79 protein-coding genes and 1 riboswitch are annotated in these 93028 nt (G+C 72.6%); of the genes, 43 read left to right on the plus strand and 36 right to left on the minus strand.

The genetic code is table 11. The features are described from left to right. Positions 1-247: 247 nt before the first annotated feature. A complete protein-coding gene (locus tag ACFYYR_RS00005) occupies positions 248-1390 on the minus strand; it encodes a glycosyltransferase family 4 protein (protein WP_388844838.1) in 1143 nt (380 codons plus the stop codon). Positions 1391-2011: 621 nt separating this feature from the next. On the opposite strand from ACFYYR_RS00005, the gene ACFYYR_RS00010 reads away from it, so the two are divergent. After that, complete coding sequence (locus ACFYYR_RS00010; RefSeq protein ID WP_388846375.1) at positions 2012-3340, plus strand: glycosyltransferase family 87 protein; 1329 nt, start codon at positions 2012-2014, stop codon at positions 3338-3340. Between the two features lie 54 nt (positions 3341-3394). On the opposite strand, the gene ACFYYR_RS00015 is transcribed toward ACFYYR_RS00010, so the two are convergent. From ACFYYR_RS00015 to ACFYYR_RS00035, 5 genes are all read right to left on the minus strand, one after another. Beyond that, positions 3395-4657 (minus strand): hypothetical protein, encoded by a 1263-nt coding sequence (locus ACFYYR_RS00015; RefSeq protein WP_388844841.1) that lies wholly within the window; start codon positions 4655-4657, stop codon positions 3395-3397. Between the two features lie 58 nt (positions 4658-4715). Then, positions 4716-5762, minus strand: a complete 1047-nt coding sequence (locus tag ACFYYR_RS00020; protein ID WP_388844844.1) for an NlpC/P60 family protein — start codon at positions 5760-5762, stop codon at positions 4716-4718. Between the two features lie 225 nt (positions 5763-5987). Further along, on the minus strand, positions 5988-7013 hold the full coding sequence (locus ACFYYR_RS00025) for an NlpC/P60 family protein (protein ID WP_388844847.1): 1026 nt from the start codon (positions 7011-7013) through the stop codon (positions 5988-5990). Positions 7014-7329: 316 nt separating this feature from the next. After that, positions 7330-8688, minus strand: coding sequence for an NYN domain-containing protein (locus ACFYYR_RS00030; protein ID WP_388846377.1), 1359 nt, complete (start codon positions 8686-8688; stop codon positions 7330-7332). Positions 8689-8708: 20 nt separating this feature from the next. Beyond that, on the minus strand, positions 8709-8948 hold the full coding sequence (locus tag ACFYYR_RS00035; RefSeq protein WP_388844850.1) for a hypothetical protein: 240 nt from the start codon (positions 8946-8948) through the stop codon (positions 8709-8711). 175 nt (positions 8949-9123) lie between these two features. Between ACFYYR_RS00035 and ACFYYR_RS00040 the strand changes: the two genes are divergently transcribed. Both ACFYYR_RS00040 and ACFYYR_RS00045 read left to right on the plus strand, forming a co-directional pair. Then, positions 9124-9939: a rhomboid family intramembrane serine protease gene (locus tag ACFYYR_RS00040; protein WP_388844853.1), complete on the plus strand. Its 816-nt coding sequence runs from the start codon at positions 9124-9126 to the stop codon at positions 9937-9939. A 256-nt stretch (positions 9940-10195) separates the two neighbouring features. Beyond that, the gene (locus tag ACFYYR_RS00045) at positions 10196-10477 is read left to right on the plus strand and encodes an Lrp/AsnC ligand binding domain-containing protein (RefSeq protein WP_351509473.1); all 282 of its coding nucleotides are present in this window, start codon (positions 10196-10198) and stop codon (positions 10475-10477) included. 152 nt (positions 10478-10629) lie between these two features. Here the strand turns inward: ACFYYR_RS00045 and ACFYYR_RS00050 are convergent, their stop codons facing one another. From ACFYYR_RS00050 to ACFYYR_RS00075, 6 genes are all read right to left on the minus strand, one after another. After that, a complete protein-coding gene (locus ACFYYR_RS00050; protein ID WP_388844857.1) occupies positions 10630-12117 on the minus strand; it encodes an aminotransferase class V-fold PLP-dependent enzyme in 1488 nt (495 codons plus the stop codon). A 200-nt stretch (positions 12118-12317) separates the two neighbouring features. Beyond that, positions 12318-12435, minus strand: a riboswitch (SAM riboswitch). A gap of 269 nt (positions 12436-12704) precedes the next feature. After that, the gene (gene trpD, locus ACFYYR_RS00055; protein WP_388844859.1) at positions 12705-13772 is read right to left on the minus strand and encodes an anthranilate phosphoribosyltransferase; all 1068 of its coding nucleotides are present in this window, start codon (positions 13770-13772) and stop codon (positions 12705-12707) included. 178 nt (positions 13773-13950) lie between these two features. Beyond that, positions 13951-15567: a cytochrome bc complex cytochrome b subunit gene (locus ACFYYR_RS00060; RefSeq protein WP_388844862.1), complete on the minus strand. Its 1617-nt coding sequence runs from the start codon at positions 15565-15567 to the stop codon at positions 13951-13953. Beyond that, a complete protein-coding gene (locus tag ACFYYR_RS00065; RefSeq protein WP_388844865.1) occupies positions 15564-16631 on the minus strand; it encodes a Rieske 2Fe-2S domain-containing protein in 1068 nt (355 codons plus the stop codon). The genes ACFYYR_RS00060 and ACFYYR_RS00065 overlap by 4 nt, the downstream gene beginning before the upstream one ends. Then, entirely contained in the window at positions 16628-17437 is an 810-nt protein-coding gene (locus tag ACFYYR_RS00070; protein ID WP_388844868.1) for a c-type cytochrome, read from the minus strand. The genes ACFYYR_RS00065 and ACFYYR_RS00070 overlap by 4 nt, the downstream gene beginning before the upstream one ends. 75 nt (positions 17438-17512) lie before the next feature. Next, a complete protein-coding gene (locus ACFYYR_RS00075) occupies positions 17513-18133 on the minus strand; it encodes a heme-copper oxidase subunit III (RefSeq protein WP_351509461.1) in 621 nt (206 codons plus the stop codon). 272 nt (positions 18134-18405) lie between these two features. Here ACFYYR_RS00075 and ACFYYR_RS00080 point away from each other — a divergent pair, with 272 nt between their 5' ends. Continuing rightward, positions 18406-18807, plus strand: coding sequence for a hypothetical protein (locus ACFYYR_RS00080; RefSeq protein WP_388844872.1), 402 nt, complete (start codon positions 18406-18408; stop codon positions 18805-18807). A 351-nt stretch (positions 18808-19158) separates the two neighbouring features. Here ACFYYR_RS00080 and ACFYYR_RS00085 read toward each other — a convergent pair whose 3' ends face one another. The 4 genes from ACFYYR_RS00085 to coxB form a co-directional block, all read right to left on the minus strand. After that, positions 19159-20397, minus strand: coding sequence for an Ig-like domain-containing protein (locus ACFYYR_RS00085; protein WP_388844874.1), 1239 nt, complete (start codon positions 20395-20397; stop codon positions 19159-19161). Positions 20398-20518: 121 nt separating this feature from the next. Further along, positions 20519-20917, minus strand: a complete 399-nt coding sequence (locus tag ACFYYR_RS00090) for a cytochrome c oxidase subunit 4 (RefSeq protein ID WP_351509456.1) — start codon at positions 20915-20917, stop codon at positions 20519-20521. Next, complete coding sequence (gene ctaD / locus ACFYYR_RS00095; protein WP_388844877.1) at positions 20914-22647, minus strand: cytochrome c oxidase subunit I; 1734 nt, start codon at positions 22645-22647, stop codon at positions 20914-20916. The genes ACFYYR_RS00090 and ctaD overlap by 4 nt, the downstream gene beginning before the upstream one ends. Then, entirely contained in the window at positions 22644-23606 is a 963-nt protein-coding gene (coxB, locus tag ACFYYR_RS00100) for a cytochrome c oxidase subunit II (RefSeq protein ID WP_388844880.1), read from the minus strand. Before coxB ends, ctaD begins: the two co-directional genes overlap by 4 nt. Before the next feature lie 384 nt (positions 23607-23990). On the opposite strand from coxB, the gene ACFYYR_RS00105 reads away from it, so the two are divergent. Beyond that, positions 23991-25487 carry a cysteine desulfurase/sulfurtransferase TusA family protein gene (locus ACFYYR_RS00105; protein ID WP_388844883.1) on the plus strand — a complete coding sequence of 499 codons (1497 nt, stop codon included), beginning with the start codon at positions 23991-23993 and terminating at the stop codon, positions 25485-25487. Between the two features lie 278 nt (positions 25488-25765). Here the strand turns inward: ACFYYR_RS00105 and ACFYYR_RS00110 are convergent, their stop codons facing one another. Beyond that, positions 25766-26740: a carbohydrate kinase family protein gene (locus ACFYYR_RS00110; RefSeq protein ID WP_388844885.1), complete on the minus strand. Its 975-nt coding sequence runs from the start codon at positions 26738-26740 to the stop codon at positions 25766-25768. A gap of 182 nt (positions 26741-26922) precedes the next feature. Here ACFYYR_RS00110 and ACFYYR_RS00115 point away from each other — a divergent pair, with 182 nt between their 5' ends. After that, entirely contained in the window at positions 26923-27138 is a 216-nt protein-coding gene (locus ACFYYR_RS00115; RefSeq protein ID WP_388844888.1) for a hypothetical protein, read from the plus strand. 141 nt (positions 27139-27279) lie between these two features. Then, positions 27280-28899, plus strand: a complete 1620-nt coding sequence (locus tag ACFYYR_RS00120) for a hypothetical protein (RefSeq protein WP_388844891.1) — start codon at positions 27280-27282, stop codon at positions 28897-28899. Positions 28900-29078: 179 nt separating this feature from the next. Here the strand turns inward: ACFYYR_RS00120 and ACFYYR_RS00125 are convergent, their stop codons facing one another. After that, entirely contained in the window at positions 29079-29435 is a 357-nt protein-coding gene (locus ACFYYR_RS00125) for an iron-sulfur cluster assembly accessory protein (protein WP_351509443.1), read from the minus strand. A gap of 417 nt (positions 29436-29852) precedes the next feature. Between ACFYYR_RS00125 and nadA the strand changes: the two genes are divergently transcribed. Beyond that, positions 29853-31040 carry a quinolinate synthase NadA gene (nadA, locus tag ACFYYR_RS00130; protein WP_388844894.1) on the plus strand — a complete coding sequence of 396 codons (1188 nt, stop codon included), beginning with the start codon at positions 29853-29855 and terminating at the stop codon, positions 31038-31040. 292 nt (positions 31041-31332) lie between these two features. On the opposite strand, the gene ACFYYR_RS00135 is transcribed toward nadA, so the two are convergent. The 3 genes from ACFYYR_RS00135 to ACFYYR_RS00145 all read right to left on the minus strand — a co-directional run bounded on the left by ACFYYR_RS00135 (position 31333) and on the right by ACFYYR_RS00145 (position 32775). Further along, complete coding sequence (locus ACFYYR_RS00135) at positions 31333-31680, minus strand: VOC family protein (protein ID WP_388844897.1); 348 nt, start codon at positions 31678-31680, stop codon at positions 31333-31335. Between the two features lie 120 nt (positions 31681-31800). Continuing rightward, positions 31801-32340, minus strand: a complete 540-nt coding sequence (locus ACFYYR_RS00140) for a hypothetical protein (RefSeq protein ID WP_388844901.1) — start codon at positions 32338-32340, stop codon at positions 31801-31803. Between the two features lie 78 nt (positions 32341-32418). Beyond that, a complete protein-coding gene (locus ACFYYR_RS00145) occupies positions 32419-32775 on the minus strand; it encodes an ATP-binding protein (protein ID WP_388844905.1) in 357 nt (118 codons plus the stop codon). Positions 32776-32863: 88 nt separating this feature from the next. Here ACFYYR_RS00145 and ACFYYR_RS00150 point away from each other — a divergent pair, with 88 nt between their 5' ends. Both ACFYYR_RS00150 and ACFYYR_RS00155 read left to right on the plus strand, forming a co-directional pair. Beyond that, entirely contained in the window at positions 32864-33085 is a 222-nt protein-coding gene (locus ACFYYR_RS00150; RefSeq protein ID WP_388844908.1) for a DUF397 domain-containing protein, read from the plus strand. Continuing rightward, the gene (locus tag ACFYYR_RS00155) at positions 33082-33342 is read left to right on the plus strand and encodes a DUF397 domain-containing protein (RefSeq protein WP_388844911.1); all 261 of its coding nucleotides are present in this window, start codon (positions 33082-33084) and stop codon (positions 33340-33342) included. Before ACFYYR_RS00150 ends, ACFYYR_RS00155 begins: the two co-directional genes overlap by 4 nt. Positions 33343-33647: 305 nt before the next feature. On the opposite strand, the gene ACFYYR_RS00160 is transcribed toward ACFYYR_RS00155, so the two are convergent. Beyond that, positions 33648-34226, minus strand: a complete 579-nt coding sequence (locus tag ACFYYR_RS00160) for an ATP-binding protein (RefSeq protein ID WP_388844914.1) — start codon at positions 34224-34226, stop codon at positions 33648-33650. 204 nt (positions 34227-34430) lie between these two features. Between ACFYYR_RS00160 and ACFYYR_RS00165 the strand changes: the two genes are divergently transcribed. The 3 genes from ACFYYR_RS00165 to ACFYYR_RS00175 are packed head-to-tail and all read left to right on the plus strand — an operon-like array spanning position 34431 to position 35779. Further along, positions 34431-35303 (plus strand): helix-turn-helix domain-containing protein, encoded by an 873-nt coding sequence (locus tag ACFYYR_RS00165; RefSeq protein ID WP_388844917.1) that lies wholly within the window; start codon positions 34431-34433, stop codon positions 35301-35303. Then, positions 35300-35542 carry a DUF397 domain-containing protein gene (locus ACFYYR_RS00170; RefSeq protein WP_388844920.1) on the plus strand — a complete coding sequence of 81 codons (243 nt, stop codon included), beginning with the start codon at positions 35300-35302 and terminating at the stop codon, positions 35540-35542. The genes ACFYYR_RS00165 and ACFYYR_RS00170 overlap by 4 nt, the downstream gene beginning before the upstream one ends. Positions 35543-35563: 21 nt before the next feature. Then, positions 35564-35779, plus strand: coding sequence for a DUF397 domain-containing protein (locus tag ACFYYR_RS00175; RefSeq protein ID WP_388844923.1), 216 nt, complete (start codon positions 35564-35566; stop codon positions 35777-35779). Between the two features lie 86 nt (positions 35780-35865). Here the strand turns inward: ACFYYR_RS00175 and ACFYYR_RS00180 are convergent, their stop codons facing one another. From ACFYYR_RS00180 to ACFYYR_RS00200, 5 genes are all read right to left on the minus strand, one after another. Next, a complete protein-coding gene (locus ACFYYR_RS00180; protein ID WP_388844926.1) occupies positions 35866-39096 on the minus strand; it encodes an efflux RND transporter permease subunit in 3231 nt (1076 codons plus the stop codon). A 185-nt stretch (positions 39097-39281) separates the two neighbouring features. Beyond that, entirely contained in the window at positions 39282-39974 is a 693-nt protein-coding gene (locus ACFYYR_RS00185) for a response regulator (protein WP_388844929.1), read from the minus strand. Continuing rightward, complete coding sequence (locus ACFYYR_RS00190) at positions 39971-41500, minus strand: sensor histidine kinase (protein WP_388844931.1); 1530 nt, start codon at positions 41498-41500, stop codon at positions 39971-39973. Before ACFYYR_RS00190 ends, ACFYYR_RS00185 begins: the two co-directional genes overlap by 4 nt. A gap of 311 nt (positions 41501-41811) precedes the next feature. Beyond that, on the minus strand, positions 41812-42090 hold the full coding sequence (locus ACFYYR_RS00195; protein ID WP_388844934.1) for a hypothetical protein: 279 nt from the start codon (positions 42088-42090) through the stop codon (positions 41812-41814). A gap of 34 nt (positions 42091-42124) precedes the next feature. Continuing rightward, positions 42125-42919 carry a PspA/IM30 family protein gene (locus ACFYYR_RS00200; RefSeq protein WP_388846379.1) on the minus strand — a complete coding sequence of 265 codons (795 nt, stop codon included), beginning with the start codon at positions 42917-42919 and terminating at the stop codon, positions 42125-42127. Between the two features lie 345 nt (positions 42920-43264). Here ACFYYR_RS00200 and ACFYYR_RS00205 point away from each other — a divergent pair, with 345 nt between their 5' ends. The 3 genes from ACFYYR_RS00205 to ACFYYR_RS00215 all read left to right on the plus strand — a co-directional run bounded on the left by ACFYYR_RS00205 (position 43265) and on the right by ACFYYR_RS00215 (position 46777). Further along, positions 43265-43858 carry a DUF3043 domain-containing protein gene (locus tag ACFYYR_RS00205; RefSeq protein ID WP_388844937.1) on the plus strand — a complete coding sequence of 198 codons (594 nt, stop codon included), beginning with the start codon at positions 43265-43267 and terminating at the stop codon, positions 43856-43858. Between the two features lie 89 nt (positions 43859-43947). Continuing rightward, the gene (locus ACFYYR_RS00210; RefSeq protein ID WP_388846381.1) at positions 43948-44682 is read left to right on the plus strand and encodes a class I SAM-dependent methyltransferase; all 735 of its coding nucleotides are present in this window, start codon (positions 43948-43950) and stop codon (positions 44680-44682) included. Between the two features lie 202 nt (positions 44683-44884). Continuing rightward, the gene (locus ACFYYR_RS00215) at positions 44885-46777 is read left to right on the plus strand and encodes an ABC transporter ATP-binding protein (RefSeq protein ID WP_388844940.1); all 1893 of its coding nucleotides are present in this window, start codon (positions 44885-44887) and stop codon (positions 46775-46777) included. A 107-nt stretch (positions 46778-46884) separates the two neighbouring features. On the opposite strand, the gene ACFYYR_RS00220 is transcribed toward ACFYYR_RS00215, so the two are convergent. Beyond that, positions 46885-47094 (minus strand): hypothetical protein, encoded by a 210-nt coding sequence (locus ACFYYR_RS00220; protein WP_351509391.1) that lies wholly within the window; start codon positions 47092-47094, stop codon positions 46885-46887. Between the two features lie 128 nt (positions 47095-47222). On the opposite strand from ACFYYR_RS00220, the gene ACFYYR_RS00225 reads away from it, so the two are divergent. From ACFYYR_RS00225 to ACFYYR_RS00235, 3 genes are all read left to right on the plus strand, one after another. After that, positions 47223-48419, plus strand: coding sequence for a bifunctional adenosylcobinamide kinase/adenosylcobinamide-phosphate guanylyltransferase (locus ACFYYR_RS00225; protein ID WP_388844943.1), 1197 nt, complete (start codon positions 47223-47225; stop codon positions 48417-48419). A 624-nt stretch (positions 48420-49043) separates the two neighbouring features. Beyond that, the gene (cobT, locus tag ACFYYR_RS00230) at positions 49044-50138 is read left to right on the plus strand and encodes a nicotinate-nucleotide--dimethylbenzimidazole phosphoribosyltransferase (RefSeq protein ID WP_388844946.1); all 1095 of its coding nucleotides are present in this window, start codon (positions 49044-49046) and stop codon (positions 50136-50138) included. Positions 50139-50191: 53 nt separating this feature from the next. Further along, positions 50192-52063: a phosphatidylglycerol lysyltransferase domain-containing protein gene (locus tag ACFYYR_RS00235; protein ID WP_388844950.1), complete on the plus strand. Its 1872-nt coding sequence runs from the start codon at positions 50192-50194 to the stop codon at positions 52061-52063. A 750-nt stretch (positions 52064-52813) separates the two neighbouring features. Here the strand turns inward: ACFYYR_RS00235 and ACFYYR_RS00240 are convergent. Then, positions 52814-53551: a hypothetical protein gene (locus ACFYYR_RS00240; protein ID WP_388844953.1), complete on the minus strand. Its 738-nt coding sequence runs from the start codon at positions 53549-53551 to the stop codon at positions 52814-52816. An 85-nt stretch (positions 53552-53636) separates the two neighbouring features. Here ACFYYR_RS00240 and ACFYYR_RS00245 point away from each other — a divergent pair, with 85 nt between their 5' ends. The 7 genes from ACFYYR_RS00245 to ACFYYR_RS00275 all read left to right on the plus strand — a co-directional run bounded on the left by ACFYYR_RS00245 (position 53637) and on the right by ACFYYR_RS00275 (position 63639). Continuing rightward, positions 53637-54482 (plus strand): adenosylcobinamide-GDP ribazoletransferase, encoded by an 846-nt coding sequence (locus ACFYYR_RS00245; protein WP_388844956.1) that lies wholly within the window; start codon positions 53637-53639, stop codon positions 54480-54482. A gap of 425 nt (positions 54483-54907) precedes the next feature. After that, positions 54908-56440, plus strand: a complete 1533-nt coding sequence (locus tag ACFYYR_RS00250; protein WP_388844958.1) for a leucyl aminopeptidase — start codon at positions 54908-54910, stop codon at positions 56438-56440. Between the two features lie 673 nt (positions 56441-57113). Next, on the plus strand, positions 57114-58502 hold the full coding sequence (gene lpdA / locus ACFYYR_RS00255; RefSeq protein ID WP_388844961.1) for a dihydrolipoyl dehydrogenase: 1389 nt from the start codon (positions 57114-57116) through the stop codon (positions 58500-58502). A 52-nt stretch (positions 58503-58554) separates the two neighbouring features. Continuing rightward, positions 58555-60288: a 2-oxoglutarate dehydrogenase, E2 component, dihydrolipoamide succinyltransferase gene (gene sucB / locus ACFYYR_RS00260; RefSeq protein WP_388844963.1), complete on the plus strand. Its 1734-nt coding sequence runs from the start codon at positions 58555-58557 to the stop codon at positions 60286-60288. A gap of 359 nt (positions 60289-60647) precedes the next feature. After that, positions 60648-61661: a helix-turn-helix transcriptional regulator gene (locus tag ACFYYR_RS00265; protein ID WP_388844966.1), complete on the plus strand. Its 1014-nt coding sequence runs from the start codon at positions 60648-60650 to the stop codon at positions 61659-61661. 413 nt (positions 61662-62074) lie between these two features. Beyond that, positions 62075-62593 (plus strand): DUF4240 domain-containing protein, encoded by a 519-nt coding sequence (locus tag ACFYYR_RS00270; protein ID WP_388846383.1) that lies wholly within the window; start codon positions 62075-62077, stop codon positions 62591-62593. A gap of 269 nt (positions 62594-62862) precedes the next feature. Further along, positions 62863-63639, plus strand: a complete 777-nt coding sequence (locus tag ACFYYR_RS00275) for a GNAT family N-acetyltransferase (protein ID WP_388844969.1) — start codon at positions 62863-62865, stop codon at positions 63637-63639. Between the two features lie 133 nt (positions 63640-63772). On the opposite strand, the gene ACFYYR_RS00280 is transcribed toward ACFYYR_RS00275, so the two are convergent. Then, the gene (locus ACFYYR_RS00280) at positions 63773-64279 is read right to left on the minus strand and encodes a GNAT family N-acetyltransferase (protein ID WP_388844972.1); all 507 of its coding nucleotides are present in this window, start codon (positions 64277-64279) and stop codon (positions 63773-63775) included. A 72-nt stretch (positions 64280-64351) separates the two neighbouring features. On the opposite strand from ACFYYR_RS00280, the gene ACFYYR_RS00285 reads away from it, so the two are divergent. After that, positions 64352-65254 (plus strand): TIGR01777 family oxidoreductase, encoded by a 903-nt coding sequence (locus tag ACFYYR_RS00285; protein ID WP_388846385.1) that lies wholly within the window; start codon positions 64352-64354, stop codon positions 65252-65254. Between the two features lie 433 nt (positions 65255-65687). Then, complete coding sequence (locus tag ACFYYR_RS00290; protein ID WP_388844975.1) at positions 65688-67019, plus strand: NAD(P)/FAD-dependent oxidoreductase; 1332 nt, start codon at positions 65688-65690, stop codon at positions 67017-67019. Positions 67020-67256: 237 nt separating this feature from the next. Here the strand turns inward: ACFYYR_RS00290 and ACFYYR_RS00295 are convergent, their stop codons facing one another. Then, complete coding sequence (locus ACFYYR_RS00295) at positions 67257-68753, minus strand: regulator (protein ID WP_388844978.1); 1497 nt, start codon at positions 68751-68753, stop codon at positions 67257-67259. A 314-nt stretch (positions 68754-69067) separates the two neighbouring features. Here ACFYYR_RS00295 and lipB point away from each other — a divergent pair, with 314 nt between their 5' ends. The 4 genes from lipB to ACFYYR_RS00315 all read left to right on the plus strand — a co-directional run bounded on the left by lipB (position 69068) and on the right by ACFYYR_RS00315 (position 72163). Next, on the plus strand, positions 69068-69898 hold the full coding sequence (lipB, locus tag ACFYYR_RS00300) for a lipoyl(octanoyl) transferase LipB (RefSeq protein ID WP_388844981.1): 831 nt from the start codon (positions 69068-69070) through the stop codon (positions 69896-69898). 134 nt (positions 69899-70032) lie between these two features. Next, positions 70033-70998 carry a lipoyl synthase gene (lipA, locus tag ACFYYR_RS00305; protein WP_388844984.1) on the plus strand — a complete coding sequence of 322 codons (966 nt, stop codon included), beginning with the start codon at positions 70033-70035 and terminating at the stop codon, positions 70996-70998. Between the two features lie 255 nt (positions 70999-71253). Beyond that, positions 71254-71463: a hypothetical protein gene (locus tag ACFYYR_RS00310; RefSeq protein ID WP_351513726.1), complete on the plus strand. Its 210-nt coding sequence runs from the start codon at positions 71254-71256 to the stop codon at positions 71461-71463. 10 nt (positions 71464-71473) lie between these two features. Then, entirely contained in the window at positions 71474-72163 is a 690-nt protein-coding gene (locus ACFYYR_RS00315; RefSeq protein ID WP_388844989.1) for a DUF4191 domain-containing protein, read from the plus strand. A gap of 371 nt (positions 72164-72534) precedes the next feature. Here ACFYYR_RS00315 and ACFYYR_RS00320 read toward each other — a convergent pair whose 3' ends face one another. Then, complete coding sequence (locus ACFYYR_RS00320; protein ID WP_388844992.1) at positions 72535-73002, minus strand: RDD family protein; 468 nt, start codon at positions 73000-73002, stop codon at positions 72535-72537. A gap of 406 nt (positions 73003-73408) precedes the next feature. On the opposite strand from ACFYYR_RS00320, the gene glnA reads away from it, so the two are divergent. Continuing rightward, complete coding sequence (gene glnA, locus ACFYYR_RS00325; RefSeq protein WP_388844995.1) at positions 73409-74818, plus strand: type I glutamate--ammonia ligase; 1410 nt, start codon at positions 73409-73411, stop codon at positions 74816-74818. A gap of 132 nt (positions 74819-74950) precedes the next feature. Here glnA and ACFYYR_RS00330 read toward each other — a convergent pair whose 3' ends face one another. After that, entirely contained in the window at positions 74951-76351 is a 1401-nt protein-coding gene (locus ACFYYR_RS00330; RefSeq protein ID WP_388844998.1) for a DNA-binding protein, read from the minus strand. Between the two features lie 146 nt (positions 76352-76497). On the opposite strand from ACFYYR_RS00330, the gene ACFYYR_RS00335 reads away from it, so the two are divergent. From ACFYYR_RS00335 to ACFYYR_RS00360, 6 genes are all read left to right on the plus strand, one after another. Beyond that, on the plus strand, positions 76498-76923 hold the full coding sequence (locus ACFYYR_RS00335) for a hypothetical protein (protein WP_388845001.1): 426 nt from the start codon (positions 76498-76500) through the stop codon (positions 76921-76923). Positions 76924-77058: 135 nt separating this feature from the next. Next, positions 77059-77385, plus strand: coding sequence for a divalent-cation tolerance protein CutA (cutA, locus tag ACFYYR_RS00340; RefSeq protein WP_388845004.1), 327 nt, complete (start codon positions 77059-77061; stop codon positions 77383-77385). Positions 77386-77787: 402 nt separating this feature from the next. Next, positions 77788-78261 carry a hypothetical protein gene (locus tag ACFYYR_RS00345; protein WP_388845008.1) on the plus strand — a complete coding sequence of 158 codons (474 nt, stop codon included), beginning with the start codon at positions 77788-77790 and terminating at the stop codon, positions 78259-78261. A gap of 283 nt (positions 78262-78544) precedes the next feature. Next, complete coding sequence (locus tag ACFYYR_RS00350) at positions 78545-79063, plus strand: hypothetical protein (protein WP_388845011.1); 519 nt, start codon at positions 78545-78547, stop codon at positions 79061-79063. Between the two features lie 36 nt (positions 79064-79099). Next, positions 79100-79648 carry a VOC family protein gene (locus ACFYYR_RS00355; RefSeq protein WP_388845014.1) on the plus strand — a complete coding sequence of 183 codons (549 nt, stop codon included), beginning with the start codon at positions 79100-79102 and terminating at the stop codon, positions 79646-79648. 377 nt (positions 79649-80025) lie between these two features. Next, positions 80026-80646 carry a winged helix-turn-helix domain-containing protein gene (locus ACFYYR_RS00360; RefSeq protein WP_388845017.1) on the plus strand — a complete coding sequence of 207 codons (621 nt, stop codon included), beginning with the start codon at positions 80026-80028 and terminating at the stop codon, positions 80644-80646. Between the two features lie 130 nt (positions 80647-80776). Here the strand turns inward: ACFYYR_RS00360 and ACFYYR_RS00365 are convergent, their stop codons facing one another. Both ACFYYR_RS00365 and ACFYYR_RS00370 read right to left on the minus strand, forming a co-directional pair. After that, complete coding sequence (locus ACFYYR_RS00365; protein ID WP_388845020.1) at positions 80777-82591, minus strand: PepSY domain-containing protein; 1815 nt, start codon at positions 82589-82591, stop codon at positions 80777-80779. Positions 82592-83061: 470 nt separating this feature from the next. After that, positions 83062-83760 carry a hypothetical protein gene (locus ACFYYR_RS00370; RefSeq protein WP_388845022.1) on the minus strand — a complete coding sequence of 233 codons (699 nt, stop codon included), beginning with the start codon at positions 83758-83760 and terminating at the stop codon, positions 83062-83064. A 293-nt stretch (positions 83761-84053) separates the two neighbouring features. Here ACFYYR_RS00370 and ACFYYR_RS00375 point away from each other — a divergent pair, with 293 nt between their 5' ends. Beyond that, positions 84054-85514 (plus strand): DUF1996 domain-containing protein, encoded by a 1461-nt coding sequence (locus ACFYYR_RS00375; protein WP_388845025.1) that lies wholly within the window; start codon positions 84054-84056, stop codon positions 85512-85514. A 202-nt stretch (positions 85515-85716) separates the two neighbouring features. Here the strand turns inward: ACFYYR_RS00375 and ACFYYR_RS00380 are convergent, their stop codons facing one another. Then, positions 85717-86283 (minus strand): hypothetical protein, encoded by a 567-nt coding sequence (locus ACFYYR_RS00380; protein ID WP_388845028.1) that lies wholly within the window; start codon positions 86281-86283, stop codon positions 85717-85719. A gap of 159 nt (positions 86284-86442) precedes the next feature. On the opposite strand from ACFYYR_RS00380, the gene ACFYYR_RS00385 reads away from it, so the two are divergent. The 3 genes from ACFYYR_RS00385 to ACFYYR_RS00395 all read left to right on the plus strand — a co-directional run bounded on the left by ACFYYR_RS00385 (position 86443) and on the right by ACFYYR_RS00395 (position 92821). Next, entirely contained in the window at positions 86443-89583 is a 3141-nt protein-coding gene (locus ACFYYR_RS00385) for an alpha-N-acetylglucosaminidase TIM-barrel domain-containing protein (RefSeq protein WP_388845031.1), read from the plus strand. A gap of 342 nt (positions 89584-89925) precedes the next feature. After that, positions 89926-91929, plus strand: coding sequence for a hypothetical protein (locus tag ACFYYR_RS00390; protein WP_388846387.1), 2004 nt, complete (start codon positions 89926-89928; stop codon positions 91927-91929). Positions 91930-92101: 172 nt separating this feature from the next. Further along, positions 92102-92821 carry a TetR/AcrR family transcriptional regulator gene (locus ACFYYR_RS00395; RefSeq protein WP_388845034.1) on the plus strand — a complete coding sequence of 240 codons (720 nt, stop codon included), beginning with the start codon at positions 92102-92104 and terminating at the stop codon, positions 92819-92821. Positions 92822-93028: the final 207 nt, after the last annotated feature.

Genomic DNA, 93028 nt, shown 5'->3' on the forward strand with positions numbered 1-93028 from the left:
CCCGGGGGGGGGGGGTTCCGGAACGTATATTTACGGGCCCTGGGGGCCCACAAATACACGGAAGCTTCCGGAACCCCCCACCCCTGCGCCCCCACCCCCTTGCGTCCGGACCGGCCCCCGTCGTAGCGCGCCGCCGTGTTCGCCCGGCTGCCTGTGGGACGACCCCTGACCGCACGCAGGCTCTGTGTGGGCACCCCTGCCGCGGTGGGTCGCCTACCGGGGTAGGCAGCCTGGCTCCGGGGCGGGTTCAGAGCAGTGCGGTGAGGCGTTCCGCGAGCAGGTCCCAGCGCCAGCGCTCCTCGACCCAGGCCCGGCCCCGCTCTCCCATGCGGCGCCGCAGGTCGGGGTCCTGCAGCAGGGTGACGATGCGCTCGGCCGCGTCCGGGGCCGAGCCGCCGGGGACCACCCAGCCCGTCTCGCCGTCGAGGACCGCGTCCGGGGCGCCGCCGGAGTCGCCGGCCACCACCGGCAGCCCGGTGGCGGAGGCCTCCAGGTAGACGATGCCGAGCCCTTCGACGTCCAGGCCGCCGCGACGGGTGCGGCAGGGCATCGCGAAGACGTCACCGGCCCCGTAGTGCGCGGGCAGTTCCTCCCAGGGCACTGCCCCGGTGAAGCGGACCGAGCCGGCCACCCCGGTCTCGGCGGCGAGCTTCTCCAGGTCGCCCCGGTACGGTCCGCCGCCGACGATCAGCAGCACGGCGTCCGGGACCGCGGCCAGGATCCGGGGCATCGCCCGGATCAGGGTGTCCTGGCCCTTGCGCGGCACGAGGCGGGAGACACAGACCACGACCGGGCGGTCCGAGAGCCCGAGGCGGGCCCGGATCTCGTCCCCGCCGGACCCCGGGTGGAACGTCTTCTCGTCGACGCCCGGGGGAAGTTGCACCATCCGGTCCGCGGCCTGCGGCGTCAGGGCGGAGGCGATCCGGGACCGGGTGTACTCGCCGAGGTAGGTGAGGGTGTCGGTGCCCTCGCCGATCCGCCGCAGCAGTTGCCGTGCGGCGGGCAGCTGGGCCCAGCCGGCCTCGTGCCCGTGCGTCGTCGCGACCAGCCGGCGCGCGCCCGCCCGGCGCAGCGCGGGCGCCATGAGCCCCAGCGGGGCCGCCGCGCCGAACCACACCGAGGTGCAGCCGTGTTCGCGCAGCAGCCCGACGGCGCGCCGGGTCACCCGCGGGGTGGGGAGCAGCATGGTCGTCCGGTCACGGACGACGGTGTAGGGCTGCTCCGCGTCGAAGCGGGCCGTGGCCTCGATGCCCTCCCGGGTGCGCTTCCAGGTCGAGGCGTAGACCACGACCTCGGCCGGGTCCAGGCGCAGCGCCATGCTGTGCAGGAAGGCCTGGATGCCGCCGGGCCGGGGCGGGAAGTCATTGGTCACGATCAGGGTCTTGTCCATCGCCTGCCGACAGTATCGGGTCCCCCGGGAGCGTGACGCGCGGGCTGTCGGAGAGGAGGGCGTGCGGATCGTCGGCGAGCACGTCGTGCGGGCCACCGCCGGGGGCGACGCCGTGGACGGACGCCGTCGGGGAGCCGCTGCGACCGCGCGTCGAGGCCCCCGTCCGGCTGTCGTCCACCCGTGCCCGGGGCGTGCGCCACGCCCGTCCGCGCCTCGTGGCCGCGTACCGCCCTGCCCGGCATGATGCACCGAGCACCGTGGATCACCACAGAACGGGACGAGGCCACCATGGCGGACGGCAGCAGCCGGAAGGGTACGGACCGCCTGCCGCGCGGGACGACGGACGAGGCACCGGCACCGGAGGCACGGATCGCCCCGGCGCGCGGGCCGGACGACGGCATCGGGCGACGGCCCGCGGGTGTCCTCCCCGACGGACGCTCCGCCCCAGCCGGAGCAGCGGCCGACCGGCCGGGCACCCCGCCTCCGGTCGCCGCGCCGCGGGCCCCCAGCTGCCCCGCGGCCCCGGAGCCCGCGTCCAGGGAGCACCCGGACGCCGCGCCCCGGGCCGAGGCCCCCGTCAAGCGCCCGTTCCGCTTCCTCCCCCGGCGCGCCCTCCGCCCGGTGGCCGCCCTCTGGTCGCTGTGGGCCGTCACCCGGGCGGTTCTGCTGCTCTGTGTCTTCAAGGTCCTGGTCGTCCCGGGCCCGGACGTCACCAACGACGTGGCGGTGATCTATCAGGGCTGGTTCCGGATCCTGCGCACCGGCACCTTCCCGCTGGACGACGTGACCTGGCAGTACCCGCCCGGCGCCGCGCTGCCCGTCCTCTCCCCCGGTCTGCTGCCCTTCCTGGACTACCCCTCCGCCTTCTTCGTGCTGGCCTGCGCGGCGGACTCGGTGGTGCTGGCCCTGCTGCTCCGGGCGGGCCGGCCGGCCGCGCGGCGGCTCACCGGTGCCTGGGTCTGGCTGGCGGGGGTGCCCCTGCTGGGCCACACCGCGTACGCCCGCTACGACGTGATGGTCACCGGGGTGGCCGTCGCCGCGCTCCTCGCCCTACCGCGCCATCCCCGGACGGCCGGCGCGCTCGCGGCCCTCGGTGCGCTGCTGAAGGTGTGGCCGGCGCTGCTCCTGGCCGGTACCGCGCGCGGCCGGGCCACCCGTGCGTCGTGGGCGGCGGCCGCCGTCACCGGGACCGTCCTCGCCCTGCTCTGCGCCGCGGCCGTGCCGGGGGCGTTCGCCTTCCTCACCTTCCAGCGCGACCGGGGCACCGAGGTCGAGTCCCTGGGCTCGCTGGTCTTCCATGTCGCGCGGCACCTCGGCTGGGACGGCCAAGTGCTGCTCAACTACGGCTCGGTGGAGTACCTCGGCCCGTACGTCGGCCTGGTCAGCGGTGCGTCCCTCGCTCTCACCGCGGCGGCGGCCGGCTGGCTGCTGCTCTGGCGGCGGCGTGCGGTCCTGGCGGCCCGCGGGTGCCGGCCGGGGCACCGGTGCAGTCCGTGGGCCGACGGGCACGGCGGTCCGGTGGCGCTGCCCGCGGACGCGGCGTTCACGGCCGTGCTGCTCTTCACCACCACCAGCCGGGTGATCAGCCCGCAGTATCTGCTGTGGCTGGTCGGACTCGCCGCGGTGTGCCTGACCCTGCACACCACGCTGATGACCGCCCCGGCCGTACTGGTCCTCCTGGCGGCCGGCGCCACCCAGCTGGAGTTCCCGCTCTGGTTCTCCCATGTGGTGGCCGGTGACCCGCTGGGCATCGCGGTGCTGGCCGCCCGCAACGGTCTGCTGGTGGCCGCCGCGCTGCTCGCCTGCGCCCGGCTGTGGCGCGCCGCGGCCCGCGAACCGCGCCTCTTCCTCCCACCGGACCTCGGACGGGGCCTCCCACGGGGGTTCGGGCGGGGCCGGCCGGCGGAGCTCCGACGGAGCCTGCCGCGCCCGGCGCGCGAGAAGCGCTGAACCGGCCTCCCCGGGACGCCCTCCGGCGGGCCCGGGGAGGCAACCGCGGGCCGCTCAGCCCAGCCAGGCCCGGACGTACCCGCGCCACAGCGCGGTGAACTCCTCCGGGTCCGTCCGCAGCGTCCCGCGCAGCGCCGCCTCCACCGCGCCCGTGCGCCCCTCGTGGGCACCGACCGCCCGGTAGAAGCGGGCGAGCCGGTCCGCGCCCCACCGTTCGGCGATCATGCGGCAGGCCAGCCAGCCGCTCTCGTACGCCCGGCCGAGGCGGTCCGGGTCGCCGCCGAACCGGAAGTCCTCGTCCGAGGGCAGGCTCCGGGGCGCCTCACCGGCCCGCACCGCGCGGGCGAGCCCGGGTGCGCCCTCCTCGGGGGTACGGCCCGTGCCGCGGTACCCGGCCCAGTCGGCGAAGCCCTCGGACAGCCAGAGCGGCGTGGCGGACGAGGTGGCGGCGCGCGTCGCCACATGGGTCGTCTCATGGGTGAGCACCACCCGCCGCCCGAACGCGCCCAGCACGCCGTACGCGTCCGGGTTGACGATCACCCGGTCCGCCGGTGCGTGCGGCGCTCCCCCGGCCTCCCCGGTGGTCACGGCGGCGATGCCCCGGTAGCCGTCGGCGGGCGCGCCCAGGAGCTCCCCCATGCCGTTCAGCGACCCCGGTACGAGCAGCACCACCCGCCGGGCCCAGCGGCCCGGCCAGGCGCCGTTCACCTCGGGCACCGCCCGGTCGGCGGTGCGCGCGATCTCCCGCAGCCGGTCCGGTTCCTGTCCGACGCCGAGGACCAGACTGTGCCGGCCGCGCACCGCGTCGACCCGGCCCTGGTCCCACAGGTTGCGGGTGGAACGCCGGCCGTCGGCGGTCCGCGGCTCCTCGGCCGCGACGTACGACCGGCCGTCCCGCTCGCTGACGGTGAGCCGCTGCACCGCGGTGACCGGGGCGGTGTCGAACCCGTCGAGGCGGTAGCGGAGCCGGACCTCGGCGGCGACCCGGCGGCCGTCGCCCCGGGCGGGCTCGAATCCGCCGGTGCGGACCAGCCGGTACTGCCAGCTGCGCAGCGGCACCTCGGCGAGGTTGCGGAAGAGACGGCGCTGCCCGGCGCGGTAACCGGTGGCGCGGGGGTCGGCGGTGGAGAGGAAGGCGTCGGCGTCCCGGTCCAGCAGGGCCGCGGCGCGGCGGTCGAGCATCCGCTGGACGGCCCGTTCCGTGCCGCCGCGGTCGGCGGGCGGCCCGCCACAGCCGGTCAGGGCGGCGAGCAGGACGAGCAGCAGCACCGTACCGAGCGCTGCCGCGCCTCTCGTCCCGGTCCCCGCTCGCGCCACGCCGTCGATCGTACGTGCGCCGAGGGCCGGGACGGCACGGCACCGGAGCGGGGACCGCTCAGACGCGGGTGACCGTGGCGCCCGGGATCATGCCGACCGGGTCGTACCGCACCCGCGCGCCGGGGTACGGGGCGTGCACGACCTGCCCGTTGCCCATGTACATCCCGACGTGGCTGGCGTCGGAGCGGTAGGTGACGAGGTCCCCGGGGCGGGCCTGGGAGAGCGGCACCTGCCGTCCGGCGTGCCGCTGTGCCTGGGAGGTGCGGGGGATCGCCACGCCCGCCTGGCGGTACGACCACTGGGTCAGCCCCGAGCAGTCGAAGCCGCTGGGACCCGCCATGCCCCAGACGTAGGGGCGGCCGACGGCGGCGCGGGCGGCGGCGACGGCGGCCGCGGCGCGGGAGGACGCGGGTGCCGCCGGGCCGGTGAGCGCGTCGAAGACCTCGGCTCCGGCGGCGCGGTGGCCGTCCCGGGAGGACCGGGCGAACGCCTCGCGTTCCTCGGCGGGGAGGGAGTTCAGCAGCCGGCGGGCGACGGCGAGGCGGCGTTCGACGGACTTCTTGTGCCGGGCGACATCGGCACGGCTGCGCTCCAACTCGGCGATCCGCGTGGCGGCTTCGGCGCGCTGCTGCCGCAGCGACCGCTGGGCCTCCTGCAGCGCGCGCAGCCGGCCGGCCTGGCGGCTGCCGATCCGGTCGAGGGTGGACGCCTTCTCGAGATAGGTCTCCGGGTCCGCGGAGAGCAGCAGCGCGAGCGCCGGGTCGATGCCGCCCGCCCGGTACTGGGCTCCGGCGAGCCCGGCGAGGCCGTCCCGCATCCGGTTGACCTGCTGCTGCCCCCGGGCGACCGACTCCTGGATCCGTTCGGCGCGGGTGCGCAGCCGCTCGCGGCGTTCGGTCGCCGCGTTGTACTGCTCGGTGGCCCGCTCGGCCTGCTCGTACAGCCGGTCCACCCTGGCCCGCACACCGGAGGGGCCGTCGTGCGGGTCGGCTCCGGCCGGCGCGGCCGTCAGGGCTGCCGCCGCGCCCGCCGCGGCGGCGGACAGCACCGAGACCCGGGTCGTCCTGCCGAGGCCCGACGGCGAGGGACGTCGATGGGATGCCACAGGACGCCGCACTCCCTTCCACGGTGTGCAGCCCCTGCCGCCCGGTCGGGCGGAGCGTCGGTCCGGGAACTGCGCTCGCAGACAGTAGCCGCGCAACCCCGGAGCGTCCAAAGACCGTTGCCGGGCACACAGCGCGACACCCCGCCGGAGACGCAGGTCACCGGCGGGGCGTGGAGCCACAGCACGTTGCGCAATTCGCCCGGATGGGCGGGCGCGTCCGGAGCGTCAGATGCGGACGCCCGTGTTGAACGGCATGTTGCCGATGGCCTCGAAGCGCACGTTGGCGCCCGGCTTCGGCGCGTGCAGCACCTGGCCGTTGCCCGCGTAGAGCCCGACGTGGTGCGCGTCGCCGTAGAAGATGACCAGGTCGCCCGGCTTGAGGTCGGCCTGACCGATGCGGGTACCGGCGTTCATCTGGTCCTGGGACATGCGCGGCAGGGAGACCCCGGCCTGCGAGTACGCCCACGAGGTGAGGCCGGAGCAGTCGAACGAGCTCGGGCCGGTGGCGCCCCAGACGTACGGCGAACCGATCTTGGTCTTGGCGGCGTTGAGGGCGGCGGCGGCGCGCTGCGACTCCGGGACGTCGTTGCCGAGGTCCGCCCGGCTGCTGCTGGCGCGGCTGGCGCGGGCGTCGGCGGCGGCCATGGCCGCCTTCTCCTTGGCCGTCAGGTTGTTGAGCAGGGACTGGGCCTCGGAGAGCTTGCCCTGGATCTCCTTCTTCTTGCCGCCGAGCGCCTTGCGGGTGTCCGCCAGCTCCTCGAGCTTGTCGGACGCCTCCTCGCGCTGCTGCTTGAGCGCGCGCTGCTTGTCGGCGATCTTCCGGAGCTCATCGGCCTGCTTGCCGCTCAACTGGTCGAGCGTGGAGGCCCGGTCGAGGTAGCTGTCCGGGTCGGAGGAGAGCATCAGCTGCACGGACGGGTCGATGCCGCCGGAGCGGTACTGGGCGGTGGCCATCGAACCCAGGCCGTTGCGGAGCTCGTTCAGCTCCTCCTGGCCGCGGGCCACCTTGTCCTGGAGGTCACCGACCTGCTGCTCGAGCTTCTCCTGCTTCTCCTTCGCGCCGTTGAACTTCTCGGTCGCGACCTCGGCCTCTTCGTAGAGCTTGTCGACCTTGGCCTTGACCTCTTTTTTGGTCGGCTTCGGGTCGGCGTGCGCGGCCTGGGACGTGAGGGCGACGGCGGCTGCGGCGGTTGCGGTGAGCACGGTCACGCGGGTGCGGCTCGGCTGCTTGGGTCGACGGTGGGACGCCACGGGGGCGAGCTCCTTCTTCCTCCAGCCGCCTACCGGGTGCGAGTGGGGGGTCATCGGACCCCGGCTCCGGATGCCCCGGCCTCCCCCTGAAGCCTGCAGAGCGCCACGGACTCGGCGGTTCCTCCGCTGACATCCCGGATGGATGATCAACCGCGCGAAGGTTCGAGGCTCGACCTTAGTGACCTTCTTGTGATCGGTTCAAATCCTGATGAGAAAAAACTCGGTTGTGCCGCGCATTCTTTACAAACGTCATACAGCCAGTAGTGGGCGACTGACGCTACGTTCCGTCAATTCGGGCACAAGGCCCAGACGTTGCTCAGGTGCGCGAAAGCCGCTTCAGCAGCAGTGCGGACGCAACCGGACGGGCGCCGGCCCGCGCCACGCCGTCGGCGACCTCGCGGTCGGTGGAGACCACGACGACCGGGCGGCCGGGCGGCTCGGCGCGCACCAGCTGCCGGATCAACTCGTCGGCGGTCTGCCCCGGTTTGCTGAACAGCACCCGCACACCGCGCGGTGGCGCGAGCAGCACCGGCGCGGCCAGCTCCGCCCCGTCGAAGACACAGGTCATCTCGGCGCCGGTCTGCGCCGCCAGCACCGCCAGCCCGCCCAGCAGCCGCAGCCGCTGCTTCTCCAGCGGCATCGTGGGATAGCCGGTCTTGGTGACGTTGTAGCCGTCGACGACCAGATGGGCCTGGGGCAGGGCGAGCAACTGGTCGAGCAGCGCCGGGTCGGTCTCCGACAGCGCCCGGGTCGCCACGTCCTTCGGTGTCATCCGCCCCGGCTCCACCGCCTCCACGGTGTCGGCGGGGTGCACCGACGCGGGCGGCAGCGCCAGTTCGCGCCGCAGCCCCTGGGCGGCGTCCAGCACCGTGTCCAGCAGCAGCCGCAGCCGCATGTCCTCGACGCTGCGGCCCTCGCGCACGGCCCGGCGGCTCGCCTCGAGCGCGCCCTCCGTCTCGGCGAGCCGCGCCTTGAGCCGCCGCGCCTCACCGTCCGCGGCGGCCTTGTCCGCGGCGGCGGCGGACCGCACGTCCTCCACCTCGGCCGCGGCCTTGCGCGCCGCCGCCTCGCCACGCCGGACATCGCTCACGGCGCTGCGCAGCTTGCGCTGGAGGGCGTCGGCCTCCTTGCGGGCCGCGTCCAGCTCCGCCCGCATCCGGTCCGCGTCGGCACGGGCCGCGCTCCGGGCGTCCGCCAGCTCGGCCCGCAGCCGCTCCAGCTCGCGGGCGGCGTCCTCGTCGGCCCGCTCGGCCCGGGCGCGCTGCGCCTCCTCGCTCGCCGCGGCGACCAGCTTGACCCAGCCCGCCGGGCGCAGCACGTACGCCGCCGCCGCCACGTCCAGCGGGTCCGCCGCGGCGGGCGGCGCGCCGGACTCCAGCGCCTCGGCCAGCTCCGGCTGCGCCTCGCGGAACTTCTCCCCGATGCGCTGCCGGAAGAGCGGGTGGCTCTCCAGCGCCGCGGCCATGGCGTTGCCCGCGAACTTGGCCCGGCGGGTCGGGGTGAATCGGGCGTACTGCCTCAGCTGCGGCGGGAGTTCGGCCATCGTGAGGCCGCCGAAGGCGTCCGCGGCGATGGTGACGACCTTGCGCCGCACACCCTCGGGCAGCGGGCGGTCGAGCACCTCAGCGGGACCGGCGGCCTCAGGGGCCTCACCGGTACCGTCGCTCCGCTCCACCACCTGTCACCGCTCCGTTCTCAGGCGTTCGCGCCGGGGCGGTCCACCAGCTCGATCTGGTCCACCGCGTTGCACCAACGGCACCGCACCGACTCGATGCTCTCACTGAGCACGTCGCGCTCCTCGACGCTCGGCTCTCCGGCCAGGTCGAGATGGATGTACTCGACGGCGCGGGTCGAGCGGGTCACGTCGAAACGGGTCAGGTTGCCGCACAGGGTGCAGCGCCAGCGGGTCTCGGCCGTCGGCTGGGGAACGCCCATCGTGTCGTCCTCGTCTTCATCGTCTGCGCTTGCCCTCCGCGGTGCGCCGTCGAACCGCGCGGGTGCTTGCCGTAACCCTACGGCCTGGGGGGCCACCGGCGCCGGGGCCGGGCGCGCAGCGCGGGCCCGGCGAGGCACTCTGTGCAGGTTGATCCGGTTAGGCCATGCTCTGTGCATGATCCCCACGGCGCACTCGGTGAAGCAGGCGGCAGCGGGGGCCCTGCGGGCGGCCCGCAACGGGCCCCTGGTCACGTATGCGCTCATCGGGTCGTGCTGCCTGATCTTCGCCCTCGGACCCGCCTCCGGGCTCACGCCCGCGCACGGCTCCGAGGCGGACGCGCTGGCGGCACAGGTCGCCCACTTCGAGCACTGGGGGGTCATTCCGAGCGAGCTGCTCAGCGGGGAACCGCGAGCGCTCCTCACCCCGCTGACCGCCCTCTTCGTGCACGGCAACTGGCTGCACCTGCTGGGCAACATGCTCTTTCTCTTCGTCTTCGGCGGGATGGCCGAGGAGCGGATGGGCCGGGCGCCCTACGCCCTCTTCTACCTCGCCGTCGGCTGCCTGGCGCTGGCCGGCTACGCGGCCGTCCACGCCGACTCCTCCCAGACCCTGGTCGGGGCCTCCGGGGCGATCTCCGGGGTCCTGGGAGCCTTTCTCTATCTGTTCCCCGGCGCCCGCGTCACGAGCCTCTTCCCGTTCCTCTTCTTCCTGCCGCTGCGCTTCCCCGCCTGGATGGTGCTGGTCTTCTGGTTCGTGCTCCAGTGGCTGGCCGCCGGGAAGGCCGACTCGGACCAGCCCGGAGTGGCGTACCTGGCCCACCTGATCGGCTTCTGCCTCGGCTTCCTCTACGCGTGGGCCCGCTACCGGCGCAGCCGGCCGTGGCAGGAGGCGCCGTCGACGGAGGGGGGAACGTCGGCCGTGGAAGGGAGAGCACCCGTGGTGGAGGGGGGAGCCCCAGCCGTGGAGGGCGGCGCGGGACAGGAGGGGTAGCGCGGGTCGGCGTCGGGACAGTGCGGGACGACGACTTCGGCGATGCCTGACGGGACCCGGCACGGGAAGCCGGGGGGGGTCGGGGGCGTCTTCCTTTGAGGGTGGTGGGTGACGGGAGAGGTCGGGGGCGTCTTCCTTTGAGGGTGGTGGTGGGTGACGGGAGGGGTCGGGGGCGTCTTCCTTTGAGGGTGGTGGTGGGTGACGGGAGGGCTAGAGTGAGCAGCGCATTCAGGGCGACCGAGGGAGACAGCCAGCCGTGATCACCGCGATCGTGCTCATCAAGACCAGCGTGGACCGGATCCCCGAGATCGCCGAGTCCATCGCCGCTCTGGAGGGGGTCAGCGAGGTCTATTCGGTCACCGGTACCTACGACCTGGTGGCCATGGTCCGGGTGGCGCGCCACGACGACTTGGCGGATGTGATCCCGGGCCGGATCAGCAAGATCCCCGGGGTGGCCGGGACCGACACGCACGTCGCCTTCCGTACGTACTCCCAGCACGACCTGGAAGCCGCCTTCGCGATCGGGCTCGACGCGTAGCTCCGGCCGCACCCCCATGTCCCGGCGTACGCGGACGGGCCCGCCGCTCCGGTGAGCGACGGGCCCGTCCGCGGTCCGGTACGGGTCACCCGGTGCGGTCCGGGCAGGGCACCCCCGGTGTCAGGCCGCTCCGCTGTCAGGCCGCTCCGGTGTCAGGCCGCCCCGGCGTTCCGGTCCGGGACGCAGCGGCCGTCCTCCGTGCGGTAGCTCCACCGCGCACCGTCGTGGACCAGCTCCTTCACCGCGCGGACGAAGCGGTCGATGTGCTCGTCGGGAGTGCCGGCGCCGAAGCTGACGCGGATGGCGTTGAGGGACCGCTCCCCCGGTGCCGCGTCCGGCGCCCCGCACTCGCCCGGTTCGTCGGCCGCGCCGCCGAGCAGGGTCCGGACCAGGGGGTGGGCGCAGAAGAGGCCGTCGCGTACCCCGATGCCGTACTCGGCGGAGAGGGCGGCCGCGAAGTGCGAGCTGTTCCAGCCCTCCACCACGAAGGAGAGCACGCCGACCCGGGGAGCGTCGTCGCCGAACAGCGACAGCACCTTCACCTGGGGGACCTCCGCCAGCCCCGCGCGGAGACGGGCGACGAGCCGCTGCTCCCGCTCGACGAGGGTGCCGAAGCCCGCCTCGGACAGCGCCTTGCAGGCGGAGGCGATGGCGTGGACGCCGATGACGTTCGGCGAACCGGCCTCGTGCCGGGCCGCGGTGGTGTGCCACTCCACGTCCACGCCGCCGTCGGCGCGCCGGGAGACCGTACGGCTCGCGCCGCCGCCCGCGAGGTAGGGCTCGGCGGAGCGCAGCCAGTCGGCACGGCCGGCGAGCACACCGGAGCCGAACGGCGCGTAGAGCTTGTGCCCGGAGAAGGCGACCCAGTCGACGTCCAGCGCATCGATGTCCACGGGGTGGTGCGGGGCGAGCTGCGCGGCGTCCAGGACGATCCGCGCGCCGTGCGCATGGGCCGCCGCCGCCAGTTCGCGCACCGGCCAGAGCTCACCGGTGACGTTGGACGCACCGGTCACGCACACCAGCGCCGGACCGTAGGGCTCCCGGTCGGCGAGCGCCCGCTCCAGGGTCCCGACGGCCTGGGCCGGGGTCCGGGGCGCGTCGAGGCAGGTGACGGTGATGCCCTCGCGCTGCTGCCAGGGCAGCAGCGAGGCGTGGTGCTCGGTCTCGAACACGAACACCCGGGTGTTCCGCGGCAGGGCGGCGGCGAGCAGGTTGAGCGAGTCGGTGGTGGACCGGGTGAAGACGACCTGGTCGTCCTCGCGGCAGCCGAGGAAGCCGGCGACCGTGGCGCGGCTGTTCTCGAAGAGGTCGGTGGACAGCTGCGAGAGGTAGCCGGCGCCGCGGTGCACGCTGCCGTAGTAGGGCGCGTAGGCGGCGACGTCGTCCCAGACCCGCTGGAGGGCGGGAGCGCTGGCCCCGTAGTCGAGCGCCGCGTACTCGACCTCGCCCCCGGTGACCAGCGGCACGAGGACGTCCCGGCCGAGGACGGGCAGCGGGCCGGTGGCACAGGCGGCCTCGGGGGAGACCGTGTCGTCGGCCGAACTCGCCCCGGCGCACGGGGAGTCGGCGTGCAGGCCGGTGGCGCGGAGGTCGGCGGTCGTGGCGGTGGCGGTCGTGGCGGCGGCAGGGCGCACGGACATGGCGGAGTCTCCCGGTGGGAACGGCGGAATGGCTGCGTCGACGCACCCGGCCCGGACAGGGAACGGGGTGCGGAAAAGCCTCGGCATGCGGACCCGGACGGCACCGCACGGAGGGTGATGGAAACGGGGCCTTCGGCCCTAGCGCATTCGCTTGCTCACGCGGGATCTCCCTCGACAACCAGGACCCCTGGATCGCGAGGGGTCCGCGCTTGCCGCAGACCTTGCTGACTGCGGCCTGGTCATCACCCGGGGCACCCCGCCACGGACGGAGGGTTGCCGGACAGCGGGCCGGGGCCTGTGTCGCTGTCACTCGTGACCTGGAGCGAGTATGGCAGGTGATCACCCGTGGGCACCACCGTGTCCGCATGGCGGGACGGCATCCCGGCCCGGTGGGACGGCGCGCCGCGCCAAAGCCGCCCCCGCCCACCGGCAGCGGTACCCCGCGGGCAGCAGCACCCCGGCAACGGCACTCCGCACAGCGGCGCCCTCCCCCAGCGGCCCCGGCCCCACGCCCCCGAGAAACCCGCAGGGGGCCCGGAACGAGCCCGGACCCCCTGCCTCACCACCGGCGAACCGGCGGCGGACGGCTACCCGTTGCTGGCGCCGACCCAGCGCTCCAGCGTCCGCCGCGCCGCGCCCGTGTCGACCGACTCCGCGGCCTTCTCGATGCCCGCCGCGATCTGCTCGGCCAGCGGGGCGTCGGTGGGCCGCAGGGCGACCAGGGCCGCGGCGGAGTTGAGCAGCACCGCGTCCCGCACCGGGCCCTCCTCGCCGGCCAGCAGACGGCGGGCCACATCGGCGTTGTACGAGGCGTCGGCGCCGCGCAGGGCGTCCACCGGGACGATCGGGATGCCGACGTCGCGCGGGTCGAAGGCCTCCTCCCGCACCGAGCCGTCGCGGACCACCCAGACCCGCGAGGTGGCGGTGGTGGTGAGCTCGTCCAGCCCGTCGTCACCGCGGAAGACCAGGGCGGAGGTACCGCGCTCGGCCAGCACCCCGGCCACGATCGGCGCCATCCGGGCGTCGGCCACGCCGGTGGCCTGGGCCCGCACCCGGGCGGGGTTGGTCAGCGGCCCGAGGATGTTGAACGTGGTGGGGATGCCCAGTTCCCGCCGGGCCGGTGCGACATGGCGCAGCGCGGGGTGGAACTTGACGGCGAAGCAGAAGGTGATGCCGGCCTCTTCGGCGACCTCGACGACCCGCCGCGGCGAGAGGTCCAGATTGACGCCGAGCTTCTCCAGCACGTCCGAGGCGCCGCTCGCCGAGGAGGAGGCGCGGTTGCCGTGCTTGACGACCTTGGCGCCCGTGCCGGCGACGACGACGGCCGACATGGTGGAGATGTTCACCGTCTTGGAACGGTCGCCGCCGGTGCCCACGATGTCGACGCTGGGCCCCGGCACCTCGATGAGGTTGGCGTGCTCGTACATGGTGCGCACCAGGCCGGAGACCTCGGCGACGGTCTCCCCCTTGGCCCGCAGGGCGACCACGAAGCCCGCGATCTGGGCGTCCGTCGCCTCGCCCCGCATGATGCGGTCCATGGCCCAGGCGGTGTCGTCGGCGTCGAGGTCCCGGCCGGCCAGCAGTGAGCTCAGGACGTCCGGCCAGGTACGGGCCGCCGCGCCACTGTCGCTTCCGACGGAGGTCACGATGTCCATGGTCCGCTCCTGGATCCGTGGTGAACAGGGGTTTGCCGGCCCCGAGGCCTGGCGCAAGCCTATCCGCGCCGCGCACGGCGGTGACCCGGCGCCCGTACTGCGGACAGCCACGAGGGCCCCGCTCCGACCCGGGCGGGTCGGTACGGGGCCCTCGTGTGTGACGACGGTCGGCCGTGGCTCAGTGGTGGCCGTGACCGCTGGTGATCTCCTGGTACTCCTCGACGGTGGGCTTGGAGATCTGGTTCTCCTCGCCGTAGAAGCCCTTGGAGAGCTTCGACCGCCACTTCTCGGAGCGCTTGATCTTGCGCCGCACGCCGTTCTCGTCGACCTCGGGGCCGACCTCGAGCGGCTGGTGCTGCTCGTGCTGGGTGAGCGAGTGCAGCTGCTCCTGCGAGAGGGGCTCGTGCACCTCGATGAACTCACCGTGCGGCAGGCGCTTGATGATGCCGGTCTCGCGACCGTGCAGCACCTTCTCCTTGTCGCGCCGCTGCAGACCCAGGCAGATCCGCTTGGTCACGAGGAACGTCAGCACCGGCAGCACGAAGAAGCCGATCCGGCCGAACCAGGTGATCGCGTTGATCGACAGGTGGAAGTGCGTGGCCCAGATGTCGTTTCCACCGCCGACGAGCAGGATGAAGTAGACACTCAGCCAGGCGGCACCGAAGGCGGTACGCGTCGGGGCGTTGCGCGGGCGGTCCAGGATGTGGTGCTCGCGCTTGTCGCCGGTGACCCAGGACTCCAGGAACGGCCACACCGCGATGGCGACCAGGAACAGCGGGAAGAGCATCAGCGGGATGAACACACCCAGGGCGAGGGTGTGGCCCGCGAAGTTGATCTCCCAGCCCGGCATCAGACGGATCAGACCCTCGGCGAAGCCCATGTACCAGTCGGGCTGGGCACCGGTGGACACCTGGTCCGCGCGGTAGGGGCCGATGGTCCAGATCGGGTTGATGCTCGCGATACCGGCGATCGCCGCGATGAGACCGAAGACCAGGAAGAAGAAGCCTCCCGCCTTGGCCGCGTAGACCGGCATGAGCGGCATGCCCACGACGTTCTTCTCGGTCTTGCCGGCGCCCGGGTACTGCGTGTGCTTGTGGTAGACGACCAGGATCAGGTGCGCCACCAGCAGGCCGAGCATGATGCCCGGCAGCAGCAGGACGTGGATTGAGAAGAACCGCGGCACGAAGTCCATGCCGGGGAACTCGCCACCGAAGAGGAAGAACGAGATGTAGGTGCCGACGATCGGCATCGACAGGATCGCGCCCTCCATGAACCGGACACCGGTACCGGAGAGCAGGTCGTCCGGCAGGGAGTAGCCGGTGAAGCCGGTGAACATGCCGAGCACCAGCAGCAGGAAGCCGAACAGCCAGTTGACCTCGCGCGGCTTGCGGAACGCACCGGTGAAGAACACGCGCATCATGTGCACGGTCATCGCCGCGATGAAGATCAGGGCGCCCCAGTGGTGGATCTGCCGGATGAGCAGACCGCCGCGCACGTCGAAGCTGATGTCCAGCGCGGAGGCGTAGGCCTCGGACATCCGCACACCCTGCAGCGGAACGTAGCTGCCGTGGTACACGACCTCGTTCATCGCGGGGTGGAAGAACAGCGTCAGATACACACCCGTGAGGATGATGATGATGAAGCTGTAGAGCGCGACCTCACCCAGCATGAAGGACCAGTGGTCCGGGAAGATCTTGCGCATGTTGGCCTTGGCCAGGCTGTAGATGCCCAGCCGGCCGTCCGCCCAGTCGGCGAGCCGCTCACCGCGCGGCGCCTGGCGCTTGTCGTTACTCATCCGCGCTCCCAGAAGCTCGGGCCGACCGGCTCCGCGAAGTCGCCGAGGGCCTCGAGGTAACCGTCCTTGTTCACACCGATCCGCAGCTGCGGGAGGGCGTGACCTGCCGGGCCGAAGATCACTCGGCCACCGTCGGAGAGGTCGAACGTCGACTGGTGGCACGGGCAGAGCACGTGGTGCGTCTGCTGCTCGTACAGGCTGATCGGGCAACCGACGTGGGTGCAGATCTTCGAGTACGCGACGATGCCCTCGTGGGACCAGTCCAGCTCACGCTTGTCCTTGATGTTCTCCGGCTGGAGCCGGACGATCATCAGGGCCGCCTTGGCGATCTGGTCCTGGAAGTCGTGGTCCTCCTCCTCCAGCCCCTCGGGCTGGGCGAAGGTGAGCGAACCGACGACCACGTCCTCCGGGCGGAGCGGCTCGTTGGTGTTGACGTTCACCAGGAGCTTGCCCTTGGCCCACAGGGTGTGCCGGAGCTTGGTCTCGGGCAGCGGGCCCAGGTCGCGGAGCAGCACCACACCGGAGAGCGGCACCATGGCGAGCGCGCCGAACATGGTGTTGCGGATGAGCTTGCGGCGGCCGAAGCCGGACTCCTCGGCGCTCGTCTGCCAGTCGGCCATGACCTTGGCCTTGACCTCGGGCTCGGCCGCGATCGGGTGCCGCTCCTGGATGCTCTCCACATCCGACATCAGGGTGCGGGCCCAGTGGACCGCGCCCGCGCCGATGCAGAAGAGCGCCACACCGAGGGTGAGACCCAGGGAGAAGTTCAGGGCGCTCATGTTCCCGATCGGGAAGATGTAGACGATCTTCTCGATCGGCACGGCCACGTAGGCGGCGATGAAGCCGATGGTGGCCACCATGGACAGCATGAAGAGGAGGGCGACGGTGCGCTCGGAGCGCTTGGCGGCCCGCTCGTCGATGTCCTGGATGCGGTGCTGGTGAGGCGGCAGGCCCGGGTCGGCGAACGGGTTGTCCGCGACGGCTACCGCACCGGATTCGGCCGTTGCCTGCTCACTCGGCAGGTGTTCTTCGGACACGTCTTTGTTGGATCCACTCTGACTCATGACTTCTTGGCCTTTGCGGTGCGCGCGGCGACCCAGATGGCGGCGACGATCATCACGCCCATGCCGAAGATCCAGCCGAAGAGGCCCTCACTGACCGGGCCGAGTCCACCCAGCTCGAAGCCGCCGGGGGAGGCGGAGTCCTTGCTGTTGACCGTGTGCAGGTAGGCGATGACGTCCTTCTTCTCCTTCTCACCGAGAACGGTGTCCGGGAAGGACGGCATCTGCTGCGGGCCGGTCAGCATGGCCTCGTAGATGTGCTTGGGCTGGACGTCGTCCAGCTCGGGCGCGTACTTGCCGCCGGTGAGGGCGCCGCCCTTGCCGGCGAAGTTGTGGCACTGCGCGCAGTTGGTGCGGAAGAGTTCTCCGCCCTCCGCGATGTCCGCGCCCTGCGGGTCGTACTGCTCCTTGGTCGGCGTGACCGGGCCGGCGCCGAGCGAGGAGACGTACGCGGAGAGCTGGTCGATCTCGGCCTGCGTGTAGACCTCGGGCTTCTTCGGCACCTGGGCGCCGGGCTGCTGGGCCGGCATACGGCCGGTGCCGACCTGGAAGTCCACGGCGGCGGAACCGACGCCGACGAGGCTCGGGCCGTCCGGGGTTCCCTGACCGCCGGTGCCGTGGCAGCTGGCGCAGCCGACGGAATAGAGCTTCTTGCCCTCCTCGATGGCGAGGGACTGCGCGGTGTCATCGGCCTGTGCCTTGTCCGCGGGCGCGAACGCGGCGTACAGCCCCCCGGTGACCGCCAGCGCGAAGAGTAGGACGACGAGCGCCGCCAGCGGATGGCGCCGTCGTGCGGAGAGCTTTTTCACGGATTACCCCGGTGTCAGGATCTTCTGCGTCGATGCTTATGGCTGTGTGGAGCGCGGGTCCGGTACGGGCCCCCGTTACTTGATCATGTAGATCGTGGCGAAGAGGCCGATCCAGACGACATCGACGAAGTGCCAGTAGTAGGACACGACGATGGCCGCCGTGGCCTGTTCGTGGGTGAACCTCTTGGCGGCGTACGTCCTGCCCAGAACCAGGAGGAAGGCGATCAGACCACCCGTCACGTGCAGGCCGTGGAAGCCGGTGGTGAGATAGAACGCCGAACCGTAGGGGTCGGAGCTGAGCGAGAGGCCCTCCTCCTTGACCAGGTCGGTGTACTCGAAGACCTGGCCGCCGATGAAGATCGCGCCCATCACGAACGTGACCACGAACCAGGCCCGCAGCTTCTTCACGTCGCCGCGCTCGGCGGCGAAGACGCCGAGCTGGCACGTGAGAGAGGAGAGCACCAGGATCGTGGTGTTCGTCGCGGAGAACGGGAAGTTCAGCGCGGACGCCATTTCCTTCCAGTGCTCGGCCCCGGTCACCGATCGCAGGGTGAAGTACATCGCGAAGAGGGCCGCGAAGAACATCAGCTCGGAACTCAACCAGATGATGGTTCCGACGCTGGTGAGGTTCGGCCGATTGACCGACGGGTGCGCGTGCCCGGTTTCTACTGTCGTTGCTGTCGCCACGACCGACATTATGTCGGTCGCTTATCCCGCCCTCACCCCCGGGGGTGCCGTTCGGTGTGTCCGGCACGTGTGCCCTGCTCGTACGGCCCATGGGGGTGGTAGCTCGAAGGTGGGAAGCGCGGGTTCCGCGCACCGCGCCCGGTGCCGCCGGGACCAGTCCTGATGGGCCGTACACCCGCTCCCGGATGCGTACGAACCCTCCTCCGGCGGGCCGGTCGCGGAGTAGCATCCGCGACAGTCGCCCGACCGGGGACTGCGCTGACGACAAGCATGGAGGAACGATGCAGCCGACCGCCACGGTGCTGGTCTACAGCGACAACGCCGACACGCGTCTTCAGGTCCGGATGGCGACCGGCAAACGCCCCGCCGCCGGGCTGCCGCCGGTGGAGTTCATCGAGTGCGCGACCCTCCCGGCCGTCCTCAGCGCCCTGGAGGAGGGCCGGATCGACGTCTGTGTGCTCGACGGCGAATCGGCGCCCGCCGGCGGCATGGGCGTCTGCCGGCAGATCAAGGACGAGATCTTCCGCTGCCCGCCGGTGCTGCTGCTCATCGGCCGCCCGCAGGACGCCTGGCTGGCCACCTGGAGCCGGGCGGAGGCCGCGGTGACCCACCCGATCGACCCGGTGGAGTTCGCGGAGGCGCTGGCCGGGCTGCTGCGCACCCGGCTGGCCGTCGAGGCCTGACGCCTCCCGTCCGGTTCCTGCGGGGCCCACGGGGCCCTCTGGGCCTTGAGAGCCCGAGCCGCGCGAAAACGCCCGGACCCCTCCCCGGGGGCTCGCTCCCCGGGGGCTCCGGGCGGAAGCAGGTGGACAGGACGGCCCGCACCGGCCCGCACCGGTCGGTGCGGGCCGTCCTGTCCGGTTCAGCGGCCGTTCTCCGGGGCCGGGACGGAAAGCCCGGAGAACGGGTTCGGGGTGATCACCGGGGGCCGGAACGGTGCCGGTGGCACCGTCGGCGAGGCACCGGCCCGTGCGGTCCGCCGGGTTCGCGGCGTCCGCGGTATCTCGGACCGCGGTGTCTCGGACCGCGGCGTCTCAGACCTGGGGCCGGAGGCGGGCCGCGTCGGCGGGTGTGCTCCCGACGTGGCTCCCGGCCGGGACGATCGCACTGGCCTTGCGCCACTTGGCCCAGTCGACGTTCCAGTCGCCGAAGCCGTTGTCGAAGGCCGTCATCATCGCGCCGCCGCTGTTGACGACCTCGACGATGTCACCGAGCTTCACGGTGTCGAAGAACCACTTGGCGTTCTCGGTGCTCATGCCGGTGCATCCGTGGCTGACGTTGGCCGCGCCCTGGGATCCCACGGACCAGGGGGCCGCGTGCACGTACTCGCCGCTCCAGGTGACCCGGGTGGCCCAGTACACACCGAGGTCGTAGAAGTCCGACGACCCGATGCTGGCGCTGGTCATGCGTACGAAGGATTCCTTGGCGAGGATGACCTTGACCCCGTTGCGGGTGTCGTAGCCGGGCTTGCCGGTGGTGACCGGGATGGTGCGGATGACCTCACCGTTGCGCTTCACGGTCATCTGGTGGGAGCCGGCGTCGGTGACGGCCTCGATCCGGTCGCCGATCGTCAATTTCAGGGGGGCCGAGGAGCCGCCGTGCAGCTTGTCCCCCACCCTGATGCCGGCCAGTGCGCTGCGCACCCGGACCTTCGTGTGCGCGGGCCAGTACTCGCGCGGGCGGTAGTGCAGAGTCTTGTCGTTCACCCAGTGCCAGCCGCCGTCCACCCGGGGCTGCGAGTCGACCTTCAGGGCCCGCTCGACGGTCTCGCGGGCCGCGCGGTCCTTGACCGGGGCGCTGAGCTCGGCGGTGACCGGCTGGCCCACGCCGTACGTTCCGCTGTCGGGGCCGAACCGGACCCGGAGGAGCTTGTCGGCGGGCTTGGTCTCGAAGGCGACCGTGCGGCGGCCGGGGGCGCCGTCCTCGTCCTCGGTGCTCACCCGGACGGTGTAGTGGGCGCCTGCCGCCAGAGGGGTCGTGCTGCGCCAGCGGGTGCCGTCGGCGGAGAGTTCGCCGCGCACGTAGCGCCCTGCGGCATCGGTGGCGGTCACGTCGGTTATTCGGCCGTCGTCGTCCTTGGTGGATATCTCCAGCGGCTTGTCGGGGTCTATTCGCCCGCCCTCCACCGCGTTCAGGGTGACCTGGCCGGATGCGTCGTACGGCGTCGCGGACAGGGGGTGCCCGTCGCCGTCGCAGGCGGTGGAGAACACCGCCAAGGGGGCTATCAGCAGAGCGCAGCTCGCTGCCGTCCGGAATCGCGTAGTGTGACTCATGGTCACAAACTAGAAAAAACGGGACGGGTCGGCGCGTCGAGCGCGGGCAAATGGGTGAGGCCCGGCAACCTGGAAGGTTGCCGGGCCTCACGCCGTGCCGCTCCGCGGGGAGCCGCGGGTGCTACTGGTTGGCGTTCTCGCCGCGGTAGTACTCGAAGACCCAGCCGAACAGGCCCACGAGAATGACCGGCAGCGAGAAGTAGAGCAGCCACCAGCCGAAGACGACGCCCATGAAGGCCAGGGCGCCACCGATGGCCAGGGACAGCGGCTGCCAGCTGTGCGGGCTGAAGAAGCCCAGCTCACCGGCGTCGTCGGCGATCTCCGCGTCCTTGCGGTCCTGCGCCCCGGTGTCCACCCGGCGGGCGGTGAAGGCGAGGTAGAAGCCGATCATGATGCTCAGGCCGAAGGCGAGGAACAGCGCCGTCGTACCGACCGGCTCCTTCGACCACACGCCGTACACGATGGCCATGGCCAGAATGAAGACGGCCAGCCAGATGAACATGCGCCCTTGGGTCTTCACTTCCCGGCCTCCTTGCCACCGGCCAGCGCCGTGTCACCCGCGGCGACGTGCTCGAGCTGGTCGAGCGCGGCGATGTCGGGGTGGTGCAGATCGAACGCCGGGGATTCGGAACGGATCCGCGGCAGGGTGAGGAAGTTGTGCCGCGGCGGCGGGCAGGACGTCGCCCACTCCAGCGAGCGGCCGTAGCCCCACGGGTCGTCCACCTCGATCTTCTCGCCGTACTTGGCGGTCTTCCAGACGTTGTAGAGGAACGGCAGGATCGACAGACCGAGCAGGAACGACGCGATGGTCGAGATGGTGTTCAGCGTGGTGAAGCCGTCGGCGGCGAGGTAGTCCGCGTATCGCCGCGGCATGCCCTCGGCACCCAGCCAGTGCTGGACCAGGAAGGTGCCGTGGAAGCCGATGAACAGCGTCCAGAAGGTGATCTTGCCGAGCCGCTCGTCCAGCATCTTGCCGGTGAACTTCGGCCACCAGAAGTGGAAGCCGGCGAACATCGCGAACACCACGGTGCCGAACACCACGTAGTGGAAGTGGGCCACCACGAAGTACGAGTCCGAGACGTGGAAGTCCATCGGCGGCGAGGCCAGGATCACACCGGTCAGACCACCGAAGAGGAAGGTGACCAGGAAGCCGACCGTCCACAGCATCGGGGTCTCGAAACTCAGCGAGCCCTTCCACATGGTGCCGATCCAGTTGAAGAACTTCACACCGGTCGGGACCGCGATCAGGAAGGTCATGAAGGAGAAGAACGGCAACAGCACTCCGCCGGTGACGTACATGTGGTGCGCCCACACCGTCACCGAGAGACCGGCGATGGAAATCGTCGCGGCGATGAGGCTGATGTAACCGAACATCGGCTTACGGCTGAAGACCGGCACGATCTCCGAAATGATGCCGAAGAACGGCAGCGCGATGATGTACACCTCGGGATGGCCGAAGAACCAGAAGAGGTGCTGCCATAGCAGTGCTCCACCGTTGGCCGCGTCGAAGATGTGCGCCCCGAACTTCCGGTCCACCTCCAGGGCGAACAGCGCCGCCGCCAGGACCGGGAAGGCCATCAGCACGAGGATGCCGGTGAGCAGCACGTTCCAGGTGAAGATCGGCATCCGGAACATCGTCATGCCCGGAGCGCGCATGCAGATGATCGTGGTGATGAAGTTGACCGAGCCGAGGATGGTGCCGAAGCCGGAGAAGGCCAGACCCATGATCCACATGTCGGCGCCGATGCCCGGCGAGCGGACGGCGTCCGACAGCGGGGAGTAGGCGAACCAGCCGAAGTCGGCCGCACCCTGCGGGGTGAGGAAGCCGCCGACCGCGATCAGCGAGCCGAAGAGGTACAGCCAGTAGGCGAACATGTTCAGCCGCGGGAACGCCACATCGGGTGCGCCGATCTGCAGCGGCATGATCCAGTTCGCGAATCCGGCGAACAGCGGCGTCGCGAACATCAGCAGCATGATCGTGCCGTGCATCGTGAACGCCTGGTTGAACTGCTCGTTCGACATGATCTGCGTGCCGGGACGGGCCAGTTCGGCGCGCATGAGCAGCGCCATCAGTCCGCCGATGCAGAAGAACGCGAACGACGTGACGAGGTAGAGCGTGCCGATCGTCTTGTGGTCGGTGGTCGTGAGCCACTTCACCACGACGTTGCCGGGCTGCCGGCGGCGAACCGGCAGCTCGTCCTCGTACGAGGCGGGAGTGTCGGCACCCTGGGGATCGTTGAGGATGCTCATTCGGTGTTCGTCTCCGCATTCTTCTCGGCTGCCGTCTGCGGAATGCCGGACGGGATGTAGCCGGTCTGGCCCTGCTTCGCCAGGTCCTTGAGGTGGGCCCGGTAGCGCTCCGGAGAGACGACCTTGACGTTGAAGAGCATTCGCGCGTGGTCGACGCCACAGAGCTCGGCGCACTTGCCGCGGAAGGTGCCCTCCTTGTTCGGCGTCACCTCGAAGACGTTGGTGTGGCCGGGGATGACGTCCTGCTTGAAGAGGAACGGCACGACCCAGAACGAGTGGATGACATCCCGGGAGGTCAGGATGAACTGGACCTTCTCGCCCTTCGGCAGCCACAGCGTCGGACCGGGGTCACCGGTCTGCGGGTTCCGCTCGCCCGGGGTGCCCGTCTCGTAGACGCCCTCGGCGCCGTTCGGGGCGGCCTCGAGCTCCCGGTCGGGAATGGACTGCAGATTCGCCGGGACCTTCGCGGGGGTGCGCGGGTTCCCGTCGACGTTCTCCACGTAGTTGAAGCCCCAGCTCCACTGGTAGCCCACCACGTTGACGAGGTGGGCCGGCTTCTTGGAGGTCTTCAGCAGCGCGCTCTCATCGCGGGCCGTGAAGTAGAAGAGCACCGCCACGATGATGATCGGGACCACCGTGTAGAGGGCCTCGATCGGCATGTTGTAGCGGGTCTGCGGAGGGATCTCCACCTTGGTCCTGCTGCGGCGGTGGAACATGACCGACCACAGAATCAAGCCCCACACCAGCACGCCCGTGGCGAGTGCTGCCGCCCAGGAGCCCTGCCACAGGGAAAGGATCCGCGGCGCCTCCTCCGTGACGGGGGTGGGCATTCCGAGGCGGGGGAAGTCCTTGTATGTGCAACCGGTGGCGGTCGCAAGGACCAGGCCCGCGGCCAGCGCCTGCGGCAGCTTCCGCCGCATCGGGCGCCGCGACGAGCGGTCGGAGCCGTTGGGACTCACGTAGCGCCTTCCCGAGAGTCTCGCCCGCGCGGCCGGTTGCGGCCGTCCTGGTCGGTCGCCGGCCCTGGCGCGGGCAGGGGTTTGGATGTTTATGCGGACCAAACCCTACTGGACGCTATTTGGGGTCGCGCGGGGAGGGTGCCCAACGCGGCGCGCCGCACCCCGAAGGGGTGGAACAGAGGACTCCGCGAGCCTTCTGACATGCCTTCGTCTCCCCTCCCACCTGCGGTGCACCGGCTCCCGCGGACCGGTGCGCGGAGCACCGCGACCACCGGCCCGGCCCACCGTACAGCGGGGCAGCCCGGACCGGCCGCGCGTCCCCGGGCCCGGCCCCGTTCCCCCGGACAACGGTGCGGGGCGCCCCCGGCGCGTTAGCGTTTTCCCGTGGCCTATTTCGATTCGGCATCGTCCGCTCCGCTGCACCCCGTCGCCCGGCAGGCGCTGCTCGCCTCCCTCGACGAGGGGTGGGCCGACCCGGCCCGGCTGTACCGGGAGGGGCGGCGGGCCCGGATGCTGCTGGACGCGGCCCGGGAGGCCGCCGCCGAGGCCGTGGGCTGCCGGGCGGATGAGATCTCCTTCACGCCGTCCGGCACCCGGGCCGTGCACAGCGGGGTCGCCGGTGCGCTGGCCGGCCGCCGGCGCACCGGGAACCACCTGGTCGTCTCCGCGGTCGAGCACTCCTCCGTACTGCACGCCGCCGCGGCCCACGAGGCGGGCGGCGGGGTGCTCACCGAGGTGGAGGTGGACCGCGCGGGCCGGGTGGACCCCGGCGTCTACGCACGGGCCCTGCGGCCGGACACCGCGCTGGCCTGTCTGCAGTCGGCCAATCACGAGGTGGGCACCGAGCAGCCGGTCGCGGAGGTCGCACAGGCGTGCCAGGGGGCAGCCGTGCCGCTCCTGGTGGACGCGGCGCAGTCGCTGGGGTGGGGGCCGGTCGCGGGTGACTGGTCACTGCTCACCGCAAGTGCCCACAAATGGGGCGGACCTGCCGGTGTCGGACTGCTGGTGGTGCGGAAGGGCGTCCGGTTCGCGCCCCAAGGTCCGGCGGACGAGCGGGAGTCGGGCCGCGCGCCGGGCTTCGAGAACATCCCCGCGGTGGTCGCGGCCGCGGCGTCGCTGCGGGCCGTGCAGCAGGAGGCCGCCGCCGAGGCGGCCCGGCTGCGGTCCCTGGTCGACCGGATCCGGGCTCGGGTGCCTCAGCTGGTGCCGGACGCCGAGGTCGTCGGCGATCCGCTGCGCCGGCTGCCGCACCTGGTCACCTTCTCGTGCCTCTATGTCGACGGGGAGGCGCTGCTGCACGAGCTGGACCGGGCGGGCTTCTCCGTGTCGTCCGGCTCCTCCTGCACCTCCAGCACGCTCACTCCGAGCCATGTCCTGCGGGCGATGGGGGTGCTCTCGGAGGGCAACGTCCGGGTGTCGCTGCCCTCCGGGACCCCGGAGGAGGAGGTGGAGCGCTTCCTCTCCGTCCTGCCGGAGACCGTGGGGGCGGTGCGGGAACGGCTGGGGGCGCCGGAGGGGCGGGGCGCGGGTGCGCCGACGGCCACCACATCCGCTGCCGGGGCACCGGCCGCCGCAGCACCGGCCGGCACCGCACCGGCCACGAGCCCGGCCCCGGACGGGCCGGCGGAGTCACGGGCCGAGGAAGCGGACGAGGAGCCCGCCCTGACCGTCGACTCGCTCGGGAAGCGCTGCCCGATCCCGGTGATCGAACTGGCGAAGGTGATCGACGACGTGCCGGTGGGCGCGCTCCTGGCGGTGCTCTCGGACGACGAGGCGGCGCGGCTGGACATCCCGGCGTGGTGCGCGATGCGGGAGCAGGAGTACGTGGGCGAACGGGCGGCGGAGCGCGGCACCGCCTATCTGGTCCGCCGCCGCGGCTGACGATCCGGCTGTCCGGTCCGCCGCCGCGGCTGAGCGTCCGGGGCCCGGCGGGCCGAACCCGTACCGGCGGAGCCGGCCGTCCGGCAAACGGGGTGAGCCCGGACCCCGGCCGCCGGCCTGCCCGGTGCACCCGCCGCCGGGGTCGGCAGCTGATCCGTCCGTCCCGCCGCCGGGCCCGTCGGCCCCGCGCCCGGACCGCAGCACGACGGCCGGCCCCCGGTGTGTCCGGGGACCGGCCGTCGGTGCCGGGCCGGCTCAGGTGCGCCGGGCCTCGGCCGTCAGCTCAGGTGGGCCTGGACCTCGGCCGCCGCGTCCTGGCCGTAGGCCTTGGTGAACCGGTCCATGAAGTGGCCGCGCCGCAGCTCGTACTCCTGGGTGCCGAGCGTCTCGATGACCAGGGTCGCCAGCATGCAGCCGAGCTGGGCGGACCGCTCCAGGGAGAGGTCCCAGGACAGGCCCGCCAGGAAGCCGGCCCGGAAGGCGTCACCGACACCGGTCGGGTCGACCTTGGCGTCCTCCTCGGGGCAGCCGACGTCGATCGGCTGCTCGCCCTGCCGCTCGATCCGGACGCCCTGCGCGCCGAGGGTCGTCACCCGGGTGCCGACCTTCGCCAGGATCTCGTCCCCGGTCCAGCCGGTCTTGGACTCGATCAGGGCCTTCTCGTACTGGTTGGTGAAGAGGTAGTCCGCACCCTCGACGAGCACCCGGATGTCGTCGCCCGACATGCGGGCCAGCTGCTGGGAGGGGTCCGCGGCGAACGGGATGCCGCGCGAGCGGCACTCCTCGGTGTGCCGGATCATCGCCTCGGGGTCGTCGGCGCCGACGAGCACCAGGTCCAGCCCGCCGATCCGGTCGGCGACCGGCTGCAGTTCGATGCTGCGGGCCTCGCTCATCGCGCCGGTGTAGAAGGACGCGATCTGGTTGTGATCGGTGTCGGTGGTGCACACGAAGCGCGCGGTGTGCAGCACCTCGGAGATCCGGACGGCACTGGTGTCCACACCGTGGCGGTCGAGCCAGGCGCGGTACTCGGCGAAGTCGTTGCCCGCGGCGCCGACCAGTATCGGGCGGAGGCCGAGCAGCCCCATGCCGAAGCAGATGTTGGGGGCGACGCCGCCGCGGCGTACGTCGAGGGTGTCGACCAGGAAGGAGAGCGAGACCGTGTGCAGCTGGTCCGCGACCAGTTGCTCCGAGAAACGGCCCGGGAAGGTCATCAGGTGGTCGGTGGCGATGGAACCGGTGACAGCGATTCGCACAGCGGATCTGCTCCCGTGACGGTAAGAAGATGAGGGGACAGTCAACGCTACCCGTTGCGGCCCGCCTCTCCGACCTGGCAAATCTACCCGATAGTAGGTCTTTCTCCACCGCATTGCGGACGCATACGGTTTCGGATGTACGGGGTCCGCGACGAGGCGGCCCCCTCGGACCGGGAGTACACATGCCGAAGCAGCACGTAGAGACCGCTCCCCTGCCCCTCACCGCCGAGCCCGAGTCGCTCGCCGAGCTGCGCGGTGACTGCGCCCGGATGGCCCCGCACTGGGTGGCCCACCCGCACGCCTCGTCCGAGCCCGTCCCGCCGTCCCGGATCCACGGCATCTCCGTACCGCCCGCGTACGCCCGGCTGCTGGACGGAATGTCCGAGTACGGGGACTGACGCACCACCGGTGCCGCGGGGCCTCCCCAGCCCTCCCCGCGGCACCGGGGAACCGGATGCCCCACTGCTCCGTCCAACCCGCGTCCCTCGGATGAGGGACTCGACATTCAACTGTCGAGCGGAGTCGAAGGAGCAAAAACGGTGAGCACCGAGAACACTCCCCCCGCGTCCGGCGACGAGCCCGTCACCGAGGGCGCCAAGGGGAGCTCCCCCACCGAGGGCACACCGGAGAACCGTGCTTCCGACAACCCGCGGCAGCGGCGTTCCACGCTGGTGGCCGTATCGGTCGCGGCAGCAGTGCTGCTGGCGGGCGGCGGCGGTGCGTACTGGGCCTCGACCGCCGGTGACGGCGGCGGGGACCAGGGCACTCCGGCCGCCGGTCAGGGTGACCCGCCCCCGCTGAAGCTGGACGGGTACGGGCAGAGCGCGAAGCACGAGGGACCGGCGGGCATCGCGCCGGGCGAGCCGGACCCGTCCGGGGCCGAGTACCGCGCCGAGGGCCGGCTGCCCGAGGCACCCGGTTCGGCCCATGTGTACCGGGCGCAGGGCGAGGTGACGCGGGCACAGGCGGAGAAGCTGGCCAAGGCGCTCGATGTGCCGGGCGCGCCGCGGCTCGACGCGGGCACCTGGAAGTTCGGCACCCCGGATACCGCGGGCCCGACGCTGGACATCAACTCCAAGGCGCCCGGCACCTGGACGTACGTGCGCTACGGAACCACGACCGACTGTGCGGAGCCCGGGCCGAAGGACGGTCCCGACGGCAAGAAGGGCGCCTCGCCCCGGTGCGCGGCGCCCGGTGAGGCCCCGGCTCCGAAGGACGACAAGGACAAGGGGTCCGGCCCGGTCTCCGAGGAGAAGGCGAAGAAGGCCGTCGGCCCGGCGCTGAAGGGCATCGGGCTGAGCGACGCCAAGCTGGACGCGAGCGAGACGGTCGGCGCGCTGCGGATGGTGAACGCCGAGCCGAAGTACGACGGGCTGCCGACGTACGGCTGGCAGACCGGCCTCCAGGTCGGCGCCGACGGGCAAGTGGTGGGCGGCAGCGGCCATCTGACGCGGATGGCGAAGGGCGCCGACTACCCGGTGCTCAGCGCCCAGGAGACGCTGAAGCGGCTGAACGCCATGGGCGGCGGCGGCAAGGTCGGCATCGCCGGCTGCGCGTCGGCCGTTCCGCACGACGGCTCGATGGGCATCGAGGGCGGCGAGAAGCCCGGCGAGGAGAACTGCCCGCCGGCCGGCGGCAAGCGCCCGACGGACCGGGGTCCGCTGACGGTGCGCGACGCGACCTTCGGCCTGGCGATCCACTACGTGGACGGCAAGCAGGCGCTGGTGCCGTCCTGGATGTTCGAGGTGGAGCAGCCGGGCACGAAGACCCCGGACGACAGCTACACCGTGACCCACCCGGCGGTGCAGCCGAAGTACCTCGCCGGTTCCTCGTCCGACGACGGGCCGACGGCGGAGCCGGAGAAGCCCGGGAAGCCGGGCAAGGCCGGGAGCGGGACGCAGGCCGACATCGAGTCGTACAGCGCCGACGGCCGGACGCTGACCCTGAAGTTCTGGGGCGGGGTGTGCCACACCTACACGGCCTCGGTGAACACCTCGGACGGGTCGGTGCAGGCCGAGATCCGGGGCGAGGAGAAGAACCCCGGCGAGAAGTGCATCAAGATCGCGAAGCAGTACGAGAAGAAGGTGCAGCTCGACAAGCCGCTGGGTGAGCGGAAGGTCGTGGACGCCTCGGACGGCAAGACCGTGACGAAGAAGTAGCGGCGGGCCGCGGGGTCCGGACGGCCGTTCCGGCCGCCGATTCCGGCCCCGCGGACGGCACACGAAGACGTCGAGGGCGGCGGACCTGGTGGTCCGCCGCCCTCGACGTCTGTCGCGCGGGCCGCCCTCGGGCGGCCCGCGATGCTGAGTGGCCGGTGATGCTCAGTGGCCCGCGATGCTCAGTTGAAGGAGTCGCCGCAGGCGCAGGAGCCGGTGGCGTTCGGGTTGTCGATCGTGAAGCCCTGCTTCTCGATGGTGTCGACGAAGTCGATGGAGGCGCCGCCCAGGTACGGGGCGCTCATCCGGTCGGTGACGACCTTGACGCCGCCGAAGTCCTTCACGACATCGCCGTCGAGCGAGCGCTCGTCGAAGAAGAGCTGGTAGCGCAGGCCGGAGCAGCCACCGGGCTGGACGGCCACGCGCAGCGCGAGATCGTCGCGGCCTTCCTGCTCCAGCAGGGCCTTGACCTTGGCCGCGGCGGCGTCGGACAGGAGGATGCCGTCACTCGCGGTGGTCTTCTCGTCCTGAACGGACATCTGCTTCTCTCCCGGGTTCGTACGGACTGCTTGCCGTCGGCTGCAACCGACGGGGCCGCGGATTCATTCCGGGCCTGGCACGTTCTCTTCGCCTTCATGCTCGCACACAGCGGCGGCTCGGGGCACGGGCTGCCGGGTGAGGCTTCCCCCGGAGGGGCGGGCCGCGCGGGAGGGCCGCGGAGCGGTGTGCGACGGGGCCCGGATCCGGCGGGGGCGCGGGAAGGGGCCGGTCCGGGCCTGCGGGGCGGGTTCCCGTCCGGGCTCCCCTGCGGCTTCCTGCGGCTGCCCGAGGCCGATGACCGGGGCCGCCCGGGAATGCGTCACATCGACGCGATGACCATCGTCAAACTGACACGAAGCAGTTATGATAGATAGCGTCAATCAGACGAAAAGGCTTGTCTGCGGAACACAGAAAGGGTGCGTGCAGTGACCACGGCCCAAACGCTCGACGTCCAGCCGACGCCGCTTGCCCTCCTCCTGCTCGGCCGGGAGGCCGACCCGAAGAGCGAGCGCGGCGTGGAGTGCCCCGGCGACCTGCCCTCCCCGTCCGACCCGGACCTGGTGGAGCGGGCCCGTGCGGCCAAGGCGAAGCTCGGGGACAAGGTCTTCGTGCTGGGTCACCACTACCAGCGCGACGAAGTGATCCAGTTCGCCGATGTCACCGGTGACTCCTTCAAGCTCGCGCGGGACGCCGCCGCCCGGCCGCAGGCCGAGTACATCGTCTTCTGCGGCGTCCACTTCATGGCCGAGTCCGCGGACATCCTCACCACGGACGACCAGCAGGTCGTCCTCCCCGACCTGGCCGCGGGCTGCTCGATGGCCGACATGGCCACGGCCGAGCAGGTCGCCGAGTGCTGGGACGTGCTGGCCGAGGCGGGTGTGGCCGATGTGACGGTGCCCGTCTCGTACATGAACTCCTCCGCCGACATCAAGGCCTTCACCGGCAAGCACGGCGGCACGATCTGCACCTCCTCGAACGCCAAGCGGGCGCTGGACTGGGCCTTCGAGCAGGGCGAGAAGGTCCTCTTCCTGCCCGACCAGCACCTGGGCCGCAACACCGCCGTCCGCGACATGGGCATGTCGCTGGAGGACTGCGTCGTCTACAACCCGCACAAGCCGGGCGGCGGCGTGAGCCCCGAGGAGCTGCGCGCGGCGAAGATGATCCTGTGGCGCGGGCACTGCTCGGTGCACGGCCGCTTCTCGCTGGAGTCGGTACGGGACGTCCGCGAGCGCATACCGGGCGTGAACGTGCTGGTGCACCCCGAGTGCAAGCACGAGGTCGTCGCGGCGGCCGACTACGTCGGCTCCACGGAGTACATCATCAAGGCCCTGGAGGCCGCCCCGGCCGGCTCGAAGTGGGCGATCGGCACCGAGCTGAACCTGGTGCGCCGGCTGGCCAACCGGTTCGCGGACGAGGACAAGGAGATCGTCTTCCTCGACAAGACGGTCTGCTTCTGCTCGACGATGAACCGGATCGACCTGCCGCACCTGGTGTGGGCGCTGGAGTCGCTGGCCGAGGGCAATGTCGTGAACCGCATCCAGGTGGACCCGGAGACGGAGAAGTTCGCCAAGCTGGCGCTGGAGCGGATGCTGGCACTGCCGTAGCGGTCCGCACCGCCGCCCGCCGTGGCGGCAGGAACGGGTCCCCGCCGCCGCGCGCGGGACCGTTCCCTGCGCGCGAGCGGGACCGTTCCTGGGCGCAAACAGGACCGTTCCCGGGCGCGACGGCGGAGGCGGGACGATGGATACGTGGAGAGGGGCGTCCCGGTGCCGGGGCGCCCCTCTCATGGGTCCGCCCGGCGCTTTCCGCGGGACACCGGCCGCCCCGGCGCTTTCCGTGGGGCACCGGCCGCCCTTCGTGATCGACGGCGGAACCGGAGCGGAGGGCCCGCAGCGGTCAGCGGTGGCCGAGGACGTTGACCACGCGGCCGTTCGGGTCGCGGACGAAGAACCGGCGCACGCCCCACTCCTCGTCCCGCAGCTCCCGGACGATCTCCGCCCCGCTGCCGGCCACGGCCGCGTACACCGCGTCCACGTCGTCCACCTCCACGCTCAGATCGGGCGTGACGGGCGCGGTCCGGTCCTCGGTCAGGAAGGTGACCTGCGCGGTGGGGTTGGCGGGAGAAGCGAGGGTCATGACCCAGCCCTGGTGCATGACCTCCTCGAAGCCCAGCAGGCCGTAGAAGTCCCGGCTCTCGTCCAGGGCCTCGGACCGGATATCGGGCACGACTCGGCGAACGGACATCGGCGTCTCCTGCGGCGAGTGAGGGGCGGCGTCGGCCCGATCCTGCCACCGGGCACTGACAACGGTGGGGAGTGCGGACGAGCGCCGCGGCCCACGCCCGAGGTCCCCCGCCGACGGGCGCTACGAGGCGAGGAGCGTCTCGGCGAGCCAGGCCAGGCCGCCCACGACCGCCCCGTAGACGGGAATGGCGATGAGGGGCCACGGCACGGGCCGGGGGACGAGCACCTTGGCGTGAAAGGCCAGATCGCGGTACTCGGCCATGCCCTCGGTGCCGGGCAGGACCATGAACCTCGGGCGCACGGTGCAGAAGAGCAGCCAGTCGATGACCAGCAGGTCGAACAGGATGAGCGCGAGGAAGGCGGTGACGCCCAGGACGAACGGCGGCCAGAAGCCGAGCGGCTCGTCCGTGCGGGCGTGGAGGTCGAGCACGCCCGCCACCGGAACACCGACGAAGACCAGGAGGTTCAGTACCCCCGCCACCGCCGCGGTCTGCTTGCCCCGTGCGCTCTGCTCGCCGTACCGCTCCTGGATCGCGGGCGGATAGTCGGAGAGCAACGCATCCCGGGCCACCAGCAGGGAGCCGAGGATCACCACGGTGGCCAGCCCTGTCAGGACGACTGCGTAACTCAGGCTGACACGCGCAATTTCCGACCATTCCATGATCACTGAACCTACTCGGCGCGGACGAAGAGTGCGCAAGTAGCTTTTCGGCACAGTTGGCGATTGCGCGCTCCCGGCTCAGGCGGGCGACGAGGGCTGATGGGTGCCGGGCGCGGGCGCCACGGCGTCTACAGGATCCGCGGGGCGCAGGACGCACTCGGCCCAGACCGTCTTTCCGATCCCCGGGGAACGGTCGTGGCTGCCCCAGGCGCTGGCGAGCGCGTCGACGAGGAACAGGCCTCGGCCCGACTCCTCGTCCTCGGATGCCTTGTGGAGGGTGGGGTGTTCGGAGCCGGCGTCGGAGACCTCGATCCGCAGCGTTGCCGTTCCTCCGGCGCAGAGACCTTCGTGGCGCGGGTCGGTGTGGTCGCACAGAAGCTTGCTGACGTCGGTCTCCATGGACAGCGTGGCGAAGCAGTACCTCGTGGCTTTCAACGCACTCTGCGCGGCGGGGCTCAGTCCCCGTAAGTCACGCGACATGATGGCCGAGTTGCTGACCGAGCTGTAGCGAAGGGTGAGAGAGATGGTGGACACCCAGCCCCACACGCGGGCACCCCACATCTGGCGGAAGTCCAGCTACAGCGGAGGAGAGGGCGACTGCGTCGAGGTCGCCGCAGCGGGTGGAGGAGTCACCCATGTGCGCGACTCCAAGGACCGCGAAGGACCCGTTCTGACGTTCTCCGGTGATGCTTGGCGGGCCTTCGTGGCCGGTGTGGAGGCAGGCGAATTCAGGGAGTCCATGTGAGAACCTCAGCAACGGCCGAGCCTGATGCCCCACAAGCGGCATGGCGTAAGAGCAGCTTCAGCGGTGGCAACAACAACTGTGTCGAGTGGGCCCGTGCCGCCGGTGGGGGCTGCTATGTCCGCGACTCCAAGAACCCGGCCGGCCCCGCACTGCTGGTGACGGCCGAGGCGTGGTCGTCGTTCGTCACCGCTGTGAGCGCGGGTGAGTTCGTCGGACCGGAAGCGGACGAAACGGCTGCCCACCGACCCGCCTACTGAGCGAAAACGCCGATGGCGCCCTCTCCCTATGTCCGGGGACGGGCGCCATCGGCGTTGCGAAACGGGCGGCAGGGGCATTTCACCCCGGCCGATTCCGTCTCGCGCTCGGTCGCGGGCTCGTCGGTCCGGTCCGACACCGTGCCCCGCTTCGCCGCCTTCTTCTTTGGCGCGCCGCCCCTTCTCCCCCATGGCCTCGGACCGGATTCCGGGCATCACTCGGCGATCGGCTGCGGTGCCCGCTCCGAGTCGCTGCCCGACCTGGGGCCAACTGATTGCACGCTCCCGGATCAGGCGGACGAGCAGGGCTACTGGGGACCGAGCGCGGACGCCACAGCGTCTACGGGCCCCAGGACGCACTCCGCCCACACCGTCTTTCCGATCCCCGGGGAACGGTCGTGGCTGCCCCAGGCGGTGGCCAGGGCATCGATGAGGAACAAGCCTCGGCCCGACTCCTCGTCCTCGGACGCCTTGTGGAGGTTGGGGTGTTCGGAGCCGGCGTCGGAGACCTCGATCCGCAGCGTTGCCGATCCTCCGACGCGTAGAACTTCATGACGGAGGGGGGTGGAGCCCGCGTCGTTCCGGTCGTCCGACTGCCGGGCGGACGACGCAAGAGCACTACGCCCATCATCAGTGACGAGCACCGCGATCCGGACCCGGAACTCCCTTCCCGGCACGTGCCCGTGGGCGACCGCGTTGGCGGTCAGCTCACCGACGAGCAGCGCGGCCGTGTCGGCCCCATAGCCCCAGCCCTCCAGGCGCCCTACGGCGAGTCGGCGGGCGAGTCTGGCGCCCTTGGGGGACGAGGTGAAGGACATGCCGAACTCGTGTGCTCGGAAGCTCTGTTGCGTATCAGCAGTAGTGGCAGTTGTGTTCGAGCGGGCCATCGACAACTCCTGTGTCCCCTCTGCGCGGGCAGCACGGCGTAAGGCGATGCGGCTACCAGCCCAACCTCATCGCGTCACCATCAGTGTTCACACAGTGACGCCGCCGTGCAACGTTTACTGAGGAAACGCATCCCAAAGAGGGGCGCGTTGTCCCACCGCGCACAGACCCAGCAGAATGACCCAGAGTCACCGAAGGGGTACTGCATGGCTGCGTCGTCCTATCCGCCTTCCACCGTGCTGGGTCGCCAACTGGGCGGTGAGCTCAGGACATTGCGTGAGCAGAAGGGGTTCTCCACTGCAGACGTGGCCGCAGCTCTGGAGTGCACGAAGGGCAAGGTCTCCCGCATCGAGAACGGCAGGGTTCCACTGCGCAATCCAGACCTGGTCGCCATGCTTCGGATGTACGGAGCGGACGAGTCGACATCGGAACGCCTCGGGTCGCTTGCCCGGACCGCGAACCGTCGGCGCCGTACGGGCTGGTGGAACGAGTACGGCACCCTTCTCGCCGATACATACCGCGACTTCATCGCTATGGAAGCCGAGGCATCGCTCGTCCGAACCTTCCAGAGCCAGACGGTCCCCGCTCTTCTGCAGACCGCCGAGTACGCTCAAGCACTCGCAGTGGCCAGTCGCTGGTGGAAGCATCCGGAGGAGATCGAGCAGTTCGTAGCGGTGCGCATCAAAAGGCAGTTGCGACTGACCTCTGAGGAGCCTCTGCAAGTATGGGCCGTCATCGCGGAAGGCGCCCTACGGCAACACGTGGGCGGCCCTCATGTGATGCGGGCACAGCTCGAACACATCACGCATTGGGCTCAACAAGAGCACGTCACCGTGCAGGTAGTGCCCTTCCGCACCGGAGCACACGCCAGCATGGGCGGGCCGTACGTGCTTCTCTCCTTCCCTGATGACGGCTCCCTGGACGTGGCGCTGTTGGACAATCCATCGGGGTCCATCTGGTTGGAGAAGGCCGAGGATGTTGCCGTGTACCGGACGCTCTGGGACGACGTACGAACAAGTGCGCTGTCCCCAGCGGATTCGGTGCAGTTGATCAACTCAATCAAGGAGCACCTTCAATGACCCAGGGGATAGCCGCCACCCACGGCACGTCACACGCGGTATGGCGTAAGAGCAGCTTCAGCGGGGGCAACAACGAGTGTGTCGAGGTCGCCATTGGCGTTCAGGGGACCGTTCCGGTCCGTGACTCCAAGAATCCGGACGGAGCGGTCCTGACGTTCACGGAGGCCGCGTGGAATGCCTTCATTACGGGTGTATCCGCAGGAGAGTTTGAACGGACGTCCCAACCGATTGCCGACTGAGCCGCGACGGAGGTCGGGAAGATGACATACAGGCTGTCACCCCCGAAGAAGCCATCCAACTGGCGAAAGTCCAGCTACAGCGGAGGACAGGGCGACTGCGTCGAGATTGCCGCAAGCGTTTCGAGCGTTGCCCACGTCCGGGACTCCAAAGACCGTGAAGGCCCGGTCCTCACCTTCTCAGGCGATGCGTGGCGGGCCTTCATAGCCGACGTCTCGGCAGGAGAGTTCCCCTTCTAGGAAGCCCTGTTCACCTGCGCGGGTGAACACCGCGGCGCCCGCCCCCTGCTCGGGGACGGGCGCCGTTTTCCGGTGCGGCAGGGGTGTTACACCCCGGCCGGTTCCGCCTCGCGCTCGGGCGTGGGCTCGTCGGCCTGGTCCGGCCCCGTGCCCCGCTTCGCCGCCTTCTTCTTGGCGCGGCGCTCCTTGCGCAGCTCGACCATCGCGTACAGCGTCGGCACGAGCAGCAGGGTGAGCAGCGTGGAGGTGACCAGACCGCCGATGACCACCACGGCCAGCGGCTGCGATATGAAGCCGCCGTCACCGGTGATCGACAGCGCCATCGGCAGCAGCGCGCAGATGGTCGCCAGCGCGGTCATGAGGATCGGCCGCAGCCGGTGCCGGCCGCCCTCGACCACCGCTTCGACGATGCCGTAGCCCTGCGCCCGGTACTGGTTGATGAGGTCGATCAGCACGATCGCGTTGGTCACCACGATGCCGATCAGCATCAGCATGCCGATCAGTGCGGGAACGCCCATCGGGGTGCCGGTGGCGATCAGCAGGCCGATCGCGCCGGTCGCCGCGAACGGGATGGAGACCAGCAGGATCATCGGCTGCACCAGCGAACGGAACGTGGCGACGAGGAGCATGAAGACGATCGCGATCGCCGCCAGCATCGCCAGGCCCAGGGAGGCGAAGGCCTCCTTCTGGTCCTCCGAGACACCGCTGATCTCCGCCGTGGCGCCTTCCGGAAGGTCGAGCGCGTCGATCTTCTTCTGGAGCTCCTGGCTGATGGCACCGGTGTTGTCGCCGGTCGGCTTGGCGGTGACGTTCGCCGCCCGCGCGCCGTCGATGCGGGTCATCTGCACCGGGCCGGGAACGGTCCGGACGTCGGCGATCTCGCCGAGCTTCACCGCTCCGGCCGGAGTGGCCAGCGACACCTTCTTGAGCTCGGCCTCGGTGCGGGCGGGCTTCTCCGCCTTCACCACGACGTCCCGCTCGGTGTCGTCCAGGATCGCCTTGCCCGACGTGGTGCCGCGCACCGCCTGGGCGACGGCCTGGCCGAGGGTGGCCTCGGTGAAGCCGTACCGGGCGGCCTTGTCATTGCCCTTGACCGAGATCCGCGGGACGCTCTGCGCCAGGTCGCTCTGGACGTCGGTGACGTCCTTGATCTCGTCGACCTCGCCGCGGACCTGCTCGGACGCCTTCTTGAGCGCGTCGGCGTCCGGGGCCTTGACCACGACGCTCAGGTCCTGGCTGCCGAAGCCGTCGCCGACGTTGACGGTGGTGTCGCCGATGCCCTTGCCGAGCCCGTCGAGACCGTCGCGGATCTTGTCGATCGCCGCCTCGGAGTCCTCCGAGTTCTTCAGCTTGAGCTGGTACGACGCCTGGTTGGCGCCGGTGCCGCCGCCGAAGGCCGCCATGATGCCGGAGGAGCCGACGGTGACCTGGTAGTCCTTCACCTCGTCGATGCCGTCGAGCATCTTCTCGATCTTCTTCGAGGAGGCGTCCGCGGCGTCCAGGCTGGTGCCCGGCTTCAGCTCCTGCTTGATCGAGAGGGTGTCCTGCTGCCCCTGGTCGAAGAAGTTGGTCTTGAGCAGCGGCGCCATGCCGAAGGTGCCGACGAGGACCACCACGGCGATCACCAGGCTGGTGAAGCGGCGACGGGTCGCGAACCGCAGGACCGGGACGTACATCCGCTGGAGCGGGCTGCGCGCCTCCTTCTCCTCGGTGGCGCGGCGCTGCTCCTCCGGGTCGCTGACGTCGGTGCCCTTGGGGGCGCGCAGGAACCAGTACGAGAGCACCGGCACCACGGTCAGCGACACGATGAGCGAGGCCAGCAGGGCGACCGTGACGGTCAGCGAGAACGGGCCGAACAGCGCTCCGACCATGCCGCCGACGACACCGATGGGCAGGAAGACGGCGACCGTGGTGAGGGTCGAGGAGGTGATCGCTCCGGAGACCTCCTTCACCGCGGTGAGGATGGCGTGCTGCCGCTCCTCGCCGTAGGACAGGTGCCGCTTGATGTTCTCCAGCACCACGATCGAGTCGTCGACGACCCGGCCGATGGCGATGGTCAGGGCGCCCAGCGTGAGCATGTTGAGCGACAGGTCGCGGGACCAGAGCACGATCAGCGTGATCACGACGGACAGCGGGATGGACACCGCGGTCACCAGCGTGGAGCGCAGCGACACCAGGAAGACCAGGATCACCACGACGGCCATGACCAGGCCGAGGAGACCCTCGGTGGTGAGGCTGTCGATGGACTTGGAGACCGCCGGGCCCTGGTCGCTGACGACGGTCAGCTTCGCGTCCGAGCCGAGGCTCTCGCGGAGCTCGGGCAGCTTGTCCTGCACCGCGTCGGATATCGCGACGGCGCTGCCGTCCTGGCCCATCGTCATGACGACGCCGAGGCTCGGGCTGCCGTTCGTCCGGGTGATGGAGACCGGGGTGTCGGCCTCCTCCTTGACGGTGGCGATGTCGCCGAGACGCACCGGCTTGGCGCCGGCCTGACCGCCGGACGGCGCCGGGGCACCGGCCGCGGCGTCCTGGCCACCACCCGGGCCGCCGCCCTGGCCGCCGCCACCGGCACCGGCCGCGGGCGAGATCTTCAGGTCCTTGATCTGGTCGAGCGAGGTGAAGCCGCCACCGACCTGGACGGTCTTGCTCTTGCCGTCCTCACTGAAGGAACCGGCGGGCAGGGACGCGCCGTTCGCCTCCAGCACCTGGCCGAGCGCGGCGGCGCTGAGACCCGCCCGCGCCAGCTTCGCGTCGTCCGGGGTGACCGACACGATGCGGTCCTGGACGCCGTCCACGGTGACCTGACCGACGCCCTCGATGTCCTTGAGGACCGGGACGACGGACCGGTCGAGCTGGTCGGCCAGCGTCTTCTGGTCCTTGTCCGAGGTGGCGGCGAGGACGACGGTCGGCATGTCGTCGGTGGAACCGGCGATGACCTGCGGGTCGATCTCGTCCGGCAGCTCGGGACGGGCCCGGTTCACGGCCTGCTGGACGTCGGCCACGATCTGGTCGGTGTTGTTGCCGTAGTCGAACTTGGCCATGAGGACGGCCGAGCCCTCGCTCGCCGTCGAGGTGACGCCGGTGATGCCGTCGACCGTCTCGATGGTGTCCTCGAGCGGCTTGACGACCTGCTTCTCGACCACATCGGGGGACGCCCCCTGATACGGGGCCAGCACCGACACCATGGGGAGTTCGATGGGAGGCAGCAGCTGCTGCTTGAGCTGGGGAATGGCGACGGCACCGAAGGCGACCGCGACGATCGCCATGAGGGCGATCAAACCCCGCTGTACGAGGCTGATTCTGGACAGCCAGGACATGGGTGGAGAACTCTCTTCTGTTTGCTGATCGGCAGGACGGCTCGGCGGCCGGGCAGTCTCTCTGGCCGGCGGGGCCATTTACGGCCCGCTTATACGATCAGCCATCGGAGAGGGTGTTTTCCTCGCTCGCAGGTCGGTTCTCGTTCCGGACGAGTACCGCAGGCGCAGTACGGCCCTCTCCCCCGTCACTCCACCCTTGGGCGTACCAGCCCTGACTCGTAGGCGATGACGACCAGCTGGGCCCGGTCGCGGGCCCGGAGTTTGGCCATCGCCCGGTTCACATGGGTCTTCACCGTCAGGGGGCTGACGGCGAGCCGTTCGGCGATCTCGTCGTTGGAGAGCCCGCCCGCGACGAGGACGAGCACTTCGCGCTCCCGTCCGGTCAGGGCCGCCAGCCGCTCCGCGTCGGCGGCGCGACGGCCCGTGCCCGGGCCGTCGCCCGCGGGCCCCTGGGCGAGGAAGGTCGCGATCAGGCCCTTGGTCGCGGCGGGCGAGAGCAGCGCCTCACCGGCGTCGGCGACCCGGATCGCGGAGAGCAGTTCCCCGGGTTCGGCGCCCTTGCCGAGGAAGCCGGAGGCACCGGCGCGCAGCGACTCCACGACGTACTCGTCGACCTCGAAGGTCGTCAGCATGACCACCCGGACGCCGTCCAGCGCCGGGTCGGCGCTGATCTCCCGGGTGGCGGTGAGGCCGTCGGTGCCGGGCATCCGGATGTCCATGAGGACGACGTCGGGGGTGAGTTCGCGGACGAGGCGCACCGCCTCGGCGCCGTCGGACGCCTCGCCGACCACCTGCATGTCGTCCTCGGAGTCGACGAGCACCCGGAAGGCGCTCCTCAGCAGCGTCTGGTCGTCGACGAGCAGCACCCGGATCGTCACGTCGCCCCCTCCCTGGTCGTGAGCGGCAAGCGTACGTGGACCCGGAACCCCCCTCCGTACCGAGGACCCGCCTCGCAGCTGCCGCCGAGCGCGGCGGCCCGCTCGCGCATGCCGATCAGGCCGTGGCCGCCGCCCTCGTCGTCGGCTCCGTCGTACCCGCCGTCGGGCCGCTGCGGGCCGTCGCCGCGGGTGCCCCGGCTCCGGACGGCGTCGCCCTTCTCGCTCCGGCCGTCCCGGGGGGCCGGGGTCCGGGCGGCGTCGCCCTTGCCGCCGGCGGTCTTCGCACCCGTGCCCTTGCCACCGGTGGCCTTGCCGCCGGCGGTCCTGACGCTGTCGCCGCGGGGGATGTCGCCGCGGGCGGCGTCCCGGCCGGTCTGCCGTGCGGCCCTCTCGGGAGCCACGGCTGTGCCGTCGTCCAGGACCGTGATCTCCAGCGCCTCCCAGGCCCGGGCGATCCGGACCGTGGCGGAGGCCTGGTCGCCCGCGTGCTTGTGGGTGTTGGTCAGCGCCTCCTGGACCACCCGGTAGGCGGTGAGGTCGACGGCCGCGGGCAGGTCGCCGATGACCGCGACCGCCCGGTCCGCGCTGCGGCTGTGCCAGGGGCCCTCCGGGGCGGTCGAGGACACCTCGACGTCGACGGGCAGCCCGGCGCGGGCGAACCCGTCGACGAGCTGGTCGAGCACCCCGAGACCGGGCGCCGGCTCGGTGGGGGCCTCGGGGTCCCCGGACTGGCGGAGCAGACCGACGGTGGCGCGCAGCTCGTGCAGCGCCGAGCGGCTGGCCTCCCGGACGTGGGCGAGGGCCTCCTTGGCCTGGTCGGGCCGGCTGTCCATGACGTGGGCGGCGACCCCGGCCTGCACGTTGACCAGCGCGATGTGGTGCGCGACGACGTCGTGCAGCTCCCGGGCGATCCGCATGCGCTCCTCGGCGACCCGGCGCCGCGCCTCCTCCTCGCGGGTCCGCTCGGCCCGCTCGGCGCGCTCCCGGATGGCGTCGACGACGGCCCGGCGGCTGCGGACGGCGTCCCCGATGGCGGCGGCCAGGCCCGTCCAGGCGAGGATCCCGATGTTCTGCTGGTCGTACCAGGGCCCGGGGCCGCTGTACATCGCGGCGGCTGTGAGGGCCACCACGGTGAGCGCGCCCGCCCGCCAGGTGGTGGGCCGGTCGGTGCGGGAGGCGATGGTGTAGAGCGCGACGGCCGCGGACAGGGCGACCGGCGCTCCCCGCTCGTCGGGCTGGGTGAACAGCTCGACCAGGGTCAGCGCCCCGGTCACGCCGAGCACCTGCCGCGGCATCCGGCGCCGGAACACCAGGGCCGAGCAGGCGAGGAGCGCGAGGCCGACGCTCCACGGGGCGGGCGTGCGCGCGCCGATCCGCGGGCCGGCGGGGCCGCTGTGGTCGGTCACCAGGGTGAGGAGGATGAGCGCGAGCACGACCGCCGCGAGCGCTGCGTCGAGCGCCAGCGGGTGGTCACGCAGCCAGCGCTGGGGACGGGCGAGGCCCGGTCCGACGGCGAGGGAGGTCACGAGAAGCAACGGTAAGTGCTCGGGCGGGGGCGCAGACACCATCCGGTCCGCTCCCGGGGACCGGTCCGCGCTGCCGAGCGGCGCGCGCCGCCCTGCGCGCCGGTCCGTGCATCAAGGCGCTCCCGAGGGCCAGAGGGGGCGGAGATCCCGGCTCCGGGCTCCGCAGAAGGCCGGGTTCCGGCTCCGGGGCTCCAGGGTCGTGGGCCGCCCGGGCCACTCGATTCCCGGCCGGCGGCCGGCCGCCCGAGCTGCGGGCCGCCTGAGCTTCCTGAGCTGCGGGCCCCGGGCGTCCGGCCGCCCGGCCGGAGCTCCTACCCCGGGATGAGGCCGTCGTCCCGGAGCATGTCCCGCACCTCTTCGAGCGTCGCGTCCGGAGAGGGCAGGATCAGCTCGGACGGCTCCAGGGAGTCGTCCGGCAGCGGCTCGCCCAGCCGTCGCACCTCGTCGAGCAGGGCCCCGAGGGTCCGGCGGAAGCCGTCCTCGTCGCCGCTCTCCATCTCGGCGAGCAGTTCGTCGTCAAGTTTGTTGAGCTCGGCGAAGTGGCTGTCGGCCAGCTCCACCTGCCCCTCGCCCATGATCCGTACGATCACGACGGCCTCCCGGTACGCCTTGCCCGGCGGGGATCTACTGCTTGTCGAACCTGTGGCCCTGGGCCTGCTGCTCGTTCCGGTCCGAGGCGCCGTTCTGGTTCTGCGCGCCGCCCTCGATGGCCTGCTGCCCGCCGCTGCCGCCCGCGAGCTCGGCCTTCATCCGCTGGAGCTCCAGCTCGACGTCCGAACCGCCGGAGAGCCGGTCCAGCTCCGCCGTGAGGTCGTCCTTGGCGGTGCCGGTGGGGTCGTCGAGCGCGCCCGAGGCCAGCAGCTCGTCGATCGCGCCGGCGCGCGCCTGGAGCTGGGCCGTCTTGTCCTCGGCCCGCTGGACCGCCATGCCGACGTCGCCCATCTCCTCGGAGATGCCGGTGAAGGCCTCGCCGATCCGGGTCTGGGCCTGGGCGGCGGTGTAGGTGGCCTTGATGGTCTCCTTCTTGGTGCGGAAGGCGTCCACCTTCGCCTGCAGCCGCTGGGCCGCGAGCGTCAGCTTCTCCTCCTCGCCCTGCAGCGTCCGGTGCTGCGTCTCCAGATCGGTGACCTGCTGCTGGAGCGCGGCGCGGCGGGACAGCGCCTCCCGGGCCAGGTCCTCGCGGCCCAGCGCGAGCGCCTTGCGGCCCTGCTCCTCCAGCTTGGACGACTGCCCCTGGAGCTGGCCGAGCTGCAGCTCCAGCCGCTTGCGGGAGGTCGCCACGTCGGCGACGCCGCGGCGCACCTTCTGCAGCAGCTCGATCTGCTTCTGGTACGAGTAGTCGAGGGTCTCGCGCGGGTCCTCGGCCCGGTCCAGGGCCTTGTTGGCCTTCGCGCGGAACAGCATCCCCATCCGCTTCATGACACCGCTCATGGGCCTCGCGCGCCCCCTTCGGGCTCGGACTCAGCACTGTGTTCTACAGACCCAACAGTACGGGCCCTGGTTCCATTACCGCACTGTTCGGGAGCCGATGCGCTCCTCCTCCAGGACGATCACACGATCGTCGTCTCCGGCCCAAGGAGTAGGTGACGGGCCTCGGGCGGAGGCGACCGCGCCGACCGGCGAACGGGCCTCGGCCCGTGGGAGGCGGCTACCGGCACCGCGGGTGCCGGTGCCGTCACCGCCCGGGCCCGGTACCGGTGCCGTTGCCGGATCGTGGCCGTGCGGGCTGGGGGTCCGCGGCCGGACCCCGTACCCTTGGGCTTTGTGTTCCGAAGCCGTTCCAACGACGAGCAGGCCGCCGTCACCAAGATGACCGCGGACCCGCAGCAGCCCCGTGACCCGCAGGCGCCCAAGGGCCGCCCCACTCCGAAGCGCAGCGTCGCCCAGTCGCAGCGCCGGAGCACGGCGTCCACGCCGACCAACCGCAAGGACGCCGCCAAGCGGCAGCGCGAAGCGCGCCGCGCGGACCTGGCCAAGCAGCGCGAGGCGCTGGCCAGCGGCGACGAGCGGTACCTCCCCGCCCGGGACAAGGGGCCGATCCGCCGCTTCGCCCGTGACTTCGTCGACTCCCGGTTCTGCGTCGCCGAGTTCTTCCTGCCGCTCGCGGTGCTCATCCTGGTGCTGAGCATGCTGCCGTCGCCGCAGGTCAAGAACTTCTCGCTGCTGCTGTGGCTGGTCGTCATCGTGCTGATCGTGCTCGACTCGGTCGGTGTCGCGATCCGGCTGAAGAAGCAGCTCCGCACCCGCTTCCCGGGCGAGAACCTCCGCGGCGCCGTGCCGTACGCGCTGATGCGCAGCCTGCAGATGCGCCGGCTGCGGCTGCCCAAGCCGAAGGTCAAGCGGGGAGAACGGCCCTGAACGCAGCGACCGCCCAGGGAGCCGGGGACCTTCCCTCGGTGGAGTGGAACTCCGGCGGGGCGAGCGGCTGGCTCGGCGGGCTCGGGGGCCTGCGGAACACCGTCCGTCAGGAGCTGGTCGCCCGCCAGGTCGAGGAGCAGATAGCGGCGCGGTTCCCGGTGGGGCAGCGGCTGCGGGTGCTCGACGTCGGCCTGGGCCAGGGCACGCAGGCGCTCCGGCTGGCCCGCGCGGGACACAAGATCACCGGGCTGGAGTCCGACCCCCGGATGCTGTCGACGGTCCGTACCGCACTCGCCGCCGAGCCCGAGGGCATCCGGGAGCGGGTGCGGCTCATCGAGGGCGACGGCCGCGAGACCGGGGTGCACTTCCTGCCGGGCAGCTTCGACGTGGTGCTCTGCCACGGGGTGCTGATGTACCTGCCGGAGCCGGACCCGTTCCTGGCGGGCCTCGCCCGGGTGCTGGCGCCGGGCGGGCTGCTGTCGCTGCTGGTCCGGAACGCCGACGCGCTGGCGATGCGGCCGGGGCTGGCCCGCGACTGGGACGGCGCGCTGGCGTCCTTCGACTCCCCCGCGTACACCAACCGCGTCGGCCTCCCGGTCCGGGCCGACCGGCTGGACGCGCTCACCGGCACCCTCGCCGGGATCGGCGCGCCGCTGGACACCTGGTACGGGGTGCGGGTCTTCACGGACCAGGTCGCGGACGACGAGGAGCCGCCGACGGGCCAGGAGCTGGCGCGGCTGCTCGCCGCCGAGGACCGGGCCGGGCGCACCGACCCGTACCGCGCGGTCGCGGCGCTGCTGCACCTCTGCGGCGTGCGGGGCTGATGCGACTCACGGCGTACGGGCTGATGCGCCTCACGGCGTGCGGGCGCCGGGCGGCGTGCGGGGCTGAGCGGGCGCCGGGGGGCGGCGCCGGAACGTGGCCTGCGGGTCGGGCCGGCCGGTGACTCGTGCCCGGCGCGGCTCAGGTGATCAGCGCTCCGTCGCGTCCTGAGGGGTGACAGCAGCCCCCGGCCCAGGAGCGACCATGTCCGCAGCCGAGACCCCCTCGGCGTTATCCCCGTCCGTTTCCCCGGCCTCCCCGGCCTCCCCGGCTGAACGGCCGTCCGCCCGGGACACCTGGCGTGAGCTGTACGGGCACATCCGTCCGCACCGTGCCGCGGTGGCCGTCGGTGCCCTGTTGTCGCTGCTCGGCGCGGCGACCGCGCTCGGCCAGCCGCTCGCCGCCAAGGCGCTGGTCGACCGGCTCGCCGCCGACGGGCCCCTCGTCGGCGTGCTCGTGCTGCTCACCGGGCTGGTGCTGGCGGGCACGGTGGCCGAGGCGGCCGGTGCGTACGTGCTGGAGCGGACCGCCGAGTCGGTGGTGCTCGCGGCCCGGCGGCGGCTGATGGGACGGCTCATACGGCTGCGGATCCCGGAGATGGAGCGGGCCCAGCCGGGCGACCTGATGTCCCGGGTCACCTCCGACACCACCCTGTTGCACCAGGTCACCACGCATTCGGTGGTCTCCGCGGTCACCGGCACCCTGAGTCTGGCCGCCACCCTCGTGATGATGGCGCTGATGGACGCCGTCCTGCTCGGCGTCACCCTCGGAGTGATCGGGCTGATCGGCAGCTCGCTGGGCTTTCTGCTGCCGCGGATCTCCCGGGCGGCCGAGCGGACCCAGGAGGCGGTGGGGGCGATCTCCACCGTGCTGGAGCGGGCGTTCGGCGCCTTCCGCACGATCAAGGCCTCCGGGGCGGAGGTCCGGGAGACGGCGCGGCTGGAGGAGGCGGCTCGGGACGCCTGGCGGCACGGGGTGCGGTCGGCGAAATGGCAGGCGATCGCCTCGTCGGCCGTCGGGTTCTCGGTGCAGGCGTCCTTCCTCGCGGTGCTCGGCGTGGGCGGCGCCCGGGTGGCGTCCGGCGCGATCGAGATCTCCACGCTGATCGCCTTCCTGCTGTTCCTGGTCCATCTGGCGGACCCGGTGACCCAGCTGGTCGGGGCGGCCGAGCAGTACCAGATGGGCGCCGCCGCCATCGCGCGGATCTCCGCGGCGGAGCGGCTCGGCGTGGAACGGCTCGACGCGGAACGGCTCGGCGAGGAGCCGGGTACGGGCGGGGCGGGGCCGGTCGAGGACGGACGGGAGCGGGCGACAGGCGTGCCGCGTCAGGGCGGGCCGGTGCGGCCCCGGGGCGGACCGGCGAGCGTCCGGTTCCAGGACGTCGGCTTCCGCTACCGCGACGAGCTGCCCCTCGTCCACGACGGCGTCTCCTTCGTCGTGCCCGGCGGCGGCCTGACGGCGTTCGTCGGCCCGTCCGGCGCGGGGAAGTCCACGGTCTTCGCCCTGATCGAACGGTTCCACGAGGTGACGGGCGGCCGGGTGCTCGTGGACGGCGAGGACGTCCGCGACTGGCCGCTGGACCGGCTGCGCGCGGCGATCGGCTACGTCGAGCAGGACGCCCCCGTGCTCGCCGGAACGCTGCGGGAGAACCTGGTGTTCGCCGCCCCGGACGCCACCGACGAGGAGATCCGGGACGTCCTGGTGCGCACCCGGCTGACCGGTCTCGTCGAACGGCTGCCGGACGGTCTGGAGTCCCTTGTCGGCCACCGCGGCAGTCAGCTCTCCGGCGGGGAGCGCCAGCGGGTGGCGATCGCCCGCGCGTTGCTGCGCCGGCCCCGGCTGCTGCTGCTCGACGAGGCGACCTCGCAGCTCGACGCCGCCAATGAGCTGGCCCTGCGCGAGGTCGTCGCGGAGGCCGCCCGGCACACGACCGTCCTGGTGGTGGCGCACCGGCTGTCGACGGTGACGGCGGCCGACCGGATCGTGGTGATGGAAGCGGGGACGGTACGGGCGGTGGGGACACACGCGGAACTGGTCGCGTCCGACGCCCTCTACGGCGAGCTGGCGGCCACGCAGTTCCTGGTGGCGACGGGCTGAGAGGGCGATTGAAGGGGGCCGTTCCCGGGTCCCCCGGTACTCCGGAACCCGGGCTCCCCCGGGCCGTTCCCTGCGGACCGGCCCGGGGGTGCTCCGAACGGAACGGCTCAGGCGTCCTCGGCCTGGAGGCTCATCGGTCCGTAGATCTCGGTGCCGTCCTCGAACAGCGTCACCTGTTCGGTGCCGCCCTCCTGGAGGTCACGCCAGACCTCGCCGATCCAGGACTCCGCGTCGCCCTGCGTGCTGAACTCCTCGGGCTCGACCGCCGGCACGGTCTCCGTCCCGTCGGACTTCTCGAACCGCCACGTCCACGCCATGTCCGCCTCCTCAAGTCCCGCCGAGTAGCTGCTCCCCCGCAGCCTAATGGGCCTGCGGCGGCCACCGCTCGGAGGTCGCGGGGGTGCCCCCGCGCGCCCGGGGCGCGGCGACGCGAGACGATCGGGGCGTGGAACTCACTTTCCTCGGCACCGGAGCCCCCGGCGGGCTGCCCCGCCCCGACTGCCCCTGCGCCGCGTGCGCGACCGCCGTCGGCGGCGACGCGCGCGCCGCGACCTCCCTGCTGGTGGACGGGGCGCTGCTGCTCGACCTGACCCCGGGCGCGGCGCTGGCCGCCGCCCGTGCGGGGCAGTCACTCGTCGGGGTGCGGCAGGTCCTGCTGTCCCATCCGCAGAACGGGCCCGCCGTCGAGGTGCCGGCCGGACTGCCCGCGCCGGGCCGGGTGCCGGACGGCCGGGAGCTCGCGCTGATCAGCGGTCACCGGGTGCGGGCCGTCGCGGTGGACGTGCCCGGCACCGGCTACGTGGTCACCGGCGCGGACGGCGAACGGCTGCTGTATCTGCCGCCGGGCGCCGCCCCGGCGGGCTTCCCGGCAGGGCTCGCCCCGTACGACACGGCCGTGCTCGACGTCGTCGGCCGGCCCGACGCGCTCGCCCGGCTGCGGGCCGCGGGCACGGTCACGGAGGCGACCGAGGTGGTCGGCGTACACCTCGACCACGATGTGCCGCCGGGCGCCGAACTGCGCCGCCGGCTGGCCGCGGCGGGGGCCCGCGCGGTGACGGACGGGGAGACGATGCGGGTGGGCGACCACCCCACGGTGCCCGCGCCGCCGCGGCGGACGCTGGTCCTCGGCGGGGCGCGGTCGGGGAAGTCGGTGGAGGCGGAACGGCGCCTGGAGTCCTTCCCGGAGGTGGTGTACGTCGCGACGAGCGGCACCCGTGAGGGGGACGAGGACTGGGCGGCCCGGGTCTCCCTCCACCGGGAGCGCCGGCCGGGCGCCTGGCGCACCGTCGAGACCTGTGACCTGGTGCCGCTGCTCGCCGAGGAGGGGCCGCCGCTGCTCATCGACTGCCTCGCGCTGTGGCTGACGGACGCCATGGACGCGGTCGGGGCCTGGGACGACGACCGCTGGGCGGCGGGGGGACGGCGGGAACTCCGGGAGCGGACGGACGCGCTGGTGGCGGCGGTACGGGCGACCCGGCGGCGGGTGGTCGCCGTGTCGAACGAGGTGGGGTCGGGGGTGGTGCCGGCCACGGCCTCGGGGCGGCGCTTCCGGGACGAACTCGGGCGGCTCAATGCGGGGTTCGCTGCGGAGTGCGAGCAGGTGCTGCTGGTGGTGGCGGGGCAGGCGGTGCCGCTTCGCTGACGCTTGGTCGTTGGGGGCGGGGGCGGGGCGCGGGAGCGTGGTCCGGGCGCGGGAGCGTTGGTATGTGCCGGGGCCGGGGCCTCCGGGGTGGGGGGTTCCGGAACGTATATTTACGGGCCTGGCGGCCCACAAATACACGGCAGCTTCCGGAACCCCCCACCCCTGCGACCCCGTCCCCTCCCGCCGGTGGCCATCCCCCGCCTCTCGTCAGCCGTCCGGTAGCGGTCCCGTGCCGGGGGGTTCAGTGGCCGGCCCCGGTGCTGTCCGACAGGGACTCGCGCGATGGAACCCCTGCCTCCCGCCCCCACCCCTGCGACCCCGTTCCTTTCCACCGGTGGCCATCCCCAGGGCGCGTTGACCCTCCGGTAGCGGTCCCGTGCCGGGGGGTTCAGTGGCCCGCCCCGGTGCTGTCCTACAGGGACTCGCGCGATGGAAGCTGCTTCCCGGCCCGCACCCCTGCGACCCCGTCGCTTCCCGCCGGTGGCCCGTCCCCCGCCTCTCGTCGGCCGTCCGGTAGCGGTCCCGTGCACGGTGACTGTGTGATTCGGACGGTTGATTGCGGTCTCCCTCGGTCCGACGACCCGATCCGGCGGGAGTTCGTTCTCCCCCGGTAGGGTTCGGCGGATGAGTGGTCTTGATCTCGACGACTTCGGCAATCTGATCGAGCGCCCCGACTCCGGTGTCCGGCGCGACGCCGAGGAGCGCCGGGAGCGTCTCGTCGCGCCCGCCGGTTCCCTGGGGCGCCTCGACGAGCTCGGTGAGTGGCTCGCGGCCGCGCAGGGCGCGGTTCCCGTGCGGCCGATCGAACGCCCCCGGGTGGTGCTGTTCGCGGGTGATCACGGGGTGGCGGAGCTCGGTGTCTCCGCCCGGCCGGCGGGGACCACGCAGCGTCTGGTCCGGTCCGTCCTGGAGGGCGCGAGTCCGGTCTCCGTGCTCGCCCGCCGTTTCTCCGTTCCGGTGCGGGTGGTCGACATGGCCGTCGACTGCGACCCCGCTGAGCTGCCCGAGGACGTCGTACGGCACCGGGTGCGCCGTGGTTCGGGCCGGATCGACATCGAGGACGCGCTGACGGCCGAGGAGGCGGAGCAGGCGTTCCGGGCCGGGATGGCGGTCGCCGACGAGGAGGCCGACTCCGGCACCGACCTGGTGGTGCTGGGGGATCTGAGCGTCGGCGGTACCACGGCCGCCGGGACCCTGATCGCCGCGCTGTGCGGTACCGACGCGTCCGTGGTGACCGGCCGGGGCGGCGCCGGGATCGACGACACCGCCTGGATGCAGAAGTGCGCCGCGATCCGCGACGCCCTGCGCCGTGCCCGTCCCGTCCTGGGCGACCAGCTCGAACTGCTCGCCACGACCGGTGGCGCCGACCTCACCGCGATCACCGGTTTTCTGCTGCAGTGCGCCGTGCGCCGCACGCCCGTGGTGCTGGACGGCGTCGTCTCGGCCGCCTGCGCGCTGGTCGCGCAGCGGGTGGCGTTCCGGGCGCCGGACTGGTGGCTGGCGGGCCAGGCGACCGGCGAACCGGCACAGGTCAAGGCATTCGACCGGATGGCACTCAACCCCGTGCTCGATCACAGCGTCACAGTGGGTGAGGGAACGGGGGCGTTGCTCGCACTGCCGATCGTGCAGGCGGCTGCCGCCCTGTGGGCGGAGCTCCCCGAGCGGCCGTCCCCGGAGCCCGAGACGGCCGAACCGTCGGAGGTGTCCGAACGCGACTAGTGCGATCGTCCGGTCTCTCCCACCGCGCCACCCGGGCCATATGATCAATTTTCATGGGAGACGTCCGCTTGAGTCACGATCGTCGCTCCGATGCGGCTGACCGCGTTTCAGCCCCGGCTCGCCCGCCGCGCCAGGGGGGCGAGCCGGAGAAGGTGCTCGCGGCGGAGGCCGAGAAGGCCGGTGCCCGGGCGTGGCTCGACCGGTGGCGGGCCCGCAGCGCGGCGTTCGCCGTCTGGTACCTGCGCCTGGTCACCTTCGTCAATCTGCTGAGCGCGGTCTGGGTCTCCCTGGGGCAGGACGTCCGGCGGCACAACGTCGACGAGTTCTTCACGCCGTACCTGCTGACCGCGGGCTTCGCCTCGGGTGTCTTCACGCTCTTCCTGGCGGTCACGATGCGCCGCCGCAAGCGGGCGGCGTGGATCCTCAACCTGGTGCTGGCGGGGCTGTTCTCGCTGCTGCTGTGCCTGGTGATGACGCTGCCGGACTTCAACCGGCACGTGCAGAACTGGATCTCTCTGGGCCTCACTCTGCTGTTCCTGCTGTCGCTGCTGGTGGGGCGGCGTTCCTTCGCGGCGAAGGGCGACCGGTCCAACCCCCGGCTCGCGGCGGTGGTCGCGGCCGGCGGGTTCCTCGTCGCGTCCCTGATCGCCACCGCGCTGGTCACCTTCAGCAACGGCGCCGACGGCGGCCACCGTTCGACGCTCCTGGCCCGCTTCCAGTACGCGGTGCTGCGGCTGATCTCCCTGGAGGCCGACGAGTCCGTCTTCGACGGGATCAGCACCCCGCCCTGGGTCGATGTGTTCATCAACGTGATGAGCACCCTGCTGCTGCTCGCCGTGCTGTGGGCGGCGTTCCGGTCCCGGCGCGCCACCGATCCGATCGGGCCGGAGGACGAGGAGCGGCTGCGCGCCCTGCTGGAGCGGCACGGCGAGCGGGACTCGCTGGGCTACTTCGCGCTGCGGCGGGACAAGAGCGTGATCTGGTCCCCGTCGGGCAAGGCCGCGATCACCTACCGCGTGGTGGGGGGCGTCTCACTGGCCTCCGGTGATCCGATCGGCGACCCGGAGGCCTGGCCGGGGGTGATCGACCGCTGGCTCGCCGAGTGCCGGGAGCACGCCTGGATCCCGGCGGTGATGGGGGCGAGCGAGGAGGGCGGCACCATCTACGCCCGGCACGGTCTGGACGCCCTGGAGCTGGGCGACGAAGCCCTGGTGGAGGTGGGCGACTTCACCCTGGAGGGGCGCGCCATGCGGACCGTGCGCCAGGCGTACAACCGGGTGCGCCGGGCCGGCTACACCGTCCGGATCCGCCGCCACGAGGACATTCCGGAGCCGGAGATGGCGGAGCTGCTGCGGCGGGCCGACGACTGGCGCGACGGGGCGACCGAGCGCGGCTTCTCCATGGCGCTCGGCCGGCTCGGCGACCCGGACGACGGCCGGTGCGTGATGCTGGAGTGCCACGACGCCGACGGTGAGCTGCGGGCGCTGCTGAGCTTCGTCCCCTGGGGGCCGAAGGGCCTGTCGCTGGACCTGATGCGGCGGGACCGGGACGCGGAGAACGGCCTGATGGAGTTCATGGTGATCGAACTCCTGCAGCGGGCCTCGGAGGTCGGCATCACCCAGGTGTCGCTGAACTTCGCGATGTTCCGGTCGGTCTTCGAGCGCGGCGCCAGGCTGGGCGCCGGGCCGGTGCTGCGGCTGTGGCGGTCGCTGCTGAGCTTCTTCTCGCGCTGGTGGCAGATCGAGTCGCTGTACCGGGCCAACGCGAAGTACCGGCCGATCTGGGAGCCGCGCTACCTGCTGTTCGGGAAGAGCGTCGAGCTGCCCCGGATCGGCATCGCCAGCGCCCGCGCGGAAGGCTTCCTGGAGGCGCCGGCGCTGCCGTCCTGGCTGACCCGCCGTCACCGCCTCGGGTCGAAGCGATGACCGTCGCGGTGCGCCCGGCGCTGCGCCGCGCCGCCCGCGCGGAGTGGGGCGCGCTGTACGCCGCGGTGCGGGGCGCGCTTCCCCGGAAGAGACCCGTCTTACTGCGTGCCCTGCCGCTGACGCTCGGCGCGGTCGCCCTGACCGCACTCCTCCAGCTGGTGCAGAACCAGCCCTGGGGCTACCGGCCCGTCCAGGACCTGGGCGCCGTCCAGGCCTCCCTGCCCTGGTGGCTCGCCCTTCTCCGTACCCCCCTCTCGCTCTTCGTGCCCGCCCTCGACCTGCCGGTGTGGGGCGCGCTGGTCCAGATCCTGGTCGTCTTCGGCCTCTGCGAGATCTGCCTGGGCCGGCTGCGGACGCTGGCGATCGCCTATCTGGCCACGCTCACCGGGAGTCTGTACGCCCGGTACGGCACCTCGGCCGGCCCCGGGGGATTCCTCGGCCTGCCCGCCGAGGACGCGTTCGTCCACGACACCGGGCCGTCGGCCGCGGTCGTCGCGCTCGCGGTGCATCTGTCGTGGACCCACCGCGCCTGGTTCACCGGCGGGGCCGTGGTGCTGGCCATGGTCGTCGAAGTGATCGTCAAGCCGAATCTGGCGGGCAAGGAGCATCTGGCCGCGCTGAGCGGCGTGCTGACGCTGTGGGCGGTGCGGTCGCTGTGGCGGGCGGCGCGGGCCCGGTCCGCGGGCCGGCGCCGGGCCGGACGGCCGGGCGTCCCCGCGCCCGCGGACGGCCGGTTCGCCGGCCACCGGTTCACCCGCTGGGCGCGCCGGCCACCAGGTCCGACAGCCGCCGTCGCAGACGGTTCCAGCGTTTGTCGTGCCGATACGCCCGCAGCCGTGATCTCGCCCGGGCCCGCGGCCGGTTGCGGTAACAGCGCTTCGCCCAGAACGAGCCGGGCAGGGCGAGGCGTACCGCACCGATGATCGCCAGGTAGGGCACCAGGACGCCGATCACCGCGAGCTGGGTCTTCCCCTTCAGCAGGGCGATGAGGACGATCAGGAAGTTCACCGCCACGGTGAGCGCCACGGTGGCCCGGTCCTGCTGCTCGTCGGCGGACAGGTCGTTCACGCCGAAGGGGAGGAAGCCGACCAGCATCAGCCCGACGACGGCCGCGGTGAGGACGACCGCCTCGACGCTCTGCCGCCCCTGGTCGGTCCAGTAGACGTCGGAGAGGTGCAGGACGAGCGCGAACTCGTCGAGCACCAGCCCCACGCCGATGCCGAAGAGGACCGCGGCGAGGGCGGTGCCGAAGCCGTGCCGGTCGCCGGCGATCACGCCGAAGCCGCCGACGACGGTGAGGATGATGCCGGGGACGACGTGATGGATGTGGACGCCGCCCGAGCTGACGTTGCGGAACGGCCCCTTCCCGGCCCGGATCATCCGGGTGATGGAGCGGGTGATGAGGAACGTCAGGATGAACGCGGTGAGAGCGAGCAGCAGGGGCAGCTTCCCCGGCTCCCCGATGTTGTGCTCCCACCAGTGACCCATGACACCCGCTCCCGGTTCCCGCAATGCCCGGCCTGATCACGTATGAGCAATCTAGCGCCGGGACGTGCCCGATAGCCTGCGCGCGATGACCGACACGACTCCGGAACCGGCCTCCGGCCCCACCGGCCCCGAGGGCGCCGCGGGCCCGGCCGCCCGTGCCTCGCTGAGCGACGGGCTGCGCTTCGCCTTCGGCACGCTGACCGTGCTCCGGGTACGGGTCTCCCGCTGGGACCGGGCCGCGGCCCGGGGCGGCATGCTCGCCGCCCCGCTGGTGGGCGCGGTCGTGGGCCTCGCGTCGGCGGCGCTCGGCGTGCTGTTGCTGCTGCTCGGCGGCGGGCCGCTGCTCGCGGCGGTGGCGACCGTGGCGGTTCCGGCGGTGCTGACCCGCGGACTGCATCTGGACGGGCTCGCCGACACCGCGGACGGCCTGGGCAGCGGCAGGCCGGCCGAGGACGCCCTGCGCATCATGAAGCGTTCGGACATCGGCCCGTTCGGCGTCGTGACCCTGCTGTTCGTGCTGCTGGGCCAGGTGGCGGCGGTGAGCGAGCTGTACGCGGCGGGCCGGGCGTACGGCGCCGCCGCGGCGGTCGTCGCGGCGGTGGCGGCCCGGCTGGCCCTCACCCTGGCGGCGCGGGCCGGGGTTCCGGCCGCCCGTCCGGAGGGGCTGGGCGCGGCGGTCGCGGGCGTCGTCCCGGTGCGGTCGGCGGTCGGGGCGACCGTCGTCACGGCCGTTCTCTGCGCCGCCGCGGGCGCGGCCTTCGGGCCGGACGCGGCGGCCCGGTACGCGGCGGCCCCGCTCGTCGCCGTGGCCGCCGCCGAACTGCTGCTGCGCCGCTGCCGGCGCCGCTTCGGCGGGGTCACGGGCGATGTGTTCGGCGCCCTGGCGGAGACCGCGGCGACGGCCGCGCTGCTGGTGACGGCGCTCGGCTGACCGGGCCGCCGGGGCCGGGCCCTCGGGCGGCCGGGCGGCTGGGGCCGGGCCCTCGGCCCGCCGGGCCGGGCCGCGCGGAAGCCCCGGCACCCGGCGCGGGACACCCCGGCCGGCCTCTGCTTCTTTTTGACGTTCCGTCACATTTCGCTGTGACAGGGCCTCCTGGCCCCGTACCCCGGGATCAAGCGGCGGAGGGATTCGTTCCGCCGTCGGCCGCGCACAACGGGCCCCCTCCGGCCCCATTCCGCCGGGCATCCGCGGGCCCGGGCTTCGTACAGCCGGTCGGAACAGTCGGAATACGATGCACGGAGCGCCCGGGGCCGTGCGTGGTTGCACGGCTGGTGGGCTGGGCCCGGCGACGGGCCCGAGCGGCGGCCGGCCCACCGACTGGCCGAGGAACGCAACGGAAGAGGAACCCCAACACCGTGACTGCTCTGACTCTCAGCACCTCCTCAGCGGCGTCGCTCCGCGCGGACGCCATCGTCATCGGCGTGGCCAAGGGCGAGAAGGGCCCGGTCGTCGCATCCGGAGCCGAGGACGTGGACAAGGCGTTCGACGGAAAGCTGGCCGCCGTCCTGGAGACCCTCGGCGCCTCGGGCGGCGAGGGCGAGGTGACCAAGCTTCCGGCACCGTCCGGCTTCAAGGCGCCGGTCGTGCTGGCGGTCGGGCTGGGCGAGAACCCCGGCAAGGGCGAGGGCTTCGACGCCGAGACGCTGCGCCGGGCCGCCGGAGCCGCGGCCCGTGCGCTGTCCGGCTCCGCGAAGGGCGCGTTCGCGCTCCCCGTGACGGACGCGGCGGACGCCGCCGCGGTGGCCGAGGGCGCGCTGCTGGGCGCGTACACCTTCACCGCCTACCGGACCGACGGCAACGGCAAGAAGAAGGCGGCGGACGACAAGTCCGCCCCGCTCGCCGAGGTCGCCCTGCTCGGCACCAAGTCGCGCGACAAGGCGTTCAAGGCCGCGGCCGAGCGCGCGACCGCGCTGGCCGCCGAGGTCAACCGCGCCCGCGATCTCATCAACACCCCCTCGAACGACCTGACTCCGGCGTCGTTCGCCGCCGAGGCACAGGCAGCAGCCAAGGAGCACGGCCTCAAGGTCGAGGTGCTCGACGAGAAGGCGCTCGCCAAGGGCGGCTACGGCGGCCTGATCGGCGTCGGCAAGGGCTCGGAGAACCCGCCGCGGCTGGTGAAGCTCAGCTACACCCACCCCAAGGCGAAGCAGCACCTGGCCTTCGTCGGCAAGGGCATCACCTACGACTCGGGCGGCATCTCGCTGAAGCCGGCCGGCCACAACGAGACGATGAAGTGCGACATGAGCGGCGCCGCGGCGGTGCTCGGCGCCGTCGTCGCCGCGTCCCGGCTGGGCCTGCGGGTGAACGTGACCGGCTGGCTGGCGCTCGCCGAGAACATGCCGTCCGGCTCCGCCACCCGCCCCGGCGACGTGCTGCGGATGTACTCCGGCAAGACCGTCGAGGTGCTCAACACCGACGCCGAGGGCCGGCTGGTGCTGGCCGACGCGCTCACCCGCGCCTCGGAGGAGAAGCCGGACGCGATCGTCGACGTGGCGACCCTCACCGGCGCCATGGTGGTCGCACTGGGCAACCGCACCTTCGCGGTCATGGCCAACGGCGACGCCTTCCGCGACACGGTCCACGAGACCGCCGTTTCGGCGGGCGAGCAGGCCTGGCCGATGCCCATGCCGAAGGAGCTCCTCAAGAGCATGGACTCCCCGGTCGCCGACATCGCCAACATCGGCGAGCGCGCGGGCGGCGGCCTGGTCGCCGGTCTGTTCCTGAAGGAGTTCGTCGGCGAGGGCATCGACTGGGCCCACCTGGACATCGCGGGCCCGGCGTTCCACGAGAGCGCGCCGTACGGCTACACCCCCAAGGGCGGCACCGGCTCCGGCGTCCGCACCCTGGTGCGGCTGGCCGAGCGCGCCGCCGCCGGCGACCTCGCCTGACGGATCACCGCCGCCCCTGCGGCTTCGTCCGGGCCCGTCCCGGCGGGCCGCAGGGGGCGGAGGCCGGGCACCGCGCCCGTGCCGACGACCGCCCGGCCCGCGCCGGGGCCGGGCGCGGCCCCGGGAGCAACGGGCACACCGCGGGCACCGGGAGCAACGCAGGCCCCGCGAGCACCGAGGGCACCGAGGACACCGAGGGCACCGGGAGCCGACTGCTGATGCAGGAGCACCGGACGTCGGCCATTGCCCCAGCAGCCCCGAGCGCCACAGAGGTTTCCCTTCCGGACGCGGGGCGCTCCCCCGGTGGGCGCCGCCGCGCCCCGGGAGCCGCCACGGCGCTCCGGAAGGGGCCGTGCCCGGGTTCCGCCGCCCCGGAGGAAGGGGCTCCGTCGGCCGTCCCCGGCGCCCGCCGCGGATCCGCGAGTTCGCCCTCAACGAAATCCGCAACCGTCTACGCGCAAGTAACCCCTATCCCTGCCGGGAGAGGCATCTCACAGCCTGGCCCCGCGTCCCGCCACCCGCGAACAAGTGCGAAGATGTTGTCTCGGCAGAACAGGGCCCAGGCTCATTCACACCCCGAGCCCGACGCAAGGGCCGAAGCAAAGCGGCCGAACAACAGCCGCCGCCGGTCGGCAGGACCGGCTCCGGCGTACCCATGCATGGAGGACGTGACGTGGCGAACGACGCCAGCACCGTTTTCGACCTAGTGATCCTCGGAGGCGGTAGCGGTGGTTACGCCGCTGCCCTGCGCGGGGCGCAGCTGGGCCTGGACGTCGCCCTGATCGAGAAGGACAAGCTGGGCGGCACCTGCCTGCACCGCGGATGCATCCCCACCAAGGCGCTGCTCCACGCCGGTGAGATCGCCGACCAGGCGCGCGACGGCGCGTCCTTCGGCGTGCAGACCTCGCTCGACGGCATCGACATGGCGGGCGTGCACAAGTACAAGGACGGCGTGATCTCCGGCCTGTACAAGGGCCTGCAGGGCCTGGTCGCCTCCCGCAAGGTCACCTACGTGACCGGCGAGGGCCGGCTGACCTCGCCCACCACCGTGGAGGTGAACGGCGAGCGCTACGAGGGCCGTCACATCCTGCTGGCGACCGGTTCCGTACCGAAGTCGCTGCCGGGCCTGGAGATCGACGGCGAGCGCGTCATCTCCTCCGACCACGCGCTGGTGCTCGACCGCGTGCCGAAGTCCGCGATCGTGCTCGGCGGCGGTGTCATCGGCGTCGAGTTCGCCTCCGCCTGGAAGTCCTTCGGGGCCGACGTCACGATCGTCGAGGCGCTTCCGCACCTCGTCCCGGTCGAGGACGAGAACAGCTCCAAGCTGCTGGAGCGCGCCTTCCGCAAGCGCGGCATCAACTTCTCCCTCGGCTCCCGCTTCTCCGGCGTCGAGCACACCGCCGACGGCGTGAAGGTCTCGCTGGAGAACGGCAAGACCTTCGAGGCCGAGGTGCTGCTCGTCGCCGTCGGCCGCGGCCCGGTGTCGCAGGGCCTGGGCTACGAGGAGGCCGGGGTCGGCATGGACCGCGGCTACGTCCTCGTCGACGAGTACATGCAGACCAACGTGCCGACCATTTCGGCCGTGGGCGACCTCGTTCCGACCCTCCAGCTCGCCCACGTCGGCTTCGCCGAGGGCATCCTGGTGGCGGAGCGCCTGGCCGGTCTCAAGACCGTGCCGATCGACTACGACGGTGTGCCGCGGGTGACGTACTGCCACCCGGAGGTCGCGTCCGTCGGCATCACCGAGGCGAAGGCCAAGGAGCTGTACGGCTCCGACAAGGTCGTCGCGCTCAAGTACAACCTCGGCGGCAACGGCAAGAGCAAGATCCTGAAGACCGCGGGCGAGATCAAGCTCGTCCAGGTGCGGGACGGTGCCGTGGTCGGCGTCCACATGGTCGGTGACCGTATGGGCGAGCAGGTCGGCGAGGCGCAGCTGATCTACAACTGGGAGGCGCTGCCGGCCGAGGTCGCGCAGCTCATCCACGCGCACCCGACCCAGAACGAGGCGCTCGGCGAGGCCCACCTGGCCCTGGCCGGCAAGCCTCTGCACTCCCACGACTGACCGTCACGGGCGCGACCCCATCCGCACAGATTTTTAAGGAGCAACCGTAACCATGGCGGTTTCCGTAACCCTTCCGGCGCTCGGCGAGAGCGTCTCCGAGGGCACCGTCACCCGTTGGCTCAAGGCCGAGGGCGAGCGGGTCGAGGCCGACGAGCCGCTGCTCGAGGTCTCGACCGACAAGGTCGACACCGAGATCCCGGCCCCCGCGTCGGGTGTCCTGTCCTCCATCAAGGTGGCCGAGGACGAGACGGTGGAGGTCGGCGCCGAGCTGGCCGTCATCGACGACGGCTCCGGCGCCCCCGCCGAGGCCGCCGCCCCGGCCGCCGAGCCGGCCCCGCAGGCCGAGCCGGAGCCCGAGCCCGAGCCGGCCCCGGCGCAGGCCGAGGCCCCCGCCGCCGCTCCGGCCGCGGGCTCCGCCGAGGGCACCGACGTGGTGCTGCCGGCGCTGGGCGAGTCCGTCACCGAGGGCACCGTGACCCGCTGGCTGAAGCAGGTCGGCGAAGAGGTCGCGGCCGACGAGCCGCTGCTCGAGGTCTCGACCGACAAGGTCGACACCGAGATCCCGGCCCCGGCCGCGGGCACCCTGCTCGAGATCCTGGTCGGCGAGGACGAGACGGCCGAGGTCGGCGCCAAGCTGGCGGTCATCGGTGCGGCCGGTGCCGCTCCGGCCGCCGCCCCGGCCGCCCCGGCGCCCGCTCCGGCCGAGGAGGCTCCGAAGCAGGAGGCCCCGAAGCAGGAAGCCCCGAAGCAGGAGGCTCCGGCCCCGGCTCCGCAGGCCCCGGCCGCTCCGGCTCCCGCCCCGGCCCCGGCTCCGGCCCCCGCGCCGGCTCCGGCTCCGGCGGCGCCCGCCGCTCCGGCCGGTGAGGCCGACGGCGCGTACGTCACTCCGCTGGTGCGCAAGCTGGCCTCGGAGAACGGCGTCGACCTGGCGGGCGTGAAGGGCACCGGTGTCGGTGGCCGGATCCGCAAGCAGGACGTGCTCGCCGCCGCCGAGGCCGCCAAGGCCGCGGCTCCGGCCGCGTCCGCCGCCGCGCCGAAGAAGGCCGCCGCCGTCGAGGTGTCGCCGCTGCGCGGCCAGACGGTCAAGATGACCCGGATGCGCAAGGTCATCGGCGACAACATGAAGAAGGCCCTGCACGACCAGGCGCAGCTGACCACCGTGGTCGAGGTGGACGTCACCAAGATCATGAAGCTGCGCGGCCAGGCCAAGGACGCCTTCGCTCAGCGTGAGGGCGTCAAGCTCTCGCCGATGCCGTTCTTCGTCAAGGCCGCGGCCCAGGCGCTGAAGGCCCACCCGGTCATCAACGCCCGGATCAACGAGGACGAGGGCACGATCACCTACTTCGACACCGAGAACATCGGTATCGCGGTGGACTCCGAGAAGGGTCTGATGACCCCGGTCATCAAGGGTGCCGGCGACCTCAACATCGCCGGTCTCTCGAAGAAGACCGCGGAGCTGGCCAGCAAGGTCCGGTCGAACAAGATCACCCCGGACGAGCTGTCCGGCGCGACCTTCACGATCAGCAACACCGGCTCGCGCGGTGCGCTGTTCGACACGGTCATCGTGCCCCCGAACCAGGTCGGCATCCTGGGCATCGGCGCCACGGTCAAGCGCCCGGCGGTCCTGGAGACCCCGGAGGGCACCGTCATCGGTGTCCGCGACATGACCTACCTGGCGCTCTCCTACGACCACCGCCTGGTGGACGGTGCCGACGCGGCCCGTTACCTGACGGCCGTCAAGGAGATCCTGGAGGCCGGCGAGTTCGAGGTCGACCTCGGGCTCTGAGCCGCAGCAGGCACGCACGACGGCCGCGCCCCCGCTCCCGCACTCCGCGGGGCGGGGGCGCGGCCGTTCCGCGGTTCTCCCCGCCCGTGCCCGGTGCGGCAGGGCGTTCGCCGGTCCGCGGCCCGGCGCGCGGGCGGCGCGTATCGTTCCGGTGCGGCGCGGAGGGACGGCGGGTGATCCGGCGGCCGGTGCGGCACCCCGGCCGGGCGGTGCGCGCGCCGCGGCGGGCCGCGGGGCGGTGGGTCCCCGGAGCGGCGGGGCACCGGAGCGGCGGGCCCCGGAACCGTTCCCGCCGGAACCGTTCCCGCCGGACACGGCGTCCCTGACCGCGGCGGGTGCGGACCGAGGAAGGAGAACCGGTGCGAGCGGCACGGCTGATGCGTCTGGTCCTGCTGCTGCAGAGCCGCGGCGGCATGACCGGCGGCGAGCTGGCACAGGAGCTGGAGGTCTCGGAGCGCACGGTGTCGCGCGACGTCCTGGCGCTCTCCGAGGCCGGTGTGCCGGTGTACGCGGACCGGGGACGGACCGGCGGCTACCGGCTGGTCGGCGGCTACCGCACCCGGCTGACGGGGCTGGGCCGGGCGGAGGCCGCGGCGCTCTTCCTCTCCGGTGTGCCCTCGGCACTCGCCGGGATGGGGCTCGCGGACGCCGGGGCGGCGGCCCGGCTCAAGGTGGCCGCCGCGCTGCTGCCGGAGCTCCGGGACGCGCCCGAGGACACCGCGCAGCGCTTCCACCTCGACGCGCCGGGCTGGTGGCAGGAGCCGGTGACGCCGGAGCTGCTGCCCGAGGTCGCCGAGGCGGTGTGGGACGACCGCCGGCTCGCGGCCCGCTATGTGCGCGACGGGTCGGAGGTGGCCCGGGAGCTGGAGCCGCACGGCCTCGTGCTCAAGGCGGGGGTCTGGTACGTGGCGGCCCGGGTGGCGGGGCAGTTCCGGGTCTACCGGGTGGACCGGTTCGCCGCGGTGACCGCCGGCCCGGAGCGGTTCGTCCGGGACGCGGACTTCGACCTGCCGGCCTTCTGGGCGGAGCGGGCGGCGGCGTTCGCCCGCTCCATCCTGCGCGACCGCGTCGTCCTGCGGCTGTCGGAGGCCGGCGCCCGGTGGCTGCCGCAGGTGACGGACCGGGCGGCGGCAGGGGAGGCACTCGCCGCGGCCGGGCCGCCCGACGCACAGGGCCGGGTGACGGTCACCCTGGCCGTGGAATCGCTGGAGGTCGCCTACGCCCAGCTCCTGGGCCTCGGCCCGGAGGCGGAGGTGCTGGAGCCGGTGGAGCTGCGGCAGCGCTGCGCCGAGGCGGCGGAGCGCTCGGCGGCCCTCTACGGCCGGGCGCACGGCGCACCGGGAGCGGAGAAGGACTCGGCCGACGCACGGTGACCGGGCGGCAGGAACGGCGGTCCCGCCGCCCGGCATGAGGGCGGGAGGCCCGCCGGGGCCGGTGGACGGCGGCAGAAGGGCACGGGTTCCCGGACGCAGGGCGCTCTGGTGCCGCTCCCGTGGGCACGGGCCGTGGTGGCCGCTCCCCGGGGGCGCGGGCCCTCATTCCGCTCCCGGGCGCGCAGGCCCTCGTCCACGCCCGGGCGCACCGCCGGGCACCGGGAGTACGTACCGTGCGCCGGGGGCCGCTGCCGCCCCGGCAGCCGTCCCGGGCGCTGCGCCGACCGGGCGGCCCGTAGGACAGTCGCAAGATCACTTCGATCACGGCGCGGTACCCCGGCCGGTAACGACACAGCCGCAGCCTCGCCGCTCCGCGTGCGTCGGGGGGTGGCAGGGCCGATCCTGGTCCCGTGATGGACGAGACGGACTTCTGGGAGATCATCGACAGCGCCCGTGAGGCCGCCGAGGGCGACCCGGAGGAGCAGGCGGAGCTGCTCGTGGACCGGCTGCTGCAGTTCGACCCGGAGGCCGTGCTGGACTTCGCCCGCCACTTCGAGGCCCGTTTCAACCGCGCCTACCGGTGGGATCTCTGGGGCGCCGCCTGGGTCCTGCTGGGCGGCGCCAGCGACGACGCCTTCGACAACTTCCGCTGCTGGCTGATCGGCCAGGGCCGGGAGGTCTTCGAGGGGGCGCTGCACGAACCGGACGACCTGGCGGAGCTGCTCGACGACTTCGACGAGGAGGTCGACGGCGACGCCGAGGAGCTGGGCTACGCGGCCGACGAGGCGTACGAGCAGCTGACCGGGCTGGAGACACCGGAACTGGGCCTGGCCGCACCGCCCCGGGAGCCCGCGGGCACGGCCCTCGACTTCGAGGACGACCGGACGCTGACGGAACGCTTCCCCAAGCTGTGGGACGCGTTCCGGCCCTGAGGCCGGGGCGTTCCCGGGAGGGTGCCGGGGCGTTCCGGCCCTCAGGCCCGGGCGTTCCGGGACGGAGCCGGAGCCGTGGGTCCTTCGCCCCTCCCCCGGCCGTTGCCCGTGCCCCCCCTCGCCGGGTGCCTCTCTCCTCCCGTTACGCCTCTCCTCCCGCGCGCCGTCGTGCCCCGCCCGCACCGCCGCGTTCCGCACTCCCCCACTCCGGTCCGCGGTTGTCGCAAAACCGGTTGTGGGCCGGGGCCGCGCGGTGCTGGACTCTGCGGATGGATCATGAGCCGATGCTCCACCTGTTCGACCGACGGATGCGGCGCGACGTACCGGCCGACGGCCCCGGCGCCCGGGTCGAGCGGGCCGGAGACGTGGTGCGGCAGGTGGGTGCGGAAAGCGGCTGGAACGGCGTCGTCTGGTCGGACCTGACCCCGGGGACCGCGGATGCCGCCGTCGCGGAGCAGGTGCGGTACTTCACGGCGCTGGGGCGGGAGTTCGAGTGGAAGCTCTACGCCCATGACCGGCCGGGCGACCTGGCCGAGCGGCTGACGGCGGCCGGGTTCGAGCCCGGTCCGGAGGAGTCCCTGATGGTGGCCCGGGTCGGCGACCTGGCGCCCCGTATCGACCTGCCCGACGGCGTCCGGCTGCACCCGGTCACCGGTCCGGCGGGCGTGGAACTCCTGGCGGCGGTCCACGCGGAGGCGTTCGGCACCGGCTCCGCCGGGCTGCGGGAGCGGCTGCACGCCCAGCTGACCGCGCATCCGGACACCGTCCACGCGGTGGTCGCGATGGCCGAGGGGCTGCCGGTGTCCGCGGCGCGGATGGAGCTGTATCCGGGCACCGGGTTCGCCGGGCTCTGGGGCGGCGGCACAGTGGCGTCGTGGCGCGGGCGGGGCATCTACCGGGCGCTGATCGCCCACCGGGCCCGGATCGCCGCCGAGCGCGGCTACGACTACCTCCAGGTCGACGCCTCCAGCATGAGCGCCCCGATCCTGGCGCGGCTCGGGTTCGTCCGGCTGAGCACCACCACACCGTTCGTGTACCGGCCCTGACCCCCGCGGAGGTGCCGGGGCGGACCGGTCGGGGCCACCTGTCAGTCGGGGGGCGGTTCGGCGCGGTGGGACCGTTCGGCCGGTGGGTGGGACCTCCCGGCCGGGTGGGCTGCTCGCTCAGGGGGCCGCTCGGTCACGTCGTGAGCGACCGGCCCATCATCACGTCGTCGACGTACTCGCCCGCCACCAGGAACTCCCCCGGCAGCACGCCCTCCACCACGAAGCCCGCCGCCGCGTAGAGCCGACGGGCCGGGGTGTTGTGCCCGAGCACCCGCAGGGTGATGCGGGTCGCGCCCTGCCGGCGGGCCTCGTCGCAGGCGGCGTCGAGGAGCGCCCGCCCGATGCCCCGGCCGCGGGCCCAGGTGTCGACCGCGAAGCCCTGGATCAGCCGCACATGGGCGTTGGTGGGCAGCGGCACGGGCTGGATCAGCCGCACGTAGCCGGCGACGCGCCCCTCGTACTCGGCCACCAGGAAGTGGGCGGGGCGGTGCCGCTCGTCGAAGAAGGGGTCGGTCTCCAGCGGCGGGCTCGGGGTCACCGCGTGCAGCGTCGACCAGGTGCGCCGGTCCAGTGCTGTCAGCACGGCATCGTCGTCGGGGACGGCAGGACGAATGACGGTACGTATGTGCGAGTCGGGCATGAGAGACACTGTGTCATCCCGCCCGTGTCCGCCCGGTTGTTTTCCGGCATCCCGGGCAGCGGCCGGGGCAGGATGTCGGGCATGCGCATCGCGGTCACCGGCTCGACCGGTCTCATCGGAACGGCACTCGTCCGCTCACTGCGGTCCGACGGACACGAGGTGGTCCGCCTGGTGCGGCGGCCGCCCCGGGCGGCGGACGAAGTCGAGTGGGACCCGGAACGTGGATATGTCGACACCGCCGGTCTGATGGGCTGCGACGGGATGGTGCACCTCGCGGCCGCGGGGATCGGGGACCGCTACTGGACCGCGGCGTACAAGCGGAAGCTGCGGGACAGCCGGGTGCTGGGCACGGCCACCGTCGCCGAGGCGCTGGCCTCGATGGACAACCCGCCCCGGGTGCTGCTGAGCGGCAGCGCGGTCGGCTTCTACGGCGACACCGGGGACCGGACCGTGGACGAGTCCGCCCCGCCCGGCGACGGGTTCCTCGCACGGCTCTGCGTGGACTGGGAGGAGGCGGCGGCACCGGCCCAGGAGGCGGGCATCCGCACGGTGTTCGCGCGCACCGGGCTGGTCGTCTCGGGCGAGGGCGGGGCCTGGGGCCGCCGGATCATCCCGCTGTTCAAACTGGGGCTGGGCGGCCGGCTCGGCGACGGCAACCAGTACTGGAGTCTCGTCGCACTGCGGGACGAGGTGGCGGCGCTGCGCCACATCCTGCAGACGGAGGAGCTGTCGGGGCCGGTCAACTGCACCGCGCCGGAGCCCGCCACGAACCGCGACGTGACCGCCGCGCTGGGGCGCGCGCTGCGGCGGCCGACCGCCCTCGCCGTCCCGGCCCCCGCGCTGCGGCTGGGCCTCGGCGAGCTCTCCGAGGAACTGCTCGGCAGCAAGCGGGTACTGCCCCGGCGGCTGCTCGAAACGGACTTCTCCTTCGCGTATCCGACGGCGGACGCCGCGGTGCGCTCCGCGCTGACCTGACCGCCGGCCGGGACTCCGGTGCCGCCGCCCCCGGTTCCGGCCCGGTGGAGGACGGCCGGCACGGGGTCCGCCGTACCCCGTCCGCCGCCCCGACGCCGGCCCGTTCCGCGTACCGCCCCGGCGGGGTCCGGCAGCCGGGGGCGAGCTGCGGTGGGCCGGGATCGGCGGGCAGCTGCCGACGGGTTCCGGACAGGCGCCGATTGACCGCTTTAGACCACTCTCTTCCACCTCTTGACCAGCCAACAATCCCTATGCGTTCATCGTGCGACGGAAGTGCGCCCATGCCCGGTCGGTGCGCGACTGACTACGACCGAATTCGTTCCTACGCTCGTCCGTAACTCGAGCATCCCGAGAGGCCGTTGAGGGCATGAGGTCCCCAGCGGCCGGGCAGGGCCGCTCAGCGCGAGACATCGCCGACCTCGGGGAGGGGCCCGTGCTCAGCAGCGCAGCACGCCACAACACACACCGGACGGACGTCGTCGTCGTGGGCGCCGGGCTGGCGGGTCTCTCCGCGGCGCACCAGTTGACCGAGGCGGGCGTCGGGGTCACGGTCCTGGAGGCGGCCCCTCATGTCGGGGGCCGGATGGCCACCGACATGGTCGACGGCTTCCGGCTCGACCGCACCCCGCAGCTCCTCAACACCTTCTACCCCGAAGTGCTCCGCACTCCGGGCCTCGGCGGTCTGACGCTCCGTCCGCTGTCGTCCGGAGTCCTGGTGCACCTCGGAGGCCGCCACCAGCGGTTCGGCGACGCCCGGAGCTCCCGCGGCGCGCTGACCGCGGCCCGCGCCCTCGCGTCGGCCGCGCGGTCGCCGCTGGGCGGCGCCCTCGACCAGGCGCGCGCCTCGGCGTTCCTGAACCGGCTCGCCGCGCTCCCGGCCGACCGGCTGCTCTCGCGCCCCGAGCAGACCGCGGCCGAGGCCCTGCACTCCAGGGGGCTGCCGGGCCGTACCGTCGACGGCTTCCTCCGGCCGCTGCTGACCGCCCTGCTCAGCGACCCGGGCATGAACACCTCCAGCCGCTGCGCCGAGCTGGCGCTGCGCGGCTTCGCCCGGGGCCGGCTCTGCCTTCCCGCGGGCGGTGCCGCCACGGTCCCGGAGCTGATGGCCGCGGCGCTGCCCCCGGGCACCGTGCAGACCGGGGTGCGCGCCGTCGCGGCGTCCACCACCTGCGTCGACACCGCCGAGCACGGGCAGTTCGCCTGCCGGGCGGTGCTGGTGGCCACCGGTGCGCGCGCCGCGGCCGAACTCCTCCCGGGCCTGCGGGTCCCGGACTTCCACCCGGTGACCGTGCTGCACCACGCGGCCGAGGTGTCCCCGCTGGCCGAACCGACGCTCCTGCTGGACGGCGAACGGCGTGGCCCGGTCTCGCACACGGCCGTCGTCAGCGAGGCCGATCCGTCGCGGACGCCGCCCGGCGGGGTCCTCATCACCTCGACGGTGCTCGGCTCCGCCGCCGCGCAGTCGCCGGACGTGCTCGACAAGGCGGCCCGCGGTCAGCTCGGCGAGCTCTACGGCACCTCCGCGGACGGCTGGCGGCTGCTCGGCGCCCACCACGACCCGGAGGCGGTGCCCGCCATGGGCGCGCCGCACGACCTGCGGCGTCCGGTGCGGGTGCTGTCGGGCCTGTACGTCTGCGGGGACCACCGCGACACCAGCACGGCCCGCGGCGCGATCCTCTCGGGCCGTCGCGCCGCGCACGCGGCCCTGCGGGACTTCGGCCTGCCGCCCGCGGAGGAACCGCCGGCGCTGCCCATGGCGGCCTGAGGGCGAGGGGCGACGCACCGGCGCCGGGGGCCGCCCGGCACCCGCCGGTGCGTCCCGTCGCGCCCGTACGCGTCCCGCTCCGCCGGTGCCCGGTACGTCCCGCCCGGGTGCGACACCGGTCCGTCCCGCCCGGGTGCGGGCACGCTCACCGGCCCGCGCCGCACCGCCCGCACCCGCACCCGCACCCGCACCGGCACCCAGGTGCGTCCCCACGCCCCGTCCCTCCCCTGCCCGGCCTCAGACGCCGAGCGCCGCCACCCGCTCCCGGTACCCGCGGACCGCCGGTGCCTCCTTGTACGGCTCCAGCCGCCGCTCGAAGTCCCGGACGTACTCCACGGCACGCGCCGACCGCATCTCGGTCGCCTGCTGGGCGGCCTCCGCCCCCAGGGCGCACGCCTGCTCCAGCTCGCCCATGCCCAGCCGCGCCGAGGCCAGCACCACCCGGCAGAACAGCCGGCTGCGGGCGAACGCCGTGCCGCGCAGCTGCAGCGAGCGCTCCGCGTGCTGCGCCGCGACCCGGTACTGCTGGAGGTCGCGGTGGCAGTGGCCGAACTCGTCGGCGAGCTGCGCCTCGTCGAAGAACCGCGCCCAGTGCGGCACCTCGTCACCGGGCCGCGCCGCCTCCAGCGCCTTCTCCGCCCGCGCGAGCGAGGTGGTGCAGGCCCGGACGTCGCCGACCACGCCGTGCCCGCGCGCCTCCACGGCGTGCAGCAGGGCCTGCACCACCGGCGGCGCGCCGCTGCCGACGCCCTGCTGGGCGACCCGGGCGAGCTGCACCGCCTCCCGGCCGTGCCCCAGGTAGACGGCCTGCCGGCTCATGGTCACCAGCACATAGCTGCCGTACGGGCGGTCCCCCGCCGCCTGGGCGAGCCGCAGGGCCTGGACGAAGTAGCGCTGCGCGAGCCCGTGGGCGGCGATGTCGAACGAGGTCCAGCCCGCGAGCCGGGTCAGGTCGGCGACGGCGGCGAACAGCCGGCGCCCCGTCGACTCCCCGTACGCCCCGCGCAGCATGGGCTCGGCCTCGTGCTCCAGGTAGCGGACCAGGGCCTGCCGGGCGTGCCCGCCGCCGTACGCCTGGTCGAGGGTGCGGAACAGCTCCGCCACCGAGCGCAGGGCCGCGATGTCACCCGAGGTGACCCGCTGGCCCGCCACCCGGTCGGTCTGCCGCTGCCGGGGGACCTGTGCCCGGCCGGGTGCCTGCCCCCGCCCGCCGGCCGCGTCCCCCGGGGCGCCGGGAGCACCGCCGGACCGGGGGGCCGGTACCCCGGGCGCCTCGACGCCGCGGCCGACGCGCTCGTCGGGCCGCCCGATCAGCCAGTCCCGGCTGGGCACGACCAGCCCCGCCGGGGTGAACGCGATCTTGCGCAGCTCGGCGTGGCTGCCGGAGTCCTTGCGCCACAGCCCGCTGACGATGTCCACCGCCTCGGCGGGGCTCGCCGCGAACTCCAGGCCCGCGTAGACCGGGGCGCAGGCGTCCAGCCCCAGGTCCTGGGCGGAGAGCCGGCGGCCCAGGCGGCGGGTGAACACCTCGGCGATCAGGGCGGGCGTCGTGCCGCGCGGCTGCTGGCCGCGCAGCCAGCGGGTCACCGAGGTCTTGTCGTAGCGCAGGTCGAGGCCGTGTTCGAGGCCGAGCTGGTCGACCCTGCGGGCGAGCCCGGCGTTGGAGAACCCGGCCTCCGCGATGAGCGCGGCGAGCTGACGGTTGGGAATGCGCTGCTGGGGTCGATCCGTCATCGGCTGTGCGGTCTCCTGCCTTCCGGGCCCTGGGAGCAGAGGGCGCGAAAAGGCGACGAGCCTGCCGCTTCCCCCCGATCACCCATGTGGAACGGCGCGAACTTAACGGCCGTGGCCGCCCTGATCGCGGCCATCGCGCCGTATTCATCCGATCGTGTGAGCAAACGCCGGGCGGGAGCGACGGCCCTGCGCCGCACGCCGGGCCGGGCCGTGGCCGCCCGGGGCCCGGGAACCCGCGTGCCGACATTTCGGAAGCCCGGCCGTACAGTGGCTACCGCGTGAGAGAAGCAAGACGTGAGTTCGAAGGAGCCCCCGTGAGCGCTGCCCCCTCCCAGGAGACGGTCCCCGTGTCCCAGTCCCTGCGCTTCGTCCACCTGGGCTTCGGAGACGACGCCGTCGAGTACACGGCGGCGTGGGAGGAGCAGCGGCAGGTCCACGCGGCGCGGTTCGCGGACGAGATCCCGGACACCTGTCTGCTGCTGGAGCACCCGCCCGTCTACACGGCGGGACGGCGCACCACCGACAGTGAGCGCCCGCTGGACGGGACCCCGGTGGTCGACGTGGACCGCGGCGGCAAGATCACCTGGCACGGCCCGGGCCAGCTCGTCGGCTATCCGATCCTGAAGCTGCCCCGCCCGGTGGACGTGGTCGCACACGTCCGCCGCCTGGAGGAGGCGCTGATCCTGACCTGCGCCGAGTTCGGCGTGGAGACCACCCGGGTCGAGGGCCGCAGCGGGGTGTGGGTGCTCGGCGACCCGATCGACCAGCGCCCGTCGACGGGCAGCCTGTCGCTGCACCTCGACCCGCGGCTGGACGACGACGAGTTCGACCCCCGGCTGCACGGTCCCGAGTACGCCCCGTCCAACGCCGGCCAGCGCCGCGAGGACCGCAAGCTGGCCGCCATCGGCATCCGGGTCGCCAAGGGCGTCACGATGCACGGCTTCGCTCTCAACTGTGATCCCGACAACACCGCGTACGACCGGATCGTGCCGTGCGGCATCCGCGACGCCGGGGTCACCTCGATCTCCGACGAGCTGGGCCGCCGGGTCTCCGTGACCGAGGTCGTGCCGGTGGTCGAGAAGCATCTGCGGGCGGTCCTGGAGGCGGCGAACCCGCTGCCCCGCCAGGTCGCGCACGCCGAGTAACCGGGGCCAGGCCGGTCCGGTGCCGTCCGGGGGAATGTCCCCGCAGGCTCACGGGTTGGCCACCGCGTAGGACCGTATGAACAACGGGCGTACCCTGGTGTGCGCCGAAGAATCGAAGTCGTAGGGAGCCGGACGTGTCCGCAGTTGCACCCGACGGACGCAAGATGCTGCGCCTGGAGGTCCGGAACAGCCAGACGCCCATCGAGCGCAAGCCAGAGTGGATCAAGACCCGGGCGAAGATGGGGCCCGAGTACACCCAGATGCAGAGCCTGGTGAAGCGCGAGGGCCTGCACACGGTGTGCCAGGAGGCCGGCTGTCCGAACATCTTCGAGTGCTGGGAGGACCGCGAGGCGACCTTCCTCATCGGCGGTGACCAGTGCACCCGGCGCTGTGACTTCTGCCAGATCGACACCGGCCGCCCGGAGCCGCTGGACCGGGACGAGCCCCGCCGCGTCGGTGAGTCCGTGGTCACCATGGACCTCAACTACGCCACGATCACCGGCGTCGCCCGCGACGACCTGGAGGACGGCGGCGCCTGGCTGTACGCGGAGACGGTGCGGCAGATCCACGCGATGACCTCGGAGCGCAAGGACGGCCGCACCAAGGTCGAGCTGCTGGCCCCCGACTTCAACGCCGCCCCCGACCATCTCGCCGAGGTCTTCTCCTCCCGTCCCGAGGTGTTCGCGCACAACGTGGAGACGGTGCCGCGGATCTTCAAGCGGATCCGTCCCGGGTTCCGCTACGAGCGGTCTCTGGAGGTCATCACCAAGGCCCGCGAGGCCGGTCTGGTGACCAAGTCCAACCTGATCCTGGGCATGGGCGAGACCCGCGAGGAGATCAGCCAGGCACTGCAGGACCTGCACGACGCGGGCTGCGAGCTGATCACCATCACCCAGTACCTGCGGCCGACCGTCCGGCACCACCCGGTGGAGCGCTGGGTGAAGCCGCAGGAGTTCGTGGAGCTCTCGGAGGAGGCCGAGGAGATCGGCTACTCCGGTGTGATGTCCGGGCCGCTGGTCCGGTCCTCCTACCGCGCCGGCCGGCTCTTCCAGCAGGCCATGGACCGCCGCTCCGCCGCGGCCGCCCCGCAGGCGGGCTGAGGCGCCGGTTCCGCCATTCGGTCGGTGACGCGGCCCGTACGTTCCCACGTACGGGCCGCGTCAAGGTGTGTACGGGCCGCGTATGGGTTTCATTGGTGTTTGACCAACCGGTCACGTGCTGGTAACACCCATCAGTGACTCTGATGGGACCGGGGAGTGACCCCGGGTAAGCACAGTGCTGTCGGTCAGCACAGCGCAGTTGGTAAGCACAGCGCAGTTCCGTTCCCGCCCACCCGCTCCGAGGGGACTTTCGCCATGCAGGCCGCGCCCGTACGCGCCACCGCCATCCCGTCCGTCACCGACGCCCTCCGTGCCGTGGAGGAGGTGCTGCTCCGCGGCGGCCAGCGCACCGCCCGCCAGAACGCCTGGACCGCGGTCCTGGAGGACCGCCGCCGGGCGAACGACCGGCGGGAGGCTCAGCACGTGCTGGAGGCCGTGGCAACCCGCGCTCCGCAGGCCACGTAAACTCTGGGGCATGGCGAGGAAGGAAACATCCGAGAACCCCGGGCGGCTGCAGCAGATCGCCCTGACCTACAAGATGACCAAGCGGGTCGACTCCAAGGTCGGTCTTGTCGTCGCGGCTGTGGGAATTGTCACCTTCGGTGTCCTCCTTGCGATCGGCTTCCTGATCGACCACCCGGTCTACCTGGGCCTCCTGGGCTTCCTGCTGGCCTTCCTCGCGATGGCGATCGTCTTCGGACGCCGGGCCGAGCGCGCTGCCTTCGGGCAGATGGAAGGCCAGCCCGGAGCCGCGGCCGCGGTGCTGGAGAACATCGGCCGCGGCTGGTCCGTGACCCCCGCGGTGGCGATGAACCGGAACCAGGACATCGTCCACCGGGCCGTCGGCAAGGCCGGCATCGTGCTGGTGGCCGAGGGCAACGCGAACCGGGTCAAGAGCCTGCTGGCGTCCGAGAAGAAGAAGATGGCGCGCGTCGTCGTCGACGTGCCGGTGCACGACGTCGTCGTCGGTGACGACGAGGGCCAGGTCCCGCTGAAGCGGCTCCGCACGACCCTGATGAAGCTGCCGCGGGTGCTCCCCGGCTCCCAGGTCACGGTGGTGAACGACCGGCTGCGCGCCCTCGGCGACCTGATGAGCAACATGCCGATCCCGAAGGGCCCGATGCCGAAGGGCATGCGGATGCCGCGGGGCGGCAAGATGCGCTGAACGCGCGCAGCGCGTGGAACAACGCGAAGGGCGGCCCGGAACTCGGTTCCGGGCCGCCCTTCGCGTTTGCGTGGCACGCCGTTTACGGGTCGGAGTTCACGGGTCGGACGCCGTGTGCGGGTCGTCGGACGCGTTGGGGCCGAGGCCAGGGGCTGTGCGCGCAGGCCCTGGGGCCGCTCGCACCGGCAGGGGCGGGGCGGGCTCGCAGGCGGGGTCGCGGTCGGCTCGCCTGCGGGCTCACACTCGGCCTCGCATACGGGCTCGCAGTCGACGCGCCTGCGGGTTCAGGACCGGCCGCGGCCGGAGGTGCCGGGCCCGGGTGGGCCCCGGGTGGGCGACGCCGGAGGGCCGCCCGCTCCCGGTCCGGTGCCTCAGATCCGGACCTGGACGGCCCGCGCCAGCCGGTCGTGCAGCCCCCGGCCGTCGCGGTCCCAGATCAGGGCCGGGACCAGCAGGGCGAGCAGGGCCGAGCGGAGCACGGCGTACGGCAGGGACAGGCGCGTGCCGTCCACGGCGATGACGCGGATCCCCAGCAGCCGCTTGCCGGGCGTGTAACCCACCGTGCCGACCGTGAGCACGCTCAGCACCACGAAGACCAGCAGGGCCCAGTTGTTCGCGGCCGAGAGGTCGCCCCGGGCCAGCAGTCCGTAACCGATCAGTACGCACAGCGCCCAGTCGATGAAGAGGGCTCCGAAGCGCCGCCCGAGGGGAGCGATCGAGCCCGGTCCGTTCTCCGGCAGTCCGAGGCGCTCACCGCGGTGGCCGAAATCGACCCCCATCTCCTCGGCTGCGGCGCGGGGACCGGAGAGCCACGATCCGATTGCTTGCCTATTGTCCACCCGACCAAGGTACTGGGACCGCATACATTCCCCGACGGCCAGGCCCCCGTACAGCCGCCTCCAGCCCCGGCCGACCGGGGGCGGGAGCCCGGCCCCCGGGCACCCCGGTGCGGGTCCGCGCTGGTCACAGGCGTCCGGCCGGCTCCACGGCTGCTGAGCGGCCTTCCCGGACCGTTGCGCGGGGCTGCGCCGTACAACTTCCGAAGAGGTGTTTCATAGGGTGTGACGGGCGTATGCCCGCCTCATCTGCGGAGGCGGACAGTGACGCCCGGCGGTTAACCTCAGCGAAACAATTGGGTCATGCTCGGGAAATCCCGGAATCCTATGGTCGGGGCCAGCGTGCCACCGCACTGGCCACGCCCCGAGCAGCAATCCCGCCCCCTGGCGGCGGGCTAGGAGGAGTTGGATGTTCCAGAACGCCGACGACGCGAAGAAGTTCATCGCGGACGAGGACGTCAAATTCGTTGACGTCCGATTCTGCGACCTGCCCGGTGTGATGCAGCACTTCACCGTTCCGGCGGAGGCGTTCGACGCGGACGAGGAGCTGGCCTTCGACGGCTCGTCGATCCGTGGCTTCCAGGCCATCCACGAGTCCGACATGGCTCTCCGCGCGGACCTGTCGACCGCCCGTGTCGACCCGTTCCGCAAGGACAAGACGCTCAACATCAACTTCTTCATCCACGACCCGATCACCGGCGAGCAGTACAGCCGTGACCCGCGGAACATCGCGAAGAAGGCCGAGGCCTACCTGGCCTCCACCGGCATCGCCGACACCGCGTTCTTCGGGCCCGAGGCCGAGTTCTACGTCTTCGACAGCGTGCGGTTCAACACCAGCGCGAACGAGTCGTTCTACCACATCGACTCCGAGGCCGGCGCCTGGAACACCGGTGCCGTCGAGAACAACCGCGGCTACAAGGTCCGCTACAAGGGCGGCTACTTCCCGGCCCCGCCGGTCGACCACTTCGCCGACCTGCGTGCCGAGATCTCCCTGGAGCTGGACGCGGCCGGCCTGAAGGTCGAGCGCCAGCACCACGAGGTCGGCACCGCCGGCCAGGCCGAGATCAACTACAAGTTCAACACGCTGCTCGCCGCGGCCGACGACCTGATGCTCTTCAAGTACATCGTGAAGAACGTCGCCTGGCGCAACGGCAAGACCGCGACCTTCATGCCGAAGCCGATCTTCGGCGACAACGGCTCGGGCATGCACGTCCACCAGTCCCTGTGGTCCAACGGCTCCCCGCTGTTCTACGACGAGGCGGGCTACGCGGGCCTCTCGGACACCGCCCGCTACTACATCGGCGGCATCCTCAAGCACGCCCCGTCGCTGCTGGCCTTCACCAACCCGACGGTGAACTCGTACCACCGCCTGGTGCCGGGCTTCGAGGCCCCGGTGAACATGGTGTACTCGCAGCGGAACCGTTCCGCCGCGATGCGTATCCCGATCACCGGCTCGAACCCGAAGGCCAAGCGCGTCGAGTTCCGCGCCCCGGACCCGTCCAGCAACCCGTACCTCGCCTTCTCGGCGCTGCTGCTGGCCGGCCTGGACGGCGTCAAGAACAAGATCGAGCCGGCCGAGCCGATCGACAAGGACCTCTACGAGCTCGCCCCCGAGGAGCACGCAAGCGTCCCGCAGGTCCCGACCTCGCTCCCCGCGGTGCTCGACGCCCTGGAGGCGGACAACGAGTACCTGCAGGCCGGCGGCGTCTTCACCAGCGACCTCATCGAGACCTGGATCGACTACAAGCGGACGAACGAGATCGCCCCGATCCAGCTGCGTCCGCACCCGCACGAGTTCGAGATGTACTTCGACATCTGAGAACGCCGCGGTTCAGGGCGGACTTCCGCTCCTGGGCCGCTGATGGGCCGTCGGCCGTGTCTCCCCCGCTCGCGTGGGGAGACACGGCCGACGGTCGTTTGTGCGCCCGCCGCGTGCAGCCGGGCCATGTCCTCAGCCGTCGAGCAGGCTCCGGAGCTCCGGGACGGACAGGCGCGCGGACGGGGCTGCGGTGCCTGCCTTCATGGGGACGCCGTCCGCTGCCAGCATCTCGGCCGCCGAGTCGGTGCGGCCGGGGTCCGACCACCGGAATCCGGTGCTGACCTTGCCCTTTGCGTTGAGGACGCGCCACGGGTTGGGGCAGTCGCCGCAGTTGGCCAGGTGGGAGCCCACCGGCACGGCGTGGCTTCCGATGACGGTGGCCACGTCTCCGTAGGTGGTCCACCGCGTCCGCGGCAGGGCGTGCAACAGAGCGTGGAGGCTCGTCCAGTCCCGCCCCGTGCTGCCGACCTGCCCGGCCAGGTTTGCCAGGCTCAGGCCGGCCAGTGCCGACCATTCGTCCGGGTCCACTCCCTCGGGGACGTGGCCGGTGTCCACGTCCCACCAAGTGGTGCCCTGGATGCCGCTGACCTTTCGTCCCTCCACCGCCTGGAAGAGGTGATCGGCCAGGCCGGTCGGGGTGTACTGCAAGCCGTCGGCGCCCCAGGTCAGAGGCTTGGTCACATCGTTGGTCCAGGTGGCGGTGGATCGGCCGGCCTCCTCGGCCGCCCACTCGCGGATCCTCTCCTGGATGTAATCCGGGGCACCGTGCCGGGGGACCAGACGGAGCTGGGCCCCGTCCGGCAGCAGCTTGGCTGCGAACAGCTTGTGGACCGCGTTCCTGGACTGTGAGCGCTCCTGCAAGGTCTGGGCGACGGCGCCGGATTCGATCCGGGCCGGGGCGAGAGTGAACTCCTCCGCCTCCGGGGTCGGATAGACCTTGGTGAAGCCGGCGACGAGTCGTTCCTCCACTTTCCACAGGTTCACCTCGACGAGGTCGATGTCGAGGTTCATCTCCGACAGCCACACCACCGTGTGCGTCACCTGCTTGGGGAAGGACCCGGCGATGATCACCTGGCGGGGACGTCGCAGGACCTCGGGCGACAACTCACCACCCACGTGATCGAGCAGGCGTTTCCGGCAGTCGTCCAGGCCGAGGGGCTCGCCCCTTCCGGCCAGGAAGTCACAGTGCGCCTCGGCCAGCGTGTCGAGGCTGAACCGGGACACCAATGCGGCATAGGTGATCGCCTGGAGATGAACGTCCCGGTCCGCCATACCGCGTTTGAGTTCCGCGACCACGAGCTGCCCGGTGGTGTCCAGGCCCAGCACGTCCAGCCGGTCACGCGCCGGAACCCCGTCGGTGTCGGCCCAGCGGTCGTACTCCGCCGTGACGACCAGCACGGAGTCACCCAGGATCTCCGGGTTGGCGATCACCCATTCCTGCAGGTGCTTCCGCTCGTACAGGCTCTCGGTGGCCAGGGTCGTCGGCGTCGCCGGCGCGGCCGACTGTCCGGTGACTGTGAGGAGATGGTCCACGCGTCCCCCGTCCGCTGTGGGTCAGATGTGCCGGGAGTCTAGGCAGGGGCCGGGCCACATCACGCAGGAACGGAAGTATCGAGCTCAGTCCGGCCGAACCTGCTGGACACTGCGCAATCCGGCGACTGCGACGGGTCGCCGGAGTCATGGGGGACCTCCGCGACGGCGCGGCCGAGTGGCTCGCTCGGGAGGTCGCCGTTGTGCGGCACCTCGGTGGGCGAGGCGCGGTCACGGTGTCCTGTCTGCCGCCCGGGCCGCACCTGTACGACGGGCTGGCCCTCACCTTTGTGGCTCTGGAGCGGCCGGATCCCGCCGCCGTGCTGGATCCTGCCGAGACAGGCAGGTCCCTGCGCCGGCTGCACGAGGGCCTTCGGGGAGTGGAGTTGGAGCTGCCACGGCTCGGTCTGCTGGACGAGTGCGCCATGTGGTGGGACCGGTTGTCGCCGGACGCGGACCTGTCGGAGGAGACGTTGGCCCGGCTCCGGGACCGTCATGCCGAAGTCCGCGCCGCGGTGGACGGGTTGGAGTCCGCGGACCAGGTCCTGCTGGCGGAGGGCGCGGGAGGAGCGTGAACCGCTGCCCGATCGGGCATCCCTGGGCGGACTTACTTCGGTCGGGCATCCTTCGGCGGCTCATTCGGGACGGGGACGGTGCCCTTCTCGTGCGGTACGGTCGGCGGCGCCGATGACCGAAGGGAGCGGGACACCGTGGCCGATGCCGAGTTCCTGGCCGTGCTGACCACGACCGACAGCGAGGACCGCGCCCAGCGGCTCGCCGCGAGCGCGGTGGAGCAGCGGCTTGCGGCGTGCGCTCAGATCGACGGGCCCGTCACGAGCGTCTACCAGTGGCAGGGGAAGATCGAGGCGGACGCCGAGTGGCGGGTGCTCTACAAGACCACCGCCGCCCGCTACCCGGAGCTCGAGGCGCACATCAAGCGCGTCCACACCTACGACACCCCCGAGGTCATCGTCACCCCCATCACGGCGGGGAGCGATGAGTACCTCGCGTGGCTGCGGACCGAGACCGTCGGCTGACCTGACCTGGGTTGGGTTGGGTTGGCCTGGGCTGACTCACCTGAGCTGAGCGGACCTGAGCCGGCCCGGCCCGTGGTCGGCTGCCCCGGTCCGGGACCGTGACCTGCCGGTGTGCACGGGGGTGGGCTGCCTGACGTGTCCGGGCCCGTGACCGGCCGGCCTGCGCGCGTCCGGGTCCGCACCGGGCACGGACCCGGTATCGGTGCACCCGCGCCCCTTCTCCGGCCGTGGGGCGGGACCCGCAGCAGTGTGCCGGGCGGTGCGTGCGCGGTCTGTGTCTCCCGTGCTACGCCCTGCCCCCGGATGTCCCGGTTCGGTGGGACTGGTGGGGCTGGTGAGATCTATGGGGTTCATGATTCGGGAACTGCAGACGAACCGGGCCTCAAGTGACACACTGCGCGCGTGAGGCATGAAGAACATGAACTCTTCCGTACCGTCGCCTTTCCCTTTCCCGAGGGACGCTTCCCCCGGGACCTGGGGGCCGTGGTCCAGCGAACCGTGGCCGAAGGAGACCTTCCGGCGCTGACCGTGGTGCATGACACGGACGGCGACTGGCTGGTCGGGGACGGCGTGAACGACCCCAATCTGCCGGGCGCGTGCATCGTCCACTGCCTCGTCCATCTCGCCGAGGCGGATCCCTCGCTCGCGGAGACCGCCACGCTTCCGCCCGGCTACGCGGCCTATCGGGACGGGCCGGACCAGCCCTGGTCCATCGAGCCCTTCTCCTACGAGGACGGCAGCGACGTCCCCGCCCCTCCCGCCGCCAGTGGCGAGTCCCCCGCCGACGCGGTCGGGAACAGCACACCTCACGGGAATCACGCACCCCGCGGGACCGGAACACCTGGCGACACCGGGACGCTTGGCAATACCGGCTGAGTTCGCGGCCCGATCCACGCCGCCCAAGCCGCCCGAGGCCCACAGGGCCTCTCAGGACCTCCCAGGCCTGCTCCCCCCCTGCGGGCCACCGGGACGAGATGCCGCGCAGGCCGCCCAGCGGAGCGGCCTGCGGCGCAGCACCCGCACACGCCTCTCGGCAGTGGGCCTGCGACCCGGCGACCCTGAAGGACGAAACGCCCCAGGAAGGGCGAAACCGGGTGATCAACTGCCGTAGCGTGGGGCCGCCATCGCCGCGTCCCGTTCCTCCGGGAGGAGCGCCCCCGTGTCCGAGCAGCCATCGCCGCCCGCGCCCGCCGAGTACCACGTCGAGACCTCCGACAGCCTCTTCGGCGGGGTGTACGGGCTGGTGCTGGCCAGCGCCCTGCTCTCCGCGCTCCAGGCCGAGGGCGCCAGTTACACCCCGGTCTACGACGCCCTGTGGGTGCTGGTCACGGCCATCTCGTCGGCTCTCGCGCACGGCTACGCACGCCACATGTCGACCTATCGCCCCGGCACGGCGGGGCACCGCTGGCTGATGCTCCTCCGGACGCTGCTGGGCGAGTGGCCGCTCGTGACCGCGGCCATTCCGACGGTGCTCCTGCTGTGCGTGGCCGAGCTGGCCCACTGGTCCGAGGAACCGGCCACGGCGGCGGGGCTCGGCGTGAACACGGTGCTGCTGTTCGGGCTGGGCATGTTCGCCGCGCTGCGCATGGGCTACAAGCAGGGCGGGGCGATCCTCATCGGGCTCGCCGATGCCGCGGTGGGCCTGCTCATCGCGATCGCCAACGCCATCATCAAGTGACTGGGCCGGGCCCCGGTCAGGCAGCAGAATGGCCCCATGATCGGCAATCTGCAGTGTGTGGTGCTGGACTGTCCCGACCCGCGGGCCCTCGCCCGCTTCTACGCCGCGGTCCTCGGTGGTGAGGTCGACCGCCCCGACCGCCGCTGGTCGCTCGACGAGGAGTGGTCGACCCTGCACACTCCGGGCGGCCCCGTCCTCGCCTTCCAGCGGGCGGCGGACCACCGGCCACCGCGCTGGCCGGACCCGGCGCATCCGCAGCAGTTCCACCTCGACGTCGGGGTGAGCGACCTCGACGCGGCCGAGGCGCGGGTGCTCGCCCTGGGGGCCACTCGGCTCGACCCGGCGGTCACGGGGTCCGGTTCCGAGCCGGACGCCGACACTGTTTCCGGGGCCGGTGCCGACGTCGTTTCCGCGGCCGGTGCCGGGGACGGTTCCGGGGCCGGTGCCGACGTCGTTTCCACGACCGGTTCCGCGGCCGGTTCCGGCTCGGTTTCCGAGGCCGGCTCGGACTGCGTTCAGGACGAGCCGGGTTGGCGCGTATACACCGATCCGGCCGGCCATCCGTTCTGCCTCGTCCGGGAGTGAGGCCCGGGGTGACCGGGCCGCCGTCCCGCCCGGTCACCCCCGGTCGCCGTTCCGCCGAAAGGAATCGGCCGGAGACGTGCGTCGCATTCCGTATCAACTCCTGGTCGGGGAGAGCGCGGGCGACGCCGGTTCTGCTTCAATGGGGTCATGGCCAGCTTCCAGAACACCGCACCGGGTCGCCACGACCTCGAGCCGTTCTGGCCTTCACGGCAGCACCACGACTTCGACCGTGTGTGTTGCCGCGCGACTCCCGCGCAGGCCCCTTCCCAGCGCTGACGCCGTCCCGTCGCAGTCAGCCGCCGACCGTTCCGGTCGGCCACCGGCCCGCGCGCCGTACGTCCCTCGACGACTTCTCCGCGCGAAAGAGCTGAGCTTCCATGACCAACACCCGTTCGCTGCCCGCCGCTCCCGTCCCCCCGTCCGCTCCGCTGGGCCGGCACCGGCTCCGCGCCGTCGACCGGGACGAAGTGGTGCAACTCGCCGACTTCCTGCCGCCCGGCACCACCTGGCTGCCCGCGCCGCAGCACACGCTCCCGACCCTGCCGGGCCAGCCCCCGATGGTCGGCTACCTGGTCCTGGTGCCGGCGGACGCCCCTGCCGCGGGCGTCGTTCCCGTCCCGTCGGCGGACCCGTCGTACCCGGCCCAGGCGTCGGTGCGGGGAGCCGGACCGGTGCCGGAGGCCGGCCCCGCGCCGGAGGCGGCACCGGAGACCGGGCCGGTGCGGATCGACGCCGACCGGCGCATCGCGACCGTCGACGGCCGGCCGCTCGACCTGACCTACCTCGAGTTCGAACTGCTCGCCCACCTCGTCGCCCACCCGCACCGGGTGCACAGCCGCGACCAGCTCGTCACCACGGTGTGGGGGTACGGGCACGTGGGTGACGGCCGGACCGTGGACGTCCACATCGCCCGGCTGCGCCGCAAGCTGGGCGTGCACCGGCAGTCGATCGTGACGGTGCGGCGCGTGGGCTACAAGTACACGCCGCCGGGGCGGTAGCCCGACTCCGCCGGGCAGTTCGCCGGTCGGCAGGTCATCGGCTTCGTTCCTGCGCGGCTCGGACGGCCCCGAACCGCGCGGGTCCCCGGTACGCGAACGGCGTACCGGGGACCCGGAGGGGCTCACTGCGTCAGGAATGCGCTCGGGCGGAGCCGGCGCGACGGCGGGCGACGGCTCCCAGCGCGGCATCCACGACGAGGAACGCCAACAGGCTCAGCCCGAGCAGCGGAACCAGCCAGACGATCACCAGCGTTGCGCCCGCCAGCGGCAGCAGCACCGGCAACGGCACCCGCCGCCAGGCGCCGCGCGGCATCGGCCTGCCGAAGGTGAGGCCCGTGCTCTGGGCGGGCCGGCGCCGCCACCACATGACGTAGCCCCAGACGATCAGCAGGATCAGCGCTCCGGCGAGCGCGATCAGCGCGATCTGGTTGATCAGCCCGAGGAACAGCCCCTGGTGGGCGTCGATGCCCCAGCGGGTGAGCTTGGCGAGCAACGGGTAGTCGGAGAAGCTCAGTTCGTCGGTGACCTCGCCGGTGGCCGGGTCCACGGCCACCGCGTCCAGGTGCACCGGCCACTCCTTGTCGGTCTGCTTGACGAGGTACGCCGTGCCCGGCTCGGTGGGGGCGGCGATCTCGATCGGGCCGGTGAGCTTCCGGTCGAGGGCGGTCGCCAGCACCCGGTCGAGGCCGACGTCCTGGCCGGTGTGGGCGCCGTGGCCGGCGCCGCCGTGGTGACCCGTGTGGTCACCGTGGCCCTGGCCGCCGCTGTGGCCGCCACCGACCTCGGCGGAGATCTCCGGGGTCGCGCCGTGCACCTGGGTGCGGAGCACGTCGATGTTCTCCCCCGCGTAGGTCGACCAGGTCAGACCGGTCGCCGAGAGGAAGACCAGGCCGAGCACCGCCCACAGGCCCACCGCGCCGTGCCGGGAGAGGGTGCGGCGGCGTCCGGTCGCACCGCGCTCGGGCAGCAGCAGACCGCGGGCGCCGCGGACGGTGCGGCGGCGCTTGATCCACAGCAGCAGGCCGCCGAGGGCGACCACCCAGAGCCAGCTGGCGGCGAGTTCGCTGTAGAGGCGGCCCGGTTCGCCGAGCTTCAGGTTGGCGTGGAACTCGGAGACCCAGGTGCGGAACGGCAGCGCGCCCGACCCGCCGTAGCTCTCCAGCGAACCGCGGACCTCGGCGGTGTACGGGTCGACGAAGACGGCCAGGGACTTGCCCTCGTCCACGCTCGGGTCGCTCAGCAGGACCCGGGTGGTGGCGCCGTCCTCGGTGGAGGGCCAGACGGCGGTGAGGCTGCCGTCGGGGTGGGCCCGCAGGGCCGCGTCCACCTGGCGGGAGAGGGGGACGGTGTGGTCGCCGACGGGCGCGGTCAGCTCGTGGGCGTAGACGACCTTCTCGATCTGGTACGAGGCGGCGTAGAGCAGCCCGGTGACGGCCGCGACCAGCAGGAACGGGGCTATCAGGACGCCGGCGTAGAAGTGCATGCGCAGGACGAGCGGGCGCAGGGCGGCCCAGCCGCTCCGGCGGCCGTCGTCGCCCGCGTCGGCGGACGGGTCGGTGGGCGGGTCGTCGGAGGGGGCGGTGGACGGGTCGTCGCCGCCCCGGTCCGCGGACGGGGTGGTGCCGGCTGCCTGCTCGACGCCGGCCTCCCGGCCGGTGTCCTCCGAGGAGGGACCCTGTGATCCGGCGTCGCCCGGTTCGGCCTCCGGAGCCGTGCTCGTCTCCGAGCCGGTGCTCGTCTCCGAGCCGGTGGTCTTCTCCGGGGCCGTGCTCTTCTCCGGGGCCGTGCTCGTCTCCGGGGCCGTGCTCGTCTCCGGCCCGGTGGCCTTCTCCGAACCTGCGGTCTTCTCGGCGTCGGTGGTCTTCTCCGGGCCAGAGGTCTTCTCCGGGCCGGGCGGCGCGGAGGGGGTGTTCTCGGTACCCGCTACGGGGTCGTCAACGGACATGGGGTCCTTCGGTCTCGGCTCCGCGCACGGGTGGACCGGTACGCGGCGGGGTGGAGACCGTCGTGCGATGGGCGGCAGGACACAGCAGCCGCACCAGCGGCCGACGGCCGTGGTGAAAAGCACCCACCGGCGGATTCCGTCCGCGGACGGAATCCGCGGAACCGCGCCCGGCATACGCCCCGAGCCCTGACAGGACTTCACGGGACCGGCCTCACAGGACCGGGCCTCACGGGACCGGACCTCGCAGGACCGGGCCTCACGGGACCGGACCTCGCAGGACCGGGCCTCACGGGACCGGACCTCGCAGGACCGGGCCTCACGGATGCCGGGTTCCCCGGAGCGGGACACCGGAACCCGGTCCTGACGGACGGGGCCCGGCGCACGGACCGGAAGACGGGACACGGGACCCGGCGGAATGCCGGAACACCGGGAGGCCGAACCGAGACGCCGGAGTGCCTGATGTGCTGACGTCAGCTACCGAGTACGGAACGGAACCCCGGAAGGTTCACACCGGTGGGGGTGACATGGCGGTGCACCGTGCCGTACGGCGGACCCCGCCGCGAGAGGACATGGGCGAGCAGCAGCCGCCGCTCCCGTCCCGGCTCCTCCGGACAGGGCGCCGGCCGGGCCGGGCGCGGCAGGGCGGGCCGCAGGACGGCGGCGAGGAGCAGCCGCAGCGGGCTGAAGGCGAGCGCGCTCAGCGCGCCCAACAGTCGGAAGAAGGCCGTCTCGCCACGCCACAGCCACAGGGCGCAGCAGACCGCGGCCACCACGTGCGCGGTGAGCATGACGCCGGAGTCGCCGCCGTCGGCGGTGTGTGCCGTGCCGGTGGTCCCGGCCGCGTGCCGCATGCCGTCGGCGGTGGATGTGGCCGCCATGCCGGCCATCTCGCGGGCCGCGTCGGGCCGCAGGGCCCGGTGCCCGCCCGAGAAGAGCAGGTGGAGCGCCGCCTGAGTGGTCAGCAGGCCGGTTCCGATGGCCAGGATGCCCCGTCGGCGGCCGGCGGCGAGCCAGGCGGCGGCCGCCGTCACCGCGAACGCGGACAGCAGTGCGTGTGCGGGGAGTTGGCGGCCCGATGCCATGACGTGTCCGGCCGCGGCGAGCACCACGCATACGGCCGCGAACACCGCGGCCCGTACGTGACGTGAGAGCGACCGGGCATCTGTCATGGTGCGCACATGCTGCCATCCCGTCGTGGCGGGCAGCGCGCCAGTACGAAATGTCTGCCTCTCCCCGCACCGGCCCGTCGGACGCGGCGTGATGTCCGGATATCACCTTTCCTCACCCGGATCGACGCCGGTTCCCGCCCTGCCCGGGATTGTTCGGCTCTGCCCACCGCCCCGGAAGCCGATTCCGAAGAATCTGATGCGTGTGTGAACACGGCGACGGCCCCCGCCGTATGAAACGGAGCTTCTCCGACCGGGAGTCCCCCCATCTCCCGGAAAGACGCAAGAGGGGTTCCATGAAACAGAATTCGCACAAACGCTCCCCGCTCGTGGGCAGGGCGATCGCCGCGGCGGCCGCCCTCCTGCTGGGAGGCGGAGGTCTCGTCGCCGTCAACGTCACCGCCAACGCCGGACAGAGCGATGACGGTGGCTCCACGGAGCAGATCTCCGCACAGAACGCTTCGACGATCGCCTGCCCGGAGGTGGTCGACCAGATTCCCGAAGTGCCGAGCAAGGCACGGGCGGAGGTCGACCGGAACCTCGCACAGCTGGACAGCCAGATCGGCGACGCGTACCAGAAGATGGTGAGCGCGCGGGCGAAGGGGTCCATGGACGCCGACGCCATGCAGAGCTCCATCCTCGATCCACTGGAGGCCAAGCGCGAAGCGTCGATCAAGGAAATCAACTCCTCCCTCGACCGCTGGGGACAGAGCCCCGCGGGCCTGACGGATCTGGCCGATTGTCAGCTCAAGGGCAATGACGCAGCAGGAGGGGACGGCCAGACCCTCGACGGCGAGCAGCAGGACGGCCAGCAGGCCGGTCAGGACCAGCAACAGGGCGGCCAGGAGCAAGGCGGTCAGCAGGGCGGCCAGCAGGGCGGCGGCCCCTCGCCCGACGACTTCCAGGACATCACCCAGGTCCAGCCGAATGCCCAGGATCCGAACCAGGGCAACGGCACCGGCAAGTTCACCTCCGACTGCGGGGTCAACGAGAACGCGCTCCGCAACTCGGACAACGTGATCGCCGCCCCCGGTGTGAGCAACGGCGCGCACCACATGCACGACTACATCGGCAACCAGGCCAACGACGCCTTCGCCAGCGACGACGACCTGGCCAACGGTCAGACCACGTGCAAGAACCAGGAGGACCAGTCCACCTACTACTGGCCGGTCATCCGACTGCAGAACGGTCAGAACGAGCAGGACGCCAATGCCGCGGGTGGCGGCCAGGACGGCAACATCGGCCAGATCCAGACGCCGGTGGAGGTGACGAACGAGTTCGTGGGCAACCCCAGCAGCGATGTCGTCGCGATGCCGAAGTTCCTGCGCATCATCACCGGTGACGCCAAGGCCTTCACCAACGGTGACGCCAACGCGAACGCGTCGTGGAGCTGCACCGGGTTCGAGGACCGTCAGCTGAAGGACAAGTACCCGATCTGCCCCGAGGGCAGCAAGGTCGTCCGTTCCTTCGCCTTCCAGAGCTGCTGGGACGGTCAGAACATCGACAGCGCCAACCACCGTACGCATGTGGCGTTCGCCAAGGAGGACGGCTCCTGCGACAACGGCTTCAAGGCCATTCCGCAGCTGAAGCAGCGCATCGTCTACGACGTGCCGCCCGGCCCCGGCTTCGCGGTCGACTCCTTCCCGGAGCAGTTGCACAAGCCGATCACCGACCACGGCGACTTCATCAATGTCTTCTCGGACAACCTGATGAATAAGATGGTCAGCTGCATCAACAACGGCGAGGAGTGCCAGTAGCCGAGCAGCCAGCGGGCCCGCGGCCGGCCTCCGTGCCGGCCGCGTGCTCACCGGTCACCGCCGCGGCCGGTGACACCGGATGTCCTTCCGGTGTCACCGGCCGCGGTTCTGTGCACGGGGACGCGAGCCGGCCTCCCGCCGCCGGCCGGGGCCCGCCCCGAGGGGGAGCCGAGCCGGAACAGCAGGGCCGACCGGGGCCCGTCTACGAGCCCATGTCCATGTGGTGCGAGGACGCCTGGTGGCCGCTGTGCTCCGAGGCCTTGTGGGAGTCGTGCGAGCCGTCCTCCCCGGAACCGTGGTGCGAACCGCCCTCGTGGGAATCGCCCTCATGGGATCCTCCCCCGTGCGAACCCCCGTGCGAACCTCCGTGCGAAGGCGCGGTCTCCACCTCGCCGCCGAGCTTGCCGCGCAGCTTGCCGAGTGTCTTCGGCTCGCCCACCGCGACCCACTTCGGGCCCACGAGATAGGACCCGCCGTAGTTCTGTGCCTCACCCAGCCAGTCCATCTGGCCCTTGTTCGTGGCGAACGTGGTGAGGACATAACGCGCCTTCTTCGACTTGCACAGCCCCTGCCGCAGCTCCTTGGCGTCGATCTGCATGTCGGGCTTGCAGGTGACCTTCTTCGCGAGCTGCTCCACGGTTCCGGTCGCCGTCTTCGGCGTCTTCTCCTTCTGTTCCCCGCTGCCGCACCCGGCCGTGAGCAGCAGCGCTCCGGTCACCACGGCGGACGCGAGAACCGCGCCCGACCGGCCCCTGCCTCGAACACGCATGGATGCCCTCCTCTGAGTAGACGCACGTCGGCACTTCCGCATACGGGAACGATCGGTGATCGTCTCAATCGCGCGTCCCATTGCTCGTCCATATTCCGGTCATTAACGTGCACCCCACTCATACCTGTCGCAGCACCACCCGCCTCGTGGGGAGCGCACGTGACTGACCTGAACAGCCGAAACGTGGCCAGACGGACGCTGCTGGGGACCGCCGGAGCCCTCGGGGCCACGGCGCTCGGCAGCGGAACGCCCGCGATCGCCGCAGGGCCCGGAGCCACCGGGGCCGCGGTAGAACCCCGGGAAAAGGTTTCCGCAGACCCCACCGCACCCGCCCGCGCGGCGCTGCGGCGGCTGCTGCCCGACCATGCCGAGCAGTTCCGGCTGACGGCCCTCACCGGTCCGGAGCGCTTCCGGGTCACCGGCTCCACCGGCCGGATCGAGGTGTCGGGCACCGGTCCGGCGGTCCTGCTGACCGGCGTCCACTGGTACCTCAAGTACGTCTGCGGGGCGCACATCTCCTGGGCCGGCAGCCGGACCGGGCTGCCGCGCCGGCTGCCCGCGCCGGGCCGCGCGCTGGAGCGGTCGGCGACCGTGGCGCACCGCTTCGCGCTCAACGACACCCACGACGGCTACACCGGGCCGTACGCGGACTGGGCGCGCTGGGAACGGCTGATCGACGTCATGGCGCTGCACGGCCTCAACGAGATCCTGGTGACCCCCGGTCAGGAGGCCGTCTACCACCGGCTGCTCCAGGATTTCGGCTACTCCGACGCGGAGGCGCGCGCCTGGCTGCCCGCCCCGTCCCACCAGCCGTGGTGGCTGCTGCAGAACATGAGCGGCTACGGCGGGCCGGTCAGTACCGAGCTGCTGGCGCGCCGCGCCGACCTGGGCCGCAGGATCTGCGAGCGGCTGCGCGAGCTGGGCATGGCGCCGGTCCTCCCCGGCTACTTCGGGACCGTCCCGGACGGCTTCGAGCAGCGCAATCCGGGTGCCCGTACCGTGCCGCAGGGCGTCTGGGCGGGGCTGAAGCGCCCGGACTGGCTGGACCCGCGGACGGGCGCGTTCCGCGAGGTGGCGGCCTCCTTCTACCGGCATCAGCGGGAGCTGTTCGGGCCCGCCGCCCACTTCAAGATGGACCTGCTGCACGAGGGCGGCAGCGCCGGGGACGTGCCCGTGCCCGAGGCGGCGCGGGCCGTGGACAAGGCCCTGCAGACCGCCCGGCCGGGAGCCACCTGGGTGATTCTGGGCTGGCAGGACAACCCGCGCCGGGATCTGCTGGACGCCCTGGACAAGGACCGGATGCTCGTCGTCGACGGCCTCTCCGACCTGGAGACCGTGACCGACCGGGAGAAGGACTGGGGCGGCACGCCGTACGCGTTCGGCACCATTCCCAACTTCGGCGGCCGCACCACGATCGGCGCCAAGACCCACATGTGGGCGGAGCGCTTCACCGCGTGGCGCGACAAGCCGGGCAGCAAGCTGGTCGGCACCGCGTACATGCCGGAGGCGGTGGAGCGCGACCCGGCGGCGCTCGAACTCTTCAGCGAGCTGGCGTGGCGCCGCGAGGCGGTGGACCGGACCGCGTGGTTCGAGGCGTACGCGGATCTGCGGTACGGCGGGCGGGACCGGCAGGCACGGGCGGCGTTCGCGGCGCTGCGCGGCACCGCGTACGAGATCAGCAGCCGGGACGGCCGTCCGCACGACAGCATCTTCGCCGCCCGGCCCAGCCTCACCGCCCGGTCCGGCACGAACTACGCCACCCACACCCCGGCGTTCGACACGGCCGGGTTCGACACCGCGTTCGCCGCGCTGCTGGGGGTACGGGATGGGCTGCGCGGCTCCGACGCCTACCGCTACGACCTGACGGACGCCGCCCGGCAGGCGCTGGCGAACCGCTCCTGGCATCTGCTGCCCCAGCTGCGCACCGCCTTCGAGCGGAAGGACCGGGACACCGTCCGGGCGCTGTCCCGGCTCTGGCTGAAGCTGATGCGGCTGAGCGAGGACATCACCGGCGCCCACCGCCTCTTCCTCCTCGGCCCCTGGCTGGACGACGCCCGCCGGATGGCGTCCGGCACGGACGAGGCGGCGCGGCTGGAGCGCTCGGCCCGGGTGCTGGTCACCACCTGGGCGGACCGGGTGACGGCCGACGGCGGGAAGCTCGCCAACTACGCCAACCGGGACTGGCACGGCCTCATCGGGGACTTCCATCTGCCGCAGTGGCAGGCGTTCCTCGACGAGCTGGAGGACGCGCTGGCGGAGGGGCGGGAGCCCAAGCCGTTCGACTGGTACGCGATCGAGGAGCCCTGGACCCGGGAGCGCCGCTCGTACCCGCTGCGGCCGGTGAACGACGCGTACCGGACGGCCCGGCGGGTGCACGCGGCCCTGGCCACCGCCCCGTACCAGGGCGGTGTGACGGTGACCGCCGAGCCGCCGACGCTGCCGCCGGGCGGCAGCGCGCTGGTGACGGCGACGTTCCGGAACGTCAGCGGTCTGGCGCCGACCGGCCGGGTCGACTTCGCCCTGACCGGCGTGGACGCCCAGGCGCAGGGTCCGGTCTCGCTGCCACGGGTGGCGCCGGGCGGCAGCGGCACGGTCCGCTGGCGGGTGACCGCCCCCGCCGGACCGCTCGAGCACCCGCTGAAGCCGCTCCCCTACGACCTGAGCACCGACTACGGGCCGCAGGGCGAGGACCGGGTGCGTACCCGGCACCCCGGCACGCTCTTCGTGGGCAGCTCGCTCGACGGGCCGTGGCGGACGGTGAGCACCAACGGCGCCGTCTTCGGGCAGCTGGCGGACCGGATCGGCGTCAACGGGGCGGGCGCGGACCTGTGGAAGGCCACGTCCGAGTTCGGCGCCGCCTACCGCGAGGGCGTGCTGACGGCGGGGCGGTCGGTCACGGTGCGGGTGGACAGCCAGACGGTGACGGGCCCCTGGGCGCGGGCCGGGATCATCGTCCGCAACAAGCTGGCGACGGCCGGGTCCCCCGGTTTCCTCAATCTGTCGGTCACCCCGGGCAACGGCGTGGTCCTGAGCCACGACACCAACGGCGACGGCACCATCGACGCGTACCAGCGCCTCAGCGGCGTGCGCGCCCCGGTGCTGCTGCGGCTGACGCGGGCGGCCTCGGGGGCGTACACCGGGGCGTGTTCCACGGACGACGGCGCGACCTGGCGCACGGTCGCGACGGTCACCGTGCCGGGCGCCTCGGCCACCCAGGACGCGGGGCTGTTCATGACGGCCTCGAACGGTGGGGGCGACGCCCGGGGCACGGCGGAGTTCAGCGGCTGGCAGGTGCGCTGACGGGCCGCGGCGCCCGCTGATCCGTTTCCGACGGCCCGGCAGGGGGTGCTGCCGGGCCGTCGGCTCCGGGGACGGGGCCGACGGTCCGGTGCGGGGTGGTGTGGGGGCGGGTGGTGTGGTGCGGATGTTGTGGTGCGGCGCGGCGCGGTGGAGTGCGGCGCCGTATGGGGCAGTGCTGCGCGGGGCGGTGGCGTCGGGGCGAGGACGGTGCGGTCGGCGGCGCGGTGGCGGGCGGTGCGGGGGCGCGGGCGGTGCGGTGGCGCGGGCGGTGCGGTGGCGGGCCGGCCGAGGGGGGCGGTCCGGGTCAGGTGACCATCCCACGATTCGCTCGTTCTGTTGAACGTGACTTCCCGGGATGCGACCACCGCTCACCGTCCCCCGCCCGCGCCGATCGAGCCCGTCGGCACCGAACTGGCCGAGGCGGCGCTCGTCGAGCACTATCCGCGACTGGTGCGGATCGCCTATCTCGTGCTCTCGCCCGCGCTCGGCCGCAGCCGCCGGGTCCTCACCGCGCACGCCGTCGTCCAGCGGGCGCTCCCCCGGCGCCGCGCCGCCGGTACCCCGTACGACCTCCCGGCCCAGCGCGCGGACGAGGCCGCGGAGTCCGCAGACGCCACCGAGGCGCGGGCCGCCGGTTACGCCTATGTGCGGCTGCGGGTGCTGCGGGCCGCGCTCGCCGCCGGGCGTCCCCGCCGCTCCTGGCAGCGGCCGCTGCGCTCCCCGCTCCCCCCGCTCTTTCCGCAGGTGTGGGGGCTGCGGCTGTTCCCGCGTTCGGGCGGGGCCGATGAACTCGCGCTGGACCAGGCCCTGTCCCGGGTGCCCGCGCCCGCCCGTGCCGGGTACGTGCTGCGCGGGCTGGAACGGCTGCCCGACCGGGAGGTGCGGCGGCTGCTGGCGGCGGCCGGGGTCCGCGACCCGCATGCCGCGCTGCTCGCGGCGGACGGTGTCACCGCGCCCAGCGGCAGCCGGGACGAACTGCTCCTGGAGTCACCGGAGTTCGACGCCTGCTCGCTCCATGCCCGCCCTACCGACCTGGTGCGCCGCCGCCAGCACCTGCGGGCCGCCGCGGCGGCGGCTGCTGCGGCCGTCGTGTGCGGCACGCTCCTCGGGCTGCCCGGCGAGGGCTGGGGTCCGGACGGGGCCGCCGCACCGCCGTACGCCCGGAACGCCTCCTCCGAACGCGCCCTGGACCCGGCCGCGCTGACCCGGGCCGCCCCCGCCGGCTGGCGCACCTCGGACGGCGCCGGCTTCGCCGCCTGGCCCGCCCGGGGCGACCGTGCCGACGACCGGGAGCTGCTGCGGCGCGCCCTCGCCGTCTGGGCGCGGCCGGGACGCGCGGTGCAGGTGTCGGCCACCGTCGGCACCGCGTCGGGGCCGCCGTCGGGACCGGCGCAGTTGCTGTACGCGGGCGATGTGGACCGGGCGACGGTGGTGCTGCTGTACGACGGACTCCGGGTGGTGCGGTACGCGGAGGGCAGGGGCGCGGACCGCGGCGGGGCGGCGCTGGACTTCGCCCGGACGGACGGGGCGGACACCGCCACCGCCTCGGCGCTCGTGGTGAACCGCATCGACGGCAATGTGCGCTACCTGACCGCCCCCTGGGTGTCCGGCGCGCGACTGCTGGACCTGCTGCGGCCGGGCGCGGAGGGGCGCCCGCTGCACCGCACCGCGGACGGGGTGACCGAGCCGATGCCGAGCCCGGCCCCCGCGGCGGCCTGCCGGAGCTGGCCGGCCCTGGAGTTCCGCGACGCGGCCGCGGCGGGTGGCGGCCGGGCACCGCACCTGGTGACGGACCTCGGCGAGCTGGCCCCGGCCCGGCTGACGTACGGCGACCCCGCCGGGCCGCCCGGGGAGGCGGCGGGCGACCGGGCACGGGTGAGCTGGGCCCGGACGGCCTGCCACCTTCCGGCGATGCGTTCGCTGGGGGTGCGCACGGTCAACTCCTGGCAGTTCGCCACCCAGACACTGCCCGCCGGCGGCGGCAGCGCCGCCTGGGTGTGCACCCGGGCGGAGACCTGGCGGGGCGCGGGCAGCAGGGTGCTCGCCCAGTTCCAGCCGCCGGTCGCGCGGGTGGGCACGCCGGGGGCGGTGGCCGCCCGCGCGGCGGACTCCCGGGCCTGTGGTCCGCGGGCGCCGCGGGTGCTGGCGGGTGTGGTGTGGAAGTCGGGCACGGGCCGGTGGTTCGTGCTGGCCGCGGGCAGCCGCGGCGTCGCGTCCATCACGGCGTCCGGGGGCGTGCGCGGCAGCGCGGAGGGGCGTGTGCTGGCCCTGCCCGCCGGCCCGGGAGCCCGGGCGGATCTCGACGCGCGGCTGGCGGACGGCGGTCGGCTGGCGGCGTTGCGCTGAGGGCTTCGGGCGCGGGGCGCTGAGGATTTCGGTCGCGTTGCGGTGAGGTTTTCCGTCGCGGGGCGCCCGGTTCGGGGCGGTGCCGCGAAAGCGTCGGCTCGTCCCGGAACGCGTCCTCTGCCTGCGCCAATGCTCTGAACGGCAACTTCCGCTCCCCCGTTATGGTGTTCATATGACGACTGGGGTGCGCCGCAGGATGGGCGTAGAGGAGCGGCGGGAGCAGCTGATCGCCGTGGCACAGGAACTGTTCAGCCAACGCCCTCCGGGGGAGGTGTCCATCGACCAGATCGCGTCGGCCGCGGGCATATCCCGCCCCCTCGTCTACCACTACTTCCCGGGCAAGAACAGCCTGTACGACGAGGTGGTCCGACGGGCCGCCGGCGAACTGACCCGGCGCTTCGCCGAGCCGCAGGAAGGCCCGCTCGGGGCGCGGCTGCTGCGGGTGATGTCCCGCTTCTTCGACTTCGTCGACGAACACGCGCCGGGGTTCGAGGCGCTGCTGCGCGGCGGCACGTCCGTCGGCTCGGAGCGGGCGAACGCGCTGATCGACAAGGTGCGGCAGGCAGCGTACGACCACATGCTGTTCCACCTGGGGATCACCGACCCGGGCCCGCGGATCGCCCTCGCCGTCCGGTCCTGGATCGGGATGTCCGAGACGACGGCGCTCACCTGGCTGGACGGGCGGCACATTCCCCGCACCGAGCTGGAGTTGCAGCTGGTGCACAGCTTCATGGCGCTGCTCGCGGTGAGCGCGGCGTACGACGAGGAGGCCGCGGCGCTGGTGCGGCGGATCGTCGACCAGGAGCCGGTGGACGGGACGTTCGGGGATCTGGCGGCGCGGTTGAGTGCGTTCGGGCCGGGGGATTCGGAGGGATCGGGGACCGGCCTGTAGCGGGTGCGGGGCCGGGTGCGGGGTGCCGTATCCGGGTGCCGGGTGCCGTTCGGGGTGCGGGTGCCGTGCCGGGTGCCGGGTGCAGAGCGCCGGGTGCAGGTGGTGCCGGGGGGGGGGGGGGGGGGGGGGGGGGGGGGGGGGGGGGGGGTGTTTTTTTTGGGGGGGGGGGGGGGGGGACCCAGCCAAAACTGCAGACCCCCCCCCCCC

The sequence above is a fragment of the Streptomyces sp. NPDC001922 genome (assembly GCF_042891165.1).
GTDB lineage: Bacteria > Actinomycetota > Actinomycetes > Streptomycetales > Streptomycetaceae > Streptomyces.

Excerpts from the sequence above, each read along its gene's own strand:
- ACFYYR_RS00380 (WP_388845028.1), bottom strand. The coding sequence starts at position 86,283 with ATGCGTGTTCGAGGCAGGGGCCGGTCGGGCGCGGTTCTCGCGTCCGCC.
- ACFYYR_RS00370 (WP_388845022.1), bottom strand. The coding sequence starts at position 83,760 with ATGACAGATGCCCGGTCGCTCTCACGTCACGTACGGGCCGCGGTGTTC.
- ACFYYR_RS00115 (WP_388844888.1), top strand. The coding sequence starts at position 26,923 with ATGCCGAAGCAGCACGTAGAGACCGCTCCCCTGCCCCTCACCGCCGAG.
- ACFYYR_RS00315 (WP_388844989.1), top strand. The coding sequence starts at position 71,474 with ATGGCGAGGAAGGAAACATCCGAGAACCCCGGGCGGCTGCAGCAGATC.
- ACFYYR_RS00085 (WP_388844874.1), bottom strand. The coding sequence starts at position 20,397 with ATGAGTCACACTACGCGATTCCGGACGGCAGCGAGCTGCGCTCTGCTG.
- ACFYYR_RS00355 (WP_388845014.1), top strand. The coding sequence starts at position 79,100 with ATGATCGGCAATCTGCAGTGTGTGGTGCTGGACTGTCCCGACCCGCGG.
- ACFYYR_RS00135 (WP_388844897.1), bottom strand. The coding sequence starts at position 31,680 with ATGTCCGTTCGCCGAGTCGTGCCCGATATCCGGTCCGAGGCCCTGGAC.
- ACFYYR_RS00280 (WP_388844972.1), bottom strand. The coding sequence starts at position 64,279 with ATGCCCGACTCGCACATACGTACCGTCATTCGTCCTGCCGTCCCCGAC.
- ACFYYR_RS00220 (WP_351509391.1), bottom strand. The coding sequence starts at position 47,094 with ATGGCGTGGACGTGGCGGTTCGAGAAGTCCGACGGGACGGAGACCGTG.
- ACFYYR_RS00160 (WP_388844914.1), bottom strand. The coding sequence starts at position 34,226 with ATGGCCCGCTCGAACACAACTGCCACTACTGCTGATACGCAACAGAGC.
- ACFYYR_RS00200 (WP_388846379.1), bottom strand. The coding sequence starts at position 42,919 with ATGAAGCGGATGGGGATGCTGTTCCGCGCGAAGGCCAACAAGGCCCTG.
- ACFYYR_RS00150 (WP_388844908.1), top strand. The coding sequence starts at position 32,864 with ATGGTGGACACCCAGCCCCACACGCGGGCACCCCACATCTGGCGGAAG.
- ACFYYR_RS00005 (WP_388844838.1), bottom strand. The coding sequence starts at position 1,390 with ATGGACAAGACCCTGATCGTGACCAATGACTTCCCGCCCCGGCCCGGC.
- sucB (WP_388844963.1), top strand. The coding sequence starts at position 58,555 with ATGGCGGTTTCCGTAACCCTTCCGGCGCTCGGCGAGAGCGTCTCCGAG.
- ACFYYR_RS00140 (WP_388844901.1), bottom strand. The coding sequence starts at position 32,340 with ATGGAATGGTCGGAAATTGCGCGTGTCAGCCTGAGTTACGCAGTCGTC.
- ACFYYR_RS00240 (WP_388844953.1), bottom strand. The coding sequence starts at position 53,551 with ATGGGTCACTGGTGGGAGCACAACATCGGGGAGCCGGGGAAGCTGCCC.
- ACFYYR_RS00285 (WP_388846385.1), top strand. The coding sequence starts at position 64,352 with ATGTCGGGCATGCGCATCGCGGTCACCGGCTCGACCGGTCTCATCGGA.
- ACFYYR_RS00235 (WP_388844950.1), top strand. The coding sequence starts at position 50,192 with ATGGGAGACGTCCGCTTGAGTCACGATCGTCGCTCCGATGCGGCTGAC.
- trpD (WP_388844859.1), bottom strand. The coding sequence starts at position 13,772 with ATGGACATCGTGACCTCCGTCGGAAGCGACAGTGGCGCGGCGGCCCGT.
- ACFYYR_RS00065 (WP_388844865.1), bottom strand. The coding sequence starts at position 16,631 with ATGAGTCAGAGTGGATCCAACAAAGACGTGTCCGAAGAACACCTGCCG.
- ACFYYR_RS00245 (WP_388844956.1), top strand. The coding sequence starts at position 53,637 with ATGACCGACACGACTCCGGAACCGGCCTCCGGCCCCACCGGCCCCGAG.
- ACFYYR_RS00035 (WP_388844850.1), bottom strand. The coding sequence starts at position 8,948 with ATGGGCGTTCCCCAGCCGACGGCCGAGACCCGCTGGCGCTGCACCCTG.
- ACFYYR_RS00170 (WP_388844920.1), top strand. The coding sequence starts at position 35,300 with ATGACCCAGGGGATAGCCGCCACCCACGGCACGTCACACGCGGTATGG.
- ACFYYR_RS00275 (WP_388844969.1), top strand. The coding sequence starts at position 62,863 with ATGGATCATGAGCCGATGCTCCACCTGTTCGACCGACGGATGCGGCGC.
- ACFYYR_RS00360 (WP_388845017.1), top strand. The coding sequence starts at position 80,026 with ATGACCAACACCCGTTCGCTGCCCGCCGCTCCCGTCCCCCCGTCCGCT.
- ACFYYR_RS00040 (WP_388844853.1), top strand. The coding sequence starts at position 9,124 with ATGATCCCCACGGCGCACTCGGTGAAGCAGGCGGCAGCGGGGGCCCTG.
- ACFYYR_RS00270 (WP_388846383.1), top strand. The coding sequence starts at position 62,075 with ATGGACGAGACGGACTTCTGGGAGATCATCGACAGCGCCCGTGAGGCC.
- glnA (WP_388844995.1), top strand. The coding sequence starts at position 73,409 with ATGTTCCAGAACGCCGACGACGCGAAGAAGTTCATCGCGGACGAGGAC.
- ACFYYR_RS00080 (WP_388844872.1), top strand. The coding sequence starts at position 18,406 with ATGCAGCCGACCGCCACGGTGCTGGTCTACAGCGACAACGCCGACACG.
- ACFYYR_RS00180 (WP_388844926.1), bottom strand. The coding sequence starts at position 39,096 with ATGTCCTGGCTGTCCAGAATCAGCCTCGTACAGCGGGGTTTGATCGCC.
- ACFYYR_RS00060 (WP_388844862.1), bottom strand. The coding sequence starts at position 15,567 with ATGAGTAACGACAAGCGCCAGGCGCCGCGCGGTGAGCGGCTCGCCGAC.
- cobT (WP_388844946.1), top strand. The coding sequence starts at position 49,044 with ATGAGTGGTCTTGATCTCGACGACTTCGGCAATCTGATCGAGCGCCCC.
- ACFYYR_RS00335 (WP_388845001.1), top strand. The coding sequence starts at position 76,498 with ATGGGGGACCTCCGCGACGGCGCGGCCGAGTGGCTCGCTCGGGAGGTC.
- ACFYYR_RS00125 (WP_351509443.1), bottom strand. The coding sequence starts at position 29,435 with ATGTCCGTTCAGGACGAGAAGACCACCGCGAGTGACGGCATCCTCCTG.
- ACFYYR_RS00050 (WP_388844857.1), bottom strand. The coding sequence starts at position 12,117 with ATGTCCGTGCGCCCTGCCGCCGCCACGACCGCCACCGCCACGACCGCC.
- ACFYYR_RS00375 (WP_388845025.1), top strand. The coding sequence starts at position 84,054 with ATGAAACAGAATTCGCACAAACGCTCCCCGCTCGTGGGCAGGGCGATC.
- ACFYYR_RS00295 (WP_388844978.1), bottom strand. The coding sequence starts at position 68,753 with ATGACGGATCGACCCCAGCAGCGCATTCCCAACCGTCAGCTCGCCGCG.
- ctaD (WP_388844877.1), bottom strand. The coding sequence starts at position 22,647 with ATGAGCATCCTCAACGATCCCCAGGGTGCCGACACTCCCGCCTCGTAC.
- ACFYYR_RS00175 (WP_388844923.1), top strand. The coding sequence starts at position 35,564 with ATGACATACAGGCTGTCACCCCCGAAGAAGCCATCCAACTGGCGAAAG.
- ACFYYR_RS00310 (WP_351513726.1), top strand. The coding sequence starts at position 71,254 with ATGCAGGCCGCGCCCGTACGCGCCACCGCCATCCCGTCCGTCACCGAC.
- ACFYYR_RS00215 (WP_388844940.1), top strand. The coding sequence starts at position 44,885 with ATGTCCGCAGCCGAGACCCCCTCGGCGTTATCCCCGTCCGTTTCCCCG.
- ACFYYR_RS00165 (WP_388844917.1), top strand. The coding sequence starts at position 34,431 with ATGGCTGCGTCGTCCTATCCGCCTTCCACCGTGCTGGGTCGCCAACTG.
- ACFYYR_RS00395 (WP_388845034.1), top strand. The coding sequence starts at position 92,102 with ATGACGACTGGGGTGCGCCGCAGGATGGGCGTAGAGGAGCGGCGGGAG.
- ACFYYR_RS00075 (WP_351509461.1), bottom strand. The coding sequence starts at position 18,133 with ATGTCGGTCGTGGCGACAGCAACGACAGTAGAAACCGGGCACGCGCAC.
- ACFYYR_RS00365 (WP_388845020.1), bottom strand. The coding sequence starts at position 82,591 with ATGTCCGTTGACGACCCCGTAGCGGGTACCGAGAACACCCCCTCCGCG.